This window comes from Herbaspirillum sp. CAH-3, assembly GCF_009668275.1.
Classification (GTDB): domain Bacteria; phylum Pseudomonadota; class Gammaproteobacteria; order Burkholderiales; family Burkholderiaceae_D; genus Herbaspirillum; species Herbaspirillum aquaticum.
Genome location: NZ_VSWE01000012.1, coordinates 52,865 through 168,207 on the forward strand (window position 1 = coordinate 52,865; position 115,343 = coordinate 168,207).

The window sequence follows — 115,343 nt, forward strand, 5'->3', positions numbered from 1 at the left end:
GAACCGAAGAACAGGGTGACCTTGACGTCAACGACAGGGTAACCAGCCAGCACGCCGGTATTCAGGGTTTCACGCACGCCCTTTTCAACGGCGGGGATGAATTCGCGAGGAACGGTACCGCCCTTGATCGCGTCGACGAACTCGAAGCCCTTGCCGGCTTCTTGCGGCTCGATCTTCAGGACGACGTGACCGTACTGACCACGACCACCCGACTGCTTGACGAACTTGCCTTCGGACTCTTCGCAGGTCTTGCGGATGGTTTCGCGGTAAGCCACTTGCGGCTTGCCGACGGTGGCTTCCACGTTGAATTCGCGCTTCATGCGGTCAACGATGATGTCCAGGTGCAGCTCGCCCATACCGGCGATGATGGTCTGGCCCGATTCTTCGTCGGTACGCACGCGGAACGACGGATCTTCAGCAGCCAGGCGGTTCAGGGCCAGGCCCATCTTTTCCTGGTCGGCCTTGGTCTTGGGTTCCACAGCCTGCGAGATCACCGGCTCGGGGAAGACCATGCGCTCCAGCACGACCATTGCCTTGTCGTCGCACAGGGTGTCACCGGTGGTGGTGTCCTTCAGGCCCACGACGGCGGCGATGTCACCGGCCATCATTTCCTTGATTTCTTCACGCTGGTTGGCGTGCATCTGAACGATACGGCCGATACGTTCCTTCTTCGACTTCACCGAGTTCAGCACGGTGTCGCCCGAGTTCAGGGTACCGGAGTAGCAACGGATGAAGCACAGCTGGCCCACGAACGGGTCGGTGGCGATCTTGAAGGCCAGGGCGGAGAACTTCTCGTCGTCCTTGGCTTCGCGCACGACCGGCTCGTCGTCTTCGTTCAGGCCCGGAACCGGGGGGATGTCCACCGGCGACGGCAGGTACTCAACCACGCCGTCCAGCATGGCTTGCACGCCCTTGTTCTTGAAGGCGGTGCCGCACATCATCGGGACGATTTCGCCGGAGATGGTGCGTTGACGGATCGCGCCCTTGATTTCGGCTTCGGTCAGGTCGCCTTCTTCCAGGTACTTGTTCATCAGGTCTTCCGATGCTTCAGCAGCGGTTTCGACCAGGTTTTCACGCCACTTCTGCGCGTCAGCCTTCAGGTGCTCGGGGATGTCGCGGTAGTCGAACTTCATGCCCTGGGAAGCGTCGTCCCAGTAGATTGCGCGCATCTTGACCAGGTCGATCACGCCTTCGAAGTTTTCTTCGGCGCCGATAGGCACTTGCATCGGGATCGGGTTGGCCTTCAGGCGAGCACGCATCTGCTCGTAGACCTTGAAGAAGTTGGCACCGGTACGGTCCATCTTGTTGACGAAGGCCAGACGCGGGACCTTGTACTTGTTGGCCTGACGCCACACGGTTTCCGACTGCGGCTGCACGCCGCCCACTGCACAGTAGACCATGCAGGCGCCGTCGAGCACGCGCATCGAACGTTCCACTTCGATGGTGAAGTCAACGTGACCCGGGGTGTCGATGATGTTGATGTGGTGGGCGGGGAAGTTGTTCGCCATGCCCTTCCAGTAACAGGTGGTAGCAGCCGAGGTGATGGTGATACCACGCTCTTGTTCCTGCTCCATCCAGTCCATGGTGGCGGCGCCGTCGTGCACTTCACCGATCTTGTGGTTCACACCGGTGTAGAACAGCACGCGCTCGGTCGTGGTGGTCTTGCCAGCATCGATGTGCGCGGAGATACCGATGTTGCGGTAGCGCTCAATGGGGGTCTTGCGAGCCATGATTTATTCCTAAGTCTTTAATGCACGAAACCGAGCGTCATTTTTTTCAAATAAACGCTCGGCTCGAACCAATTTAGATGCAGGCCAGGAAACACCCGGATAGGGTCCGCCCCAGCCCAGTCTTGATTAGAAGCGGAAGTGCGAGAACGCCTTGTTCGCTTCTGCCATACGGTGCACTTCATCACGACGCTTCATGGCGCCACCACGGCCTTCGGCGGCTTCCATCAGTTCACCACCCAGGCGCTGCGGCATCGACTTTTCGCTGCGCTTGTTGGCGGCTTCACGCAGCCAGCGCATCGACAGGGCCATACGGCGCACCGGACGCACTTCAACGGGCACCTGGTAGTTGGCGCCACCGACGCGGCGGGACTTCACTTCCACCATCGGCTTGCAGTTGTTCAGGGCTGCGGAGAACACTTCCAGCGGGTCCTTGCCCGACTTGGTCTGGATGTAGTCGAAGGCACCGTAGATGATGTTTTCAGCGACGGACTTCTTGCCCGACAGCATCAGCACGTTCACAAACTTGGCGACTTCAACGTTGCCGAACTTCGGATCCGGCAGAATTTCCCGCTTGGGGACTTCACGACGACGTGGCATTTCGATTCCTTTCAATCTTCAGTTGAGTGGGCGAACCCTGCTTCAACTTCGCCTGCACTCGCGGAGAGCCATCATGGCTTCCACTTACTCGGCCCAACCTGGACCGACTCTGAGTCTGTTCACACGACGCGCGAAAGCGTCATGATAAACACCAATTATTACTTCTTCGCTGCCTTGGCGCGCTTGGCACCGTACTTCGAGCGAGCTTGCTTACGATCCTTGACGCCCTGGGTATCCAGTGCACCGCGAACCATGTGGTAACGCACACCCGGCAAGTCCTTCACACGGCCGCCGCGGATCAGCACGACGCTGTGTTCTTGCAGGTTGTGGCCTTCACCGCCGATGTACGAAATGACTTCGAAACCGTTGGTCAGGCGCACCTTGGCCACCTTACGCAGCGCCGAGTTCGGCTTCTTCGGGGTGGTGGTGTACACGCGGGTGCAGACACCGCGCTTTTGCGGGCTGTTTTCCAGCGCCGGCGACTTGCTCTTCACGATCGCGCGGACACGTGGTTTGCTAATCAGTTGATTGATGGTTGGCATCGTTTTAATCCAACAAAGTACAACATTGAAAACAGGTTCCGGAATCGGTTGCCCGGAACCACACAGGAAACTCTTGTGCGCAAGACAATGCGCAAATCGGATTTAAGACCGCAAGGGAAGGTAGCGTCGCAGAAGCGATGTTTCAGACCAAAGAACGCATAAGCCCGGGAGAGCCTAAATTCGAGAACTCGCGAGTGTACGCCGGAATGTCCAGCGGGTCAACCCGAACGGGGCTGCCGCGCCGAATTGACGCGGTTTATGGCCATTTCGCCACGGTTTACAGGTGGCGAAATGGCAATGTTTTCCCTCATGCAAAAGTTGAGTGCAGTTGCTCCGTTGCCTGGGGGACAAGTTCAGCCGCGCGGCAGTGCCTCGACCATGTTGCGCCACTGCATCGTCTCTGGCTGGCCTCGGTCGCGGCGGGAGAAGAAGTTGACGATCTGCTTCCCCTGCGCATCGTAGAACTCCACTGAAGTGATCATGCCGTGATCAGTCGGGCGGCGCACCACCCAGCCGTGATCCACCGCCTTGGCGCGCAGGTGCAGGTTGAAATCCGGATCGAGGACGTTGTACCAGTCACCGGCCACCGCAGTCTTGCCGATCAGGCCACTGTAGATCTGCGTCATGCCGCCATTGCTGACGAACACCATGATGGGCTGCTGGCGTTGCCTGGCCTCCTCCAGCAGCGCCTGGGCCGCCTGGGGTGCGATGCGCCAGGCCGACTCCGGGCCGATGAGCTGCAGCGCCTGTTGGCGGGTCAGCTTGAGCTCGCGCAGCAGGCGCGGAAACTGGTGCACGTCGGTCAGCTCCTGCCAGGACTGGCGCAGTTCGCGGATCGCCTCGGCACCGGGGGGCGTGGCCTGCTGCGTGGCCGCCGTTCCCGGGCCAGGCTCGAGGTTCAAGGCGGCCTGTTGATCGGGCAGCCTGAAGTCCGCCACCAGGCGATCGAATTGCGCCACGTGTTGCTCATTGTCGAGATAGACCTTGTGCACCGCATCGCCCTGGCGATCGAAGAACTGCAGGCTGCGGCTGGTCTTGCCATCCCGCCCAGCTTGTACCACCGCAAAGGCGCTGCCCCATCGGGTCGTGGCGAAGCGCAGGTCGATGGGTCCGCCGGCGAAGCCGGTACCGGGGATCACCCTGCCCTGCTCATCGCGTTTGACGAGCGCCACCTCTCCGCTGCGTTCCAGTACGGCGTCTTCGTTGCGGGTAATGGCCTTGATGCGGCCCAGCTCCGGCAGACGCTCGAACAGGGCCTCGATATCGGCCGGGTCCCCCTTGAGGCGCACGGCATTGCGCCCGACCTGGGTGGCCAGCAAGGCCGATTCTTTGACACCGAGTTCACGTGCGGCATCTCGGGTATGAAGTTTTGGCTGCGAACGCTGCAACTCTGTCCAGCGTTCGGACAAGGATGGCTGCGTCGCGCAGCCAGCGGCGGCCAATGTCGTGGCCAGCAAGAGGACCAGGGAGGTACGACGCAACGCGGGGCGGGCGATGATGTGCTTGCTCATGGAATTCCTTCAGGATGAATGAGAGATGACGGGTCCGACGACTCAGTAGGCGATCTTCAGGCTGACGTTGAAGCTGCGCCCCGGCTCGGTATAGGCGTCCTTGTTGACCGCGCTGTCGGCCAGCGACAAGCCGCGGATGTCGGCCCAGCTCCAGTACTTGCGATCGAACAGGTTGCGGAAGCCGGCGGTGACGGTCATGTTGCGGGTGAGGTGAACCCCACCCGAGAGATCCATCACGAAGAAGGAGGGCGAGACGAAGTTGGTGGCCGTCGGAATGTCTTCCTTCTTCTTGGCCGCGTTGTAGACCAGGTCGCCCTGCACGAACCATTGCTGCGGGCGCTCATAGCGCAGGCCTGTCACCACCGACAGCGGGGCCACCGATTCCAGGCCCTGCTCGACGCCATTGGTGGTCGTGGTGCCCTTGGTCCAGGCGAAGCCGCCCTTGACCGTGAAGCCATTGTCGAGCGCGTAATCGATGCGCCCTTCCAGCCCGTGAATCTCGGCCTTGGCCGCATTGCGGTACTGGAAGATGGTCGGGTTGGCCACCGTGAGGTTGCCGCGCACGGTCACCAGGTCGATGAAATTGCGGTAATTGCCCTTGTACGCCGCCGCGCTGTAGCGCAGCGCGCCGGGCCCGGCCGCCAGCTTGCCGCGCAGGCCGACTTCGACGGTGTTGCTCGTTTCGGGCTTGAGGTCCGGATTGGAGATCTGGCGATAGACGGTATTGTTGAAGAAGGAATTGATCTCCTGCGGCGAAGGCGAACGGAAGCCGCGCGCATATTGGATATAGGGAATGAACGCCGGTGTGACCTCATAGAGGAAAGCCAGGCGCGGCGAGAAGGCGCTGTCGCGGCTGCTCACTGCTGGCTGCCCGTTGGCGATGGCCTGGGCATCGTACTTGGCGCTGGCCTTGGGCTTGAGTTCATAGCTGTCCAGGCGCAGGCCGGCGATGGTGGTCAGCGCCCCGGTACGCATCTCATCCTGCACATACGCGCCAAGCTGGGTGGATTCGGTCTTGGGGAAATACTGGCAATACTGCGTCCCGGTGCAACTGGTCCAGCCGGTACCGTCGGCGCTGGTCTGCAAGGTGGACAGGCTCAGGTCCAGCCCATAGACCAGCTTGTGGCGCCAGCTGTCGGAACCGAAGTTGCTCTCGGCCAGCAGGCTGCCGCTGATCATCTGGTCGCTATAGGAAACCGCACGGAAACGCGGCCGCACGATCGTCGCCGTGCTGGTGCCGGCTTCATTGGTGAACTGGTCGGTGTCGGCATTGCGATAAGTGAGGCTGGCCTTGAATTTCTGTATCCACGGCTGCTCCGCATCGTTGCGTTCGTAGGCCAGCGTGGCACGCTGGCCGGTGGACTTGCTGCTGGTGCTGTAAGCCGTCACGCCGCTGCCGATCGCGGAGAGACTGTCACCGCTCTCACGCTCTTCGGTGGCCTGCAGCGTGAGCTTGAACGTGTCGATGCCATTGGGCTTGAAGACCAGCTTGCCCAGCGCCGAGCGATTGGTAGTGCTCATCGGGTCGGGCGTGGTGCGGGCGCTGCCGCGCACGTCATTGGTCCCCTTGTTGTCGCTCTCGTTGCCGTGGCGCGCATTGAGGATCAGCATGCCCTGCCACTGCTGGCCGCCCCAGGCCGCACTGGCGGTGGCGCCAAAGCTTTTGTCGACCGAGTCGTACGAAGGTTTGAAGGAGAAATAGCTGGACTTGCCATAGACCTCCAGCAGGTCCGAGGGGTCCTTGGTGATGAAATTGACCGCGCCGGTAAGGCCATCGCTGCCATAGAGCGAAGACGCCGGGCCGCGCAGCACTTCAATGCGGCGATACAGTTCGGTATCGGTGGTCGCACCCCGTCCCACGCTGGCCACGCCCTGGCTGAAAGCGCGCGGCATGACGATGCCATCCTCCAGCATCAGCACGCGATTGCCATCGAGCCCGCGGATGGTGATGCCCTCATTGCCGCCTCGCCCGGTATTGGCGGTCGCGCCGGTGATGCCGGACATGCGATATACCGAGCGCCGCACCTCCACCCCCGGCTCGTAACGCAAGGCATCCTTGATGTCCTTGGCGTTGTGCTCTTCGATCTCTTCGGAGGTGATGACGGAAGCCGTCGCCGCGGCGTGATCAAGGTCACTGCTGCCGGAGCGATTGGCCGTGACGACCACGTCCTGCAGCTTCTTGCCGCTGGCCTGCGCCAACGTGATGGACTCGCTTGCGGATGCGCGAGCGGGACTGGCTTGGGTATCGGGATCGGCCGATTGCGCAAAGACACTCGCGCACAGCCACGACTGCAGCGCCAGGAACACGGCCGCTGCACACTTCGATTTGCATGGAAACACTGGTAACCACCCCTTGGTCTGGTTCGGTTACTAGCGCTGGCTGGCTACCTCTTGGATAAAAACGGCCTGCGGGCGCAGGTCGTCGTCGATATGAAGTTTGATTCCACGCGACAGGAATCAGATGAGAATCATTATTATTTGGAGATGATAAAAGATTCACTCATCCTTGGCAATTCCGCAAGCAGCAAGGCCTACCGTGAGTAGGGATAAATAGGGATATGAAGGCCATGATGCCCTGGCCAACACCCCCATGAACGAAAAAACGGCACCGGAATTGCTTCCGGTGCCGTTTTCTCTTGCAGCTTGTTGTCTTGCCGAGGCGGCCGGTCCTGCTGGCCGCCCCGTATTGCCTTGCCGACGATGCTTACGCTTCGCCTTCGCCGCCACCGATGGATTCGGTCGAGGAGACTTCCTCGTCGGCGAAGTCGGAACGGGAGGCACGTTCGGCTTCGAGCAGTGCTGCGCGCTCTTCGGCTTCCCATGCATCCTTTTCCTTGCGGGCGCGGTGGAAGGCCAGGCCAGTACCGGCCGGGATCAGGCGGCCGACGATGACGTTTTCCTTCAGGCCGCGCAGGCCGTCCTTCTTGCCCATGATGGCTGCTTCGGTCAGCACGCGGGTGGTTTCCTGGAACGATGCGGCCGAGATGAAGGAGTCGGTCGACAGCGATGCCTTGGTAATACCCAGCAGCACGTTTTCGTAGGTCGCCGGGATCTTGCCTTCGGCGGTCACGCGGTCGTTCTCGTCCAGCAGCTCGGAGCGCTCGACCTGCTCACCGGTGATGTAGTTGGTGTCGCCCGGCTCCACCACTTGCACGCGGCGCAGCATCTGGCGCACGATCACTTCGATGTGCTTGTCGTTGATCTTCACGCCCTGCAGACGGTACACGTCCTGCACTTCGTCCACGATGTAACGGGCCAGCGCTTCGATACCCAGCAGGCGCAGGATGTCCTGCGGATCGGCCGGACCGTCGACGATCATTTCGCCCTTGTTCACCACCTGGCCGTCGTGCACCAGCACCTGCTTGTCCTTGGTGATCAGGAACTCGTGCTTGGTGCCTTCCATGTCGGTGATTTCCAGACGCTGCTTGCCCTTGGTTTCCTTGCCGAAGGCAACGGTACCAGTGACTTCGGCCAGCATGCCGGCATCCTTGGGCGAACGGGCTTCGAACAGCTCGGCCACGCGCGGCAGACCACCGGTAATGTCACGGGTCTTCTGCGATTCGGTCGGGATACGGGCCAGCACTTCACCCACATGCACTTGCTGGCCGTCCTTGACGGTGATCAGCGCGCCAACCTGGAAGCCGATGGTCACCGAGTGTTCGGTGCCGGCGATCTTCACTTCTTCGCCTTGTTCGTTCAGCAGTTTCACCTGCGGACGCATGACCTTGGAGGACGGACCACGACGCTTCGCATCGATGACCACCAGGGTCGACAGACCGGTGACTTCATCGATCTGCTTGGCCACGGTCGAACCCTCTTCCACGTTTTCGAACTTCACGGTACCGGAGTACTCGGTGATGATCGGACGGGTCAGCGGATCCCAGGTTGCCAGGGCGGTACCGGCCTTGATGGTCAGGCCATCCTTGACGATCAGGGTGGCGCCGTACGGCACTTTGTGACGCTCGCGCTCACGGCCCAGGTCGTCGGTGATCAGCACTTCGCCGGAACGGGAAATGACGATCTGTTCGCCCTTGCCATTGGTCACGTAACGCATCGTGGCGGTGAAGCGCACGGTGCCGTTGGACTTGGCTTCCACCGAGGAGGCCACCGCTGCACGCGATGCCGCACCACCGATGTGGAAGGTACGCATGGTCAGCTGGGTACCCGGCTCACCGATGGACTGCGCAGCCACCACACCGACGGCTTCACCGGAGTTCACCAGCAGGCCACGACCCAGGTCGCGGCCATAGCACTTGGCGCACAGGCCATAGCGGGTGTCGCAGGTCAGCGGGGTACGAACCTTCACTTCGTCGATACCCATGCGTTCGATCTCTTCGACCTTGTCTTCGTCCAGCAGGGTGCCGGCTTCGTACAGGGTGGATTGATCTTCCGGGTTGACGATGTCGGTCGCAGCCACACGGCCGAGGATACGGTCGCGCAGGGCTTCGATGACTTCACCGCCTTCAACCAGCGCCTTCATGGCCGAACCGTTGGAGGTGCCGCAATCGTCTTCGATCACGACCAGATCCTGGGTCACGTCCACCAGACGACGGGTCAGGTAGCCGGAGTTTGCGGTCTTCAGCGCGGTATCGGCCAGACCCTTACGGGCGCCGTGCGTCGAGATGAAGTACTGCAACACGTTCAGGCCTTCGCGGAAGTTCGCGGTAATCGGCGTTTCAATGATGGAGCCGTCAGGCTTGGCCATCAGGCCGCGCATACCAGCCAGCTGGCGGATCTGGGCAGCCGAACCACGGGCGCCGGAGTCGGCCATCATGTAAATCGCGTTGAACGATTCCTGGGTGGTCTTCTTGCCTTCGCGGGTGACGACGTCTTCCACCTTCAGCTGGTCCATCATGGCCTTGCCGACTTCGTCGCCGGCCTTGCCCCAGATGTCCACCACCTTGTTGTAGCGCTCGCCTGCGGTCACCAGACCGGAGGAGTACTGCTGTTCGATCTGCTTGACTTCCGATTCGGCAGCCGCGATCAGGGTGGCCTTTTGCGGCGGCACCAGCATGTCGTCCACGCAGATGGAGATACCGGCGCGGGTCGCCAGGCGGAAGCCCGACTGCATCAGCTGGTCGGCAAACACGACGGTGGCACGCAGACCACACTTGCGGAATGACGTGTTGATCAGCTTCGAGATTTCCTTCTTCTTCAGCGCGCGGTTCAGCACCGAGAACGGCAGGCCCTTGGGCAGGATCTCGGAGAGGATGGCGCGGCCGACGGTGGTCTCGTAGCGCTTGACGGTACGCACGAATTCGCCGGTGACCGGATCCTTCGGGTGTTCCACGATACGCACGGTGATACGGGTGGCCAGCTCGACTTCCTTGTTGTCGTAAGCGCGGATGACTTCCGACACGTCCTGGAACATCATGCCTTCGTTCTTGCCGTTGATGGCTTCACGGGTGGCATAGTACAGACCCAGCACGATATCCTGGGACGGCACGATCGACGGTTCGCCGTTGGACGGGAACAGGATGTTGTTGGAGGCCAGCATCAGGGTGCGGGCTTCCATCTGCGCTTCGATCGACAGCGGCACGTGGACGGCCATCTGGTCGCCGTCGAAGTCGGCGTTGAACGCCGCGCACACCAGCGGGTGCAGCTGGATCGCCTTGCCTTCGATCAGGACCGGCTCGAACGCCTGGATGCCCAGACGGTGCAGGGTCGGCGCGCGGTTGAGCATGACCGGGTGTTCGCGGATGACTTCTTCCAGGATGTCCCAGACCACCGGTTCTTGCGCTTCCACCAGCTTCTTGGCGGCCTTGATGGTGGTCGACAGACCCATCAGTTCCAGCTTGTTGAAGATGAAGGGCTTGAACAGTTCCAGGGCCATCAGCTTGGGCAGGCCGCACTGGTGCAGCTTCAGCTGCGGGCCCACCACGATGACCGAACGGCCCGAGTAGTCCACGCGCTTGCCCAGCAGGTTTTGACGGAAACGACCGCCCTTGCCCTTGATCATTTCGGCCAGCGACTTCAGCGGACGCTTGTTGGCGCCGGTCATGGCCTTGCCGCGACGACCGTTGTCCAGCAGCGAGTCGACCGCTTCCTGCAGCATGCGCTTTTCGTTGCGCGTGATGATTTCAGGAGCACGCAGCTCCATCAGGCGCTTCAGGCGGTTGTTACGGTTGATGACGCGGCGGTACAGGTCGTTCAGGTCGGAGGTCGCGAAGCGGCCGCCATCCAGCGGCACCAGCGGACGCAGTTCCGGCGGCAGCACGGGCAGCACTTCCATGATCATCCAGTCGGGCTTGATGCCCGAGCGCTGGAACGCCTCCAGCACCTTCAGGCGCTTGGCGTACTTCTTGATCTTGGCTTCGGACTTGGAGTCCTTCAGTTCCTGGCGCAGGGTTTCCGCTTCGCGGTCGATGTCGATCGAGCGCAGCAGTTCGCGGATACCTTCGGCGCCCATGAAGGCGATGAAGTCGTCGCCGTACTCTTCGTACTTGGCGGCGTAATCGTCTTCGGACATGATCTGGCACTTCTTCAGCGGGGTCATGCCAGGATCGGTCACGACGTAGGCTTCGAAGTACAGCACGCGCTCGATGTCGCGCAGGGTCATGTCCAGCACCATGCCCAGACGGGACGGCAGCGACTTCAGGAACCAGATGTGGGCAGTCGGGGAAGCCAGCTCGATGTGGCCCATGCGCTCACGGCGCACCTTGGCCAGGGTCACTTCCACGCCGCACTTCTCGCAGATCACGCCACGGTGCTTCAGGCGCTTGTACTTGCCGCACAGGCACTCGTAGTCCTTGATGGGGCCGAAGATCTTGGCGCAGAACAGGCCGTCGCGCTCAGGCTTGAAGGTACGGTAGTTGATGGTTTCCGGCTTCTTGACTTCGCCGAAGGACCACGAGCGGATCTTGTCAGGCGAAGCCAGACCGATCTTGATCGCGTCGAATTGTTCGTTTTGCTGGACTTGCTTGAATAGATCGAGCAGTGCTTTCATGTATCACTCCAGGTTGGCGTGAGAAACTAAATTTACGTGTGGCCGGTTCACCCTGCTTAACCCTGTTCGCATCGGCGGGAGAGCCAGCGAAGCCTCTGCTTCGTGGTGCCGCTCGATACCGGGACAGACCTCCCCAGCTTACTGCCGTACTTCGCTTGAATCTTTTGAATCTCTTGATTCGTTCACATCGCCCGTGGAGCGATGCGTCAATACTGAATTCTTGAATTCTTGGTTCGCCGGAAAAACCGGCGGGGTGCGCAGCCTGCGCCGCGCACCCCTTTACATCATTCGCGTTCCAGGTCGATGTCGATACCCAGCGAGCGGATTTCCTTCACCAACACGTTGAAGGATTCCGGCATGCCGGCATCGATCACGTGGTCGCCCTTGACCAGGTTCTCGTACACCTTGGTACGGCCGTTCACGTCGTCGGACTTGACCGTCAGCATTTCCTGCAGGACGTAGGAGGCACCGTAAGCTTCCAGTGCCCACACTTCCATTTCGCCGAAACGCTGGCCGCCGAACTGCGCCTTGCCGCCCAGTGGCTGCTGGGTCACCAGCGAGTACGGGCCGGTGGAACGAGCGTGCATCTTGTCGTCGACCAGGTGGTGCAGCTTCAGGTAGTGCATGTAACCGACGGTCACGGTGCGCTCGAAGGCTTCACCGGTGCGGCCGTCATACATCGTGACCTGGTTCTTGGACGGGGTCATGCCCAGCTGCTTGGCGATCGGGTCCGGATAGGCCAGATCGAGCATGCGGCGGGTTTCTTCTTCATGTGCACCGTCAAACACCGGGGTCGCGAAGGGCACGCCCTTCTTCAGGTTGGTCACCAGCTCGATGATTTCCTCATCGCTGAAGGTATCCAGTTCTTCCTTCTTGCCCGACTCGTTGTAGATGGTGGTCAGGAACTTGCGCAGTTCCGCCACCTTGGCTTGCGCCTGCACCATCTCGCCCAGACGCAGGCCCAGACCCTTGGCCGCCCAGCCCAGGTGAACTTCCAGCACCTGGCCGACGTTCATACGGGACGGAACGCCCAGCGGGTTCAGCACGATGTCGGCGGGGGTACCGTCGGCCATGTGCGGCATGTCTTCGATCGGCAGAATGCGCGAAACCACACCCTTGTTACCGTGACGGCCGGCCATCTTGTCGCCAGGCTGCAGGCGGCGCTTCACGGCCAGGTAGACCTTGACCATCTTCTGCACGCCAGGCGGCAGTTCGTCGCCCTGGGTCAGCTTCTTGCGCTTCTCTTCGAAGGCCAGGTCGAACTGGTGACGCTTCTCGGCGATGGATTCCTTGATGGCTTCCAGCGCGTTGGCGATGTCGTCATCGGCCGGACGGATGTCAAACCAGTGGAACTTGTCCAGATCGTCCAGGTAAGCCTTGTCCAGCTTGGTGCCCTTGACCAGCTTCTTGGGGCCGCCGTTGGCGACCTTGCCGATCAAGAGACGCTCCAGACGCTGGAAGGCATCGCCTTCCACGATACGCAGCTGGTCGTTCAGGTCCAGGCGATAGCGCTTGAGTTCATCGTCGATGATCTGCTGGGCGCGCTTGTCACGCTGGATGCCTTCGCGGGTGAACACCTGCACGTCGATGACGGTACCGACCATGCCCGAGGGCACGCGCAGCGAGGTGTCCTTCACGTCGGAAGCCTTCTCGCCGAAGATCGCGCGCAGCAGCTTCTCTTCCGGGGTCAGCTGGGTCTCGCCCTTCGGGGTGACCTTGCCGACCAGGGTGTCGCCAGCTTCGACTTCGGCGCCGATGTAGACGATACCCGACTCATCCAGGCGGGCCAGTTGGTTCTCGGCCAGGTTGGAGATGTCGCGGGTGATTTCTTCTGCACCCAGCTTGGTGTCACGTGCCACCACCGACAGTTCCTCGATGTGGATCGAGGTGTAGCGGTCATCAGCCACGACCTTTTCGGAGATCAGGATCGAGTCTTCGAAGTTGTAGCCGTTCCAGGGCATGAACGCCACCAGCATGTTCTGGCCCAGTGCCAGCTCGCCCATGTCGGTCGAGGCGCCGTCGGCGATCACGTCATGCTTGGCCACGCGGTCACCGATCTTGACGATCGGGCGCTGGTTGATGTTGGTGTTCTGGTTGGAACGGGTGTACTTGATCAGGTTGTAGATGTCCACACCGACTTCGCCAGCTTGCGCTTCGTCGTCGTTGACGCGGATCACCACACGGCCTGCATCGACGTAGTCCACCACGCCGCCACGCAGGGCTTGCACGGTGGTACCGGAGTCGACTGCCACGGTACGCTCGATGCCGGTGCCGACCAGCGGCTTTTCCGGACGCAGGCAAGGCACGGCCTGGCGCTGCATGTTGGCGCCCATCAGTGCACGGTTCGCGTCATCGTGTTCCAGGAACGGAATCAGCGAGGCTGCCACCGACACCACCTGGCCCGGGGCCACGTCCATGTACTGCACGCGTTCCGGCGAGACCAGGATGGTTTCGCCAGCTTCACGGGCCGACACCAGTTCGTCGGACAGCTTGCCTTCGCCGTCGATGGTCGCGTTCGCCTGGGCGATCACGTAACGACCTTCTTCGATGGCCGACAGGTAGTCGATCTGGTTGGTGACCTTGCTGCCCTCGACCTTGCGGTACGGGGTTTCCAGGAAACCGTATTCGTTCAGGCGGGCATACAGCGCCAGCGAGTTGATCAGGCCGATGTTCGGGCCTTCAGGCGTTTCGATCGGGCAGACGCGGCCGTAGTGGGTCGGGTGCACGTCGCGCACTTCGAAGCCGGCGCGTTCGCGGGTCAGACCGCCAGGGCCCAGGGCGGAAACGCGGCGCTTGTGCGTGATTTCCGACAGCGGGTTGGTCTGGTCCATGAACTGCGACAGCTGGGACGAACCGAAGAACTCACGGATGGCAGCCGAGATCGGCTTGGAGTTGATCAGGTCGTGCGGCATCAGGTTGTCCGCCTCGGCTTGGCCCAGGCGTTCCTTGACGGCGCGTTCCACGCGCACGAGACCGGCGCGGAACTGGTTTTCGGCCAGTTCGCCCACGCAGCGCACGCGACGGTTGCCCAGGTGGTCGATGTCATCGACTTCGCCGCGGCCGTTACGCAGTTCGACCAGGATCTTGATGACGGCCAGGATGTCGTCATTGGACAGGGTCATCGGACCGGTCAGCTCGTCGCGGCTGACGCGACGGTTGAACTTCATGCGGCCCACGGCCGACAGGTCGTAGCGGTCTTCGCTGTAGAACAGGCCGTTGAACAGGGCTTCCACGGACTCTTCAGTCGGCGGTTCGCCAGGACGCATCATGCGATAGATCGCCACGCGCGCGGCGGTCTGGTCGGCGGTGTCGTCGGTACGCAGGGTCTGCGAAATGTAGCCGCCCTGGTCCAGGTCGTTGGTGTACAGGGTCTGGATGGCCGAGATGTTGGCTTCGCGCAGCTTGGCCAGCAGTTCTTCGGTCAGCTCGTCGTTGGCGCTGGCCACGACTTCACCGGTGTCCGGATCGACGATGTTCTTGGCCAGCACGCGGCCCAGCAGGTAGTCCTCAGGCACGGAGATGTGCTTGATGCCGGCGGCTTCGATGTCACGCACGTGCTTGGCGTTGATGCGCTTGTCCTTGGCGACCATCACCTTGCCCGACTTGTCGGTGATGTCGAAACGTGCGACTTCACCGCGCAGGCGCTCGGAGACGAACTCCATGTCCGCGCCTTCGGCGTGCAGGTTGAAGTTGTCGAAGACGAAGAAGTTCGCCAGGATCTGCTCGGAGGTCATCCCGATGGCCTTCAACAGGATCGTCACCGGCATCTTGCGGCGGCGGTCGACGCGGAAGAACAGGATGTCCTTCGGGTCGAATTCGAAGTCCAGCCAGGAGCCACGGTAAGGAATGATGCGGGCCGAGAACAGCAGCTTGCCCGACGAGTGCGTCTTGCCGCGGTCGTGTTCGAAGAACACGCCCGGGGAGCGGTGCAGCTGGGACACGATCACGCGCTCGGTGCCGTTGATGACGAAGGAACCGGTGGTGGTCATCAGGGGCAGTTCGCCCATGTAGACTTCCTGCTCCTTCATTTCCTTGACGACCGGCTTGGTGGGCGACTCCTTGTCCAGAATCACCAGGCGCACCTTGGCGCGCAGCGGGGACGCGAAGGTCAGGCCACGTTGTTGGCACTCTTTGACGTCAAACGGCGGAGCGCCCAGCACATACGACAGGAATTCGAGGCGCGCAAAGCCATTGTGCGACACGATGGGGAAAATCGAGGTGAAAGCCGATTGCAGGCCTTCGTTCTTGCGTTCCGATGCAGCACGTTCGGGTTGCAGGAAATTCTGATACGACTCGATCTGAGTCGCGAGCAGGAACGGAACGTTGTGGACGTTTGCGCGTTTCGCGAAGGATTTGCGAATGCGCTTCTTCTCAGTAAATGAGTAGTGCATGGACACTCCGTGAGTGACAGGAAGGATAGAGAATTCAAGATTCGATCAGACCGCGCGACTTGCCGGGAAAGCAGTCCGGGCCATCGGCACTCAAATCTTCAAATGTCTACCCTAGTTTTTTGCTGAGATCGCGCTTAATATTCCCGACAACGAATACTGCGGCGCATCAACATCACCAGCAAAAATAAGAAACGACAAAGGAGCCAAAGCCGAATCCCTTTTTCAAGGGATTCTGCACTTTGACTCCGGAGTAATGACTCGCCTTGGTAGGCAAGAGAATTACTTCAGTTCGGCCTTGGCGCCAGCTTCTTCCAGCTTCTTCTTGGCAGCTTCAGCGTCAGCCTTGGCGATGCCTTCCTTGACCGGCTTCGGTGCACCGTCAACCAGATCCTTGGCTTCCTTCAGGCCCAGACCGGTGATTTCACGCACGGCCTTGATGACGCCGACCTTGTTGGCGCCGACTTCAGCCAGCACAACGGTGAACTCGGTCTGCTCTTCAGCAGCAGCAGCAGCACCAGCACCACCGCCAGCGGCGGGAGCGGCCATTGCGGCAGCGGAAACACCAAACTTCTCTTCGAATGCCTTGACCAGGTCATTCAGTTCCATCACGGACAGCGCGCCAACGGCTTCCAGGATGTCTTCTTTGCTAATTGCCATTTGAAACTCCTAAATTTATTTCGGTAATAACATCAGATTGGTAGTGACGCGAAAGCGTCGAAACTGCAGAGCGGGGCCGCTTCAAGCGGCCGTGCCTCATGCGGCTTCGGCTTCCTTCTTGGCTGCCAGGGCAGCCAGAGCGCGCGCAAAGCCCGACACCGGAGCCTGCATCATGCCCAGGACCTGGGCCAGCAGAACTTCGCGAGACGGGATGTTTGCCAGCGAAGCCACAGCAGCCTTGTCCAGCTGCTTGCCTTCGTAGTTACCTGCCTTCACAACCAGCTTGTCGTTGGTCTTGGCAAAGTCGGACACGACTTTGGCAGCGGCCACGGCATCTTCCGAGATCGAGTAGATCAGCGGACCGGTCAGTTGCGGGGCGAGGTCGGCAAACTTCGTGCCTTCGATGGCGCGACGAGCCAGCGTGTTTTTCAACACGCGCAGGTATACGCCTTGGGCACGCGCTTGTGCGCGCAGTTGCGTCAAGGAACCAACCTGGATGCCACGGTATTCGGCCACGACGATCGTTTGCGCAGATGCAACCTTTGCGGAAACTTCGGCGACGACGGCCTTCTTGTCATTCAGATTGAGACTCAAGATCAACCTCCAAAAATAGTACTCGGCCACTACACAGGCCACTGCCTGCTTGCCTTGCACCGGTTCGAACACGGCGTCCGACGTTTAGGAGTTCACTGCAGCATAGGGCAAAACTGAATATGCTGCCTGAGACTACGAAACTTGCTCGGGTTCACCATCTGCGTTGGGTCCACTGGACTTGCGCCCAGCGCTTTTAACTTCGTCCGGCTTGCTGCTGCCGGCTTCCGCCCAACGGTCTTTGAAGGCCTGCCGCAATCAATTGCTGATTGCAATCAACTGCGACAGCCCAAAGAGATGCCCCGCTTCCTCACGGAAACGGGGACTGTATTGCTTGCTTAGGCAGCCAGGGAAGCCTGGTCCACGCGAACGCCAGCGCCCATGGTGGACGACAGAGCGATCTTGCGCAGGTACACACCCTTGCTGCTGGCCGGCTTGGCCTTGTTCAGGGCATCGATCAGGGCCAGCAGGTTGGCCTTCAGATCGGCGTCGGAGAACGACTTGCGGCCGATGGTGGCGTGGATGATACCGGACTTGTCGGTACGGTATTGCACTTGACCAGCCTTGGCGTTCTTGACGGCAGTGGCCACGTCCGGGGTCACGGTGCCAACCTTCGGGTTCGGCATCAGGCCACGGGGACCCAGGATCTGACCCAGGGTACCGACGATACGCATGGTGTCGGGCGAAGCGATGACGATGTCGAACGGCATGTCGCCGGCCTTCACGCGCTCTGCCAGGTCTTCCATGCCGACCACGTCAGCGCCAGCTGCCTTGGCAGCTTCAGCCTTGTCGCCGGAGGCGAACACGGCCACGCGAACGGTCTTGCCGGTACCGGCAGGCAGCACCACCGAACCACGGACCACTTGGTCCGACTTCTTCGCGTCCACGCCCAGCTGGACGGCGACGTCGATCGATTCGTTGAACTTGGCGGTTGCAAATTCCTTGATCAGGGAAACGGCGTTGTCGAACGGATAGGCCTTGGTACGATCGACCTTTTCCTTCATTGCCTTGACGCGCTTGGATACCTTAGCCATTACAGACCCTCCACCGTGATGCCCATCGAACGTGCGGAACCAGCGATGGTACGCACGGCAGCTTCCAGATCAGCAGCGGTCAGGTCCGGCTTCTTCTGGGTTGCGATCTCTTCCGCTTGCTTGCGGGTGATCTTGCCGACCTTGTCGGTATGCGGCTTGGCGGAACCCTTCTGGATACCAGCAGCCTTCTTGATCAGGATCGTTGCCGGCGGGGTCTTCATCACGAAGGTGAAGGACTTGTCCGCGAAGGCGGTGATCACGACCGGAATCGGCAGACCGGGTTCGACACCTTGAGTCTGGGCGTTGAAGGCCTTGCAGAACTCCATGATGTTCAGACCGCGCTGACCCAGGGCCGGGCCGATCGGGGGGGACGGGTTTGCTTTACCAGCTGGCACTTGCAGCTTGATAAAACCAATAATCTTCTTTGCCATGACGGCTCCTTATTGATTGAGTTGTAGCGCCGTGTCATTCGCCTTGCGGCTCCTTACTGCGGCTCCTCGGATGACTGGATGATCGGACGATGACTTGTCCGGGACGCTCCAGCGGGCGTTGAAAACTTGACAGGGAAAGGCGGGATTCCGGAGGGCGGGATCAGACTTTTTCCAGTTGGCCGAATTCGAGTTCGACCGGGGTGGCGCGACCGAAGATGGTGACCGAGACGCGCACGCGCGATTTCTCGTAGTTCACTTCCTCGACGTTGCCGTTGAAGTCGGTGAACGGGCCTTCCTTGATGCGGACCATTTCGCCAACTTCGTAGAGCACCTTCGGACGGGGCTTCTCGACGCCTTCTTGCATCTGGCGGAGCAGCGAGTCCACTTCGCGCTGCGGCAGCGGGGTCGGACGATTCGACTTGCCACCGATGAAACCGGTCACTTTGGCGGTATTCTTCACCAGGTGCCAGGTTTCGTCCGTCATTTCCATCTCGACCAGGACGTAGCCCGGGAAGAAACGACGTTCGGTCACGGACTTGTGACCATTCTTCATATCAACGACTTCTTCAGTCGGCACCAGGATCTGGCCGAACTGTTCTTGCATGCCGGCGCGGTTGATGCGCTCGGTCAGCGCGCGCTGCACGCTCTTTTCCATGCCGGAATATGCATGCACCACGTACCAGCGCTTGTTTCCGGCGCTTGAAACGCTTTGCGCACCAATCGGTGCGCTGTCTTGCGTGCTATCGCTCATGTTATTTCCAGCCCAAAATTACGTCGTACAACAGGAACTCGAGCAACTTGTCCGTACCCCAGAGGAAGATCGCCATGATCAGCACGAATGCGAAGACCACCGCAGTGATCTGCATGGCTTCCTTGCGGGTGGGCCAGACGACTTTCTTGGTTTCGCGCACGGATTCCTTGGCGAAACCGACGAAGCCGCGGCCTTGTGCAGACGTCCAGGCAAACGCCACAGCCACCAGCAGACCGGCGACCAGGGCGACAGCGCGCACCGGAGTCGACTGATCAGACAACACAAAAAAACCGACCACGCCTGCAACCACAGCCACAATCGCCAATGCGATCTTGATCTTGTCGTTGGAGGTGTTGACGGTTTGAACTGGCTGGCTAGACATATTTACTTTCAGTACCCTGCACCAGATTCGGTGGCAGGGGCGGAGGGCATCGAACCCCCAACCTTCGGTTTTGGAGACCGACGCTCTGCCAATTGAGCTACGCCCCTACAAAAACTCGCGATTGAGACACGAATGCCGCGATACGTTACGCACCGCGGCAAAGTGTTTTACAGCTTGATCTTAGTCGAAGATCTTGGCAACCACGCCGGCGCCGACGGTACGGCCGCCTTCACGGATAGCGAAGCGCAGGCCTTCTTCCATGGCGATCGGGTTGATCAGTTGCACGGTGATCGACACGTTGTCGCCCGGCATGACCATTTCCTTGTCCTTCGGCAGTTCGATCGCACCGGTCACGTCGGTGGTACGGAAGTAGAACTGCGGACGGTAGTTGTTGAAGAACGGGGTGTGACGGCCGCCTTCATCCTTCGACAGAACATAGATCTCGCCGGTGAAGTGCTTGTGCGGCTTGATCGAACCCGGCTTGGCCAGAACCTGGCCACGCTGCACGTCTTCACGCTTGGTGCCGCGCAGCAGCACGCCAACGTTGTCGCCAGCTTGACCTTGGTCCAGCAGCTTGCGGAACATTTCCACGCCGGTGCAGGTGGTCTTCTGGGTGTCAGCGATACCGACGATTTCGATTTCTTCGCCGACCTTGATGATGCCGCGCTCAACGCGACCGGTCACCACGGTGCCACGGCCGGAGATCGAGAACACGTCTTCCACCGGCATCAGGAAGGTACCGTCAACGGCACGTTCCGGGGTCGGGATGTAGGTGTCCAGGGCTTCTGCCAGGGCCATGATGGCTTGTTCGCCCAGGGGACCGGTGTCGCCTTCCAGCGCCAGCTTGGCCGAACCCTTCACGATGGGCAGGTCGTCGCCAGGGAACTCGTACTTCGACAGCAGTTCGCGGACTTCCATTTCCACCAGTTCCAGCAGCTCAGCGTCGTCCACCATGTCAGCCTTGTTCAGGAAGACGATGATGTAAGGAACGCCAACCTGGCGCGACAGCAGGATGTGTTCGCGGGTCTGCGGCATCGGGCCGTCAGCGGCCGAGCACACCAGGATCGCGCCGTCCATCTGGGCTGCGCCGGTGATCATGTTCTTCACATAGTCGGCGTGGCCTGGGCAGTCAACGTGCGCGTAGTGACGGTTCGCGGTTTCGTATTCGACGTGCGCGGTGTTGATGGTGATGCCGCGTGCCTTCTCTTCAGGCGCTGCGTCGATCTGGTCGTAGGCCTTCGCTTCGCCGCCGAACTTCTTCGACAGAACGGTTGCGATTGCAGCGGTCAGGGTGGTCTTGCCGTGGTCAACGTGACCGATGGTGCCGACGTTCACGTGCGGCTTGGTCCGTTCAAACTTGCCTTTTGCCATCTTAGACTCCTAAATTTGATGAGAATGTCCAGGCAACACGCCCGACTGATTACTGACTTGTCAGCGATACGACGAGAAACTGGTGCCCTTGACGTGGATTGAACACGTGGCCTCTCCCTTACCAAGGGAGTGCTCTACCACTGAGCTACAAGGGCATTTTTCCGACTGCACAACAACCAAACATGCAACCGGACCAAAACTTGGAGCGGGTGAAGGGAATCGAACCCTCGTCTTAAGCTTGGAAGGCTTCAGCTCTACCATTGAGCTACACCCGCGAGGAAACAACTTTCACTTCACAACCGCCGCGTCTTTCGATCGCGTATGTACTGCAGACTGCTTTGACTCCCGGCCTAATGGTGGAGAGGGCTGGATTCGAACCAGCGTACTCGTAAGAGGGCAGATTTACAGTCTGCTGCCATTAACCACTCGGCCACCTCTCCGTGCAGGGAACTCAAAACTATAGAGGAACATCTCTGGACTGTCAACTAAATTTTCGCTTCAAGGCAAAATATTTTATCAACTGCCGGATATTGCTCAGAGGAACGACCCGCGACGTTTTTTCGAATCTTCAGGCTTTTTGTGTCTGCGACTCAACCGGCTTTTCATTCCAGGGCGCAATTCTAGGCAACATCAGCATTCCAGGCAAGGCCAGAACGAAACAAATTAGAAAAAAATTTAACCAGCCGGTGTCGGCGACGATATATCCCACCGAAGAATTCACGAAAGTCCGAGGCACGGCCATCAAACTGGTGAACAGCGCAAACTGGGTGGCGGTGTAGCGGGGATCGGTCTCGCGCATGATGTAAGCGACAAAGGCCGTGGTCCCCAACCCGACGCCAAAGGCCTCCAGCCCGATCACCACCGCCAGCACCGGCAGGTTGGCACCGACGTGGGCCAGCCAGGCAAACCCGAGGATGGGTACCGCCTGCAGTACCCCGAACACCCACAGCCCGCGATTGATGCCCAGCCGCACCATCCAGATGCCGCCGATGATGCCCCCGGCCACGCTGGCCCACAGGCTGGTGGTCTTGGAGACCACGCCGATCTCGGTCATCGAGAAGCCGAGGTCGATGTAGAACTTGGTGGCCAGCGCCGTGGCCATGCTGTCGCCCAGCTTGTAGAGGAAGATGAAGCCCAGCACCCACAGCGCATTGCCCCAGCCGCCGCGAGCGATGAATTCGCGGAAAGGCAGCACCACCGCCTCGCTCAGGCTCTTGGGCGGCGTGCCGTAGACCTTCGGTTCCTTGACCACCAGCGAGCACAGCAGGCCCGGCAGCATGAAGGCCGCAGTGATCCAGAACACGGTCGGCCAGGGCATCTGGTCGGCCAGCACCAGCGACAGCGCGCCCGGCACCATGCCCGAGAGCTTGTAGGCATTGACGTGGATGGCGCTGCCCAGGCCCAGCTCGGCTTCGGGCAGGATCTCGCGCCGGTAGGCGTCGATGGCGATGTCCTGGCTGGCCGAGAGGAAGGCCACCACCGAGGCCATGAAGGCAATCGTGCTCACGTCGGTGAGCGGATCCAGCATGCCCATGCCGCCAATGGCCAGGAACAGCAACAGCTGGGTGAACACCATCCAGCCGCGCCGGCGGCCCATGCGGCCGAAATGGAAGCGGTCCATCAGTGGCGACCACACGAACTTCCAGGTGTAGGGGAACATCACGAGTGCAAACAGGCCGAGCGTCTTGACGTTCAGGCCCGATTTGGCCAGCCAGGCCTGCAACAGGCTCAGCAGGATGAACAGCGGGAGGCCGGAGGTGAAACCGAGGAAGACGCAGATCAGCATGCGCCGGTTCAGGTATTGCTGCCAGGAAGCGGCGGGTGCGGTCATGGGCGGATCAGCTCGAAAAACGCGAAACGTGAAACAAAAAGACGCCGGTGGCCAGCGGTGGGCTCTGCCGGACCGGCGTCTGCGGGGATGGTGAAGCTTTTTGCAAAATCCTGGCGTTGCGGTTTCCGCTTATTTCTTGCGCAGGCGGAATACCGCCAGGCTGCCACGCCAGTTCGGGAAGTAACGCACCGGCTTGCCATCCTTCAAGGCCACGCATTCCAGCACCTCCAGGCCCAGCTCGTTGGCCAGCGCCTCGAAGTCCCTGATCGTGGCGCAGCGCAGGTTCGGCGTATCGTACCACTGGTAGGGCAGGCTCCTGGACACCGGCATGCGCCCGCGCAGCAGCGCCACGCGGTGCGGCCAGTAGGCGAAGTTGGGGAAGGATACCGTCACCTCGCGCCCGACCCGGGCGATCTCGCGCAAGGTCCCTTCCACATCCTTGACCATCTGCAGTGCCGACAGGCACAGCACGGTATCGAAGGCATTGTCCTCGAACATGGCCAGTCCGCCGTTCAAGTCCTGCTGGATCACCGAGACATTGCGCGCCACGCACTTGGGGATCTGGTCATCGTCGATCTCCACGCCATAGCCCGAGCAGCCCTTGTCGGATTGCAGGTAGTCCAGCATCACGCCATCGCCGCAACCCAGGTCCAGCACTTGCGACTGCTCGCGCACCCAGTGGGCGATGAAGGCCAGGTCGGGGCGCAGCGCGCTCAATTGTTCGAAAGTCATGCGCGGCCCTCCTGCTGCAGTTCAGTCCAGATACTTCCGTAGTACTCGCGCACCACCTTCATGTAGCGCGCATCGTCCAGCAGGAAAGCGTCGTGTCCGTGCGGGGCGTCGATTTCGGCATAGCTCACGCGCCGCTTGTTGGCCACCAGCGCCTGGACCATCTCGCGGCTGCGTTCGGGCGAAAAGCGCCAGTCGGTGGTGAAGGACACCAGCAGGAACTTGGCCTGGGTGCGGGCGAAGGCGCGCGCCAGGTCACCGCCGAATTCACGCGCCGGGTCGAAGTAGTCCAGCGCCTTGGTGATGAGCAGATAGGTGTTGGCGTCGAAGTAGGTCGAGAACTTGTCACCCTGGTAGCGCAGGTAGGATTCGATTTCAAAATCCACGCCGTAGCCGAACTGGTATTCGCCGGTGCGCAGGTCGCGACCGAATTTCTCGGCCATGTCGTCGTCCGACAGATAGGTGATATGGCCCACCATGCGTGCCACCCGCAGGCCGTTCTTGGGCACCACGCCATGCGCATAGAAATCGCCGCCGTGGTACTGCGGATCCGTCAGGATGGCCTGGCGCGCGACATCGTTGAAGGCAATGTTCTGCGCCGACAGCTTGGGCGTGGAGGCGATCACCAGGCAGTGGCGCAGGCGATCCGGATACATCATGCTCCAGGCCAGCGCCTGCATGCCGCCCAGCGAGCCGCCCATGACGGCGGCGAAGCAGGTAATGCCAAGCCGGTCGGCCAGGCGCGCCTGGGCGTTCACCCAGTCTTCCACCGTCACCACCGGGAAGTCCGCACCGTAGGGCTTGCCGGTGGCCGGGTTCGGGTGCATCGGCCCGGTCGAGCCGAAACAGGAACCCAGGTTGTTCACGCCAATGACGAAGAAGCGATCCGTATCCAGCGACTTGCCGGGACCGACCATGTTGTCCCACCAGCCCACGTTGTCAGGGGCGTCGGCATAGACGCCGGCCACGTGATGGGACGCATTGAGCGCGTGGCAGACCAGCACGGCATTGGATTTGTCGGCATTCAAGGTGCCGTAGGTTTCATAGGTCAGCGAGTAGTCCGCCAGCGCGGCGCCGCTCTGCAGCGGCAGCGGCTCGGCGAAATGCATGACCTGGGGCGATACGATTCCGATCGACATGATTGTTCTGCGTAAGTGACTCGGCGCCAGGCGGCTCACGGGGAGCGGCATTGGCGGTCGCTTCGCCGGCGGGTGGCCAGTTTCGTGCGCGGGCAACAAAAAAGCCCGGAAGCAGTGCTTGCGGGCTCACTCATCGATGGGGCGGGGCAGTCTTGGGAGAAACAGCTGATCCAAGCTCGCTTTAGCCGCATTTAGATGGGATCAGGATCCCGGCGCCCGCAAGCTGAAGTTGGTCAAACCGTTCAAATCGGCGCAGTGGCATAAGAATACCCAAGTCGGGCAGGCCCGTCAAACGGGCTCCCCCGGCTCAATACGCCCTAGCGGCGGCGCGCGGCCACTTTGGCTTCGGCCACGGCAGGCTCGGCATGCAAGGCTTGCAGCTGCGCCATGGCCGCACTGATGGCAGCCGGCTCGGTGGCCCGCAGCACCTTCTTGACCTGCGGCTCCAGCAGGCGCAGGTCGCTGTTCAAGATCTCGTTCTTCACCGACAGGATCTGCGAAGGATGCATGGAGAACTCCAGCAGCCCCATGCCCAAGAGCAGGCGGGTCCATTTCAGGTCACCGGCCATTTCCCCGCACACCGACACCGGAATGCCCGCCTTGCGGCCTTGGGAAATCACGCTCGACAACAGGAACAGCACCGCCGGATGCAGCGGATCGTAGAGATGCGCCACTTCATGGTCCACGCGGTCAATGGCCAAGGTGTACTGGATCAGGTCGTTGGTACCGATGGAGAGGAAATCCAGCCGCTTGATGAACAAGGGCAGCGCCAAGGCGGCCGCGGGGATCTCGATCATGGCACCGACCGGGATGTCCTCGTCGAACTTCTGCTTGCGGTCGCGCAGCTGCTGCTTGGCCTGTTCGATCATGGACAGCGTCTGGTCGATCTCGAAGGCGTGCGCCATCATCGGCACCAGCAGCTTGATGGGACCATAAGCCGAAGCGCGCAGGATGGCCCGCAATTGCGTCAGGAACATCTGCGGCTCTGACAGGCAATAGCGGATCGCGCGCAAGCCCAGCGCCGGGTTCAGGGCGGTTTCCTCGTCCTCGTCCAGCGGCTTGTCGGCGCCCACATCCAGGGTACGGATGGTGACCACCCTGCCCTTCATGGCGATGACGGCCTGCTTGTAGGATTCGAACTGCTCATCCTCGCTGGGGAATTTCTCCAGGTGCCCGGCCCGTCCCATGAACAGGAATTCCGAACGGAACAGCCCGATACCCATCGCCCCCGCCTCGAAGGCATTGGCAGCATCGTTGGGCAGCTCGATGTTGGCCAGCAGCGTGATCGGCTCGCCATCCTGGGTGATGGCCGGGGTCTTCTTGAGACGTGAAAGTTTCTTCCGCTCCCGCAGCAGCCTTTCCTGCCGTGCGCGGTACTGCGCCAGCACCAGCGGGGAAGGATCGACGATGACCACACCGGCGTCGCCATCGATGATGAGCACATCATCGTGCTTCACCAGCACCGACGCATTGTGCATGCCGACGGCCGCCGGAATGGCCAGGCTGCGCGCCACGATGGCGGTATGTGAATTGGGACCGCCCAGGTCGGTGACGAAGCCGGCAAAGGCGCTCTCGCGGAACTGCAGCATGTCGGCCGGCGAGATGTCGTGGGCCACGACAATGATGTTGGCGGCGGCCTCGCCGGTGGGTGGCAGGTGGCTTGCGCTGCCGGTCAGTATCTTGAGGATGCGCTCGCCGACCTGCTGGATGTCGGCCTTGCGCTCGCGCAGGTAAGGGTCTTCGATCTCGTCGAACTGGGCCGACAATTCCTCGATCTGGGTCACCAGCGCCCATTCGGCGTTGTAGTAACGGTGCCGGATGATGTCTTGCGGCACCTCGGCCAGCATCGGGTCCGACAGGATCAGCGAATGCACATCAATGAAGGCGCCCAGCTCGGGCGGCGCATCCTTGGGCAATTCGGAGCGGATGATATGAAGTTCCTGGTGCACCGCCTTGACCGCGCTCTTCAAGCGCTCGATCTCGGCCTCGACCTGGTCGGGCGCGATCAGGTAATGTTTGACGTCCAGTGCGGCCGGCGCCATCAAATGCGCGCGTCCGATGGCGATGCCTTGCGACACCGCGATTCCATGTAAGCTGAATGAAGCCATCGCGTATCTCCTGCCTGTTTTCTTATAGTCCGCCGTGTTGCCAGCGCGCGGTAGCTGGAGCAAGTTACCGAACAAAGAGCGGTTTGGCAATCAGGACCGGGCGCGACACACTGAGGACGGATAGACAGGCAGCGTATATGAACATTGTTTCAGCCCGCACAGGAAGTGCACGGGCATTGACATATCGCAAGAAGCATTCCAGCCGCGCCGCGGTGCTGCGGCGCAATACCGCAAGCGCGGTGAAGGGGCTTACTGGCCTTCGCCGAACTTGTCGGCAATCAGTGCTTCCAGGGCGGTGAAGCACTCCTGCTCATCGGCGCCGTTGGTCTCCAGGGTGACGATGCTGCCCTTGCCGGCGGCCAGCATCATCACGCCCATGATGGACTTGGCATTGACGCGGCGCTTGTTGAAGGTCAGCCAGACTTCGCTCTTGAACTTGCCGGCCAGCTGGGTGAGCTTGGCCGAGGCGCGCGCGTGCAGGCCCAGCTTGTTGACGATTTCGAGTTCTTTTTGAATCATGTTCTGCTTTCGTTTTTATCGTGTTGGCGCGGTTCGATGCAGCCCGGCGGGCAAGGTTCAGGCCGAGGCCGCCACCCGGATGCGGTTGTCGATCCGCACCGCACCATTCTGGCCCCCTGCCAGTGCCATTTCAACCACCACATCCAGCGTGTCGTTACGGTAGGTCAGCGCCCGCAGCAGCATGGGCAGGCTGATGCCGGCGATCACCTGGACGTTGCCCAATCCGCACAGGAAGCCCGTACAGTTGGAGGGCGTGCCGCCCATCACATCGGTGATGACCAGTACGCCGCTGCCATCATCGAGGCGTTCAACCGCCTCGATGGCCAGTTTTTGCACTTCTGCCGGGTTCTGGTCGGCGATCACGTCGATCGCCTCCATCCGTTCGGGGCGGCCGCGGAAAACGTGCGTGGCGGCGGCCAGGAAAGCTTGCCCCAGCGGGGCGTGCGTCAAGAGAAGAATACCAACCATGGAATTGTTGCCATCTGATGCGACGCGCTTTTCCCCGAGCAGCCCGTCATGCTCTGTCGATCCCATTATCCGACCGACCCTGCTACCTCTGCTGCCCCTGCGGCTGCCTCCAGCGCATCCACGAACATCGCTGCCACATCAAACCCGGTCTGCTCGGTAATTTCCTGGAAGCAGGTCGGGCTGGTGACGTTGATTTCGGTGAGATAGTCGCCGATAGCGTCCAATCCTACCAGTAACAGGCCACGTTGATACAAGATCGGCCCCAACGCCTCACCGATCTCGATGTCGCGCGCCGATGCCGGCTGCGCTTTGCCCAAACCGCCTGCGGCCAGGTTGCCGCGCACCTCGTTGCCCTGCGGAATGCGTGCCAGCACATTGGGCACCACCTTGCCGCCGATCAGGAGAATGCGCTTGTCGCCTGCGCTGATCTGGGGAATGAAACGCTGCGCCATGATCGTGCGTTGACCGTTGTCGGTCAGGGTTTCGATGATGGAGCCCAGGTTCATGCCATCGGCCTTGACGCGGAAGATGCCCATGCCGCCCATGCCATCGAGGGGCTTCAGGATCACGTCCTGGTGCTCGTCGTGGAAGGCGCGCAGGCGCTTGGCGTCGCGCGTGACCAGGGTCGGCGCGGTGTACTGCGGGAACTGGGCAATGGCCAGCTTCTCGTTGTGGCTGCGAATGGCTGCCGGCTTGTTGAATACGCGCGCGCCCTGCTTTTCGGCCAGCTCCAGCAGGTAGGTGGTGTAGATGTACTCCATGTCGAAGGGCGGATCCTTGCGCACGATCACCGCATCGAATTCGGAGAGGAAGCACGCTGCCGGCTTGTCGGCGCGGTACCAGTCATCGGCCTCGCCGGTCAACGTGATCTTGAAGGCATTGGCGGTCACCAGGCCGTTTTCCAGCACCAGGTCGCCCTGTTCGAAGGCGTAGATGCTGTGCCCGCGGCGGGCGGCCTCGCGCATCATGGCGAAGGTGGAATCCTTGTACGTCTTGAACGTATCCAGAGGATCGGCGAGGAAAGCGATTTTCATGGAGCTTGGGTCCTGTTGGGCCTGGCAAAGGCGCGATATTAATAAACTTCCGGGTTGGGGTCGGTCTTTTCCATCTCCACCGACGCTGCCAGCAGCGCCAGGCGCGCCACCACGCCATACATGTAGAAACGGTTGGGCGCGGCCGTGCCCGGCTTGGCGTGCATGTCAGGCAGGGCATGCTGCTGGGCAAATGCCAGCGGCACGAAATGCGCACCGGGGGCGTTGAGATTTTCGTTCACGCCGCGCTCGGCGTGCACGCGGTAGAAGCCACCCACCACGTAGCGGTCGATCATGTAGACCACCGGCTCGGCCACGGCCTGGTTGATGCGCTCGAAGGAGTGCACGCCTTCCTGCACGATCACTTCCGAGACTTCCAGGCCTTCCTTGCCGGCCAGCATGCCGGTGCGCTGCTTGCGGTTGAGGTCCTTGATCTCGCTGGCATCCTTGACCGCCATGATGCCCATGCCATACGTACCGGCATTGGCCTTGATGAAGACGAAAGGCTGTTCCTTGATGCCGTATTCCTTGTACTTCTTGCGAATCTTCGACAGCAGCGAGGACACGCTGTCAGCCAGCGCGTCGGTGCCGGTGTTTTCCTGGAAGTCGATGTCGCTGACCTTGGTGAAGAGCGGGTTGAGCATCCAGGGGTCGACCTCGACCATTTTGGAAAACTTCTTCACCACTTCATCGTAGGCGGCAAAGTGATTGCTCTTGCGGCGCAGCGCCCAGCCCGCGTGCAGCGGCGGCAGGACGCTTTGTTCATGCAGCCCTTCCAGCACCGAGGGGATGCCGCTGGAGAGGTCATTGTTGAGCAGCACCGTACAGGGATCGAAGTTCTTCAAGCCCAGGCGGCGGCCGTTGGCCGAGCGCTCCAGGGGCTCCAGGGTAATGTGGGTGCCATCGGGCAATTCGATCTGCTGCGGCTTGGTGGAACCCTGTGCCAGCGTACCCAGGCGCACGTTCAGGCCGGTCTGGCGGAAGATCTGCATCAGGCGGCCGATGTTCTGCAGGTAGAAGGTATTGCCGGGCTGGGTTTCCGGGATGAGCAAGAGGTTGCGCGCATCCGGGCAGTATTTCTCGATGGCCGCCATGGCCGCCTGCACCGCCAGCGGCAACATTTCCGGCGAGAGGTTGTTGAAGCCGCCCGGGAACAGGTTGGTATCGACCGGTGCCAGCTTGAAACCGGCGTTGCGCAGGTCCACCGAGCAATAGAAGGGCGGCGTGTGCTCCTGCCATTCCATGCGGAACCAGCGTTCGATGGCCGGCGTGGCGCCCAGGATTTTCTTCTCCAGCTCCAGCAGGGGACCATTCAGAGCGGTGACGAGATGCGGGACCATAAAAGACCTTAACGATATGTAAATGCCGGCAGCGAGTGTCGATTTTAGCGGATTCCTGAAACCGTGTTGCAACGCAGTAGACGCCGCTGTTGCCATTTCAGCAAAACCTGGACCCGTCCACGGTCGCTGCGAAGGCGTGGCTGGGAGTGTTCACATGGCGATGATGGCGGCATTTTAAAGAGCCCGACTCAAATACTCGGGAATTATCCGGCCTCGACGCGGCAATGCATCAGGAAACCGCTTTACCTGAAGGAAATGGCCAAAAAACGACAACTTGATGATGTGACAAGTATGCTCCCTTCTTCATGCCGTTATGCCCGCAAATGAAAAAAGGCGCCCGAAGGCGCCTTATAAAGAGGCCGTTTCCAGCCCCGAAGGAATACTGCAGACTCAGTACGACAGATGCTTAGTGGTAGGCCGATTCGCCGTGGCTGGAGATGTCCAGGCCTTCGCGTTCTTCTTCCTCGGTCACACGCAGGCCGATGACGACGTCGACGATCTTGTAGGCGATGAAGGAGACCACACCCGACAGGATCACGGTGGTCAGCACGCCCTGGAACTGGATCCAGACCTGGCCGCCGATGGAGTAATCCGGTGCCACGGCGTTGGCCACGTAGTCATAGATACCGGTGCCGCCCAGGCTGGGGGCTGCGAACACGCCGGTCAGGATGGCACCCAGGATGCCGCCCACACCGTGCACGCCGAAGACGTCCAGTGCATCGTCAGAACCCAGGATCTTCTTCAGGCCGCTCACGCCCCACAGGCACAGCAGACCAGCGATCAGGCCCATGACCACGGCGCCGATGACGCCCACGAAGCCAGCGGCCGGGGTGATGGCCACCAGACCTGCCACGGCGCCGGAAGCGGCACCCAGCATGGAGGGCTTGCCCTTGCCGATCCATTCGCCGAAGCTCCAGGACAGGACCGCAGCCGCAGTGGCCAGGATGGTGTTGACGAAGGCCAGGGCAGCAGTGCCGTTGGCTTCCAGACCGGAGCCGGCGTTGAAGCCGAACCAGCCGAACCACAGCAGCGAGGCACCGACCATGGTCAGGGTCAGGCTATGCGGCTTGAAGGCTTCCTTGCCGAAACCGATACGCTTGCCGATCACGTAGGAACCGACCAGGCCGGCGATGGCGGCGTTGATGTGCACCACGGTGCCACCAGCGTAATCCAGCGCGCCCTTCTGGAACAGCCAACCCGAGATGGCGGTCGCCTTTTCAGCGGCAGCGGCATCGGTGAAGGCATCCGGACCCGGCCAGAACCAGACCATGTGGGCCATCGGCAGGTAGGAGAAGGTGAACCACAGGATCGAGAACAGGATCACGGCGGAGAACTTCACGCGTTCGGCGAAGGCACCGATGATCAGCGCCACGGTGATGGCGGCAAACGCACCCTGGAAGGCAACGAAGACCAGTTCCGGAATGACCACGCCCTTGCTGAAGGTGGCGGTGTTGGAGTCACCGGTCAGGCCGTGCAGGAACAGGCGATCAAAGCCGCCGAAGAAGGCGCTGCCCTCGGTGAACGCGATGCTGTAGCCGTAGACGAACCACAGGATGTAGATCAGCGAGAAGATCATGAAGCACTGCATCAGCACCGACAGCATGTTCTTGCTGCGGACCAGGCCGCCGTAGAACAGGCCCAGGCCGGGCAGGGTCATCAGGATGACGAAAGCGGTACAAACCAGCATCCAGGCGGTGTCGCCCTTGTTGGGGACCGGAGCCGGTGCGGCAGCAGCGGCGGCAGGCGCAGCAGGTGCAGCAGCAGCCGGGGCGGCTGCTTCAGCCTTGGGCGCAGCCGGAGCGGCAGCGGCCGGGGCAGCGGCGGCAGCCGCTGCAGCTTCAGGCTTGGGCGCATCCTGCGCCTGGGCCGGAGCGGTAAAGCCTACCGCCAACAACAGCGCGCCAATGGCGAGCGCGCCGGAAAACATTTTCTTCATGCTCATTAGAATTCCCCTTTTTTACAGAGCGTCTTTGCCGGTTTCGCCGGTACGGATACGGATCACATCCAGCAGATCCTGGACGAAGATCTTGCCGTCGCCGATCTTGCCGGTACGAGCGGCGGTCTCGATGGCTTCCAGGGCGCGTTCGACGATGGCGTCGTCAACGGCAGCCTCGATCTTGGTCTTGGGCAGGAAATCGACCACATACTCGGCGCCGCGGTACAGCTCGGTATGGCCTTTCTGACGACCGAAGCCCTTGACTTCGGTCACGGTGATGCCTTGCACCCCGATCGCGGAGAGGGCTTCGCGCACCTCATCCAGCTTGAACGGTTTGATGATCGCAGTGATCAGTTTCATACGAACCTCTTGTTAGAAAGTTTTGCTGATGGAGAAGACGAAACCGTTCTTGCCGACGTTCTTGGAGCCATCCGATGCCGGGGTGGTGGAGACGCCATCCTTGAGGTCGGTACCCACGTAGGCCACGCCCAGGGTGATGCCGGCCGCTTCGTCGAAGGTCTTGGACAGGCCGATCTTCCAGTCGGTGTAGCTCAGCTGGTTGGGGTTGCCACGCACGCTCTGGTGACCGAGGTGCAAGCCCAGCATGACGCCGTAGTAGGTCTCGATGTTGGCGCCCAGGTCAAAGTACTGGCTGTACTTGCTGTTGGGCGTGCCGAACAGGTTGGTCAGGGCCTGCGAATACTTGAAGTAGGCAGGACCATAGCCGACCTGGCCGTAGAGTTCGAAGGTGTTGGCGTTCTTGGCGACCTTGTCCAGGCTGTTGCCAGGGTAGTAGTAGTACAGGCCGCCGACGTCGTAGGTGAAGCCGCCGCCGATGTCACCGCGCTTGCCGCCGTAGATGTCCCATTCGACGTTGCCCTTGGTGTCGGAACCGGCCAGGGTGCCTGCATCCTTGATCCACTTGATGTTGGTCAGCCAGGTACCGGCGTAGAGGCCGGTCGGGTTGTGCGTGTAGTCAGCACCAACCTGCAGGGCCGGGTCGAAGCGGGTCTGGGTCAGGCCACGGTAGCGGTAGTCGCTCACCACGGCGGCGTTGAAGCTCAATTCATTGTCCGGCTTGGCGTCCTCTGCGCGGGCCACGGTAGAAACGAAGGATGCTGCGATGGCTGTTGCAAGAATCAGTTTCTTCATGACTTTCCCTCTGGTTTATGTTTGAACAATAAAGTCTTTTTTATCTGTGCCCCCAACCTTTAGCAGGAGCCGTGCCATGTCCATTCGGCAAGGCAGACTTGTGTTTTCGCGTGAAACCAGAGATTTGCAACGATTTTTTTCGAGATCAGCTTCAAAATAGTGCATGAGCTGGGAAAATGCACGTGATTGGTGCGATATTCCTCGTTTTTTGTCAAACCTGCATCGAACGCGGCAAACACATTTTGGTGCGCGGGCGGCGGGCCTCTCCCGGATCACCAAGTCGGCGCATTTCCCGAAGGAAAATTCAGCCTTAATCCGGCACCTGTGTACAAAAATGCGGTCTACACAGGACATCGCGGTTTGAGGATGGGCGGGAAACCGCTAAACTTGCAGTACAGCTATCTGCCAAGGAGATCCGACATGGACAAGCCCCCATTTTTTGAAGACCTGCAATCCAAGATCAACAAGGCGATCGAGAACTCTCCGGCCAAGGACATCGAGAAGAACGTCAAGGCCATGCTGAGTCAGGGTTTTGCCAAGCTGGACCTGGTCACGCGCGAGGAATTCGACGTCCAGGCCCAGGTATTGGCCAAGACCCGTGCCCGCCTGGAGGCGCTGGAAGCGCGTGTTGCCGAGCTTGAGGCTCAGCAAAAACAGACTCCATGATCCTGGCACAGACTCTATTCTCTTTCCCTCCCCCTTCCCTACTCTGTTCTGACAAGCTGCCGGGCGCATTGCGATGAGCCTGGCGGTCTTGCGCAGCCGCGCCCTGGCCGGCATGAGCGCCCCGCCGGTGACGGTTGAGGTGCACCTGGCCAACGGCTTGCCGGCCTTCACCATCGTCGGCTTGCCGGAAGCCGAGGTAAAGGAAGCCCGTGATCGCGTCCGGGCGGCGTTGCAGAACGCGCGGTTTGAATTCCCTGCCCGCCGCATTACCGTCAACCTGGCACCGGCCGACCTGCCCAAGGAATCCGGGCGATTCGACCTGGCCATCGCCTTGGGCATCCTGGCGGCTTCAGAACAGATCCCCGCCGACCGGCTCGACGCGCATGAATATGCGGGCGAGCTCTCGCTGTCAGGGCAGCTGCTGCCCATTCGCGGCGCCTTGGCCATGACCTGCGCCATGCAGCGCGACAGCCAGGGCGACGACCCGCCGCGCAGCTTCATCCTGCCCGCCGCCAATGCGGACGAGGCCGCACTGGTGCCGCAGGCGCAGATCCTGCCAGCGGGCTCCTTGTTGGAGGTCTGCACCCATTTCAGCAGCCGCGATGCCGCTGGCCGCCTGCAGCAGCATGTGCCGCGCGCGACCTGCAGCGTGGTGCCATACCCGGATTTCAGCGACATCAAGGGACAATTGCAGGCGCGGCGCGCCATGGAGGTGGCGGCGGCCGGACAGCACAGCATGCTGCTGGTCGGCCCGCCGGGCGCGGGCAAGTCGATGTTGGCCACGCGCTTTCCCGGCATCCTGCCGCCGATGACGCAGGATGAGGCCTTGGAGTCGGCTGCCGTGCAATCCTTGAGCGGGGGATTCGACATTGCGCAGTGGCGCCAGCGGCCTTACCGGGCGCCGCACCACACGGCCTCCGCCGTGGCGCTGGTGGGCGGCGGCAGCACGCCCCGGCCAGGGGAAATCTCGCTGGCCCATCATGGGGTCCTGTTCCTCGATGAGATCGCCGAGTATCCGCGCAGCGTGCTGGATGTGCTGCGCCAGCCGATGGAGTCGGGCCACATCGTGATCTCCCGGGCCGCGCGGCAGGCGCAGTTTCCGGCGCGGTTCCAGCTGATTGCCGCGGAAGGGTGCGATCATCCTAAAACGTTCCTAGTGAACGAACGAGGTATATGATAGGCCTATAGCCGTTAGCAGCGTTTGTTCCTACAAACTTTTGGTGGGATCATGAACAGCAAAAACCCAGGGCATGCAATAGTTTCAATAATTACAACAGTTGCCGGATCAGCTAGAAGATCGACAACTGAAATTGATGTGCGGGGCTACCCCCAAGGCTCTCTCTTTTATGAGGCTGCTCAAGCGCTTGCACGAAGCTCGCAACTTAAACCAATCCAAAATACTCGTGCTTTTTCAATTAAGAACGCGTTTCGCTGGTTAAGCGATGAATCACGAGAACAATTAAAAGCATCTCCGCTTTCCTTCAATCGGGACTCGTTTCACCAGTTCGTTGCCGAAATGGATACGGAAATTGACCAAATTGAAAATAAGAACCCCGGTTACAAACTGCAAACCTCTTATTTCTGGCACAGATTTTTGACCGACACGCCTGCAAAACTGGGGGATCATTCGGCACTTGAACATGCGTTAGATGGATATCGGTCGCCTCTTAGGCGTTTGGCTGGAGAGCGCCGAGTTCGCAGTTCCCTGTATTGCCAAACATTCACCAACGACTTAGTCTCAACTATTCCCCACACATCCCCTGCAGAGCTCATGGTCGAAGCTCGCAAAGCGGTTGAGAACCGCAGAGGAGCGATTGCTAAAGCATGCATTGCAGAATTTGAACTCTATAAGCAGATCTGCCTAGAGCAAGAGACTTACCGCACTGTCGAAATTCCTGAAGAGGCACGTAAGCACATTTACGAACTCATCTCCAAGGAGAAAAATGCAGGTAGTTCCAATCATAACAAGGGCCGCTGGTATGGCTACAACCACGATTGGATCACTGCAGTGGCCCTACAGTATGTTGAAGACCAAATTGACCATCTTAGAATCGGTCAATTTTCAACTTATTCTGATCTGCGCCTGCCTTCTCTTCATGTTGGGTACACAGTCCCACATGGGAAGCTTTATCGATACCATAATTCGCTGCAACCGTGGTTCCTTGCTCGATATCGTCTTCCTAACCGATTATTGACGTCGATCTTTGTGTTCTTACTCGAGCGTACTGGTTGGAATCCTGGTGCCCTGGGGAAAATGACCACAGACGGCATCATCCGGGTTGGCCATTCGCTCACACTCCAAGGATTTAAAAATAAAACAGACGACGACACACCGAACTATGAGGTAGCGCGGAACGATACTTGGGTTCAGATAGCAGTGGTAATGCTGGAGCGAAACCTTGAGCAGCTGAAGAACCACAAAATCGTCCCCTCCGACGAAAAGCGTATCTGGTTCGGCTGGCAAGCACTTGGCCATGATGAAATCGGCAACTTCATTCATTTCGGGACTCTACGTGATTTTGCTACGGACCATGAGCTTCCATTCTTCTCGCCCAAAGAACTGCGTCCGCTGCGAGCAGCGTCAATATATTTGGAGGATTTTGACCTCAAAGCTGTTCAAAGCATGCTCGGGCACTCTTCGATTGATACTGTGGAAGATTATCTTAGAGGCTCAATCCTCTTCCATATCAACGAAGCAAAAGCCCTGCAGTTCCAACGAACTATCGAAGCAACCCTGATCTTTGCGACCCGTGGAGAAGCCGGAATGATCTCGATGAAGATAGATCAGAAGTTTGTAGATCCTGAACTGCTGTATCCGACTGGCGATGGCGGTGTTTGCAAAAATCCATACGATCCACCGCACGAGAAAAGTCAGAAAGATCAGACATGCGACGGCCTAAGATGCCATGTCAACGGAGGCTGCCCGAACTATCGGCTCGTCGTAACGGACCGAACGCTTGAACTGGCGCTAAGAACTCGTGATTTCTATCGATCCCGCTGGCAAGAACTCATACACCGAAACGAAACAGCGTTCCAACGATTACATTTTCCACGCATCGTCTTTATTCATCTCCTGTTAATACTGGTGGCGAAAAGGCGTCCGAATTTGCTACGGCAAGCCCTAACGCTGTACAAAGAAGGGAGCAAAGCATGAGCCCTCTTAATCAGCGCATCTCCCCCTCATCAACCGCTGACTCGACAACGGAACAGAAGACGTACCTGGTTGAATCTCCGGGCCTCACGTATTCCGACGGAATCATCCACTACACGGATTCGGTCCGCAGTTGGGAAATACGGATTGACCATTGGTTCCTTCCTGCTACCAGACCCTACCCACGTACTTCTTCTCTTGCGGAGCATCCCGAATATGTCCAGGTTCTATTAGCCTATTTCGACAGACTCATTAAAGAAAGCTATTCAGGTAGGCCATCCGGGAAGGTTCTTTCAAATCACGGGGGACGGGTGCTCCGAATAATTGATTGGTTGCGGAGCAACGGCATCTATCACTTCGCAGACGCTACTACTGCAGATATTTTGCAGCTCGCAACTGATGTTGCTCAATTAGGTTGGTATCAGGCGCTTCACTACGAACAGCGCTGGCGCAGAGCGCTTAATACGATGTCTAAAGAAGAGATTCGAGAGGGACTCTATATACAACCTAATGGTCATGTGAACGCAATACAGTCTTTGTTTTGGTCTCAAAAATTTGGGTGGGGGTCGGAGCACATTCTTCCGTCCTTTGCGAGGGCGCATATTGAGTCACTTTTTGGACCGGGTGGAAAAATCTGGCGGGGTCGAAAGGATGAGCAACATGCTCCACCGGTTACAGGATCGATTGCCTCACTTCTCAGTGTCCTCAACCGACTGTCTGAACTCCCAGCGAACGTTGATCGATTGCGGGAAAGGCCTTTCCGCGAGACTTACCAAACAGCAGAAAATTTGACAAAGAATCGCAGCAGCAAGGCCAAAAATTTGTCGTTGCACGACGCTGTCGTCATACTTAAAAACTCCGTCCTTGGAATATACGAAGTAGCTCCTGCACTAAATGAGCTTCTAAGCGATATGCAACGCGAAAGAAGCCAATTGAGTGACCCGAAATTCCGCATTTTTTTCATTAATCATCCCGCTACAAGCCATCTCTCCGAATTATTCGGCGTGAAAATATCAGCGCTTAACATTAGGGCGCTGAATACAAACGCCGAAGCAGAATTAGACGATCCAATATTAAATAGCACCGAACCCAGTATCGATATCTCTATCGATACCGTAATTGGTTTTGTTCAGAGCGCTTGTGCGATCGCTATAGGTGGCCTGACTGCGCACAGACCTGGTGAAATCGTTGGCGATCACTTCGGACTCAGGGTTGGTGATTTGATTTATGAATCGCCAGAGGATTCGATTGCCAAATTGAATATATATTTTAGTAAATCACTTCGAGAGCGTAGACCGATCTACGTCACAAGAATGGTCATGGATGCATTCTTAAGTTTGGAGAAATTAAAGGCGGCCAGTATGCCTGATGCAGACACGGCACCTACCGTGGGCGAGAACTTGTTTGATTTACATAGAATATCAAGCAAAAAAGGCGCAAAGCCGGTTCGAACAAAAGCGAAATTCTCATTCGGCCAAACCGAGCATAGATCTCTCAATTTTTTCCTGAAACATAGCTTTGCGAATGAAGAACAGGAATCTAACTTCACGCCCAAAATGCTACGTCGATTCTATTGCTTACTAAAAATGAATCGCTATCGCGACCCAGACATCATGGCGCTCCAGCAAACGCTTGGACACCTCTGGGCATCCACCACCCATCTATATTGCTTTGACAAGCCCAACGTGCCATACGATGAGCGCGCAGAAGAAAAAATTGGTGCTCGTAACACCAAGCGCGGAGAAGATGCCGTGGCTCGTAGAGCTTTTCTCGAAGATACGTTACTTCTCAATGAAGAATCAGATTCGATAGCAAAGGATATTCTCTTCGAGAATATTGATCAGATCATCTTCGATGGTGCAGCTGCCGGTGGATTTTCCAGATTTATCAGAAAGCTGTATGCCCGTATGCTGGAAAATATCAGCTTCGAGGAGCTGGGGGACGATGATCAAGTGAGCGCCTTGGTGGAGATGGTTCACAAAAAAGGCTATCGATACGAGCCAATGATCCACGGTCAGTGCCATGCTAAAGCAGATGGCCACCATAACTCCCGAGCCCTGTGTCAACACAATGGGGAGCTGCGCAGAGAAAACGCCGGCCCTGTCACCTGCAGAAAATGTCCTTATCACTATTTGGCACACGAATACATCGAGAACATGGTGATGATGCATGCGGAATTGGTCGCGGAGGCAGAGGATTTCATGCTGCCGCCGATTCAACAGAGACGAGCTTCCCTCGATAGTACGAACTTGGCCCGCATCATTGAACTGAATCGCCAAGAAATGGCGGATAACAGAGCATCGATGGTCATGTTCTTCAAGGAGGGCGGCATATGAAGAAGATTGTCCCCCAAGCCGAGCGCTCAAAGGCCGAAGCGACCTCGAACATTAATCGCAAGATTGAGGTCTTACGCGCATGGGCAACGAACGGCATTCCTTTTCTAGTTGGGAAAGACGGCCTTCAACTCTTAGACAGTAAGGACAACAAGCTATTAGACTACTTCCCCACCAGCCTTCGCAGCTTTAAGGAATGGAATGGCACCCAGAATTCTCTTGCAACGCAAGAAGTACTGCCCAAGATAGGGCGCGTCGGAAACGACACACTTGCAATCCGCCCAGAGCTTGAAAAGGAAGTCGTAGAACTTCTCAAAGCATTGAAACTCCGCGCAGAACTTCAAATTTCAGCCGGCAAGTATTCCGAGATAAAGCGCCTTACAAAAGAAAAACAGGCACTCACCGCACTCCTTTCTATCCGAAGAGCAGAATTTAGAACCCTAAGAGTGGCGATGAATTCTATTGAAAATGAGAACCAAAGGATCACTCGCAAAGCAGAAATCGAAGCAAATGAATTTGACCGCGTCTTGGCATCTAAAAATGCGGAAATCGAGCGCCTAAAACTGGAAAATGCAGAACTCATCGCAAGCAGCAAAAAGGTTCGCTCATTACGATCGGTGAATAAAAATGATAAGCAACCAGAGCAAGGCTAAAAGTGCTGTCCAAAAGCTCAAACAATGGATCAAGTCGAATCCAAATATTCCATTTCACCACGGACGAATCAACAAGACCGAGATATGCAGAATCATAGAAATTCCAGTTTCGACACTTAGGTCTAATCCGGAGCTTTCGAGACTAATCGGAAGATTGGCTGCAGAAAATTACAAGGCACCCGCACGCGTTATTGTGGAGTCTGATAGTCCAGTGATAGCAGCGCTACAAGGAAGGATTAAACAGCAGCAACTCGAAATTACAAGACTGAGAGCCGAGGTTGCTCGTTACACCATGATTTTTTCGATGGGTGTGGACAATCGTGATCAATGACCCAATACCGCTAGTTGATGCATCTCGGGTGATCCGCGCCATCATAGTCGCGACCTTTCCTCGAACTGATCACCTAATTCAATGCACCTTCGCTACAACGGAAGATCGCTTTCTAACACTTTGTTCTTCGGCAGTCTTTGGATACACGCCTGAACTTGGGGAGTGCTGGCAATTATCAGGTCAGTGGAATCGTAACGAAGACATTGGCGATTACCTGGATGTGGAAGCGGCACAACCCGCCATTCCACATGACTCAACAATTTGCATATGGCTACAACTCAACGTATTAGGCATGGGATCATGGTATCCCAAACAGCTCTGGCGAAAATTTGGATATAACTTAGCAAAGTTACTGAATAACTTCGATTATGAGGAGCTTACCAAAATATCCAAGCACAGCCGTCGATTCCCCTATCCCCTGTTACTCGACGCGTGTGTTGCCTGGTCCTCGCTGGTAAGGCTGATTGAATTTCTCGACACATATACTCACCCGCGTCTACGAGCACTAGCCCTGCATGACGCCCAGCTTGCCTCTCCTACCAACGTCATTCAAGGTTCGCATAACCCATATGGTCTAGCGCGCTTCGCTAGCTTTCGTAGTATCGATAGCATTTTGAATGCTGATGGAAAACTAGACCAGGCGGAAGATAGGCTGCTTTCAGCTGTAGATGCGGTGATTTCGGAACACTATGCGCGCGGCTATTGGGTTATAGCTGAGGATCGCATGGTCGGGGAAGTTTCAGCTCTCCTTCTTGGATCGGAAAATCAAGCAAAGCAAGCTATTAATTTTGCGCTTTCAAAGAAAGCTCTCGTTCAATCTACTTCCCGCCACTACCAAGGGACCGTATCACGGTCTCTAGAAATTGGAATCTCAGCACGCCTGAAAGAGCGCGGGCAAATAAGCCATTTGGGCGGTTTTTTGAACTCGGTGGATTTAGTATTCGCCGCAAGTTGCCTTCCACGAATCAGCGAAAACGCGCAGATATTGAGAGTTGCAAGCTGTGATGCTTCGCTAGATGACATATTCGAATACCGATCAGAAGCTATGAGATCAGTATGCTTTGTGTCGGTCCACGCAGAAAGGCTGAGATTACGATTCCCGGAGAGTTTGCTCCACGTTTATTCTCCTGGAGAAGTGTCGCGAGAGCTTTTAACTAATCATCAGAAGCCGGAGCTCGTTGTGCTTTGGGACGCACAAACCTACTCGTTAGCATTGTGGGCTCACCTTCTGCAGGCAATCCCAACGTCCGCTCAGATTGTTGTGTGTGGCGCTGACTACGATCGGAGCCATCAAAGTATTTGGAACGAACTCCAGTCCGCGCCTCATGATCTGGACCATAGCCAGGAGGCTGCACCATCAATTTTCGATCTATTTCGTGTGCTCTCCTCGGGCGGTGAAATTTCTAGTCTGCAGTATCAAAAATCTCTTCCAATGCTCCACTCTCACGTCGACGTACCAGCTGATCGTTGCACCGACGCTGCCGTGGGAATCTCGCACCAACAAAACTCTCAGGGCCTATGCACACAGATTTTCTGCTCTGACAGCCATCTGAGAGATATCCTGAACGATCGCATGCAGTCCGCAAATCAGCAGGTTCGGACTACGTTCGGGCGCTCGTTCGGTCATATCGCCATGTTCGAAGGCGATCAAGTTTTTCAACCAGGCTTCATCAATAGCAGCTTGCCGCCAAATAATTTGGCTACGATAAGTCGAATATATTCAGCTCCGGAAGTACATCAAGGTCCTGACAACAACTTACTGCGTGTCCATCTGCAGGTTCGCTCTGGCCAAGAGAGCTACGAACTCACTCTTCGCGACGCTGAGGCGTTAAACCTTGGGTATGCATTGCCTGCCCGTCAGGTGAATACTCGAGGAGTCGACGTTGCGATTGTTGTTGCTCCGACTCCGGAACAATTTGATATAGAGATTTTAAGGACAGCAGTAGACTCTGCCGCACGTCACATCATTTTTGTTGGCCTTGGATTACATCGGATGGCCACGTCAACTGATCACTTTTCAGTTCGTGGTTCCACCAGCTACCTTTCTCTCCAACCATCTGGAGACCTATTGTGAAACACTACGCCAAAGCCGGTGGTTTACTGATTTTCAAAGACGAAACTGTCGAAAAGAAGGTGTACTGGCATCTGTACGACTGCGATGGCAAATCAATTCTCACTTTTTTTGACTATCTCGCCCACCACGTCGGCGATAAGAAGGTGGGAGTTTCTAAAATTGAGGACGAGGCTTACACATTGAAGATGTGGTTTGAATTCCTTGATAACCAAGGAGTTGACCAATTCTCTGCCGGCGACTCTCATATCGAGTTGTTTCGCACCTCCCTCCTCGCGAGGAAATCTGCAAACGTGAAAGGTAATGCACAAGCGAGAATGAGGACGGTGAACGGCAACCTAAAAGTTGTCTATCAATTCTATCGTTGGCTTCAGAAGCACCATCGCTACGGGGTCCGAAGATTTCTTCTTGGAACGGATGGAAGTGGCTGCAACATCACCAGCAATTTGGCCGAACTCGGTGAAGGTGATATGCCAAATTCCAAGAGCTATCCAAAACTATTAACGGGAACCGGGGTCGGCAGCAAGCATAAGATTAACTACATACCTACTGACGTAGACCGCGCAGACACCGTTGACTATCTCAATGCTCGACATGGTCCTGGGGTAGCCCATCGCAACGTACTCTTACAGGACATCGCAGAAGAAACTGGACTTCGGCGCGCCTCTGTTTGCTCATTGTTGGCTCCTCAATTCACGCTCGCAGAACTGGAAAAATGTGAACGAGCAGCGCGTCCTTACTTGGTCCTACCTTCCGATCAGAAACGGGGATATGACAATCTCTTTGCGTTTCCTCATGACCTCGTAGTTCGGATAATCAACTACATATCCACTGATCGAGCTGAAATCATTCGGAGAACAGGCTCTAAATCAGATTGCTTGTTCCTAAACGTGAAGTACGGTACCCCTCTCAAACTCGGTTCAGTAACAACAATATTTACGAGAGCTAGCCGCGCGCTAGATCAGCCCCACGATTCCGGAATGCACGGATCCCGCCGTAGGTACGCGAACAAGAAGGATAACGAGCTTTTTCAGGCTAGCCTCGAAGTTGGCGGTGACACTAGCGCCGAGACTTTAGGGCGAATGCTGGCTTCGGCGCTCGGCCAATCGTCAACAGCGAGCCAATCAGCTTATCTGCGCAATCAGCAACTCAGATTCAAGAAGACCGCCACAATTAAACAGAGCGAAGAGAACACCAGGCTGAAGAACGAAAATGCGATGCTTCGTAGCGAACTTAATCAGCTGAAACAAGTAAAGGACAAATAAATGTTGAGTTGAGTGGTGACCCGAGGGGACTTGGCTTCGAGCAAAAGGGGGAGCAGGAGATTAGTCAGCGCGAAGTGGCCAAGGAAATTGGTCGCGAACTGAAGTTCGAATCCGTCAACGCTGAGAGTGCGCTTGGGCGGCATAATGATGCCTGCGTTTCCAAGAGCAGATTGATGGGCCGTCCTTCCTTGAGTAGCAGCCCGGCAAAATCTCGCACAGTTGCGAGGCTGGGTGAATATTCTCCGCAAAAGAACCACCTAATATTTTTTAGCGAGCGCCACGGAGAGAATAGTCAGATGTGCCACGCGCGAAGAAATAAGAGTCGCCACAGATGTGCAATCGACTTGCCCCACTATTTTCATTCTTACGGCACCACCGATTCTCTCTTCTTCGCGCCGCCTATTCTCTTTAATTGGAACCGGACGATATTCCTAGTTGGAGCCACCTATTATTCGTAGATCGCGCCAGGACTGTGCCTGGTGAGTTTCCGATTTGCTTCCGCACATCAGGTATGCTTTCCATACACAGTAAAAGCCGCGTGGATAAAAATGGAAAAGCGATTTTTGGTAGTCGATTTGGAAGCGACGTGTTCAGACGACGGTAGTATCACGCCGGAAGAGATGGAAATCATTGAAATCGGTGCCTGCTGGGCCACCGAAGGTGGTTTGGTGCTTGAGCGGTTTCAGCACCTAGTAAGACCGTTGGCGCCGCCAATACTCACGCCATTTTGCAAGCAACTGATCGGCATTACGCAAGAGGAAGTTGATCAGGCTCCTCTTTTTCCTGTCGCAGCCAGAGCTCTACACACCTTCGCCAACGAAGTGACCTCAACAGATACTGTCTGGATGAGCTGGGGAAACTACGATCACAAACAACTGACCCGGGATGCACAGCGCCACGGGATCGCTATGCCCTTGGCCATGCCCCACAGGAATGCGAAGCGACTGTTTGCGAAGGCTCAGCGCATTGGCAAGGAAGTGGGCATGGTTCGCGCATGTCCACTGACCGGCGTCCCTTTGGAGGGGCAGCATCATCGTGGACTCGATAATGCCGTCAATATCGCCAAGCTGATGCCATGGGTATTGGGACATGCTACGCTTTCCGGCCAGAGCCCAGCCAGCGCAGCGGTCTTATGAGGAAACCCACGATGCCATTCAATGTCTTCATCGACACCGAGTTCACTGATTTTCTTGATCCGCAGCTGATCAGTATTGGCCTGGTGGCCCAGAGCGGCGAGGAGTTTTACGCTGAGCTTCCCTACGAGGTGCGTGAATGCAGTGAATTCGTCAAAGCGGCCGTCCTTCCGCTTTTGGGATACGCACCCCATGCAGAAATGAGCAAGGACGACCTGTACCTGCAGATGACCAACTGGCTCAGGCTGATACGACCAAAAGACCAAGAGGTTTTCATTTGCTACGACTACCAGACGGATTGGGATCTCTTTTGCGACGTGCTGGATGGCCGAGTTCCGCCCTGGTGCAAGCGAACACTGGTCGCTGATCGGATCAACGAGATTCTCCGGTATGACTATCATCAGAAGAGCGCATTACCAGAACACCATGCATTAAACGATGCCAGAGCCAATTGCTATGCGTTCAGGGAACTTTCCTAGTAGGCCATGACGTAAAGGGTCAAGAACGTTCTATCGATCTCCGACCACTCATTGCTTGAGTATGGGATACAGCACCAGTCCTGTCAGTGCTGCGATGACGATGACGACTGGCTCCTGCAGCTTCTTGAAACGCCATAGCAAGGCAATCGTGATCACTGCGATGAGCGCTGTCGGTAGGTCGATGATGGAGCGTTTGGCGATGACGATGACCGAGCCCGTGATGGCCCCAATAGCGGCGGCTGTGATGCCGTCGACGAAGGCGATCACGCCCGGCAACTTCCCGTATTTCTTGAAATACGGTGCCGGCAGGATCGTGAACAGGTAGCAAGGAATAAACGTCGCCAGGGCCGCCACGATGGCCCCCGACAGGCCTGCCACCAGATAACCGATAAAGCCGACCGTGATGACCACCGGACCGGGCGTAATCATGGCGACAGCAACCGCGTCAACGAACTGTTTTTCGTTCAGCCAATGGTGTTCGGTGACAATCCCGCCGTAAAGGAAGGGAACGATCGCCAGGCCCGAACCAAACACAAAGGTGCCGGCTTTGGCAAAGAACAGGCCGATTTGCACCAGTAAAGGCACATCCAGGGTAGCTAACGCCGAGACCAACGGTAGTTGTGCAAGCGCCAGGCCATTCATACTTCCATTTCTCTGCCACTTGGGCGGCGCGCGGAGGAACCACACCAGCAAGCCGGCTCCAATGAAGACCAAAACCTCTTCGGACTCGGTGACGACCGTGATCACTACCTGCAGCAAATATATCGCCCAGAGCAGCTTGTCCTTGCCAATGCTCTTTTGGGTCAGCTTCTTGGCGCTCATGACAATGATGCCGATGACGGCCGCACCCACGCCATAGAACACAGCCTGCATCCAGCTGATGCCCCCAAAATGCATGTAGGCCCAACCCAGCGCCACGACCATGAAGAACGACGGGAGAACGAAGGCTAGACCTGCAATGGTGGCACCCCAGATGCGGTAGTGGACATATCCCAGGTAAATCCCCAGTTGGGCTGCCAAGGGACCAGGCGCCAATTGCGCCAAGGCGAGCCCTTCCTTGTAGTCGGCATCGCTGATCCACTTGCGTTCTTCGACCAGGTCGCGGTGCATGTAGCCGACCAAGGCCACCGGGCCGCCGAATCCCAAGGTGCCCAGGCGAAGCATGTAGAGCGCCATTTGCCAGAGGGTGTACGGTATTTCTGCGATGGCATTCATGGCGTGTCCTTATTGTAGTGAGCGTAGAGAGAGTCGAGGATGGAACCGACTTCCGCCAAAAATGCGTCATCGTCTGCCAAGCGGGCACGCGCACCGGTCAGGATAGCCTCGAACCCGGCGGCTTCCACCGGCGCCTCGCCGCCGGCATCGAGCGCATGCACCAGTGCGGCCAGTTTGGTCATGCCAGGTGTCAAGGGGAGTTGGAAGCTGGCGACGAGAACTTCAAACGTCACCTTGTCGCCGACGTGGGTGAAGGTGGCGTCATTAAAATCGAAGCCCAAGGCGGCGGCCGGGCAATTGGCTGGACTGTCCAGCCACAGAAATGCAGCCTTGGGGTCGATGAAGCGCCGAATCAGCCAGGCGCTGGCCACTCGATCCACCCACAAACGGCGCCGCGTCGCCCAAGTCCGGCCTTGGTAGTCACGGATTTGCAGATAAGGAATGTCCCGTTCCTGCGGCTGCGGCTCACCGGGTGACAAGATCGCATTGGCCTTTTCGGCGAAATCAGCCCAGGCTGCATTGGCGGCCAAGGCCGCTTCATTGGGGAAGAAATCGATGCGCTCGATCGCTTCGCGTTCCTTGGCCAACTTCTTGAGCGTCTTGGCGATATCCGCAGGGACTTGCGCCCCCAGCGACTTCTTGGCTTCCACCACCATTTCCAGAAATTCGCCATATTCCTTGGCACGATCAAACCGCGCCAGAAAGGCCAGTTCATCGACGGCGTTTCGAGGAACCACCTTCACCAGCCAGGCTTCTCCGCCTTCGGCATTGGTTTGGTCAACCAGCTCGGCCAAAGTGTCGGCATGTCCGGGGCGTTCGGGCAGGAGATAGGCTCCGTCGCGCAACGGGACACACCCCAGCGCCTTGATGGCTCGCCAAAGCCGCATGCGGGCAGTGGCGCCGGTAGTCGGAAGGCTCGCAATGAGGAGATGCCAGTGTAATGACGTAGTATTCATGTATCAAACTCTACATCATGTCTCGACATTTACAAAGTAAACTTTCAGGTGGGCCTGTCACACCTATCAGCAGTCATGCTATCCTATCCCCCCCGATAGGATATATACACTATGAGCACCCATACCTCCCATCCTGACATCATCAAACGCCTGAAGCGGGCCGAAGGCCATCTGCGCAGCATTATTGCCATGATGGAAATAGGACGAGGTTGCCTCGATGTCGCCCAGCAGTTGCAGGCCGTCGAAAGCGCTATCGGCAACGCCAAGCGGGTGTTGATCCACGATCACATCGACCACTGCCTGGACCACGCCATGCAGAGCGACGGCAAGGAGTCGGCCGAGGCAGTGCGTGAATTCAAAGAAATTACCAAGTACCTCTAAGGCAAGATCATGGTCGACATCGCAAGTCTGCTCCAGCAAGGCGCTGGCAATATCTGGCTCTTCATTCCGAGCGCCATCCTGCTCGGGGCTCTACATGGCCTGGAGCCTGGACATTCAAAAACCATGATGGCTGCCTTCATCGTGGCCATCCGGGGCACGGTATCGCAAGCTGTGCTGCTGGGCGTGTCTGCGACGCTGTCCCATACCGCCGTGGTGTGGCTCGTAGCGCTGGCGGGCATGTACTTCGGCAGCCAATGGAGCGCAGAATCATCGGAGCCATATTTCCAGGTCGCCTCCGGCATCCTGATCATCGGCGTGGCGGCATGGATGGCCTTCCGTACGTGGCAGCAATCCCGGCAGGAGGCACATGAGCATCACCATGAGCATGATGAAACCAAGTGGATCAATACCGGCCACGGTATGCTGCGTGTAGACATTTTTGAAGAAGGCGTGCCTCCCCGATTCAGGCTGTCAACCCAAGCCGGGTCACATCGCTGGCCAGCCTCGGGCGTCGAGATCCGGACAATTCGCCCTGATGGCGTCGAGCAGACCTTTAAATTTGTCGATCAAGGCGAGTTTCTTGAATCTATCGACGAAATCCCTGAGCCGCATGAGTTCAAGGCACAGGTATTCCTGTCCCACGGAGGTCACTTCCATATCTATGATGTGAAGTATGAGGAGCATCACCACCACGACCATCAAGAGGATGGTCTGGATGTCTCAGATGGCGGATATCAGGATGCGCACGAACGCGCGCATGCCAACGACATCAAGCGCCGGTTCGCGAACCGCGACATTACGACCGGCCAGATCGTGATGTTCGGGTTGACGGGTGGTTTGATCCCGTGCCCGGCGGCCATCACCGTCCTGCTGTTGTGTCTGCAGCTAAAGAAAATCACTCTGGGCGCCGGCCTGGTGCTGTGTTTTAGCATCGGCTTGGCATTGACCATGGTGGCGTCCGGTATCGTGGCTGCTTTGAGTGTCCGTCATGTGGGCAAGCGCTGGTCGGGTTTTGGCAAATTCGCCCGCAAGGCACCGTATTTCTCCAGCGCGGTCATCATCCTGGTGGGCTTGTACGTGCTTTATCATGGATGGACTGCGCTGGCGTAGTTCAACTTGCCGCTGAAATCGGGAAGATCAGGATTTCCCCGATGCCCATATCGCCCGGACCTCTGGTTATAATGCGAGCATTCACCTCATCGGGTCAATGAACTATCGTGCGTCGTCTTCTTTGTTTGCTTCTGCTGGTACTGCTTCCTTTGCATGGCTTTGCGGCCCTGCAGGGAACGGCTACGCCTAGCGAAACGGCAAAGGAATTGACGCACGAGCTCGATCATCAGTACGGCATCAGTCACCATCACGGTGACGACGGCGACATTCATTACGATGACTCCGGCGAATCGAGCCAGCATTTTGCGGAGCATGCTGGTGCCGGCCAACCCTCTGCTGTTCCATCCCTGCTAACGCCCGAATTGGTACTGCTAGTCATGCCACTACTGCGTTTCGAACCCACTGAATTCATGGCTGACGCCTTTCTGGAGCGTCTACCTCGTCCTCCTCAGACCTTCGGCTGATCTGCCGAAGGCCATCCGCGTTCCCCAACTTGTTGATTCCCGCTTCATGCGGGCATAGGTGCGCTCGCCTTCGGCCTGTTTATTCACGTCGAATGGAGATGTTACATGCACATCAGTTATGCCTGCCGCCTATGTTTGGTGGTCATGGCGACGCTTACCGCGTCATCAGCATTATCCCAGTCCGCATCACTCAATTTGAGTGATGCGGTCCAGGCCGCATGGCGTTTATCGCCCCAGGCCCGAACCTTGGAAGCCAAGCGCGACGAGATGCGGGCGGGGCTAGAGTCCGCTCGTACATGGGTAGCGGGTTCTCCTGTCCTCGGACTTTCGCAGCGTAGCGATCGATGGACCGATCGCAACGGCGCTAAGGAGAGCGAGGTATCGATTTCTGCTCCCTTGTGGCTGCCCGGTCATAAAGCGGCCCGCGAAGCCGTAGCACAGAGCAACACTGAAGATCTGGAAGCCCAGATCGCAGTTGCTCGCTTGGCCCTTGCTGGAGAGGTGCGAGAGCGCTTATGGACGGTGGCAGCGGCGCGCGAGTCTCTTGCAGAAGCCAGCGATCATCAAGGCCACCTGGAAGGCCTGACCGAGGAAGTCATGCGGCGGGTAAAGGCTGGCGATCTGGCGCGCAGCGACGGGATGCTGGCCCGCCAAGAGGTCCTCGCCGCCCAGAGTGCCGTCGCGAATGCTCGCGCCAAGGAGCAGGAAGCGCTCATGCGCTACCGCGTCCTCACCGGACAAACAGATATTCCAAGTAATCCGTTGGAACCTTTGGCGGCCGCAGTCTCCACTCCACATCCACGTGCGCTGGCAGCCATCGCCGGTTTGCAGCGTTCCAAAGCAGCCCTGAAAGCCGCCGATGCCATCCGCAGCGATCCACCGACGGTGGGTCTGCTCATGCGCAAGGATCAAGGTGGCAGCGGCGACAGCAGTCGCACGATTGGCGTAGCTATTCAAATCCCGATCGGTACCAGTGCACGCAACAGGCCATTGGAAGCTGCAGCACGTACCCAAAGTGAGACCGCAGCAGCGGAATTGTCGCAGGCGGATCTGCTGCTGCAAGCGGAGTCCGACTTGGCGCGTCAGCAGCTGCTGGCCGCCCAAGAGTCCTGGCAGCGCGCTTCAGAACGCGCTGCGCTGACACGGGAACACGCCACCTTGATCGAAAAGTCCTTTCGCGCCGGCGAACGTGGCCTGGGCGATCTCTTACGGGCCCAGGCCTTGGCACATGAGGCAGATGCCGCCGAACGCCAGCAAAAAGTCGCCGTCGGGCTCGCTCATGCCCGAGTCAACCAAGCTTTAGGAATCATTCCATGAACATCTTCAAATTCCTCGTTTTGGCGATGGGCCTGGCCGTGACCACCGCTTACGCCTCCCCCGGGGCGCATGGCCCCAATGGCGAGCATCTCGATGCGCCGGGTGGCAATCACGTCCACAACGATGCGGGCCCACGGATCGAAACTTTTACCGAGTCTTATGAGCTGGTGGGACATCTGCAGGGTGACGAGCTCTCGGTCCTGATCGACCAGTATGAGAGCAACACGCCTGTCCTGAACGCTACGCTACATGTCGAAATGGAAGGTCTGAAAGCCCAAGCCAAGTTCCACGACGATCAGGGCGACTACGCAGTCGCAGACGAAAAGTTTCTCCAGGCGCTGCGCAAGCCGGGCAAGCACCAACTGATCTTCACTCTGACCACGGACCGCGATAGCGACTTGCTGGAAGGCACGATAACCGTTTCGGGCGAACAAGAACATGGCCATACGGACGATCATGACCACCAGCCCCGGACTGTCTGGTTCATCGGAATTGCCTTGGCATTGCTTCTTACCGCCGTCGCCCTCTACAAATTGCGCCGCCGTTCTGGCGGCAGGAATTGATCATGCTGAAAAACACTCTTGTTGCGGTGCTTCTCAGCACCTTCGCCTTGCAGGGCGCCTTCGCATCACCAGGGGCTCATGGTCCAAATGGCGAGCACCTGGACGGGGCCGCAAACACCACTGGCACCGGACTATCCCGCTTGCCCGACGGCAGTGTCAATGTGCCTAAGCTGGCCCAGCGGCGGATGGGGATTCGCACCGTCATGGCACCTGAGAGCGATCATCCGCGCACCATCGAACTCAATGGGCGGGTCACCATCGATCCGAATGCCGGCGGTCGCGTCCAGGCTCCGTACGCTGGCCGCATCGAGGCTGCTCCCAAAGGGCTGCCAATGGCCGGTCAGCGAGTCGAAAAAAGTCAGGTCTTAGCTGTGCTGCGCCCGGTCGGATCGGCGGTCGAAATGGGGAATCAGCAAGCGCAGTTGGCTGATATTCGGGCCAGCCGGCAGCTGGCGGAACAAAGACTCAAGCGCCTAGAGACGCTGGCAGATACTGTGCCGCGCAAAGAAATTGAGGCGGCGAGATCCGAGCTGCTTAGCCTGTCCGGACGCGAGCGCGCGGTGGCTGCTTCCGTGGGCGGTGCCGAGTCCCTCAAATCGCCAGCCAGCGGCGTGATTGCCTCGGCCAATGTGGTCAACGGACAGATTGTCGAGGCCAGAGACGTGTTGTTTGAGGTGATTGACCCCGCCCGGATGGTGGTAGAGGCGCAGACGGCCGATATCGGCATGGCTCAGCGCATTACGGAGGGGACTTTGGCCGGCAATGGCGGCAGTGAGCTCAAGTTGCTCGGGCGAACCAGTAGCCTGCGTGATGGCGCTGTTGTCCTGACCTTCCGTGTCAGCGGAAAGGATCTCGCGCTGGCCGTCGGGCAACCGGTGACCGTCATCGGGAAAATGAGTGACCAGATCAAGGGTATCGTCTTGCCCGCCGAAGCGCTCGTCCGCAACCCGAACAATGAGCCAATCGTCTGGATCAAGTCAGGCGCGGAACGCTTTATTGCTCAACAAGTTGAAGCTGTGCCGCTGGATGCCAAGACGGTCGTGGTGACCAAGGGACTTGCGCCGGACAACCGTGTTGTTGTCACGGGGTCGGCGCTCATCAATCAAATCCGCTAGGAGCGAACACATGTTTAATTGGATCGTTCGCTTTAGCCTGACGAACAGGCTGTTCGTCTTGGCGGCGGCGCTATTGCTGGTCATCTACGGCACCCTGATGGCCTCCCGAACGCCGGTTGACGTCTTCCCGGATTTGAACAAGCCGCTGGTGACCGTCCTTACGGAAGCCGGCGGCATGGCGCCGGAGGAAGTCGAGCAGTTGGTGACCTTCCCGATAGAAACAGCGCTGAACGGCATGCCCGGCGTCACAAGAGTGCGCTCGGTGTCGGGGGTGGGCTTGTCCATCGTCTACGCCGAGTTCGACTGGGGGACCGATATCTACCGCAACCGGCAGCTAGTCTCCGAGCGTCTCGTCCTGGTCAAAGAGCAGCTTCCTGGGAATATCACGCCCATCATGGGGCCGGTTTCCTCGATCATGGGGGAAATCATGTTGATCGGCTTGCCGATCGACTTGGCCAAGACCGACCCGATGCGGGCGCGTGAATACGCCGATTTTGTTCTGCGTCCACGATTGTTGTCCATTCCCGGTGTGTCGCAGGTGATTCCTATCGGGGGCGAAGTCCGACAGCTGCGCATCGAGCCAGACACGGCCCGCATGGCGCAATTTGGCATTTCGCTCAGCCAGGTCGAATCGGCTTTGCAGGACTTTGCTGCCAACACCAATGGCGGATTCATTGATCTGAACAGTCGCGAGTATCTGATCCGCAATCTGGGGCGCACCAACCGCCTGGAGGACGTGCGTGGCTTGGCCGTCAGCTATCGGAATGGCTCCCCGGTATTACTGGAACAGGTGGCGTCGGTGCGCTATGCAGCAGCCTTCAAGCGTGGTGATGCCGGGATGAACGGCAACCCGGCGGTGATTGTCAGCGTGCAAAAGCAACCTTCCGCAGATACCGTCAAGCTGACTGCCGATATCAAGACCGCCTTGTCGGAGCTGAAGCAAGGCTTGCCGGCGGGCCTGGCCGCGCCAGAAGTCCTGTTCCGGCAGGCTGACTTCATTGAGTCCTCCATCGGCAACGTTGTCGAGGCCTTGAGAGACGGCGCCATCCTGGTGGCGATCGTTCTGTTCGCCTTTCTTCTCAACGTCCGGACCACCGCGATCTCGCTCATTGCCATTCCCTTGTCACTGGCTGCCACCGCCGTGGCCTTCAAACTCTTGGGGCAATCGATCAATGTCATGACGTTGGGTGGCCTCGCGATCGCCATCGGCGAGCTGGTGGACGATGCCGTGGTGGACATCGAGAACATCCTGAGGCGGCTCAAGCAGCGTCACGGGCAGGCCAACCCGCCTTCCGTGCTTGAGGTGATCTGGAAAGCATCCGTTGAAGTGCGTTCTGGGATCGTCTATGCGACCGTAATCGTCGTCTTGGTTTTCGTGCCGTTGTTTGCGCTGCCAGGCATCGAGGGCAGGCTGTTCGCCCCTCTGGGCATCGCCTATATCGTCTCGATCCTGGCCTCCATGCTAGTCTCCATGACAGTCACACCGGTCCTTGCTTACTATCTGCTGCCGCAGATGAAGCAAATTGGCCATGGCGATAGCCCTCTGGTGCGGTGGCTCAAGAAGATGGACGCGCGGCTTCTCAGCTGGTCTTTCCCACGTGCCAAAGTCATTCTCGCCTGCGCCGGCGTCGTGGTGGCATTGGCCGCTGCCAGCGTTCCCTTCTTTCCGCGCGCGTTCCTGCCGCCATTCAACGAGGGATCTCTGGTCATGGGGATGACCTTTGTGCCTGGAACCTCTCTGGCAGAAGCAAACCGGATGGGTTCCTTGGCCGAAAATCTGATCCGGGAAGTCCCTGAAGTCGTCAAGGTCGGCCGTCGCACGGGCCGCGCGGAGCTTGATGAGCACGCTGAAGGCGTTCATGCGGCCGAGATCGATGTGGATCTCAAGCGGTCCAAACGCAATCGCGAGCAGATCATGGCTGACATTCGTGCCCGTCTGGCCGTGATTCCGGCATCGGTGGCCATCGGACAACCGATTTCGCATCGCTTGGATCACCTCCTATCCGGTGTACGGGCCCAGATCGCCCTCAAGATTTACGGGGATGATACGGACACGCTGCGCGGCTTAGCGGAGGGATTGCGGCAAAAACTGGCGGCGGTGCCCGGCTTGGTGGACCTCTCAGTCGAGCGCCAGGTGTTGATTCCCCAGATCAAGGTGCGCATCGACTACCGCAAGGCGGGGCAATATGGCCTCACGCCGGCGCAAGCCTTGCGCGCCATGGAGGCTTTGTCGGAGGTCAAGCGTGTCACACAGGTCATCGACGGACCACGACGTTTCGATCTGGTGGTGCGCTTGCCGGATGAAAGACGCTCTCCCCAAGACCTGGCGCGCACCATGCTGGATAGTCCGGCGGGCCGCATCCCCTTGGCGGCGATTGCCACCGTCGAGGAAGGTGACGGCCCTAACCAGATCGGCCGGGAAAACGGCCGCCGGCGGATTGTGGTGTACGCCAATACGGACGGCTCTGACATGTCGCGCATCATTGGCAACATTCGCGGAGCGATCGCCGCGACTCCGCTGCCAGGAAGTTATTTCGTCAGTATCGAAGGACAGTTCCAGGCCCAGGAGCAGGCGACCCAACTGATCCTGGGGCTCTCCGTGGCGTCATTGGCGCTTATCTTCCTCGTGTTGTACACGCGATATCGATCTGGCGTTCTTGCCCTGGTCATCATGGGAAACATCCCGTTTGCCCTTATCGGAAGTGTGGCAGCGATGTGGATTGCCGGTGTGTCGCTCTCGGTGGCCTCGATGGTGGGCTTCATTACCTTGGCAGGCATCGCCACCCGCAACGGCATCCTGAAAGTCAGCCACTACATCAACTTGTGCAAGTTCGAAGGTGAACAATTCACGCAATCCATGATCGTGCGCGGCTCCCTGGAACGCCTGACGCCAGTGCTGATGACAGCCTTGGTGGCGGCCTTTGCGCTGACACCTTTGCTACTGGCGGCTGATGCTCCGGGCAAGGAGATACTGCACCCGGTCGCGGTCGTTATTTTCGGCGGCCTGGTCAGTTCCACCATCCTCGATTCGTTGCTGACCCCACTGATTTTCTGGCTAGTGGGCCGCAAGCCTCTGGAGAAGTTGATCGCGAACGAGAGCCAGGAAGCGTACTAAAAACGGGCCTTCTCGGCGGCGCCCATCCCAGAGCCGCCTATTTTTGGAGTCAACAATGAAGAAACTGATCGCTGCTTTAATGATGACCGCCACCTTGGTTGCCTCCGGCGCAGCCTTGGCCCATGGTGCCAAAGCCAAGCACGGCGGAGTGACGCAATCGTCCAATGACATTAGCTTCGAGCTCGTCGCCAAGGACGGAAAAGCCACTCTATATCTGGAGGATCATGATGCGCCGATTCCCACGGCCGGCGTGAGTGGCAAGCTGCTCGTACTGAACGGTACCGAGAAGGTGGAAGTGCCACTGGAGAGCGGAGGCGAAAACACGTTGGTTACCAATGGAGACGTGAAATTTGCCAAGGGTAGCAAGGCTATCGCGACGGTCACCATGAAGGATAAATCGACGGTCAACGTCCGTTTTTCTCTGAAGTAAGACGCTGAGAAGCGATCCAGTGGGTCGCAGGATGTAATGGCGTCTCCTATGAGACGCCATCTCTAGCAACTCCAATGCATTGAGATGCGTGAGGTTAATGATGTCTACTCAATCGAATTTTGTGAAACTACCAACAATGATACGCGCCAAGCGCCAACTGGTCACCTACCTCGGTGCGCTAGCGGCGATTCCGATTCTGGCCGGCTGCGTTCATACGCACCCCGGAGTCGCGCATTGCGCGATTCTGCAGCAATCGAGCCACTGCGTAGAGGTGCCTATCGAAGAGGATGCCGTGGCAGCGCAGGCGAAGACACTGCCCCCTGCAGAGGCTGGGAAGGTAGCGATCTATGTATTGCGTCCATTTGCGCAACAGCGAAGCAACGCTTCGCAGATCTTTATCGATGGTCGACTGGTAGCGAGCCTGGGTCCCATGACCTTCGCGCGCATCGTCGTCGAACAGGGTGCGCATCGGGTCCGAATCGAAACCGAAGGGGTGCCGAATCGGGAGCACCAGATCACCGGCAGCGCAACCACCTATCTGCAATACCAGCTCACTGAAACGCTCACAACCGTTCAAAGCGAAATGACTGAGCTGGCGGAAGCCCAAGCCAAAGCCCGTATAGCGCGGCTGGATCTAGTGAAATCCGCAGACATGCTACCCTAAATTAAAGGTGGGAGCTCTTTCCGTATCCCAATAAGGCTGCGGTAGATCTACGGATTTCTCAGCCAGCTTTATCGCGACATATTGCGGTGCTGGAGCACGAGCTTCGGACAAAACTGTTCATCCGAAAGCAAGGCGGGGGCCAGCTTACCGATGCTGGGAATCTTCTCCGAGAGCGAGCGCGCCCTATTTTGCGCCAGTTGACCAACTTGATCGAACAAGTGGGAGACCGCGCGGGTGGACAATTGTCTGTTGGTGTTCCGCCGTCGTGGCAGTACCTCTTCAGATCACACTTCGTAGAAAAGTTGATCGACAGATATCCAAGCATTGCGCTACGTGTGCACGAGGGGGCCAGTCGTGTGCTTCGTGAAGATATGCATGCGGGTATGCTGGACCTGGCCAATGTTCGCTTTGAGGCAGCTTCTCCCAATGGGTACGTCAATACCCGCCTTGTGCGGGAGCCGCTCGTATTGGTTTCTCACAAAGATGCACAGCTTTTTCCTGAAAAATCAGTTCCTCTTTCTCGGCTGGATAAATTGAAGCTGGCGCTTCCAGGAAAACCGAACGTGATTCGTGGCCATATTGAGAATTCCCTTGCGCGGAAGGGACTAGGCTTCAACAATGCCTTTGAGGTAGATGCAGTAACTCTCTCGATGGATTTGGCACGTAAAAGCTTAAGCGCTACGGTGACGCCCTGCTGTGCCGTCAGCGGAAATCCTTATTTGGAGGATTCTGTTTCCTGGAGCCCGATCCGCGGAATGTTTATCACATGGGCATTGTGCGAAAACACAGCAAGAAGCCACTCGCCAGCGGTTGGGGAAGGACGGCGCTTAATCAGCCAGATTGTCGGCGAAGCGGTGCAAGGCGGCAAGTGGATTGGCGCTGATCTTTTTTCATACGCCTAATTGCCTTGTGTTTAAACAAGAGAAGAGCGCCGCAAATTGCACTGTGTTGAATGCATTCCGCCCCAGCCTCTAGTCCCGCGCCGGAAATATCTATATCCGAGGGGGCAACTGATCTACATGAGGAAGTGGTGTGCTAAGTCCGGCGAGCGAGTATCTTTAATTGCCTTCGCCCACGAAGCAAATTGCTCCAGTGTCTCAACATCGGACACGACATCATTGAGATGACGCTTGGGCCTTACCGCTTTCCGCCGCACGGCCGACCCGGAGTCGAAAACCGAAAAACAAGCCGAAGGCCGGAGTCGGTGTCCAGATTGCTCAACGTCTTTTCTTCCGGCTGCGGCATCGAAAGTTTTTTAGTTTCGACAAGCTCAATACCGAGCTTCACGCTCTGAGCGAAAAGCTCAACCATCATCGTTTTAAGAAACTGGACGGATGCCGGCACCAATGGATGGAAGATACGGAACGGGACAAGCTACGTCCATTACAATCGCGTTGACCTGAGATTCACTCAGACCATCCTTAAAATCTTCTTGGGTGGCCGACGCATCGCATTGCACGCCGTTTCAAGTAAGCCAGGCATGACGGTGACCGCACGGGAGCATATCCGACCCGGAGCGATCGTGCCTTCTTACCCCTCAAGGCAATCATCCAGTGCTCTAGATTAATTCGAGCCTCGACTTTCAGCCTGGCTCAGAGCTGAGGCAGTCAAATCGCGCGAGCAGAGACGAACCCTGAAACAGATGTTCCTGGACTTAAGGGTGCTGGGATATGAAGGGTCTTATGACCGCGTGGCAGCCATCGGGAGGCAATAGAAGGTGAGTCGATAGAGAGGGTCAATTCTGTGAGCAAATCAACAGGCATCTCTGAAAATCCCAATACCCCCTTGTCGTATCGACCACTTTAGGCACTACAATTAGTTAAGAGGGGATTACAAGTAGACATTGAATGCTAGAAGATATAATTAAGTTGCTGCTAGGCACTCCTGAGTTAAAAGCAAAAGATGTTGCGCGTCTGCTATCTGGCGATTCAGATGACAGCAAAGTGAGCACTAAGCAAGTCAATCAGTTGCTGCACGCCAACAGTGATATTTTTACTCAAGATTCCGATTCGTTTTCTTGGTCGGTGAAAACTTGCCAGATTCGTTTTAAAGGGCATTGCTGGTTAAACAGTCGTCGCTTCGAAACCACGCTCCAAAGGGCCGGATGCCCGATGAGTTCGTCCGAGCCAATTCTGCATTTCATTTTCCCACTGGGATGCAAGCTTCTTTTGGAAGCAGCGTCTCGGATGATGACTTTAAGTAATCAGCTAATTCATCGTGGGAAGAGTGTCGTACTTGATTTTTCTGAGTCCACAACCACCATGCGTTATCTCTCACGCATGGGTTTTTTTGTTCACCTAGACTCAGCCGTAGTCGTTCTTCCTAAACGGCCATCAGATTCAGTAGCGAAGCGCTACAAAGGCCAGAATATTGAGCTGGTCGAATTCTTGAGCATTGATCCTTCAGTCGATGACCAACGTCCTCCAAAGTTGCTTCGGGATAGTTTCGTCCACCATACGGATAAAAGTTTTTTCCAACCCGCTTTTACAGTTTTCGCTGAGTTCATCAATAACATCCGTGATCACTCTGAAACCCCGGTTCACGGCTTCGCCTCATTGCAAGCTTATAAGAACGCTTCACCCCCACATATACAAACCGTGATTTCTGACAGCGGTGTGGGTATTGCTGGAACTTTGTGGCCGATCATTGAGACTGACTATCCCGAAGTGGCCGATGCGGTTCGCGATTCAGAACACCCTGATGCCCACCTGGTAAAGGAAGTTTTTCAACGTGGTGCCATCAGCTCCCTCGGCGCCGAAGCTGGTCGAGGTAGCGGCTTTTTGAGTACTTACGCGGTCGCCAAAAAATTCAATGCTAAAGTGCTCATCCGACAGGAAGACTTCGAAGTATTTCTACAATTTCGTAACGGTGCGCTGGAGACTTTCCGTCACTTCTCCAATTTGGTGCGGATAATTGGCACGCAAATCTGCTTCGATTTCACACTTGACGCTTAAGCGAAACAGCTTAAACTGCAACTATGAACGAGACTACTATTAAAATTAGCCTGCTCGAAGTCACTAATGAGCACAGTCCGTCCGGCAGCATCAAGGGCCAAGAAGTCTTCAATTCTTTAGTCAGTATTATCAGTTCTCAGCCCGCCGTACGAATTGTTGCCATCTCGCTACTAGGCATTCAGTCCACCGACGCTACTTTCCCAAGAGAAAGTGTAGTTAGTGTTGCCAAACATTTCCGTGGCGAAGTTGGACTCTATCTTTGTGACCTCGATCTTCTCGATGTCAGCGCTCGCGATTTCATTGCGAACTGGGGATATGCAGCTGCCGCGAAGGACCAGCCGCTGGTACTCTGGGATAACGACACTTATGAACTCATTGGTCCCATCACCGCTGCTTCTGCTCCTTGGGTTCATCTCGTGCTATCTAAAGGTCCGATTTCTGCCGCGCAAGTGGCAGTCGAATTCGAGACATCCGTTCAGAATGCCAGTACCAGGTTGAAAAGACTTGTTGATCAGGGTTATTTCATGCGTTCCGAGGTAAGCGCCGACTCCGGTGGCATTGAGTTCATTTATCACGCCATCAAATAATCTCATTAAACAGCTTCCGTTAACCAGAATGCCGTGATAGGATGTCTTCACGGTTGAAGGACATTTAAGTAGTTCATGTTCAACAGCCTCATTTAACCAGTATAAGGACTTAAACATGAATACTTCTACCCTCAATGCACCAGAAACTCAGCACAGCCAAGCCACTCGCTGGGAATTCCAAGTGGCCGGCCCCGACATGAACTTCGTTTCACTGCAAACCAACGACAGCATTCTGCTCGCACGCCAAGTGCTGCAATTGTCCGGCCATAAGCCGGTCAATGAGTATTTGGTCTTCCAGTGGCCACAGTGCGGCGAACTGAAAGAACTGCAGCTGGACGAGAGCGTAGATCTCAATGCCCAAGGCGTTGAACGTTTCATCGTCTTCCGTAGCGATCGTTCCTATCGCCTGCTCTTGGAGGACGACCGCATCGAATGGGGCACTTCGCAGATCTCCGGTCGTAGCCTGAAGTTGCTAGCCGGCGTTGACCCGGAGGAATTCGCCGTGCTGCAAGACCTGACGCACAGCGCCGATCGCGAGATCGGCAACGACGAATTCGCCGACTTGTCCGGCGATGGCGTGGAGCGCTTCAAGATCGAGCAAAAAGTCATCCGTGTCGAAGTTAATGATATGCCGGTCATCATCGACAAGAAGGAGGCCACTGGCCTGCATATCAAGCAGTTGGCGATCGCTCAGCATGTGCCGATCCAGATCGGCTTCCAGCTGATCATGGAACGTCCGGGTCAGCCGTCCAAGGTGGTGGGTGATGACGAGAAAATCCACGTCAAGTCTGGCATGAAGTTCCGTGCCATCCCGGCTGACGACAACAGCTAATTGGGAGCGACCTTCATGGCACACGTAGACGTGCAGAAGGTCGTGGCGATTCTGCAACGAGAATTTTCAGGATCGTCCGTGACTTTCACCGACGATGGAAGCGGTACCGGTGGCGGCTGGGTCATCATTGACCCGGTCACAATCGGTGATCGCTACACCAAGAACCAGACTTGGATGGGCGCCCATCTGAACGGCCTGTTGCCCTTTGCCGATATCTACCCTCTCTATATCGGCTCCGATGTTCAACAAGCTAGTGGCGCGGGGCATTTTCCTGCGATCACCCCTGGTCACAACTTCCAAGGGAAGGCTGCGCTTCAAGTTTCCAAACGCACCAACCACACCTTGGTACCCACAGCCGAGGCTGCGGCCATGAAGTTCATCAAGGTGCTTCATTACATTAAGGAGGGACCGTAAATGTCTCGCTCTGCCCGACTGCTCTTCCCCGAGACGATCTATACCTCGGTCTTTCACCATCTGTTTTCGACCCGTCGTGAAAATGCCGGTGTCTTGCTTTGCGGCTGGCACACAGAAGGCGAAACGGTAACACTCGTCGTGAAGGAATTCCGAGCCGCACGCCACGGCGTCGACTATACGACTTCCCCCAAGGGCTATGGACGCCTCGAACCGCTGTTCATCGACGAAGCGCTTCGTGCGGCGAAGTCACAAGGCCTGGCGTACCTCGCCATCCACAATCACTTCGCCGGCGACTCGGTATCTTTCAGCAACGTCGATCTGGCGTCCCATGAATATGGCTATCCGACGCTCCTGCACCTGAACCGGCCACTACCTGTCGGCGCGGCAGTTTTCGGCACGAATAGCATCGAAGTCGACGTGTGGATGCCTGACGGACGTCGGTTACAGCTGGAGACTGCACGAGTGCTCGGACATGGCATCAGGCATCTCTGGGCGTCACCCGCGGGCCGGCCACCATTTGCCTACGACGAGAAGGTCGACCGCCAGCTTCTGTTCTTACGCAATCGAGGCCAAGGTCTGTTGACAAAGGCAAGGATTGGCATCGTCGGCCTGGGTGGTCTCGGCTCCCAACTCACCGAACCGCTAGCTCGCCTGGGCATCTCCACGTTCGTGTTGCTCGATCCCGACCGGATCGACAATTCGAACTACTCACGTGTCCATGGTTCGGCTCCTGGCGACCTCCCGGCTGAGGGGTGCAAGGGTGCTCACAAGGTGGACATCGCCAAGAGACTGATCTTATCGATCAATCCGCAGGCCGACGTCGAAGCACTTGCCGTTGATGTCTCGAAGGGCGGCACGTACAGGTCGCTGCTGACCTGCGACTATGTCTTTTTGGCAGCTGATTCGGCCGTTGCACGCTTGACCTGTAATGCCGTTGCACATCAGTACTACGTCCCGATGCTCCAGGTAGGCACGAAGGTACTCTTTGATGACGACCAACCGCCGGTTGTCTTCGGTGCCGTGCGCAAGATTACGCCTGGCCGCGGCTGCCTTTGGTGCAACGGCCTGATTGATCGCAAGGAGCTTGCCGACGTTGGCAAGAGCGAGGAACAACTGCGCAGCGAACAATATGGCGTAAAGGCATCGAGCCCCTCGGTCGTCACCTTCAACGCCGAGGTCGCCGGCCGGGCGCTCAATCAGTTTTTGCTGCAGTACGCGTCCGAAGGAGTAAACGAGCATGATCTGGGTGACTACCAGATGCTCAACCTCCTGACAGGCAGTCGAGATCTGGTCGAAGCGCGATCCGCGGCTGATTGCCCCTTCTGCCAAGCTGCTTCTCGTCTCGGAGCCGCAAACTCAGTGGCCGTCCCTGAGTCGGCCTAAGTGGGACGACATGCTGTCACCGGCGCCGCGTGCCGCCGGTGACAGTTTTATCAAATAAAAAGGAAAACGATGCAGTTTTTAATGCTGGTTCTGTCGATCCATTTATGTTCGTCGTTTTCACGATGTTCGTAGTCATTGCCTACCTTTCGGTAGCCAAAGATCTCAGTAAAACTGGGGCTATCTTATGCGGTGCAGGGATGATTTTTCTTGCTGGGCTGTTTGCTTACCATGTCAGCCTTGGCGCGTATCTCTCAAATCCACAATATCGTATGTACCCACGAAACCAGTTCGATGTTGCTTAAGACGTTATTACTCAATTGCACTGAGTAGCAGCAAGAGCAGTTCTTCATCAGTCTTGGGTAATGTTCTCCACACAAGATCCACCTGGCACGAATACTCGTGCCAGGCCGAAATAATCTGGTCAGTATGATGGTCCTTGCCTGCCGCTAGAAGTACTCGCTGCATCCTGGCCAGATCAAGTGAATACTCCGTAGCGATTCGCCTCTGCATTTTTGATGACAACGCCTTGGATCTTACTGCATCCCCAGACCTCCGCTGAGATGTTTTCATCCGAGCCTTTCTCAGCTGTTCCTCTGCAAGTAAGGCCCTTTGCCGGAAACTGGCAGCCTCTTTGAGTAACTCGGATATCTGTCGCCAGTAGTCGCGCCCGAGATCTCCGTCTTGCAACGCCAATTCATACAACGTTTGCAAAGCTACGGACAGATCAATTTCGTCCAAGGAGTCTAATAATGTCATGGAAATACTGGCCGAGGCCTATCAAATACGGACATGTTCCGAATCAAGAAAAACTCGCTTCGATATCGAAAGTACGTTGCTCGTCGAATTGCGGCTGCCCACTATGCGCAGGCCTTGGCTGCTCGCCATCATCAAAATAGACCCTCAGTTTGATACCGGTCTGTGGGCATGGATACGACCCAATAGCGGTCACCACCGATATAGATAGTGCGTCATCAAATCGAGACAGCGCATACACAATGAATTCGTCATCGATCTCACAGTGAACATGGGCAAGCAATTCATCTATATCCGAGAACAATCGAATATGAGTCAGTGGAATTTGGGCATTGACGTTGGGGGCCACAATAAAGCAGGGCTCACTAACATCCAATAAAGCAGAGTGCCAAGGAATAGCTGGAGTAAGTAGAGCGCCAGGGGCTCCTTCAACCTTCCAAGTGGGATGTGTGATGAACATGAATAGATGCTTAACCGCCTGAGGCGTCGGCCCCATCGGCATTTCCGGTGCATAAAGATCCGCGGATACTAGTTTAACTTGATCCTTTACGTCAACTTTATTGATCCAACAGGCCCTGTTACGCGAGAAGAGATGAAGAGACCATGTGCAAGACATTGAGCTTGCCCATGAAAAAGACCCGAGATCACCAGTTACCTGTTCCTGCTGCCAAGTTACTTGGTAAAAATATCGCCACGCTGCGGAAGGTAAGCTCACTTACTCAACAGCAACTTGCTGCTGCTTTGGGTGTCGAAGTTGAGACGATCTCTCGATTTGAGAATGGTCGATTAAATACGTCTCTCGACCAAGTTGATGCGTTGGCAACATTTTTCAATGTTCCAGTATGGACACTTTTTGCTCCGGTTGATCAGAAGACGAACTTCCCAGATCCAATTCTAATCACGAAGATGCGCACCCTGTCCCCAAAGCACAAAACCACGCTGCAGGACTTAATCCTGGTGTACTACCACGCCCATCGCAGTTCATCTAAGGCTGGCTAACGCAACAGGCCGCCAATCCGCAGCTTCCCCACAAGCAACATTCAGCTTTTTGCTAGGAACGAAATCCGCAAAAAAACGCTTGACCACACAAGCGATGAATCCCTGTCCGTGCGGGCTGTATGGCGATCCCTCGGGACGCTGCCGCTGCACGCCGGAACTGGTCAAGCGCTATCAGTGGACATCGCCGAAGTTAGCCTAATAAATAATCAAAGTAAGACTCAAACTTCGAACTTCTCGCTATCCCACAACAGGGGTGACCAGCATCAATCCCCTGTCTCTGTGGAGAAGCTACAACACTCAACACGACCTAGTTATCCATAAAGTTATCCACAGCAACTCGTAAAACCTCTTAAGCAGAAGAGCTTTGAGTAATGCAAAAATTTGGAAACTTCATTTGTTCAAAAACCGCAATGAAATAAAAGTACACCAGCCGGAGAACCAGGTAACACCGCCAGGCAAAATTTCAACATTTTGCAAAATGCGAGTTTAATGGTATACGTTATGCGTTTGACAATGCCACTCTGAAAATTATCAAAACCATCATTTCTCGTCAGAAATTACGCCTCATTGCTCGTTTTTTGTTCATCTTAGGGCTTTCCCGCAGTGGAGGATGTGCAGGAAAAAATCTTGCGCTCGACAAAATCTGTGCCTAAACTCAACTCCGTTCCATCTCATAGGCCCTCGATTAAATGCGAGTAATTTTCCCAACCCTCCTTTTTTCTTGAAAAATTGCCGTACAGAATCTGTGGTGAGCTGCCCACGCTACGAGCTTTTCATATTGCAATAAATACAATTATGTTGCTTTTAGAAAAGTCTTGTTTCCTGCTGTTTCCGGAAAAGTATTGCCAAGAATTTTCTCGAATTTCTTCTTTGCAACGATTTCCAGCAACCGGCAAAGGAGTGAATTACGCTCACCTATGGTTGAGCTACACCCCTCCCCCGATTTCATTTGCAGCCTTGTTAAGGGGGGTGTTGGGCCGGTTGGTGATGCCAGGTCCGGCGTGGAATGAAGCGTAGAAAGAAAGAGGTCCCGGGTCTTAGATACCCGGCGTTGAACAACTGAATATCTGCACAGAAAGGGATGGCATGAAACACTGCCCGAAAAAGAAAAAGCGGCGAATTACATAAGAGTAATTGCCGCTTTTGACTCTAGGAAGTTGCCTTCACAAGAGGTGTAGGAGCCTTGAAGGTAACTTCCCCGAGTCCACTGGTCAAGTACCAGTCACACCATTTTTAAGTTTTCTAAGCGCAATTCGCGCAGAGAAAGGGGAAGTTATGCGAGCACCAAAGCACAAAATGGGCACCGAAGAATGGGCCCAAGCCATTTTCAGCTCCAATCCAGCCCGTGAGCTTAAGGGGCCATCTCGCCGGACCCAGCTTCACACATACGATTCGAAGCATCTCGGCATGATAAGAGTTCAGGGACGCAACGAATACTGTTCCTCCCTGGCTATCGAATACCTCATGGAGTTGGGGTACATCCAGCAAGCAAAGGCACAGCCTTTCAAGACATCAATGGAAGAATTCGGCCGCGAGATTTTTCCTGATTTCTTGATTCGAGTGCCGAGCCTCAAGGAGCTCCGCCTTTGCGTCATTGAGACCAAGGCGCATCGGTTCCTCTCGCCGGCGAAACTGTGGGAGCTTGACGAGCTCGGGGCAAAATTTGGCGAACTGAACATCGCCTACATCGTATGGACAGACGCCACGCCATTGAGCAAACCTGTGCGCGACCACCTCATGCATATGCGTATGGCAAGCAACGCGGATATTCCGCAGACTGAAATCCGAGAACTGCTTAATTGGGTTGACGCGCAAGGCGCGAGAGCCACCATCGGGAGCCTCCCCCCCGACTCGAAATTTGACAGAGACACTGTCTATGCTGCGGCATGGAAAGGCCTCGTGTATCTCCCGCTGACGAAGCCTCTCACATTAGACACACTCATCTCCACCACAGAGCAAGACAACATCATCGGTATGTTCTTGGGAGGCAGCAAGGGTGCGGATGAGTGGTGGTCGGCCCTAACGAACTACTAAGCGGGGGACACATGAATACCCCTAGGCCGTCGCAATTCGCGATGGAAGCAGGAACTCGCCTGCGTATGGGAAGCATCGTCTTCGAAATCAACGAATTAAAGGGTAGCCGCGCGGTCATCGAACACTGCGCTACGCACGAGCGTAAGTGGATAAATTTAGAAACCTTATGGGCCGCCTACAAAAAGGGGGATTTAGTTCCATATGCGGATACCGCGTCCATTGCCTCGGAAGACCTGCAGGAGCAGATGCAGGACATCTGGAAAGGTCTCGAGACAACGGGTGGCATGCTGGCCTTTGGTGAGAAAGCTCGTCACTTCGGTTTGAAATGCCTCGCCTATATCCGAGAGATGAAGAAGCTCGGCCACACATCTATGCGGCCGACAAACATCAAAAAAATCGACTACGAACGGTTGACAAAGCAGAAGCATGACCAAAATCCACCTAAGCTATCGACGCTCTATGCGTGCGAAAGAAAAATCGACCGCGCAGGTGGCGACTTACAAGCGGCCTTTCCTCAGTTCTCACGACGTGGCGGAAGAGGAAAGTTCCGTGTTGCAAGGGCAGTAAAGGAAGCAATCGATAAGGTCTTGAGAAGACTCGCGGCCAGCAACGCGAAAGTTCGTTTCACCGAGGTACATAAAGACGTTCAGCACGAGTTAAACGAGACGGTGGGCGTTGAGAAGGCACAAGCACTGCGACCGTCGCTGACGACTGTGACCCGGGAGACGAAGCGCTGTCTGGGAGAGTTCGAAATCTGCAGGCGGAACAAGAGCCTCGCAGTAGCAAAGGAGGAATTCCGTGATTGGTATCCGCGAGACCGAGCCACCTTTACCGGACAAGTGGTTGAATGTGACGATAAGGACTCAGGTGTTTTCGCTGTCGACTCTAGGACAGGGCTTCCATACGGAAGGATTTGGATTACCTCAGCTGTTGACCAATTTTCTAATGTCCCGACCGGGCTGAACATTGGCTCCGGCGCTCGAAATACCGAGTCTGCAATCAGAACGGTGATTAATGCTGTTATGCCTAAGCTGAGGGGACATGGCGACTATGCTGAAGTACAAAATGAGATTCCGTACATGGGGCGACCTTCGCTCATCCTTTTCGATAACGCCAGCTACAACCATACGCAGGAGGTGGCAACCGCAGTCATAACAGTTGCAAATGCAGCCACCGAGTTCGCTCTTCCAGGAACTCCGACTGAGAAGTCAACAATGGAGAATTTCAACGGCGTGTCGGTGGGCTTTTTGGAAACCCTACCAGGATATGTGGGGCCGAAGAAGCATGTGCGAGACACAGTCGAAGCGGGGCTGAGCAGTGCGATATTGACCACCGAGGAATTCAGACGGAGATTCATGAAGTGGGTGTATGACGTTCATTGTCATACGGCCGGCTATGACGGCTTCACGCCAAAGGAAAGGTACATGCGGGGGATGGAGGGAAGGCGTGCACGCTTACCGGGGAACGTGCACGACATTGAACTAGCAGCACTGAGGCCACATTCCGTGCAGCTAAGGCCAGTTGGCGTCGAGTTTTATAACGGGCTCAGGTATTACCACACGGCCTTTTCGTTATGGCAGAAGTCCTATGGCAAGTCGTTGCGTGTTGAGTTCCGGTTCGACCCTGATGACTTGAGTTTCATCTGGGTGAAATATCCGGCGGGTACTGAGAACACGACTCGTAATCCACCTCCGCCGCGATGGCTTCGCGTGGCTAGCGCGAATTTGGCCTACACGACTGGCCTGACGCTGTTCCAGCACAAGTTGATAGTGAAGATGGCCCGCGAACGCCGCAATAGCCACCCGGATATGGCGCTCATGCTTCGCTGCCGTGAGGACCTCATCAACCTGACAGCGGAAATGCGCACATCCAAAAAGCTACGCGAGCGCAAAGTGGCCAACCGAGTGGGTGACTTGCCACCGCTGCCTACAGTTGACGGAGGCACGGAGGCTAGGAATGAAGCAGCGGCGATGGAGGATAGGCTAATGACCGACCTTGAGGCGAAGCTGCGAGAAATCGACGAGGTTACGCTAGAACAGGAAGATGAGGAGGAATGGCGAGACCCTTCCGAACCGACTTCCGCCTTTGAGTAGTCGCAATAAGCTAATGAACAATGCCGGGGCGACGGGGGGCTATCCCCGCTTCTATTCCGCCCCAAGTTGAGGATAAAACTATGAATTCCCCTAAGTCTACCAAGACACAAAGGATAGAAGACGAGGCAAGTATTGTATCCGCGCGGGATAAATGGCGAGGCGCAGACATCAACGCACGACGGCTTCACATGGCGAGCTCACAATTTTTCGTCAGACATCCACAATGCTCAGCTGCAATCAGTGAAATTCGTCTCATCGCTGAGAAATGCAAATTGGAGAAAAAAGGAAGAGGCCTGCTGACCATGGCTGGCTCTGGTGCTGGCAAGACATATCTGGCGAACTACATACAGGACACAATGCCACGCGATGACGAAGGAGATGTCAGTAAGGTACCAACAGTGTACTTCAAGATTCCGTCTGCTCCTACTCAGCGGGGTCTCGCCACAGCACTCCTTACCGCGCTTGGAGACCCGAGACCGAAAGGGAGCGCTGCCGAAATGTCAAAGCGCGCAGAGATACTGATGTCCAAGGTCGGGACTGAAATCATCTTCATTGATGATATCCAAGATATTCCAGAAAAGCGTGGAGTAAAAGGTGTGGTTCAACTAGGCAATTGGATTCGAGACCTCATCGATGGCTCCAAATGCCTTGTTGTTATGCTAGGCACATTCGCTGCAATTGATGTGGTGCGCGGCAATGACCAACTGAACCGACGCGCTATGAAACATCAACGCATTGAATATTTCTCGATGACCGGCACAGACAACATTTCCCGGACCAAGCGCTTTCTGGACAACTTGGACAAAGCTCTGCCGCTAGCCGAGCACTCTAAACTCGTCGATTCTGACATCGCATTGCGCTTCATCTATGCCACGAATGGCGTCACCTCCCTGATGTTGGACGTGGCAAAAGAGGCGGTCGACATTGCAGTCTCCAACGAAAGAGAGCACCTGATTCTGCAGGATTTGGCAAAGGCGTTTGAACGCCTTTTTGGAGAACATCACCGCGACACTAATCCATTCAGCGTCCAGCTTCCTCGTGCTCTCACTCGGGAGGATGAGTTATTCCATCACTGGTATGACACGTCCAATCCGGCGAAAGAACCAGAACCGAAACCTCAGCTGCAGCCGAAGCAGAAGACACCAGCGATGGAGGAAACGAAGGCCGTACAGAAGCTGGCCAAGAAAACCTCCAAGAAAACACCAGAACCAGCCCCCGGAAATGCTCCCCAACAAGAGCTTGTAGATAAGGTCACTGGGGCCGAAGTCGAGATAGCCTTGGCATAACCGTCCTACATAATCTGCGTCCCCTAGAGGGTCGAGTTATCTGATACCTCATCCCTTCATACTTGGAAGAGGTATCGGAATGCAAAACAATAACTAGATGAATAAACAAGCAGCCACAGCAACACGTCTATTAGTACGTCTCAACGCTAGCCATTATCCAGACCGACAGGACTTCCTCATGCGTTTAGCTGCCGCCAACTTGCTCACCGTCCACGAACTCTCATCGGTTCTGGGCGTGGCGTATTACATGTTGGTTCAAATCGAGGCTGAAGAGCTCAACGGTCTGATGCGCGGCGAGCCTATTCAGAAGCAATATAACAGGAGTGGTCTTCGCCAAATGGGGAAAAATGCACGCATATGTCCTGCGTGCATTGCCGAGGAGCTACCGGCTACGGCGGCGATGAGTGCGCACCTTCCTATTCCGTGCGACAGGCATAATCTGATGCCTATTGACGAATGCGGACACTGTAAGAGCACACTTAGTTATAAACGGCATCAGATTAAGTCCTGCAATTGCGGCTTTCCGCTGGCAAGTTCGAAGCAGATTTCTCCTCCAAACTGGCTCCCTGACTTCTTTCGCAAGTATTTTAGCGGTGACACGCCTGTAGCAAACGAATTCGGCGATGACGACAGGCAGAATTGCCACGTAGCAGCAAAAGTCGTACGCGCGCTTCTATCGAAACCGGAAACTAAAATTCCCTACGCCTGGATTTCGCTCACCGAGTTCTTGTCGTTTGAGAGCTTCGTCACCGAATGGCCGACGACCTTGAGAAAATTCATTTATTCGCTACCAAAACAAGAGAAAAATGCATACACCAGTGCGATTGCTGTCCGCATAAACGGGTTGAAAAATGTCACCCTTCCCAAGGCAGCCTACAGTATCTGGGATGAAGTGCGTTCTGACTTGGGCGATTCCACACGGCTTGTCCTCCGGCAAAATACGTCCATAGCAACAGTCTCTCTCGAAGAGGCCGCGGATATTTTGGGCACCGACGTAAACTTTACGTTGCATCTCTGGTGGGCTGGCTGGTTCCATGCTGCAGAACTTGAAGACGACTTATGGACGCCTCGCTTTGACCCGAACCATCTGACCGACACCTTAAACGGGCTGCGAAATCGCTGCCTGCCGGGCCGCGAGTCAGAACCAAATCTGCCCCACATATGGAGTGAATTCCGCAAGAAGGCAGTCCGACCGTGCGCGCACCTTCGCACGATGGCAAGCAATCCTGCGGACTGGCCTCTCTACTCAACCGTGGTGAATTCTAAAATTGACGATATGACTTCCCGAGTGTCGAGATGGACAAGTCTTAGCAATGAACTCTCCATTGCAGACAGGCTTTTTTATGCTGCGGTGAAATAAATGTTTCTCGTCCGGCCAGCTCCATTTTCGGATGAATCGCTATCTTCCTGGCGACAGCGAAGCGGCATGGCAAATGGATTCAGAATCTACCCGCGGCCTTCCTCATCCTCTTACGTGCTGGAGCCTGACGGGTATCCGAAGGACGGAGAAATGGAATGGTTGAGTGAAACGAGTCGCCTGCCCCAAAACACCATTCAGGCACTGTGCCTTGAAAACGTCGGACAGCGGATATCTGCTCGGCTAACAATGGCTAAGCGACGGCGATGGGTGGTCCCATGCAATATAAAAGGTCCCTCAGATGGAAGAAGCACGTGTTGCCCGTTATGCCTCGCAGAGGATGCTACCCCGTATTTCCGGCTGGCGTGGCGATTCGCGTTCATGACCCATTGCCCTCGACATGGTTGTGTCCTTACCGAAGCATGCTCCACTTGCGGAGAGCCCATGTGGCCGGCATCTCAGCGTATTCTTCTGAGCCGGCCACCCACCGAATTGTCGCGATGTCAAAGCTGCGGAGAAATTCTAGGGGGCAATGACGGTATCGACAAAGAAATGCAAGACATTGCCCATGCCCTCTGGCTTTGTGTGACTTCTGGCACCGTGCCAAGTTCGATGCCGCAGGTAGCCAGCGCGCAAGAGTTATTTGACGCACTTTGGACAATGGCTCAACTTCTTATTCGCTCCGGCGCTCAGAGAATTTGGAAATTCTTGCCTGATTGTGTTGCCGTTAGTGCTCCGACTGTTACTGGGGCTCATTATGTTGAGCTACTGCCAGTGAAGCAACGAGCCCAAATAATCAGAGGCGCCTACTGGCTCCTCGCTTCTTGGCCGAACAATTTTTATGAGGCTGCACGAGCGGCTCAAATATCAAGGCTTCATTTTTCCAGCAATTGGGCCATTCAGCCAACCTGGCTTTCGTCCTTCATCAGCGAAAAATTGTCGGTGAAACGACTAAGAGTAACTGAGAGTCAGGTGGTCACTGTCATTAAGCACTTTGAGGAGAACGGACTTGCGGTAACGAAATCCAGTCTAAGACGCGCCCTAAATGTGTCGGAAGCAAAAGCCATCCATAAGTTGGTAAAGCACCGACATCGCGCTACACGAGAGGAATTCACTACTCTATGTACCGCCATAGAGCGGCGCATTGAGGTGACACCTCGCTCTCGCGACCAAAGGACCACTCTCTGCCGCGACTATCTCATCTTTTTACTAAGTGTACTGAGTGACACCTGCGTTGAGACAATATGCAAGATGTCACACGAAGAGGTCGAGGCGCTTATACAGCAGCTTCGTGACAGGGCCGTTAGCAGTGCTAGGCCATCCGAATTCTTTAGCACTCTTACGTACGCAAGGAATTTGGCTGACCAAGAGGAGCCGCTTATTCGCAGCAGCAATAAAAATATGCGGCGGCGCTTCACTGGGCGGTTTGGGGACGAGCTATCCGGTTGCACCGTACGGGACCGATTTGCGAAAATGATAACGCAGGAACTGGATAGGAACCTTTGGAACAGCGTGGACGCATTTTTGGGAATCTACCCCAGCAGCGAGAAGTAGTTTTCAGTCCGTCGCTTGCTGAGCTCTAGCACCAACCAACTAAGTAGCTTGGCTATTCTAGGCCAAGGGACGAAGGCGTTGTCGTGCTGCCATGACTACAGTATCAACCGACTCGCTTTCTCTCCGAAATCCCTCAAGCTCAGAAGGCGGCATCGATAGATGCCAGCATCAGGTCTGATTTTTTTTGAATACGGAAAATGTCTTAAGCCATAGCTGACGAGTCGCCAATCGTACATTTCCGAGAATACCTCGCAATCCAAACATTACCCCTGGCCTTGACTGTGGATGTGGTGGGAGCCACCCGGCCGCAGGGCCAACATGCACAGTGATACCTCGTGCAAACGATTCCTGCTCATATGGAGAACCACGATAAAGAATGGCGTCGGTTTTCATCGACAGCTCTTTGTAAAGTTCGTTATCTGTAGCGCAAGAGTACAGCAGTGCCACAGTGAATGTTTCTTCACCGCTTGTTGCGGTAGCCAGGATGTATAGAGCGCTTTCATCAGGCTTCCCGACTTCCACAGACCAACCGGCATTTCTCAATGGTCGAACGACGTCGGTTATGCAATCTTCTGACAAAATGGCTCTGCGAAGCAAAACACCGTCGTCTGTAGCCAACTCCGGGACAAGACGCCCTTGCTCATGGAATTTTTTGATTTCATGCTTTGCCAACATTGACTGCAAGTGAGCACGTAATAGAGCTTGCTGCCAAAGAAGCTCTCCATCCTTATCCATTGATGGGAAGAACAGCGACACCTGGTTTGAGTTGTCATGCCAAGACTCAATAACACCAAGAGTAGCAATCGCAACGACCAACCGTCGGAAGTTGGCACCATCCTGCCATTTGGATGACATACCATGTGCAAAGAGATGCCGATTTAACCAAGTTAGACCGTCGTATTTCTTGGTGTCCTGAAAAAACGAGGATTTCAACCACCGTCGAAAAGTCTCGAAAGTAAAAACTCTTTCATCTTGGCTAAACAGATACTGGACCGTTCTGTAAGCGCTAGGTACCCATTGACCGTAGAAATGAAGTTTTGCTGCCAGCTCGATAGCACGGTCCACGACTCTGTCGATTTCGTCCAGAATCTTGGCTCCGTCGCTAGCACCCGCGATTCGCTTAATCGCCCCCTCAAGAATCGGTATCAAGGCGGCGATGCTTGAAGCGCGACTACCACTGTAAAAGCCTAGGTAGGCCTCGCGAATTAACGGTGCGAACTCAGAAAGAATGCGCGATTTCGGTAGAAGCTGCGCGATACATACAGCCTGAAAGGGCAACGTGTAGATGGTTGAGGTGTGATATTCAAATTTCCGGAGCGCATCTTCTCGGTCACGTTGCACGACGTCCGCCAAGAGAGGAGCGACATCTCCGCGTGAAACCCATAGCGGCGAAAACCATTCCATCTTAGCCCATAATGCCGCTTCTCGATTCGCGTGCCCAAGATTTGTGACCCACTCTGGGTCTGCTCCAATTTTATGGAGGGGAAAACAGGCGGTTTGCTCTCCTGTTGATAAAACAACGGCCGGAGTTAGCCGGAAAATACCAACGTCTTTAATCTCGAGCGAATACACAGGGAGTCCCATCGTTTCAGCTCTCTCGCGAATCTTTGAAAGTTCAACGTTGCTCGAGTCGGGTTGAGCTGCTATCCACGTCCAAAGTGCCTCGAACTTCCCCTCTATCTGATTCTTGTGCTTTCCCATTTTTGCTCCACGCAATGGCGTAACTTGCTCCGCTTCCTTGAATGATTCGCGTGCTTATCTTACTAACTAAGACAATCGGGTGAGGAGTTCTAATAGCTTTGTAAGGAATTTAGACGGCGACGCTTGGATTATCTAAACACTGGATTTCCAAAAGAAAAAATTGATGCTTTGAATATTCGTGTGTGTTCGAAAGATAGTAGTACATCTGACGGTAGCGTTTGATATGGGCGGCCTCGTGAATCGTTCTCAACTACTCTTGGCTGAACAACACCGACGCAACTTTCAACAAATGTATTGCACGGCCCTCGATTGAAATGACAATCTTGCGGACCAGAGTCCGCTCTTGCTGCGTGTAGACGTCGCTCTTTGCCAGAATTGGAGCATGCGCCCTCACTGCAGTAGCCAAGGCCTTGAGTTCTTCAACAAGCGTGTCGCGTGCAATACCTGCTTCTTCCGCAAAAATCGTCAGGTCATCAGCAACGACGTCCTCGACCAAGAAGGCATTACCGAACGCCATCGCCATTTCAATACCCATGTCATAGACGCGCGTGCAGACGAGGTCATAGGCCGGGGTCGGCATGATTCCGAGCCTATGCTGGAAGAACGAAAAGTTCTTTGCGTGCGCATCGCTATTTCCAATGAGCATGTTGAAAAGTGCCCATCTCACGATGGCCATCCTTCCCTCGCGTAGCACCATGAAATGTCGGTCCAGTTCGAACATTTCACTGAAGCCAATACCGATACGCCTCTCCCGATATCCGCCTCCATGCCCCTCTGGGCACTCGTACTTGAAGAAGGGATGTTCTCCAAGCGCCTGGCACGCATCCAAGGTGTGTACACGCTCAACCATTTCCGGGTGCCGGATAATGTTTCTGGCACGGTCAAAGCGTTCCACCAGCAAGACGGGTTCTGGAACACGTCGGATTTCAACGTTGGCTGCAAGTAAGCCCACCGCTCTAGCGAGAGACATGCAGAAGTGCTCGTTAGCGACCATGCGCCGCTTGCTTTGGCCGTGGGGCTCGGGTTTCAGTATGTGGCTCGAATTCAAACATCCGCCGACAAGCTGGATGTCATCGCCGTCCAAGCGCACCTGGAGCTTATCTTGGACGCCGGCTAACGACTGGTAGAAAACGTCATCCCAGAAAGCGAATGGGATGGTGCTCCTGCGTCGGATACGTTTGGACAATTCCGCTGTTGGCAGCTCACGGACGACTGGCGGTCTATCATCGGGGACGCTCAACTCCTCCACATCCAGGTCAAATCCCACGGCACCCGCCGGCTCTCGACATAGATAGACGGCCATTGCGCAAGCATTCGCGTGACTGAGCTGATATCGGCGAGCGGCTTCCCCTAGCGCTTCTCCTTCTGGCAGAAGGTTCAACAGATGGTCGCGAATCACCCTGTAGGGAGCTTGGCCCTCCTTGAGAGGAAGGTGAGGTGACAGTGGATAGGAATAGTCCCACGTTCTCCACATCCGGCTATAACTGAAGTTGCACTGCTCCTCTAAAGGGCTGTATTCGACGCCGGCGATAAGCTGGTTTGCTGTAGTCGCGCAGATACTAGCTCGACCTCTCGACAGTAGCTTGGCTATATCCATCACATCCTCCACTGCAAGAAAAACTCATGTTTTAGACGACACCTCTGGAGTTTGCAAAGGAGAGGCCAACTAAAAACAGTCATGCACACCCGGCTGGACCTTGACACGGCGTCGCACAGGAACGATAAATTCATCCAATGAACACTCGAGTCAAAGACGTCGTCGCCAAACTGTACCGCCCGTCAGCGCAGGGCAGGCAGGTATTCGCCCTGTCCCGAGGGGACGCGGAACGCATCCCGCTGATTGACGGGGTGGCCATGATTTCCATTACTGCCCCTGAAAAACATCCGGCCCACCTGCCTGAGTATAAGTATTTGCTGAGACTAAGCTTTGCAGACGTCGATTTCCTTGGCGAGCTCTCAGCACGAGCGGCACAGAAACTTCCTGCGGCAATGACTGAGGATGATGCAGAAGACATATTGCGATTCGCCCAGGCACTTCCGGATACCGTTCACACTTTGCTCGTCCACTGCGAGGGTGGCTTCTCAAGGTCAGCCGGTGTTGTAACCGCCCTGAGGGATTTGTATGGCTACGTGGCAGAGAACGCAAGGCTCGTCCAGGCAAATCCTAGTGTCGTAAAAACTATCATGGAGGCTGCACGACCGGAAACCACCAAGAAGCGAAAATCAAAAAGGTAGAGAAAATCCGTACCTTGGTGCCTTGAGAGCCTAGTCCAAAAGGGCTATGGATAACTTGGGTTCTTGTTCAACGCCAGTCTTGAGAATGCAGAAGCCCCGACTAGCGGGGCCTCTGGTCCATCGGGTCCGATTCCTCTTACCTAGCGATTGCTAGACCAGTTAGCACTTGGTGGGCGACCTCGCGAGTCGGCTCAAGAGGCCCTTTCATACAGCTTAGCAAGCTGGCGCATTAAGCGCAAACTTCAATACAAAGGGGGCGCGATACTGTCCACGTGCTCCAACAGGTATCGAAGAGCGACCTCATTGACGGCCCGGAGACTCAACCCAGAGTAGTTCTCGGCGAGGCGGAAGGACGTTCGTACGTGCAACGCGGCCAGGTAGTCGCCATTCAGCCGGCAGCCAAAGCGAGAGGCCAAGTCCCTACGAATACGCTCCCGTACAGATTCGTTCAGGTGGATACTGGAAGGTATTGCAACCGCGAGCATTAACTGGCGGGCACCTGGCATATCGTAAATTCGGATTAGCGTGTGGGTCCAGGACAAGACCGAAGTGTGGGACCTTCATCTCCCGACCAGATTAAGGGGCGAACCGAGATGCGCAATCTCACCATAGCTTGGCAACTAAGCCACCGTTATCCTGAATTATCTTAAATCGGATAATTATCCAATTCCGGTATAACGCGGTATAACGCCGCTCTCGCCTAGCATTCGGTGGGCCTACAACTAAAATGCTATAGAGAAGAAATCTAACCGTGACCGACAAGGCAGAGAGCAGCGATGCGCTGCAGGCTGTCGGCAACTGCCGCAGCATTCGGCACGATGAGATGCACGCCTTAGAACATGGCAAGACATGGTCATCAAAGTAGGATATTTCGATTAAATCCTACTTCGCTGCGCATCCGGAATTGAGACTCGAGAGGCATCAATGCGAAATCTAGGAGACATCGCGATTCTCATGCGCGATGCGATGAAGGAGCAGAAAGTAACGCAGCAGGACCTACGCGAACGTGCCGGGATTGCCAGGCGAACGCTGACCGGGGTACTAAGCGGAGAGGCCGATTACAAGGTCACCACCTTGATGGCGGTGCTCGACCGATTGGGCTACGAAATGGTTATCGTGCCCAAAGCGGCCGCACGTGCAGTTCCGACGCAGTGGGAGCCGACTGAGCCAGTGGTGAAGACGAAGGTGCAGATTGCAATTGAAAAGCTCAATCAGCTTTCACCAGAGAAGTAGACAACGCGCTGTAATACCTAAGCGCTCGGCCAAATTCGGCGTCACCGCTGAATCAGCCTCGGAATCTAGCTCTTGACGCCGCACACCGATTCGGCATCTCGAGCGGGCTTTATCGCTTAGAAAATGGGAAGTCGACGAAATCGTCTTCGAGGAATAGGTCGCGGGACTTCTCTTTATTATTCCACTCCAGGTGGAACCTCATTCAACAATAAGGCGGCGCTTAGCTTTTACAACGAACACCCGCTCATGCTAAGCCTTGCTAGTCTCTCAACTAGACCTTCTTGCTGGCTTTTGGCTCACACCGAAGCGGCACGAAGGATTTAAGGCACCATAAAATATCAAGATTTAGTCCGCTGCGCTACGTTGGCGTGTCCTCAGCGGATATGGCGTCTCAATTTAGGTAAAACATGGTCATTAAAGTAGGATATTTCACTGAAATCCTACTTTGCTGCGCACCCCAGAACTAAGTCTCAAAAGGAATCGATGCGCAATCTAGGAGGCATAGCGACTCTCATGCCCGACGTGATGAGGAAGCAGAAGGTAATGCAACAGGACCTACGTGAGCGCGCCGGCATTGCCAAGCGAGGCTGGCCTTAGCCCATATATCCCGCAAGACATAATCGAAGGTGGTCGAAGGGCTATCTACGGACAGCCCTTTCTATTTTGTCTCAGCTCAAACATCCCTAAGCTCATTGGGATTGAATTTTAACAGCTCTATTTTTAGCAACCGGAGCTGAAAAGGGGCCGCGGTGCATTGCTGCGGGCTTGGTGGCCACTGGAGATACTCCGGCACGAGAACCACACGATTTCGTTGTGGAAGTGGCCTCGAAAACTCACGTTATTGTCTTGCCATGAAAAAGAGCCGCTTAATACGGCTCCTTTTCCCAGCGTCCTTAGGTGAGACTCCATCCCTCCGACAATACCTCGAGCAACAGTCTTTGCCGTCTCTCGACTTCTTGGAGACTCCATTCCTGCATATGCAAAACCTGCGTCGTAAGTGCGTACGACGACACGCCCTTCTTTCCGGTGAAATACGCCACCTTCTTCCGCTCGAAATCATAGTTTCGCGCTTTGGAATTTCGCCGCTGATTCAAGGGAACAAGATTAGCAATGCGATGGACCCACTTTTCGCGAGCGCTCGATGACGGCCAGAGCCTTGCCCATTCAGAATCTTCGTCAACGGTCTGCGGCAGGACATGCTCGATGGTCAAAATAGTTGGGTCGTATATAGCAGCTCCATCTGACAAGAAGGAGTCTAGGCGCAGAATAATGTAGTTACGCCGCCGCGCGGTCAGCTCATAGACGTCACCATCGAGTGCAGCCTTAAATTTGTTCTTTTCTACGGTCGTCAACTCGACCGCGGTCGCAGGGTTGACCATGCTGGACGGAGCTTCCAGTTCTCGGAGAACTGATGCATAGCGTTCTACCCGCTGGTTCACATCCAAGGCGCAAACATGCATGTAAGCGGCTAGCCTCTCCAACCGTTGCATGAACCAGCTTACGTACTCGGTCTCCGAGTCATATTTTGCGAGGAAGCTCATCGCGCTTGGCAACCAATCGGAATTATCGATTCGATTGAGCCAGCGAAGCAGCGCATTCACTTCAGCCGCGTTGGCGGTGGACACGAACTGTGCATGCTTAGCCACCAAATATGCCTGCGTGTATGGCTCGATAACGTCGTCCACTAGCCCTTCAGCTGACGGGACTTTATCGATTACACGCTCACGAAACTCTTCAAGCAATGCTCGTCGAGCTTTATCTTTGGCATAAATAGTCCGGATATGAGCGAAAACCTCTGCGAATCCATCGCGCCCTGTCTCAACCTCGAGTTCTTCCCAGATGTCGTTGTAATGGTCACGCTTGCTAGGCGCAACTTTCCCAATGACATTCGATTTAATAATATCCGTCGGCAGCAGGTCCAAGCCTCTACTATTCAGAACAGAAAACACTCGAAAAGCTGATTGCTGACTAGGCGTCGATACCGCGACCAGGAAACAACGCTGCACGAGGAAGCTGCCGAATCGAGTCGCTTCCTTCTGGTCACTGCCGAACGCGTCCTCAAGGCGCTGACGGAAGAGCATTGCGTTGAGACGAATGTTTCGCTGTGATTCGTTATCCAGTTTTGCCGGGTCTAGGCCAGCCAATTCATCGATGGCGACATTCTGCACGTACTTTTCAAAGAAGGCCGAATCCCTCTCACGGAGGGTCAGTCGAGGCTTGGACTCCAGCCCTTCCAGCAAATTGCCTGGCTCACAGAGATACTTGCGGAACGACTCACGAATAGGCTCTTCAGAGCGGTCTGTTAGGAGTGCCAGCAAAATCGTCAGCGTAGTAAGACGCTGCTGGCCGTCAATGACCTCTGCTGCAGGCTTGTCCTCTTGCTTAATGAGCACGATGCTGCCTAAGAAGTAGCTGTCCTCGGCATCTTCCTTGGTGTAAAAGTCATACAGGTCAGAAAATAGCTCGCCCGCCTGGGTCGGCGTCCATGCGTAAGGCCGCTGATAACTTGGAATCGTATAGTCAAATTCTGAGCTAAAAATTTTAGCGAGAGGATATTCTGCCCCGGAGATTCGTTTCGTCATTATTTTGATAATTGTGTAAGTGCCTCATCGTGACGTCGAAAGCTCAATGGCACCGACATCACATTATGAGACTTCGGTTTGACTTGATTAAAATAGAGCCCTGACTACTCCAATGGCAGCTCTACTTAGACATTCCCCCATCAACGCCGGAAATATTAACTTACGCCCACTCGCACCGGCGATATTGTAATCAGAAGTCAAACGTTATGTGTACCAACACCGAGGTCAATTATAAATTCATGCAGCAAAGTTGGCGCTATACCTAGGGATAAAACAATTCACTTCAGTGTACTCTTAGCTTTTTAAGACCAAGTCAATCGCAATAGGTCCGCGATAGGTAAATGCCAGAGTAAACTCAAAAATTGTACCCTTCGACACGGCTTCCCATACTCCAGCTTTGAGCCCACTTTTGCTCTTATTGAAGTGGACATTGAAGCGTAGCTCGCTCGAGCGCAAGAATCCAAATGCGGCCTGCTTTGTAACGACATTTCCCGAATATCTACGAGAAGTACCATCAAGGTTTTTCACTCGGAATGAAACTTTGTCCTTATTTTCAATAAAGACGTCTCTTAGCAACCGAAACTCTGCATGTCCCCTTTCGAGGTCTCCATAGAGCAGAGAGCAGCGCGCGTAAAGTAAGCGAGCCTCGTAATGACTGTCACCATCCGAAAAACTACGACGCAATGACGAGAGAATTCCCGCAGCATTTCCAAACTCATCTTTTTTAATCAAGAGTTTAGCTAACGACAAACCAGCCATTTTGTCCGCGGGCGAAGCTAAAACAGCCTGTTTTAAAACTTCAATTCCTTTATCAATTTGGTCCGCCGACGACAGTGCCTCCCCATAAATTCTCGTAATTACCGAGTTGTCTGGTGCCTTCGTGTGAAAACGCTCCAGGACCGTAAGCGCTTGCGGTTGCTGTCCTATCACCTTTAAGAATTCCGAACGCAGGACCGTCATCGATGCATCATTTGGCTCTCTCCTAAGCTGCCCCTCGATAAGCTGAGAAAGCTCAGAGGTGATACGAATTACCGCTTGCTCTTTCAAATCGGTCGTATCTTTGGTATTGCCATCATCCTCAGAACTAAGACTGAAGGTTTCCTTCAACTCGTCCAAAAGAACCTGCCCCAAGAGATGCTCCGGATATGAAGTAGACGTACGATTAACTTGAGACTTCAAAATCGCCCGGGCATCCGCTCTGTAGCGGTCACGCTCGACTTCGGAGTTCGACGAAAGAGCCTTACGCCTAAAAAGATTGGCCCTAGTGTGTTGAATCGAGGTGTCACGGTAACCGGTTCGTTGATTTTCAATTTCGGCAAGGCGTAAGCACTCGGCTGCAACGTCGAGATTTCCGCTTTGGTGTGCAATTTCGAGAATGGCTCGTTGGTGCAGCAGAAATGCTGGCGGGCCATTCGCCTCTTCAGCTGCGTCAAATACTTGCAGTGCAAATTCCTTTTTATCGAATATCTCTGCTAGTCGCCTGCCTTTGACTAAATCGAAAAATGCTTTCTTATCACTTGAGTAGTCCAAATCAATCATGGACAAGATGCGTGTCAGCTGACGTGCTCGCTGTTCTTGGTCACGAATAACCAAAGAGAAGACCATCTTTGAGATTTCGCTGTGCCTGCTTTTATAAACATAGTCGCGAAACCTAGTTTCGAAATGAATCCGAACCACCCTGGCCAGCGGGCCGTCTAAGTATTCGTTGAGGGCCGTAATTGGTAGTCCACTAATTCGTGACAAGAGCCCCGCGCGAACGCCAACACCTGACTGGTGCAGCGTACAAATATCCAAGTAGAGCTGCTGTGCTTCCCGGGGAAGAATTTTTTCGAACTCGCTGACAAGAATTTGCTCAAAGCTATCTGCGAAGGTTATTTCATGAAGTGCGACCAGCAGCTGCTGTTCGTAGAACTTCTGCACGAACGTCTTACGTTCGTCTTCAGAGTATTGTTCGAGCGGGCCGAGAACCTTACTTTTCGATAAGTTTTTCAGCAGTGCTAAAACTTCTTTTTCAGCTAAATCATGAAGCTCAAACGTTTCATTAATACGCTTACGCATCGCTTGCCCGTAAATATTGAGCTCGTTAGTTCTGGCGCAAGCAACGATGGATATCTTCGATGATTTTTGGAAAATTTGCTCGACGAAACTAGGTAAAGTATCTTCATGGTCAAGAGCATCATCGATGAAAAGATACAATCTTGATTGGACTAGCTCTTGTAATTCGATGATAAGTTCTGGACGTAGAACTGCCCCCTCCTTCAACCACACAACCAGAGGGGTATCCAAAAGCTTCGACGTCTCGAAAGCGCTGCGTTTCGCCAGGACGGATTTTCCGCAGCCGGCATAACCAGTAATAAAAAATAGCTTCGGCTGTGTACTTTCAAGCGTATCGATTACAGCACGGTTCAAGACACGCTCACCTATACCACGGTGCACATCGAGGTCCATGTAAATAGGCGAGAAAGATGAATCGAGACCGGAGTAGAAGCCCTTCGGGTCGACGCTAAGCGATGGAGGAGGGTCTGGCAATACATGCAGCAGCTCTTCGTTGAGATACTGGACCAAATTGTCTGATGGTGAATTATGAGAAGGAATCCATTTCGCTATCGACAAGTCCTTCTTGTTGAAAAGACTTGCTAGCCGACGATTGTTGGACGAAATACCAGCATCAACTTCAGTCAAAAATTTTGCATAAGTACCTTCGAGTGGAACAATACGTCTGGCTGCCCAATACCGACGTTGGATGTCATCAAATTCCAAATCGACATATAGATATGTGTCACGACTCTGACTTGCGTCGCCTATGTCAAAAAGTATGTCTTTAATGTTCTCGTCGTTTAAGCTGTAACCGCAGAAAATAATGGGACTTTGTATGGCCCACTCTTTGAAAGCTCGAACTATGTTCTCTCGACCTGCCTTAAATTTTGCATACTCATGCGAGTCCAACACTATAGGCGTTTTGACATCCGCATAATTCTTAATGCAACCGTGGAGTTTCAAGTAAGGAACAGTGTTCTGTCCAGCCAAAGCCTTTTCTAGCTCCTCTCCGTCCCTCGTAACGGGAGCCAGACTTTGTAGCGCACCGGGTGAATTTTCGTACGCGCGCTCGACGACCAAGTCATAGTTAGTGGTCACGATAGCTCTCCATCGGAATTTGGGCACAAGCATATGGAACTCCGCCGGCGCCAAGTCATAGAAGACGCCGCGGACAAATGTCTGGACCTTGACCAATGAAGTTTCGTTGCGAGCATAGTCAGCAACGGCCATTAATGGCTTTTTCTTGTGCTGTCCGCCGAGAAATTCGTTCGACAGTCTATCTCTTAGCTCATCGCCAGTAATTCTTGTTTTAACTCCCTTCAGTAAAGCATCAAACGAGGCCCCCGCACCAAGAAATAGAATCGCATCCCCTGACTCTATAGCTTTACGAATAGGCAAAGGTATTTCGTCGAACATTCTAGCTCCCCATTTTTGAATAAATACTTCGGCCTCTATTGAGGCCATTTCCGTCCTTCTCCTTTAGCTATGGCGTGGCCCGACTAATACCGTAGCTCGATACTTCCCTGGCAATTTCTGAACCCGAGAATGCAATTTAATGGATGTTTCACAGAAGCCCTCCGCTAATCTCAAATTAGCGCCATTTCTATAATGCGTGAAATTTAATTATTTTTTGTGTTCACAAAGTGGTTCAGCTCAATTGCTATATGCTCAGAAGTGCGGCGAAAGACTTGCGACTACCTTAGGCCAAGGAAGGTTTTGGCTCCCCTCGAGAGCTTTTGGATGTCTATGCCGAGGTCGTTCGTATACAGAGCACGCAGTGTTTTCTGCTCAATGTCTTCTAGGTTGTTCCTCACTTCGTTGATGTTCTCGCACAAATCGTACGCAGCCAGGAAACCGTTGCTCTTGGCCACCAACAGCGAACCCAGTTTTTTTAGCGTGATGCTCTGTGACAGCAGATGCGAGACGCTTCCCATACTCAGCATGTCTTCACGAATCGATTGGATTTGTCTATTCGAGAGGCGCAATGAGTATGTGCCCTTGTTAGGGGAAAGCTCCAATCCAAGGAATTCGGTAGGTTCTTTAGGGGCGCTTATGAAGGATTTTGTGTCCGGGGCGTCTAGGGCTGGGATGCTCAAGCCCAGTTTCCCCAACTCGGCGAGGCAGAAATCTGCAGCCGCTTCGCACTCTTTGCGGTCGTTCCCGAAGAAAATCAGGTCATCCGCGTAACGCAATGCGCTGAATCTCTTCTTCTCGATGGCCGCATCAAAATCGTGGAGCAGCAAATTCGAGAATAGAGGCGACAAAGGCATGCCCTGGCGTATGCCCTGGCCTGCAATAATCCCCTGCTCCCTTAATTTCTTCGCTACTCCCTTCCGCCCATCCTCAATTTCACACTCCATCGCTTGGAACAGAATCCCATGTAGCGACCGGTCCTTCACGAATCGCTCAATCGCAGCCCTTAGCTTCTCCCGCGGAATATTGTCGAAGAATGCCGTGACGTCCGTCTTAAAAACCCAAGGATGCGCCTTCCGCATGGCCACAGCATTCAGCGCAGCCTGCTTCACGGAGCGTTTCTTAATAAACCCATAGCTGATGTCGTTCGCCAGCTTGTACGCGTACTTCTCAGATAAAAAGTTCACCAGAGCGCGCTGGACAATCCGGTCCTTTACCGTCGGTATGGCAATGACCCGTCTCTTGCCATTCGGCTTGATGATTGTCACCGGCTTCAACCGCTGGAATTGGAACTCTCCTAACCGCAATTCGCCCGACAGCCTACGTATGGCCGCCATTGCGTTCTGGTCAAAATCATTGATAGAGGTGCCGTCAACGCCCTCTGTTCTTCGAGAGGCTGCTGAGGATTTGGTCAGCATTTCCCGCCAGGCGTCATGCAACGCACTTGTGGATAATGCTTTTTGAAAGGCATTCGTCATTAGGAGAACCGCGGGCGACTGAAACCCCAAGACCCGCGACCATAAGCTCCGTCGGCTGCCCGGTTCCTGACTGCCTCAGACGAGGTCAGCCGCTCACCGCGGTTTCCGCCGATGACGCACTCGCGATTGCTCGCTTGGGCGACATTTTGCAGCAGGGTAACGCGCAGCGCAACCAGCAGAGATGCATGCTGGTCGACCCCGTCCACCACAGCCGCCGCCGAAATGTAAATGCTTCTCATTCCACTGCCCTCCATACCGATATTCATCGAAAATACGACCAGAATCACGGCGGCCACCCTGCGAAGAGCGCGGAAGTAGCCACGAAGGCGCGCGGGCGTGTCCTTACGGCACGTCGACGTTTCGGGCGCACCCGCCTCTCCGCGCGCCGGCCGCCCTGCACGTTTCTTAATCGCCTTCCCGTCAATTCTTGGGGAAGAAGGCGACTCCTGGCCTCCGTCGGCTGCCCGGTTCCTGACTGCCTCAGACGAGGTCAGCCGCTCACCGCGGTTTCCGCCGATGACGCACTCGCGATTGCTCGCTTGGGCGACATGTCGCAGCAGGGTAACGCGCAGCGCAACCAGCAGAGATGCATGCTGGGTGCTACCACAGCTCAACTATATCCTACCTCGGCCGAACTTATCAAAGAGCAAACGTAACTATTACATCCCGCAAGAACTTAACCGCCCGGGCGACAACAATCGTTGCGATAAAAGCAAGTAATCCGCGAAAAAGGAAATAAAAAGCGTGGTTTTACTGAGATAACGCCTCCTGGAGGGCACTTCGTGACCATTTTGCGAAGCGGAAAGCTCGTAATCTTCCTTTCGCGAAATGCCGACTGTCAAAAGTTGCACCCGACAAAACGCCTTGTACGCTCTTCCAGTGGGTCCGTTAAACCCTCTTTTTAACTTTCGAAAGTATCAACATGACAACACAGCAACAACTCGCCCCGAACGCATCACTTGGCGGCCCCGCATCACCGCCTCCATCCGGGTCCAAGCGCAACATCCCTTGGATACCAGTGCTTACGCTCGTCGGCGGAGTGGTCACGGGCATCGGCTCCACTCTTTATGCGGACGGCGAACTGCGATATAGAAATGCGCTCAACCAAGCTCAGTCTGAAAAGGCGCAGGAACTCTCGACCCTGACGGTGCAACTGGCCAACGCGCAATCCAGAGCTGACCGGGCGGAAGAACTGCTGAAGCAGGCAAATGAACAGCTGGCAGCCAAGAAGGGCGAGCTCGCTATCGCCGGAAAGGAAGTCCAGCGGCTCCAGGCCAATTCCGCTTCGGCACCCAACTGCGCCTTCGTGAAGAAGCGCCTCGACCGCGTCGACGCCGATATCGCCGATATCACCTACGTCAGCGAATTCAGGCTGGAGGGGAAGGATATCACCGCCATCAACACCCCTGAAAAGACAGAAAAGCTTGCAGCGCTCCGGAAAGAGCAAGAATTCCTCCTGAAACAGGTTTCGACCTGCCGGTAGTCGCCAAAACTGAACGCGGCTCAGATGATGGGCCGCGTTTGGTTCTTGGCTCGCGGATATGCATGTCTCACCGCAGCTGCTGAAAGACTCAAGGTCCAGAATAATGAGCATTAAGTGCATTTTTCGACGATAAGGCTCAAGATGCTGGACTTCAGACTAGCGCCCCATGAACTGGTGAATTTGGCGAACAAAACTTCGTCTGGCCGACGAACAGCCGTTCTGTGTCGCTGGTTTTTGGAAGGCATGGAGGAAGAACAGGGTTCCTTCTCGTTCTAGTTCACGCAGTTGACCATCAATACGGACAAGCATCCACTAATGAGGCGACTTCACAAGCCGGGGATGAGAAGCGAAGCGTTGTGATAGCGCCGCACTCTGAATATGAGGCATGGCTAAACGTCAAAGACCCAGAAGTCGCGCGGCTGATGCTGTCGCTCTATCCTGCTGAATTACTGAAGGCCTAGCCGGCACCGAGGCCAAAGGCTACTTCCACGAAGACGCCAGTGGTCCGCAAAAACAAGAGCGCCGATGAGAAGAAAGTGGAGTATCCAGAGACAGGCTCGCTGTTCTAGGAGATGAAAAGAAAAAGCCACCGCAAGGGTGGCTTCTTAAAAAACATTGTCGGAGCGGCGCCCGCAGTATCCATTAGAGGGTAACCCCTCAGGACTCCTGAGTCCGAGACATACGTCTCAAACACCACGCTCAGATAGGCATTAACTGTGGCCCTATCCCTGCTATTTCGTCTCGCCTTCGTGCCACTCCGGCGGACATATCGTCTATCAAGCGACAACCTCAGTATAGGCCATACTCAAATTTGAGTAAACACATGATGTAAATACCAAATCTGCTGCTCCGGCCTAGATTGCTAGATAATATGGTCATTCAGACAAAAATAAAGAGGGGGCCTGTGTACGACCAATATGGCTTTTGGACTGTTGATGGCTCGACAGATTTCGGCCTCATGCCTGCAGGCATCTTTTCGGGTGTAGACAAGCCTCTCCCCATTCGTTTGCAACATGGCAATAAAAAATGGGGTGTTGAACACATCGAACAACGCCATGGTGCTTGGCTGCTTAAGCAGGAGCATACACCCGCGAGCATGGTGCACTTGAAGCTTCAACAGTCGGGTAGTGTCTACTCGACCGAGGCTGAGGATAAGACGAAAATTAACATGATGTTAAATCCGTCGGCGCTGCTTGTTCTCCGTTATATCCCGACTCAGGAGTACCTGACGGTGGTTACTATTTATTTGAAGCAAGACAAAATAGATGGAACATACCTTGGGAAATACAGACCTGCTCCAGGGGTTGCTGCCCGTCTACGGCCAGTGCCAGTGTATTCTCCTCCGCCTATTGCACTACCGCAACTCAAAAAGTCTGCTTAATTCCGGCTGCCTGCTAAGCGATGCGACCAAATCGGCCGCCATCGCTTCCTCCCTCGCTGCCCAGTTCTACGACGGACTCATTTCTCGCAGAAGGCCTCGCGGAGCTTGTCCAAATCGTCGAATTTCTCCGCGGCATCAGTAAGCGCGACAAGCCCCTTAATCTCAGTACGCTTCGGCCGGGATGCATTAGCTGTCAAATAGCCATAGAAGCGTCCATTCCTATCAACAATCACCGGTGGGTCACTGGCGTAACTATTCCACGGGGAAAGAGAGCTGTAGCTTGAGCCATATTGGCCGTAGCTATTCCAGATGCTGTCCGAGTTGTAGCCGGAACCGTACGAGCCGTATTCATTGCAGACCGAACCGTTATCGTGTTCGCTACAGTTCAAGCAGCCCAAGAACTTGTCATGGCTGTGTCCCCCAAAGAGAAGTAGTGCCGGAGTCTGTGACGCAGCTACACCCACCATGCCGGCCAAGAATGTCCCAACCACAGCCCTCAAGACTATTCTGTAATTCGCCATGCGGTCCCCTTTGTTTGCGTTGTCGCGAAAGCATAGCCGGAATCTTGGCTAAATGTAGCTGACCACGGCAGCAGTAGCGCCCAAAAAGAAGCAGACCCAAAAGTCGGCTCCACTTACTTCAGGCTTACTTTACAGCCCCTTTATCCCCAAAGCCGAGTAGCTCGACTTCGAGTGCGAACAGCCTTCCCAATATCGCCCGTTTGCAGAGGAACGAATTCGACGCGCTCTGCAACCAGGTGCCTTCGCTTCTCTCCAGCCAGCTCATCGCAGCCGCATCGCATTCCTTGAGCCTAGGCCCTCATGCTGCGCATCATCCTTTTCTCATTGCAGAAATTGAAATGCATGCATAATGCATCTCATCAATCGTCATGAATCTGGTTGAGCACGCTGGGGAGCTCCTCAACCAAAACAAGAATATCGGGGAGAGGGAAAATGCAGGTAACACTGCCGGCTTTACTTTCTTTGAGCGAGAAGTCCGACTATGGCGTAATAACTCAAATTGCAAGGCCGTCTACCACAGTGGACGGGGCCCTTATCCCCTTCACTCTTGAGAAATCAGTCGGTTATGTTTTGAGAGATAACCAAGGCACCGAGCACGCTAACATATTTGCCTCAAAGCCAAAGGGAGCAATTTCTACCGAAACACCAATACTGATAGCCAAGGTAGAGGCTCTTGACGATTCTGAGCTTGATTTGTCAGACAAGAAGTGGTGGTCAGCTGCAGGGATGACACCCGCAAAATCTATTGCGCAAAAGGCTTCTGCGGCTGCACGCATGTCTTGGCGCGGTGCTTTTCAATTCTTTCCCGAAGACCCAAAAAATCCAGAGCTAATCGGCTTGCGTAAGCCTCAACTGGGTGCCCTTCACGCTATTCATGCTCACTGGTCCGTCAGCCGAGAGACAGCAACACTGGTAATGCCGACGGGGACGGGGAAAACCGAAACAATGCTCTCCGTATTGCTTTCGGTTTGCTGCGAGAGAGTCTTGGTAGTAGTTCCATCGGACGCTTTACGGACGCAAATTGCAGAGAAATTTGAAACGTTGGGCATGCTAAAAATGCGGGGAAGTCGGATATTGACTGAATCTGCGCAGTGGCCAGTTGTTGGTCGTCTTCTATCAAGTCCGAAATCTGTAGAAGATGTCGACGCTTTTTTTTTCGGGCTGCAATGTGATTGTCACTACCAGCCAACTTCTTAGCGGTTTAAGCAGGGCTGTGCAAAAACGAATCGCACATTTTTGCTCACATCTTTTTATCGACGAAGCGCATCACGCAGAAGCAAAGACTTGGCGGAATTTCAGAGAAAATTTCGAAGATAAACTCGTCCTGCAGTTCACCGCCACACCGTTCCGAGAAGATGGACAAAAGCTCGATGGGAAGTTCATCTACATCTATTCCCTTAAGGCTGCCCAGGAAGAAAATTATTTCAAACCAATTCGCTTCCATCCCATAAGTGAGTTTAATAGCAAGACAGGCGACATCGAAATTGCGAAAGCGGCCTTGAAGGCCCTGGACGAGGACCGAACAGGCAGACATATCGTGATGGCACGAGTGGACTCCAAAGCAAGGGCCGAGGAAATCTTCAAGCTATATCAAGAGCTCGGCAAAGGGCGGCATGAAGCCATAGTAATTCACTCCGGTATGAGAGCCTCCACAATTCGCATCGAAAAGCAAAAACTTTTTGATGGCGATGCAAAGATTGTCGTTTGCGTCGACATGCTCGGAGAAGGCTTTGACCTTCCTGAGCTGAAAATCGCAGCATTTCACGACATCCGAAAGAGTCTCTCAGTCACGCTTCAACTTGCCGGCCGTTTCACACGCTCCCGGCCTGATTTGGGCGATGCTCTGTTCATCACAAATATTGCTCTTATTGAAGTTCGTGACGAATTGCAGCAACTTTATTCGCGCGACCCAGATTGGAATGAGCTTCTTCCTGCACTCAGCGGAGCGGCTATAGAAGATGAGGTCGCAACTCAAAAATTCTTTAAAGGATTTGCACGTTTCTTAGACCAGGTTCCGCTTAAGGACCTTAGACCAGCAGCTAGTATGGTCGTGTACCGTACTGATTGCGGTAAGTGGAAACCCGAAAACTTTAGAAAAGGATTCCGCCGCCGCTCGTCTCGCGACAAACTGTTTCACACGATTAATCGGGACGAAAACACGCTTGTCGTTTTGGCTGCTACCGAGGACACGGTTCGCTGGAGTGATGTCGAATCTATTCGGGAGACAAATTGGGAGCTGCTAATCGCTATTTGGGATAGCACACTTGAGCTTCTTTACATCCACGGGTCTGGTATTAACGGCGAATACAGAGAATTCGCGAAGGCGATTTGCGGGAAGGAGGTAAAACTAATTGTTGCCCCGGAAGTTTTTCGCTCATTTGATGGCGTCAAACGTTTGGTGATGAACAATGTCGGTCTCGAAGAACATCTCGGTAGACAAGTTCGTTACACCGGCCGAATGGGGTCTGATGTAGAAGCTAAGATAGGTCAGGATGCTCGAAGAACTGCCAAACGCGCAGTTCTCGCCGGCACGGGATACCAAGACGGTGCAAGGGTCACCGTTGGAGCTGCAAAGCGAGGGCGCGTTTGGTCAACTTTACGCTTGCGTATCGATTCTTTCAGTCAGTGAGCCCGCGAGTTAGGAAAAAAACTGGCAGACGACACGATAGATACTACGGCTCTTCTCGAAGGAACACTGAAACCGCGTCAGATTGGCACAACTCCGCAACTTCCCGCAATATGCGTTGAGTGGCCAAAAGAGATATGGGATAAACCTCTCAGCACCACCCAAATCGGGGTGTCTAATGTTTCTGTAACAACTGCCATCTTCGTAGATATCGAAGTTGATATGCGCAACGATTCAGACCCGATTGTATTGAAGGTCTTTTCGGAGAATTGGCATGCTCTATATCGTCTAGACCTAATTGGCGGAGATGATGATTGTGATTTTTCATTCACACACGTAGGAGGCTCGAAGCCCTTCATCACTCCTGGCTCGCGAAGCGAAGCTGTCCTGCTCAGTGAGTTCCTCACTGAGCATCCACCAACAATCTGGTTTGCGAACGGCTCTTCATTGGAGGGTACAGAGTTCACCGAGCTCCCTCCCGCTACATTGCTTCCATATAGGACCGAGCTCTTAATACCCGTGGATTGGAGCGGTATCGATGTTACGGCTGAATCCCAAGGCCTTAGCAAGAAGGCAGACACTATTCAACATAAAGTCATTCGAATGTTGCAAGGAGATGCGTCCTATCGAGTTATCTTTGATGATGACGGTTCTGGAGAGGCTGCAGACATCGTTGCAATTCGCGTTATTGAGGAGGAGGTACGCACGTATCTTGAGGTCGAGCTTTATCATCTTAAGTACACCAGCAAAGAACCAAGAAACAGCGTAGACGACCTGTATGTAGTCTGTGGCCAAGCGCAACGTAGCGCCACATGGATGGCTAGCCAGGGACGTCGAACGGACCTTTTCGTTAATTTGCTAAGACGAAATCAATCACGAATTGATGCTGGCAAGGTGTCCCGCTTCGAACGAGGTGACTCAGCTGCGCTACTAGAAATCAAAAACATGAGCCGCAGCTTCGATATGCGTCTCAAAGTCTTTGTCGTTCAACCTGGCCTATCTAAAGTCTCCGCCACGGAAAATCAGCTACGTTTGCTTGCGGTCACCGAGCGATATCTCTCCGACACATATGGCATCACGTTCGGCGTCATGTGCAGGGAGTAGGCCGTTCCCCAATAAAGAATTTGAGCGTATTGATTACCTCAACCCCAGAAAAGTGCGTGCTGCTGGTTTCAGTTCTTTGATGGAGGAAAGCGCCGCCGGTGCCGCGACCAAATGCGTGCAGCGTCTTCGAAATGGCCTGGGAACTATGAAGCAAGCAACTGCACGGAGAAAGCCCGATATCTTCGGATTCTGACGCGGAGAAGGCACGTACCGATGCAAAAAGCGCTCAGAGGTATGACAACGAGGCCGAGAACACCTGACTCATTCAAGCAAATCCCGGTGCCATGAAAACGCTCCTTGCAGTAGTAAAGTGCGTCAAAAACAACGTAAGAACGGCTGAGTCGAGAATAAACGATTGAGTTTTAAAACACGAGAGAACCCCGTTTCGATGTACTTCACATCTCGCGCCATGTAGACAACACGCGGGAATGAAAGCCAAAGAGCCAGAAAACCGGGCTAAATGGCCCAACTCATAGACGAGTACAAATATCAGTGCAACTGTGACGATTACGGCTAATTTTTCATTAAGCTCACGCCCCCTAAGTCCCTGATTTGTCTCATTTTGTGCGTTAGCTTAAATTTGGTGATGTCCACTCAGGCACGCCTGTCGGGTCCGCTGCTGGACCGGATCGACATGCAATTGCACGTCAACGCCCTGAGCCCGGCCGAACTGGCGGTCCAGCAACCGGGCGAAACCAGCGCCGCCATCGCGGAGCGTGTCGCACGCGCCTTTGAACGGCAGCGCCAGCGCCAGGGCAAACCCAACAGCCTGCTCAGTGGCAGCGAAATCGACCGGCATTGCCAGCACGACGCGGCCGCCGCCCAATTGCTGCAGGCCGCCATGCTGCGGCTGAACTGGTCAGCGCGGTCGTATCACCGGGTATTGAAACTGGCACGCACGGTCGCCGATCTGGCGGGGTCGGACATGATCGCGCAGGCGCACGTGGCCGAGGCAGTGCAATACCGGCGGATGCTGGCCACGCATTGAGCGGCAGCCAGGCGAACCACCAGACAGCGGCACCCTCCCTGTTGCGCCAAGCAACAGGACGTTCTGTATCTTCTCCCTCGCTCGGCCGGGCTTTAGCCTTGCAATTCACACGGCATCGACTGCCGCCCGCCACCTGCCGACCGAAAGAGAATTGTCGCCATGCCCACTGTCTCCACCCTGCTGGCTTTCGCCGCCCTCTGCCTGGGCATGGTCCTCACTCCCGGCCCCAACATGCTTTACCTGGTCTCGCGTTCGGTCTGCCAGGGCCGCAAGGCCGGCTTGATCTCGCTGGCCGGTATCGCGCTGGGGCTGGTGTTCTACATGATGTGTACCGCCCTGGGTATCAGCGCCCTGCTCATGACCCTGCCCCTGGCTTACGACGCGCTACGCCTGGCGGGTGCGCTCTACCTGCTCTACCTCGCCTGGCAAGCGCTCAAGCCAGGCGGCCGCTCGCCTTTTGCAGTGCGCACCCTGCCGCCGGACAGTCCTCGCAAGCTCTTCAGCATGGGGCTGTTGACCAGCCTGCTCAATCCCAAGATCGCGGTGATGTATCTCTCGCTGCTGCCGCAATTCATCCAGCCCGACCACGGCAGCGTGCTGCTGCAGTCCTTCGCCCTCGGGCTGACCCAGCTGGTGGTGGGCATCAGCATGAACGCGCTGATCACGCTTTCGGCGGCCTCCATCTCCGCCCTGCTGGCGAAGCGTCCCGGCTGGCAACGCCTGCAGCGTTGGCTGATGGGCAGCGTGCTGGCCGGGCTGGCCGTCCATATGCTGATCCAGCGGCGCTGAACGCCTCCGACCCGCCCCCCTGAAGCAGCGATCCGCTCACCGAGCGCATCGCTGTCACACCTTCGCTCGCCTGCCGGCGGCAACGTCGCCCAAGCCGATGACATTGAGTCAACGCGCTTCTCGAACGGCGACGAGAGCTCCCCGCTCATTCCCTCAAATTCCACTTCTGCTCGCATCAACCGGGAACAGAAGACGCCATTGCGTTGCCTAAGGTGAGCTTCGCCCGACACAACAAATAACAAATCAGAATCGACAACAAGGACGATCCTCCATGCCCTCTCCCCTCCCCGACGGCCGTGCGGCAGGTGCCGCATGATCAGCATCTATCAACTCAAACCCCGCTTCCAGGCGCTCTTGCGGCCCATGGTGCGCGCCCTGGCCCAGGCCGGCGTGACGGCCAATGCGGTCACCGTACTTGCCATGCTGGTCTCGCTGGCACTGGGCGCGCTGCTCTTCGTGGCCGGGCCGCAGCGGCCGGCGCTGTTCCTGCTGCTGCCGCTGTGGATGTTCCTGCGCATGGCCTTCAATGCCGTCGATGGCATGCTGGCGCGTGAATTCGGCCAGCAGTCGGCACTGGGGGCCTATCTCAATGAGCTGACCGACGTCATCTCCGATGCTGCCCTGTACCTGCCCTTTGCACTGGTGGCCCCGTTCGGCTGGGCCAGCGTGGGCGGGGTGATCTTCCTGTCTGCGGTGTCGGAGATGGCCGGGGCGCTCGGCCCCATGGTCGGTGCGCCGCGCCAGTACGACGGCCCCATGGGCAAGAGCGACCGCGCCTTCCTGTTCGGCGCACTGGGCTTGTGGCTGGGACTGGCCGGCAGCCTCCCGGCCTGGATCTTCTGGGCGCTGCCGCTGGCTGTGATCGCCATCCTCCTCAATATCATCAACCGCATCCGCAGCGGCCTGCGCGCCGCCTCCCACCCATGACACGATCCTGCCAGGAACACCAGTTCACCACCCACGACGGCCAATCCCTGTTCTATCGCCGCTGGCCGGCCACCGGCGCGCAGCGGCGCGGCGCTGTCGTCATGTTCCATCGCGGCCACGAGCACGGCGGGCGCATGGAGCACCTGGTCGATGAACTTGGCCTCCCCGATTTCGATTTCTATGCCTGGGATGCGCGCGGCCATGGCCGTTCGCCGGGCCCGCGTGGCTATTCCCCCAGTTTTGCGCACTCGGTGCGGGACGTACAAACCTTCATCCACCACCTGCGCGACCAGTGGCAGGTGGCCGAGGAAGACATGGCCGTGCTGGCCCAGAGCGTGGGCGCGGTGCTGGTCTCGACCTGGGCGCATGACTACGCGCCCCGCGTGCGCTGCCTGGTACTGGCCTCGCCGGCCTTCAAGGTGAAGCTTTATGTTCCCTTCGCCCGTCCAGGACTGGCCCTGCAGCAGAAGCTGCGCGGCAATTTCTTCGTCAACAGCTACGTCAAGGCGAAGTACCTGACCCACGACCGGCAGCGCCAGGCCTCCTACGACAACGATCCGCTGATCAGCCGCCCGATCTCCGTGAACATCCTGCTGGCGCTGTATGAAGCGGCCGAACGCGTGGTCGCCGATGCCCAGGCCATCACCATTCCCACGCAATTGCTCATTTCCGGCGCGGACTGGGTGGTGCACCATGGCCCCCAGCACGATTTCTTCGCGCGCCTGGGCACACCAGTGAAGGAAAAGCACGTCCTCCCCGGCTTCTACCACGACACCTTCGGCGAAAAGGACCGCAAGATCGCCACCGATCTGGCGCGTGAATTCATCCTGCGCCAGTTCGCCCAACCCTGGGCCCGGCCGGACCTGCGCCAGTCGCACCGCCAAGGTCCGACCTTCGAAGAGTCGCGCCAGCTCTCCGCAGCGCTGCCCGCCCTCAGCCCCAAGGGCCTGTACTGGGCCAGTTACCGCGCCAACATGAAGCTGGGCGGCCTGCTCTCCAAGGGCGTGGCGCTGGGACATCGCACCGGTTTTGATTCGGGCAGCACACTCGATTACGTCTACCGCAACACGCCCGAAGGCGTTGGTCCGCTGGGCCGCGCCATCGATCGCCAGTACCTGGAGGCGATCGGCTGGAAAGGCATCCGCCAGCGCAAGCTGCATGTAGAGGAATTGCTGCGCACGGCCCTGGCGCGCCTGCAGGCGGACGGACAGCCGCTGCGCGTACTCGATATCGCCGCCGGCCATGGCCGGTACGTGCTGGAAGCGCTGGGCCAGGGACCGCGTCCCGATTCCATCCTGCTGCGCGACTACAGCGAACTGAACGTGCAGCAAGGCACGGCGCTCATTGCCGAGAAGGGCCTGGCCGACATCGCCCGCTTCGTGCAGGGCGACGCCTTCGACCGCGCCAGCCTGGCCGCCGTCACGCCGCGCCCGACGGTGGGCATCGTCTCCGGCCTCTACGAACTGTTCCCGGACAATGAAGCCGTGGCCACCTCCCTGGCCGGCCTGGCCGAGGCCATCGCACCGGGGGGCTATCTGGTCTATACCGGCCAGCCCTGGCATCCGCAGCTGGAACTGATCGCCCGCGCCCTCACCAGCCATCGCGGCGGCCAGGCCTGGGTCATGCGTCGCCGCACGCAAGCCGAGATGGACCAGCTGGTGGCCGAGGCCGGGTTCGAAAAGATGGAACAGCGCATCGACCAGTGGGGCATCTTTACCGTCTCGCTGGCCCGGCGCAAGGCGGCATGAGCCAGGCCGACCGCCTGCTGCCCGCGGCGGCACCGGCCACCCTGCTGCCCTGGAAACGCGGCGTGGCCTGGCTGCTGTTGCTGGGGCCGCTGTTCTTCCTCAGCTATGGCTTCGCCAACCACGCGGCGGCCGCGCGCGCCAGCGTGCCAAGCTTCTTCTATGGCTGGGAGCGCCATATCCCGTTCCTGCCCTGGTCCATCCTGCCCTATTGGTCCATCGACCTGCTCTACGGGTTTTCCTTCCTGTGCTGCCGTACCCCGCGCGAGACCGATCGCCATGCGCTGCGGCTGCTGACGACGCAACTGATCGCGGTGGCCTGCTTCCTGGCCTTTCCGCTGCGCTTTGCCTTCGAGCGGCCGGCCACCGACGGACTGTTTGGCGCGCTCTTCGCCTCACTGGCGGCCTTCGACCTGCCCTTCAACCAGGCGCCTTCGCTGCATATCGCGCTGCTGGTGCTGATCTGGGTCCAGTTCGCCCGGCTGCGCACCCATTGGTTCTGGCAGCTGGTGATCCATGGCTGGGCGCTGCTGATCGGCCTGTCCGTGCTGACGACCTGGCAGCATCACTTCATCGATATCCCGACCGGTGCCATGCTGGGCCTGTTCTGCCTGTGGCTGTGGCCGGATGAGGGGGATACGCCGCTGCGCCGCAGCGGCCAGCGCAGTGCGCGACGCATGCGTCTGGCGCTGGCCTACGCGCTGGGAGCCTTGCTGGCACTGGCGCTGGCAATCTCCGTGCGCGCCTTGGCCGCCCCACTGGGCTGGCTGGCCTTGTCGCTGGCCATCGTGGCTTGGAATTACGCCCATGCCGGTGCCGCCGGTTTCCAGAAGCACGACGGCCGCCGGTCGCTGGCCGTCACCTGGTTGCTGGCTCCACATGTATTGGGTGCCTGGATCAATGCCCGCCTGTGGACCCGCCGCCGTCCGCAGCCAGATCCCATCACCGGGGATGTCTGGCTGGGCCGCTTGCCAAGCGCTGCCGAGCTGCGCGCCGGCCCGTTCGCCGCCCTGTGCGACCTCTGCGCCGAACTGCCCGCCCCGCGCGGTCCGTGGGCTTATGCCGGCCATGCCTGGCTGGATCTGGTCACGCCCGACGCCAATCAATTGCTGGCGGCCGCCCGCAGTATCGAATCACTGCGCAGCCATGGACCAGTGCTGGTGGCCTGTGCGCTGGGCTATTCGCGCAGCGCTGCTGCAGTGGCGACCTGGCTCTGCCTGAGCGGACGCTGTCCCGACATGGACGCTGCTCTTGCGCTGCTGGCCGAACGCCGCCCCACGGTGGTCATCAACGCTGCGCTGCGCGAACGCCTGCGGGAAGTCGAGCAGCGCCTGCTGAAGGGAGAACGCCATGCCTGACCTGCGCCAAGGATCCGGCAACGATGCCGCCAACGACGCTGCCCATCAAGGTCTCGCGCCTGAAAACTCTCCAGCTGCGCGGCAGGCAGCCCACCAGGCCGACATTGCCCTGGCGATCCTGGCCCTGAGCCGTCCGCTGGACAATACCAGCCGCCTGCTCAGCATCAGTGCGCTGGTCCTGCTGGTCTTGCATCCGGGCGGCCCTGCAGCCTGGGCTGCGCTCGCGCTGTCCATCGTGTTCGGGGTTGCCGAATGCGGTTTCGCCCTGCGCTGCGCCTTCGATGTCCCCATCTTCACCTCATGGGCCCGCCGCTGGCACCAGGGAAGTCCACCGCAGGACGATCTGGCTGCCTTCGACCTGGCCCTCGCAGACAGCGGTCTGGGCACCAAGGCCAGTGCGGCGCCGCGCCCGCTGGCCCAACGCATCGCCGGGGTACGCCGCCTGGTGAAGAATCAGGTCCGATGCCTGGCCTTGCAGCTTGCGGCCTGGGTGGCCACCTTGGCGTTGCTGTTCATTTCCTGAATCTTGAAGACTGAATTTGTATGCTGATCGACCGCCTCTTCGCCTCCGCCATCTGCACCTTCGCCCGCGTGCTCACGGGCGTGCGTGCCCGCTGGTTTGCCGCACCCGATCCCGGCAAGCTGCGGGTCTACTATCCCAACCACCGCAGCCACGGTGATTTCGTGCTGGTCTGGAGCATGCTGCCGCGCGCCATGCGCAAGCGCACCCGACCAGTGGCCGGGTCGGACTACTGGCTCAGCAGTGCCGTGCGGCGCTATGTGATCAACCGGGTGTTCCGGGGCGTGCTGGTGGATCGCCAGGCCGGCCGCAGCGCCGATCCTATCGGCGTGATGGGCCAGGTGCTGGCGGGAGGTGAATCGCTGATCCTGTTCCCGGAAGGCACGCGCAACCTGGAAGAGGGCCTGCTGCCCTTCAAGAGCGGCCTGTATCACCTGGCCTGCGCGCATCCGGAAGTGGAACTGGTGCCGGTGTGGATCGAAAATCTCGGCCGTGCCATGCCCAAGGGCCATCTGGTACCGCTGCCGCTGCTCTGCACCCTCAGCTTCGGCGAGCCCCTGATGCTGCGCCCCGACGAAAGCAAGGAACAGTTCCTGGCCCGCACCCGCCAGGCCCTGCTCGCCCTGGCCCCCGTGGCCGAATGATCTGCGACGAACGACCATGACTCCCCAAGATACCCTCTTCGCCCTCTTTGGCGGCGTGTTCGCCGTCCTCGCCCTGGCCAGTTCGGTCGGTGGCCTGCTGCGCTGGCGCCTGGCCGGACGCAGCAGCAACGTCATCGACAATCTCAATGCCCGCATCAAGGCCTGGTGGTGGATGATCGGCGCACTGGCCATCGCGTTCTGGATCGGCAAGACCGGCGTGGTAGTGCTGTTTGCGTTCATCTCGCTGCAGGCGCTGCGTGAATTCATTTCCGTCACCTACACCCGCGTGGGCGACCATCGGGCGCTGCTGTGGTGCTTCTTCGTATTCCTGCCGCTGCAGTACGTCCTGATCGGGATGGACTGGTATGGCCTGTTCTCCATCCTGATTCCGGTCTACGCCTTCCTGCTGCTGCCGATCTCGGCCTCGCTCTCCACCGATACCAAGCACTTCCTGGAGCGTGCGGCCAAGGTGCAGTGGGGGCTGATGATCTGCGTCTACTGCATCTCGCACGTGCCGGCCTTGCTGACGCTGCCCATCGCGGGCTTCGAGGCACGCAACCTGCAGTTGATCGTGTTCCTGGTGCTGACGGTGCAATCCAGCGATGTGTTCCAGTACGTGTGGGGCAAGCTGTTCGGCAAGCGCAAGCTGGCTCCGCAGATTTCACCTTCCAAGACGCTCGAAGGCCTGGTCGGTGGCGTGCTGACCTCCACCGCCGTCGGCGCTGCGCTGTACTGGATCACGCCCTTCAATGTCTGGCAGGCAGCGCTGGTGGCGCTGACCATCAACATCCTGGGCTTCTTCGGGGGCTTCGTGCTGTCGGCGATCAAGCGTGACCGCGGACTCAAGGACTGGGGTGCCATGATCGAAGGCCATGGCGGCATGCTGGACCGGGTCGATTCGATCAGTTTCTCGGCACCGATTTTCTTTCATATCCTGCGCTACTGGTGGGTGCATTGAAGCACCACCAGCAGCGCATTCTCGCTAGCTCAGTCTTCAGCGCGCCGGCAAGATACGGCGCGCAAACGCGACCAGCACCAGCACCAGCGCGGCCAGGCCCAGCCACTGCCCGGTCGATTCAAACGCACCCGACACCACGGCCAGCGGCGCATCCTTGCCGGTGAAACCGATGACGGCGGCCAGCAGCACGCCCACCAGACTCTCACCTACGATCAGGCCGGAGGCCACCAGGATGCCGCGCTGGCGCGGCTTGTCGGCATAGGCTTCCAGATCCGCGCCGGCGGCCTGCGCGCGGCGGCGCAGCGCGCGTTCGACCAGCCAGCCCAGCACCGCGCCCAGGAACAGGGCGCTGCTGACCATCGGCGGCAGGTAGATGCCGATGCCCACTGCCAGTACCGGCAAGCGCGCCACGCCGCCACGGCGGGCCAGCAGCCAGTCGATCACGATGAGCACGATGCCCAGTGCCACACCGACCCCCAGCATGGTCCAGTTCAGCTCACGGGTGAAGATGCCGGTAGCAATCGCCGTCATCAGGGTGGCCTGCGGGGCCGCCAGGGCCTGGGCTGCATCCATGCCCGCACGCGGCAGGGCTCCGGTAAAGCCATAGGCGTTGTAGAGCAGGTTGAGCACCGGCGGGATGATGAGCGCGCCCACCACGCAACCCACCAGCAGCGCCACCTGCTGGCGCCAGGGGGTGGCACCGACCAGTTGGCCGGTCTTCAGGTCTTGCAGGTTGTCATTGGCGATGGCCGCCACGGCAATGATGGCCGCGGTGACGAACAGCGCCACCGCGATGGCCAGCTTGCTGCCTGCGGGCGTGGCCAGCAGCGGATCGACCGCGCCCGACACCAGCAGCAGCACCGACACCAGGATGACGGCCACGATGCCGATGCCCGAGATCGGGCTGGAAGACGAACCGATCAGGCCAGCCATGTAACCGCAGGCCGCCGCTACCAGGAAGCCGAACACGAAGGCGAACACCACCGCATAGACGATCAGCCCGATGAACAGCGCTGGCGACACCGGTGCTTCGGAAAGGAAGGAAGCGAACACCACCGCCAGCAGCGCAATCATGGCCAGGCTGATGACGATGATCCAGCGCGGCGACATGTCCTGGTCGGTGCGCTCGGTGCTGCCCTGCTGACGGCGCGAGAGCGTCGACAGCGAGGCCTTGACGCCTTCCAGCATGGGCTTGAAGAGCGTAGCCAGGGTCCACACGGCGGCCACACCGATCATGCCGGCACCGATGAAGCGCACCTGGCTTTTCCACAACCCGTTAGCAAAGTCCGCCAGGGCGACATCGGCGGCATGCGGGGTGACGGCGGTGAGGTAAGGCACGGCCACGCCCCAGGCGATGACCAGGCCGATCAGGATGGCGATGCCGGAGACGATGCCGATCATGTAGCCCGCGCCCACCAGCGCCAGCGAAAATCCCATCGTCAGGCGGACCACCGAGGCGCCGGCGGTCAACCAGAGGCTGATGCTTTCGGAAAACAGCTTCAGTCCGCTGGCGATCACGCTGAAGGCCGCTGCCAGCGTGCCCCCGAACAGGATGTCACGCAGGCCGCGCCGGGTTTCCTCGCCGCCGTCGGCGTCGGCGCTGCCCACGCGCAGGATTTCCGCCGCTGCCACGCCTTCCGGATAGGGCAGCGCGCTTTGCACCACCATCACCCGGCGCAGCGGGATGGAGAACATCACCCCCAGCATGCCGCCGGCGGCGCAGATGCCCAGCGTCTGCAGGAAGGGGAAGCCCTGCCAGTGGCCCATCATCACCAGGCCGGGCAGGATGAAGATGATGGAAGAGAGCGTGCCGGCCGCCGAGGCCTGGGTCTGCACCATGTTGTTTTCCAGGATGTTGGCATTGGAAAACAGGCGCAAGACCGCCATCGAGATCACCGCAGCAGGGATCGCCGAGGAAAAGGTCAAGCCGACCTTCAGCCCGAGATACACGTTGGAGGCGGTGAAGACCACCGTGATGAGCGCGCCCAGCAGCATTCCGCGCAGGGTCAGTTCCGGCAGGCCGGTTTGGGTGTCTTGATTCATATCGGGAAAGGGTTCCGTTTCGATGCGTTCTTATACCGCAAGAATTGCCGTACGGCCATCGGACAATCGCGCTATTTGCTTCACATGCGCCTCAACCCAGCTTTGATATGATGCCCCTCTCCCCGTTCCGGACCTTTCTCATGCCCCGCCTCCGTCCTGCCCTGCTGTTGCTGTCCGTAGCCTGCCTGTGCCTGACGGCCTGCTCACCGCGCTACAACTGGCGCGAGGCCAGCGACAACGGCGCCCATTTCGTGGTGCTGCTACCGGCCAAGCCGGCCAGCGTGACGCGTCCGGTGGACCTGGACGGTCCCAAGGTCGACATGAGCATGACGGCCGCCGAGGTCGATGGCCTCACCTTCGCCGTGGGCACGGCCGAGCTGCCCGATGCGGCAGCGGCCAACCGGGCATTGGAAGCGATGCGCACCGCCCTGCTCAACAATATCGGCGGCCAGCCGCAGGGCGCGCCCCTGTGGCCGGGCAAGACCACGGGCCTGGCGCGCACGCTGGACCTGGACGCTCGGGGAGTGTCGCGCGGCCGTCCGCTGCGGCTGGTGGCACGGCTGGCGGTGCGGGAGCGCCGGGTGTACCAGATTCTCATCGTGGGAGAGGAAAAGGCCTTCACAGAGGAAAATATTGAAACCTTTTTCAGCTCTTTCAAACCAACCTGAGCGGGACCGGGCCGGATGACAAAATTCTGGCTCCCGGAGTATTCTTGTCCTGCCCGTCACTCCAAACGGGTACTCCCGCAGAAATGCGGATGCAGTCTGCAGCGCATTTCCAGCGCCCCGCCCCAGGCGGGCGCTCCAAAAAACGTTTTCATTCAAAGACCCTGAGGAAATATGCTGATCACATTCAAATCAAAAGCGGCTGCCGATGTGGTGATGTACGAATCGCACGCCAAACCCATCCTGGACCTGCTGCACAAGGACGCCGCCCGTGGCGTGATCACCGCTGCCGAGGCGGGTGACGCCATCGCCCTGCTGGAGCAGCAGATCACCGCCAGCAAGTCGCATGAAGCGGCCGAAGCCCTGGCGCGCGACGTCAACGCCCACCACAACGCCGACGTCGACGACCACAACCACGAAAAGATCGAGCCGGTCAGCTTCTCGGCACGCGCCTATCCGCTGCTGGACATGCTGCGCGAAGCCAAGAAGGGCAATCACGACATCCTCTGGGGCGTCTGAGCCCTTCCGGGAGCAGGCGGCCAGCGGCCGGCCAGGCAGCTCCCGGCCTGACACACCAGCAAAACGGCTGCCGCGATCATCCACCGCGGCAGCCGTTTTTGCGCGTGCGCAGCGCGTTGCAGAAGGCCGCCCGATGGCATCGCGCAGGCTCAATTGCAACTGGCAGGTGTGAGCACCATTGGCCGCTGGTACACTGGCGGCCCGCGCCACTTGCATCGACCATTGCCTCCTTGCAACAAGGGCGCCGCCTTATCTTCCTGAACCTGCAACGACGTGATCCAGATTTCTCTTCTTCCCCCCGGCGCCAAGGCCGATTCCCTGGCCTATCAGCTGGCCTATGCTGCCCAGGCGGTGGCCGCCGTGCGCGCCGGTCACGCCCTGCCGCAGGCGCTGGCGCAGATCTTCGCGCGCAGCGATGCCCCGCCGCCAGCACGCGGCGCCATCCAGGACCTGAGCTACCGCGCCATGCGTCACCTGGGGCTGACCGACAGCCTGCTCAGCTTGCTGGCCAACAAGCCGCCGCAACCAGAGGTGTTGCATGGACTGCTGGTGACCGCACTGGCGCTGCTGGTCAATGAAGAAGAGGCGGGCTACGACAGCTTCACCGTGGTCGACCAGGCCGTGCAGGCCGCGGCCATCAGCCAGGAAATGAGTTTCGCCAAGGGTGTAGTCAATGCCATCCTGCGCCGCTTCCTGCGCGAACGCGCGGCGCTCATGCCGCAAGCCACCAAGACCCCGCCCGGTACCTGGAATTATCCGACCTGGTGGATCGACCGCCTCAAGGGCGCCTATCCCGAACAGTGGCAAGCCATCCTGCATGCCGGCAACCAGCCGCCGCCGTTGACGCTGCGCGTGAATCGCCGCCGTGCCAGTGTCGAGCAATACCTGTCCACCCTGCAGCAGGCCGGCATGGGCGCACGCGCCGTCGGCCCCTATGCCGTGCGGCTGGACAAGCCGGTTCCCGTGCATCAAATCCCCGGCTTTGCCGAGGGCGTGGTGTCGGTGCAGGATGCTGCCGCCCAGCTCGCCGCGCCGCTGCTGGATGTGGCCGATGGCATGCGCGTGCTGGACGCCTGCGCCGCGCCCGGCGGCAAGACCGGACACCTGCTGGAACTGGCCGAGCTCGACCTGCAGGCCCTGGACCACGATCCACGCCGCCTGCAGCGCATCGCCGAGAACCTCGATCGCCTGCAGCTCAAGGCCGCGCTCAAGACTGGCGACGCCCGTGAAGACGGCTGGTGGGATGGCCAGGGCTTCGACCGCATCCTGGCCGACGTGCCCTGTACGGCCTCAGGCATCGTGCGGCGCCACCCGGACATCCGCTGGCTGCGCCGCAAGACCGACACCGCGCAGCTTGCAACACTTTCCGCGCAAATTTTGGACAAGCTTTGGCAGATGCTGCGGCCCGATGGTAAATTGCTGCTCGTAACCTGCTCGCTGTGGCCCCAGGAATCGGAGCAGCAAGCGATCGCCTTCGCGCAGAAAAACAATGCCATCCGGCTGCCCGCTCCAGGCCAACTGCTGCCCACCGCCGGTGCCGATGCCGATCACGATGGCCTGTTCTATGCGCTGTTCCAAAAACCTGGTGCATGAATTTGACGCAATCGGTCCCCTCCCCCGCCTTGATGCCGGCGCCCATGCGCAACGGCTGGCCAGCGCTCCTGCGCGCGGTGCTGCAATGGATGCTGGCGCTGCTGCTGGCCTGTTCCACCCTGGCCGTCCAGGCCGCCGAGATCACCGTCAACCAGGCGGCCATCGAAGCCAGCGACGAAGGCTACCGGCTCTCGGTGTCCTATGACTTCGATTTGAACCGCGGCCTGGAAGATGCGCTCTCGCGCGGTGTGCCGCTCTACTTCACCACCGACATCCAGCTCACCCGCCGGCGCTGGTACTGGTTCGACGAGACCAGCCTGTCGGCCACACGCACGCTGCGCCTGTCCTACAACGTGCTGACCCGGCAGTACCACACCGCCATCAGCGGCCAGCTGCAGCAGAGCTTCACCAACCTGGACGACGCCCTGACCCTGATCCGCCGCCCGCCGCGCTGGATCATCGCCGACAACAACGCGCTCAAGAGCGGCGAGACCTATCACGTCGGCCTGCGCATGCGGCTGGACGTGGCGCAGCTGCCCAAGCCCTTCCAGGTCAATGCGCTCAACAACAGTGACTGGCGGCTGTCTTCCGACTGGATCGAATTCAATTTCAAACCCGAATGAGCCGCACCTTACGCTATCTGCTGGTGGTCGGCGGGGGCGTCATCAGCGTCCTGCTGTTCCTGCTGGCCTCGGCCTCCGAAAACTCCGCCCTCTTCGAGCAGCACTACCCGTGGCTGCTGTTCTTGAACGGCCTGGCCGCCATCTCCCTGCTGGGGCTGGTGCTGCTGCTGCTGGGCCGGCTTTACAAGCGCTACCGGCGCGGCAAGTTCGGCTCCAAACTGCTGGCCCGCCTGGTGCTGATGTTTGCCCTGGTGGGCATCGTGCCGGGGGCGGTGATCTATCTGATGTCGGTGCAGTTCGTGTCGCGCTCCATCGAATCCTGGTTTGACGTACGCATGGAAGCCGCGCTGGAATCGGGCCTGAACCTGGGCCGCAATGCGCTGGACTCCTCGCTCTCGGACCTGGTCTCGCGGGCGCGCGGCATGGCCCAGGAGCTCTCCGACATGAGCGACTCCGAGCAGGTGACCTACCTCTCGCGCCAGCGTGACCAGAACATGGAGATCACCATCGTCAACGGCAATGGCCAGGTGATGAGTACGGTGGGCGGCTCCATCGGTTCGCTCACGCCCATCCTGCCCAGCAGCCAGGCGATGCGCCAGGCACGGGTCTCGCGCGCCTTCTCGGCAGTGGAAAGCGACGACACCCGCCCGCCCGGCGCCTCCGACACTGACGGCAACCTGCGGCTGCACGTGGTGGTGCTGGTGCCGGCACCCAGCCGCGGGATGTCGTTGCAGAACGAAACGCGCTACCTGCAGATCCTGCAGCCGGTCCCCGACTACCTCGCCACCAATGCCGAAACCCTGCGGCTGGCCTACAACGAGTACCAGCAGCGCTCGGTCTCGCGCTCGGGGCTGCGCAAGATCTACCTGGTCACGCTGACGCTGACGCTGCTGCTGGCCATCTTCGCCGCCATTGCCAGCGCCTTCCTGATCGCCAGCGACCTGGCCAAGCCGCTGCTGCTGCTGGCCGAGGGCACCAAGGCGGTGGCCGAAGGCAATCTCTCGCCCCGGCCCATCGTCAGTACGTCCGACGAGCTGGGCACGCTCACGCAATCCTTCAACACCATGACGCGCCAGCTGCTGGAGGCGCGCACTTCGGTGGAAAGGAACCGCGCCGAGCTGGAAAATGCCAAGGCCTACCTGGAATCGGTGCTGGCCAACATGTCGGCCGGGGTGATGGTGCTGGATGGCCAATTCAACATCGTCAGCGCCAACGATTCGGTGCGCCGCATCCTCGGTTACGACTTCTCGGCCAATATCGGCACGCCCCTGCAGACCATCGAGAGCCAGGCGCCCTTTGCCCAGGCCATCATCCGCGCCTTCTCCGAACAGCTGGCCCAGCACAGCAGCGAAAGCGCCGACGGCCTGCACTGGCAGCGCCAGTTCGAACTGTCGCGCCAGCCCGGGGCCGTGCTCGATACCAGCGACGAGCAAGGCGGCAAGCCCGACCATGACAAGCTGACCCTGCTGGCGCGCGGCTCGCACCTGCCGGTGCAAAACGGCGTGGGCTACGTGGTGGTGTTCGACGACATCAGCAACGTCATCTCGGCCCAGCGCTCGATTGCCTGGGGCGAAGTGGCTCGCCGCCTGGCGCACGAGATCAAGAATCCGCTCACCCCCATCCAGCTCTCCGCCGAACGCCTGCAGCATCGCCTGGCCGACAAGCTCATGCCGGCCGATGCGGCCATCCTCGACAAGGGCACCACCACCATCGTCAACCAGGTCACGGCCATGAAGCGCATGGTCGACGACTTCCGCGACTATGCCAAGACCCCGCCGGCCGAGCCGGTGGCCCTCGACCTCAATGCGCTCATCGAGGAGATCCTCAACCTCTACCTGGCCGGCGACGGCCGCGACGTGATCCACGCGCGCCTGGCCCCGGAGATGAGCAAGGTCATGGGCGACGCCACCCAGATGCGCCAGGTCATCCACAACCTGCTGCAAAACGCCCAGGATGCCGTGACCGATGAGGGCCAAAGCGCACCGCGCATCGACGTGCTGACCGAGCAGATCGACATCGCCGGTACCGACGGCCAGCGCCGGCCGGCCGTGCGTCTGTCGATCATGGATAACGGCCCGGGCTTCTCGCCCACCATCCTCGCCCGCGCCTTCGAACCCTACGTCACGTCCAAGGCCCGGGGAACCGGACTGGGACTGGCGATGGTCAAGAAAATCGTCGAGGAACACGGCGGGCGCATCGATATCCAGAATCGGACCGATGGCAGAGGCGCAAAAATTGTAATTTTGCTGGTAAAGTTAGCACCTATTGATTAAGAGACAGTTTTCTCAGGAAACCGTCCCCAGGGTCAAGATTCGACAGCAAGGCGCCGGGAGGGATCCGGCAGTTCATCAAGGCACGCTCGTTAACGCCGCGTCGAGCGCGCCGGCCCGGAACAAGATCGAAAACTTGGACAATGAACTAGCAGCGAGGAAAGCAGCACATGGCTAACATCCTGGTCGTCGATGACGAAATGGGTATCCGCGAATTGCTCTCAGAAATTCTGGGCGATGAGGGGCATGTCGTGACCACTGCGGAAAACGCGCAGCAGGCACGCGAGCTTCGCCAGGCCGGTGTCCCCGACCTCGTGCTGCTCGACATCTGGATGCCCGATACCGACGGCGTCACGCTCCTGAAGGAATGGCAGCGCGATGGCCTGTTGACCATGCCGGTCATCATGATGTCCGGCCACGCCACCATCGACACCGCCGTCGAAGCCACCCGCATCGGCGCACTGAACTTCCTGGAAAAGCCGATCGCGCTGCAAAAGCTGCTCAAGGCCGTGCAGCAGGGCCTGTCGCACAGCCGCGAAGCGGTGCGTCCGGCCAGCTACCGCCCGGCCCCGGTGGCGGCCGTGGCCAATGGTGCGGCCGAAGGCCTGCACACCCCCGAACATGTCGCCCCGGTGGCCGCCTATGCGCCCGCGCTGGGCAGCGAACCGCTGCATCACGGCACGCCGGCCGCCGCCCCCTTCGGGCAGGTGGCCGACAATGCCGCCAACATCTCCTTCGACCTGCCGCTGCGCGAAGCCCGCGATGCCTTCGAACGTGCCTATTTCGAATACCACCTGGTACGCGAAAACGGCAGCATGACACGCGTAGCCGAACGCACCGGCCTGGAACGCACCCACCTCTACCGCAAGCTCAAGCAGCTCGGGGTGGAACCGGGCAAGCTGGCGCGCAAGAATCACTGAACCACGCCGGCATGAACATCAAGACAACGGGATCGCAGCGCGATCCCGTTTCTTTTGGTAGTCTGGCCAAGTGTTGGGGTGCAGTCCGCCGCAGGGGTGTGGCGGCGTCAGAAATTTCCTGATGTTCTTTTGCGTCCGACAGCGGCATGCTGAAGGCGTGATGAGGCTTGCCAGGCCGCAACCCGGCCTGCTGCAGGGCGATGAACTTCCGGGCGGGCTTGTCATCTATCTTCAGCAGGTGACAGTGCATCATGAAGAAACATGCAAGATTTAGTGCATGCGGAAAGGCAACACGGCAGGCATCAAAGTTTTTCCGTAACACTGCCGTCAACAGACCCAGGAGCGCAAGCGACGCGGCGTTCCCCGAGGGAGCTGTATCGAAGTAGCAGAGATGCACACGAGGCGCGGCCCAGGTGAAGGGTCTTGAAATTTACGGTGAAGGCGCCACTTCCTTTTCGAAGCAGTATTCCAGCATAAGGAGTCACTATGAACCTGATCTACAACAGTGAGCAGTACAGCGTCGTCGAATTCGGTGCCGATTCCGACCACGAAGCCCTGCGCTTCGGCGGCTACGAGATCATGGACAAGTCCGGCCAGCGTGAAATCTACATCGATGGCCCGGCGGCCGAACTGTTCCGCAAGGATGTCCAGGAGCTGATCGCGTCCGAACCCACCATGGACGATATCGACAACTTCCTGAGCCGTTATGACGTGATGATGCGTCATCCCATGACCTTGCACTGATCGGGTCAACCCTCCCGTTCTGCAGGCAATGACGCCGCGCCCACTGCGCGGCGTTTTCTTTTGGTCAGCTTGCCATCAGCGGCGGGCAGGCGGCGTCCATTAAAATGGCGTTTTGCCGCCTTGACCGCCTTGTCGTGAATTCATCCCCCATCAGCAGCGCCCAGACCGGCGTGCATGAGCAATTGGCCGCCCTGGTGGCGCGCCACGCCGATCCCGCCCATCCTTTCCGCAAACCCGTCACCGGCTACAACCAGCGCGCCTTCGATGCCAGCATGGAAGCCTGGCACGCCGCGGGCGAGCCGCCGCTGATCCTCGATACCGGCTGTGGCGTGGGCCTGTCGACGCTGCACCTGGCGGCGCAATACCCGGATCATTTCGTCATCGGCATCGACCAGTCGGCCGACCGCCTGGCCCGCAATACGCATTGGGACGGCCCGGAACCCGCGAACCTGTGCTTCGTGCGCGCCGACCTGGTCGATTACTGGCGCCTGGCGCACCAAGCCGGGCTGCGTCCGGCGCGGCACTACCTGCTCTACCCCAATCCCTGGCCCAAGATCGGCCACCTGTCCCGGCGCTGGCAAGGCCATCCGGTGTTTCCCTTCATCGTGGCGCTGGGCGGCCAGCTGGAATGCCGCAGCAACTGGCGCATCTATGTCGAAGAGTTCACATCAGCCCTGAACCAGCTCACTGCGGGTAGTTTCGATGCCCAGGCCTGGCAACCGGACCAGCCCATCACGCCCTTCGAGCGCAAGTACCTGGCGTCGGGCCATGCGCTGTGGCGCGTGGTGGCCGACCTGGATGCGCAGGCGCTGCCGGGCAGCCGCACATGACGCTCCCGGTCATCGCCCTGGTCCTGGCCGCCGCACTGCTGCACGCTTCCTGGAACGCCCTGCTCAAGAGCAGCCAGGACCGCCTGGCCTCGCTCTCGCTCATGACCCTGGGCGCGGGCCTGGGGGCGATCCCGCTGGTGCTGTGGCGGCCGTGGCCGCAGGCGGAGAGCTGGTTCTACATCCTGCTCTCGGGTCTTCTGCACACCGGCTACAACCTGTTCCTGATCCGCGCCTACCGCATCGGCGACTTCGGCCAGTCCTATCCGATTGCACGCGGCTCCTCGCCCTTGCTGGTGGCACTGGGCGCGGCAGTGTTCGCGGGGGAGCAGCTGGGAATCCATACCGTGGTCGGCATCGCCCTGGTCTCGCTGGGCATCGTCAGCCTGGCCAACCTGCGCGCCATGCGCCGGCGCGAGCACCTGTCGGGCCCGCTGGCGGCCCTGGCGACCGGGGCTTTCATTGCGGCCTACACCGTCACCGATGGCATCGGCGCGCGGCTCGCGGGCGATGCCATCGCCTATGCGGGCTGGCTGTTCGTGGCCGACAGCATTCCGCTGGCCCTGCTCTACCAGTACAAGCATGGACGCTCGCCGGTGGTGCTATCCCGCAAGGACAGCTGGATAGGATTGGCGGGTGGCGTGATGTCGCTGCTGGCCTACGGCATCGTGATCTGGGCCGTGACGCTCGCCCCCATGGGCATGGTCTCGGCGCTGCGCGAAACCTCGGTGCTGTTTGCGCTCCTGATCGGCACGCTCTTCCTGGGCGAGAAGCTGACCCTGCGGCGCGTGCTGTCCTGTGCGGTGATTGCGGCGGGGGCCATCGTGCTGGGGGCGCATCACTGAGCCTGCAACGAAAAACGCCGGGAGCAATCCCGGCGTTTTTCGTTGTCGCTTACAGCACCTTGCGCAGGAAATCGCGCGTGCGCTCATGGACAGGCTCGCCCAGCACCTGCTGCGGCGGTCCTTCTTCCATGATGACGCCCTGGTCGATGAAGAAGACCCGGTCCGCCACTTCACGGGCAAAGCCCATCTCGTGCGTGACCACCACCATGGTCATGCCTTCCTCGGCCAGCTGCTTCATGACGGTCAGCACTTCGCCCACCAGTTCCGGGTCCAGCGCGGAAGTGGGTTCATCAAACAGCATCACCTTCGGTTCCATCGCCAGTGCGCGGGCAATCGCCACGCGCTGCTGCTGGCCGCCGGAGAGCTGGTTGGGGAAGGCGTCGATCTTCTCCAGCAGGCCCACCTTCTGCAGCAGCTTCTCTGCCACCAGCACGGCTTCGCGGCGGGACAGCTTCTTGACCTGCATGGGCGCCATGATCAGGTTTTCCAGCACCGTCATGTGCGGGAACAGGTTGAAGCGCTGGAACACCATGCCCAGCTCGGCACGCAGCGCATTGAGGTTGACCTTGGGATCATTGAGCTTGACGCCTTCGATGAAGATGTCGCCATCGCTGACTTCTTCCAGCCCGTTGAGGCAGCGCAGGAAAGTGCTCTTGCCCGAGCCCGACGGCCCGATCACGCACACCACTTCACGCGCGCGGATCTCGCAATCGATGCCGCGCAGGATGTGCGCCTGGCCGAAGCGCTTCTGCAGTTGATTGACCTTGATCATCGTGCTCATCGTGCATCTCCCTTGCCGTAACGTGCTTCCAGATGGCGTACCAGCGCCGCCAGTGCCAGCGTGATGACCCAGTAGATCACCGAGATGGTCAGGTACGGCTCCCAGTAGCGTGCATAGGCGCCCGAGACGGTACGCGCTGCATAGGCCAGTTCAGCCAGGCCGATGGCCGAGGCCAGCGAGGAATCCTTGACGATGGCAATCGCATTGTTGCCCAGCGGCGGCAGCATGCGGCGGAAGGCCTGCGGCAGCACCACGCGGCGCAGCGTGCCCAGGTAGCTCATGCCCAGCGAGCGCGAGGCTTCGCTCTGGCCGCGGTCGATGGACTGGATGCCGGCGCGGAAGATCTCCGAGACATACGCGCCCGAGTTGAGCGTGATGGCCAGCACCGCCGAAGCGAAGGCACCGTAGTGCGAGCGGATCTCGCGCGCCAGGTCGCCCGAGAGGATCAGGCCGCCGCTGGGGTTGATCAACATCGGCATGAGCGCGAAGTGGATCAGCAGGATCTGCACGAACAGGGGTGTGCCGCGCAGGAAGCTGACGTAGAAGCGAATCGGCCACTGCACGCAGTAGCACAGGAAATATTTCCAGAAACCATGGCGTGCCTCGGCCAGGCGGCCCACGCCCAGCACCAGGCCCCAGCAGGTGCCGGCGATGACGCAGATGATCGCGGCCTTCAGGGTCATCCAGGTGCCTTCGACGAACAGCGGCGCGTATTCGCCGATGATTTCCCATTGGAAGAAGGAATGCATGATGAATCCGTTCAAACGGAGAGGTTAAGAAAAGCAGGGAACGCGGAAAACGCGGAACAAGCAGGACAGGCAGCGCGCCCCGCACCCCGGCGGAGCCGCGCTCAGGCAGGCGCCCGGCCACCGGGGCCCGGGGCCGGAAGGATTACTTCAGCGGCAGGGTCGGGACTTCGCCGTCGAACCAGGTCTTGTAGATCTTGGCGTAGGTGCCATCGGCGACGATCTGCTTCAGGCCGGCGTTGATCTTGTCCAGCAGTTCCTTGTTGCCCTTCTTGACGGCGATACCGAAGTACTGGCGCACGAACTTGGTGTCACCGACGACCTTGAACTTCTTCTCGGGATGGCTCTTGATGTAGAACTTGATCACGCCCACGTCGCCCACGGCCGCGTCAACGCCGCCGCGATACAGTTCTTCCAGCATCAGCACGGTGTTGTCGAAACGGTGGATGGCGGTGCTGGCCTTGCCCAGTTCTTCGGAGACCACGATGTCACCGGCGGTGGAGTTGACCACGGCCACTTGCGTCTTCTTCAGGTCGGCCAGCGAGGTGATCTTGGCATCGGCGTTGGTGATGATGACTTGCTCGGCCGGGAAGTACGGCAGCGAGAAGTCGACCATCTGGGCGCGCTTGTCGGTGATGGTGATGCCGGAGATGATGATGTCGCGGTCACCCTGGCCGAGGGTGGCGAAGATGCCTTCCCAGGGCGTGCTCACCAGCTGGATCTTGAAGTTGGACGCTTGCGAGATGGCCTTGATCAGGTCGATGTCGAAGCCGACCAGTTCCTTCTTCGGGGTTTCGAATTCGAAGGGGCGGTAGGTACCGCCGGCGCCGACCACGTAGGTCTGGTCAGCCGCGAAGGTGCTGCCGGCAGCACAGGACAGGGCCAGCGCGCTGGCGGCCAGGGTGAACAATTTCTTGAAGGACATGATGACTTCTTTCTGACGGAGGAGTGAACCGGGAGAGCAAGATGCGTGCGCACATCGCTTCCGCCCCGGCGTGCGGGCGCTTCCCGGCGCACGGGAATGCCAGGTGACTACCCTGCTCCTGCCCGCCGGACGCGACAAAACCCTGAATGATCGGGCATTGCCCGCAATCCTTCAACCTCCAATTGCATGCAATGAGAGGCGTCAGCCAAACTCAGCGAATCAGTGTGGATTTCCCGAACAAACTTTCGACCAGGTCCACCACCACCTCAGCGGTCTGGTTGCGCACGTCGCAGGCCGGGTTCAGTTCCATCACGTCCAGCGAAGCAAGACGGCCGGTATCGGCGATCATCTCCATGCACAGCTGGGCCTCGCGATAGGTCGGGCCGCCCAGAACGGCCGTGCCCACACCCGGAGCCAGCGCGGCATCGAGGAAATCCACATCGAAACTCACGTGCAGGTGGGTATCCGGCCCCATGCCGGCCAGCGCCTCCTGCATGGTGGCGCGCATGCCGTATTCATCGATGTGGCGCATGTCGAAGACGCGCACGCCCAGTTCGCGCAGGTGGCGCTTTTCTTCGCGGTCCACGCTGCGGATGCCGATCTGGCAGATCTGCTGCGGCTGCATGGCCGGCGTCTGGCCGCCCATGCGGGTCAGCGCGTCGGGCCCCACGCCCAGCAGACAGGCCACCGGCATGCCATGGATGTTGCCGGTCGGGGTGGATTGGCTGGTATTGGCATCGGCATGGGCATCCAGCCACAGCACGCGCAGGTCCTTGCCGTGGGTGCGGCAGCGACGCGCCACGGCGGCAATCGAACCGACTGCCAGGGCATGGTCACCGCCCATGAGCAGCGGGACTTCGCCCTCGGCCAGGCTGCCCGATACCGCATCGAAGACGGCCTGATTCCACTGCACCACCTGTTCCAGATGGCGCAATCCCTGCACCGGTGGCTGCTGCGGATTGGCCGGACCGCCCAGGTCGCCGCCATCGATCACTTCCAATCCATGCTGCTGCAGGCTGCGCTGCAGCTCGGCCACGCGCAGGGCGGCCGGTCCCATGGAGGCACCACGGCGGCTGGCGCCCACGTCGGTGGGGGCGCCCATCATCCTGATCTTGTTCATGCGTTTGCCTGTTCCTTGTAGGGAAGGACGGGGATGGCCAAGCCAACCAAGTCCTTGGGGTTGTCCAGTGCGGGGACCAGATCGATCTGCTGCGCCTGATGCGCACCGATGTGGTCATCCAGGTAGCGCAGCGCCGAGAAATCCTCCAGCGCGA

At 57.4% G+C, this 115,343-nt stretch carries 97 protein-coding genes, 4 tRNA genes and 3 pseudogenes (2 of these 104 running past the window's edge); 58 read left to right on the forward strand and 46 right to left on the reverse strand.

The genetic code is table 11. From position 1 onward, the window contains the following. The 29 genes from fusA to FYB76_RS16530 all read right to left on the reverse strand — a co-directional run. Positions 1-1,730 carry the 5' portion of an elongation factor G gene (gene fusA, locus FYB76_RS16390; protein ID WP_013232184.1) on the reverse strand. The gene continues 376 nt to the left of window position 1, outside the view, so the window shows 1,730 of its 2,106 coding nt (coding positions 1-1,730); its start codon is at positions 1,728-1,730; the stop codon falls past the left edge of the window. Positions 1,731-1,856: 126 nt separating this feature from the next. After that, positions 1,857-2,327, reverse strand: a complete 471-nt coding sequence (rpsG, locus tag FYB76_RS16395) for a 30S ribosomal protein S7 (RefSeq protein ID WP_006465489.1) — start codon at positions 2,325-2,327, stop codon at positions 1,857-1,859. Between the two features lie 158 nt (positions 2,328-2,485). Continuing rightward, complete coding sequence (gene rpsL, locus FYB76_RS16400) at positions 2,486-2,869, reverse strand: 30S ribosomal protein S12 (protein ID WP_006465490.1); 384 nt, start codon at positions 2,867-2,869, stop codon at positions 2,486-2,488. A 353-nt stretch (positions 2,870-3,222) separates the two neighbouring features. Further along, a complete protein-coding gene (locus tag FYB76_RS16405; RefSeq protein ID WP_154134295.1) occupies positions 3,223-4,380 on the reverse strand; it encodes a hemin-degrading factor in 1,158 nt (385 codons plus the stop codon). Positions 4,381-4,422: 42 nt separating this feature from the next. Beyond that, positions 4,423-6,687: a TonB-dependent hemoglobin/transferrin/lactoferrin family receptor gene (locus FYB76_RS16410; protein ID WP_370516362.1), complete on the reverse strand. Its 2,265-nt coding sequence runs from the start codon at positions 6,685-6,687 to the stop codon at positions 4,423-4,425. A gap of 397 nt (positions 6,688-7,084) precedes the next feature. Next, positions 7,085-11,326 (reverse strand): DNA-directed RNA polymerase subunit beta', encoded by a 4,242-nt coding sequence (gene rpoC / locus FYB76_RS16415; protein ID WP_088757505.1) that lies wholly within the window; start codon positions 11,324-11,326, stop codon positions 7,085-7,087. A 284-nt stretch (positions 11,327-11,610) separates the two neighbouring features. Continuing rightward, positions 11,611-15,717 (reverse strand): DNA-directed RNA polymerase subunit beta, encoded by a 4,107-nt coding sequence (rpoB, locus tag FYB76_RS16420; protein WP_154134296.1) that lies wholly within the window; start codon positions 15,715-15,717, stop codon positions 11,611-11,613. 279 nt (positions 15,718-15,996) lie between these two features. Continuing rightward, complete coding sequence (gene rplL, locus FYB76_RS16425) at positions 15,997-16,374, reverse strand: 50S ribosomal protein L7/L12 (protein ID WP_034333536.1); 378 nt, start codon at positions 16,372-16,374, stop codon at positions 15,997-15,999. Between the two features lie 96 nt (positions 16,375-16,470). After that, a complete protein-coding gene (rplJ, locus tag FYB76_RS16430; RefSeq protein ID WP_041309939.1) occupies positions 16,471-16,968 on the reverse strand; it encodes a 50S ribosomal protein L10 in 498 nt (165 codons plus the stop codon). 335 nt (positions 16,969-17,303) lie between these two features. Next, positions 17,304-17,999: a 50S ribosomal protein L1 gene (rplA, locus tag FYB76_RS16435; RefSeq protein ID WP_008334113.1), complete on the reverse strand. Its 696-nt coding sequence runs from the start codon at positions 17,997-17,999 to the stop codon at positions 17,304-17,306. Then, on the reverse strand, positions 17,999-18,430 hold the full coding sequence (gene rplK, locus FYB76_RS16440) for a 50S ribosomal protein L11 (protein WP_007875265.1): 432 nt from the start codon (positions 18,428-18,430) through the stop codon (positions 17,999-18,001). The genes rplA and rplK overlap by 1 nt, the downstream gene beginning before the upstream one ends. Before the next feature lie 160 nt (positions 18,431-18,590). Next, a complete protein-coding gene (nusG, locus tag FYB76_RS16445; RefSeq protein WP_034333546.1) occupies positions 18,591-19,181 on the reverse strand; it encodes a transcription termination/antitermination protein NusG in 591 nt (196 codons plus the stop codon). A 1-nt stretch (position 19,182) separates the two neighbouring features. Then, positions 19,183-19,563: a preprotein translocase subunit SecE gene (gene secE / locus FYB76_RS16450; RefSeq protein WP_013232176.1), complete on the reverse strand. Its 381-nt coding sequence runs from the start codon at positions 19,561-19,563 to the stop codon at positions 19,183-19,185. Between the two features lie 31 nt (positions 19,564-19,594). After that, positions 19,595-19,670: transfer RNA gene (locus tag FYB76_RS16455), tRNA-Trp, on the reverse strand. Positions 19,671-19,743: 73 nt separating this feature from the next. Continuing rightward, positions 19,744-20,934 (reverse strand): elongation factor Tu, encoded by a 1,191-nt coding sequence (tuf, locus tag FYB76_RS16460; RefSeq protein ID WP_008334097.1) that lies wholly within the window; start codon positions 20,932-20,934, stop codon positions 19,744-19,746. 80 nt (positions 20,935-21,014) lie between these two features. Beyond that, positions 21,015-21,089: transfer RNA gene (locus FYB76_RS16465), tRNA-Thr, on the reverse strand. 46 nt (positions 21,090-21,135) lie between these two features. Further along, positions 21,136-21,209: transfer RNA gene (locus FYB76_RS16470), tRNA-Gly, on the reverse strand. 79 nt (positions 21,210-21,288) lie between these two features. Continuing rightward, a tRNA-Tyr gene (locus FYB76_RS16475) sits at positions 21,289-21,374 on the reverse strand. 128 nt (positions 21,375-21,502) lie between these two features. Further along, positions 21,503-22,765 (reverse strand): AmpG family muropeptide MFS transporter, encoded by a 1,263-nt coding sequence (locus FYB76_RS16480; RefSeq protein WP_088757199.1) that lies wholly within the window; start codon positions 22,763-22,765, stop codon positions 21,503-21,505. Between the two features lie 129 nt (positions 22,766-22,894). After that, positions 22,895-23,497: a methionine biosynthesis protein MetW gene (metW, locus tag FYB76_RS16485; RefSeq protein ID WP_088757198.1), complete on the reverse strand. Its 603-nt coding sequence runs from the start codon at positions 23,495-23,497 to the stop codon at positions 22,895-22,897. Next, a complete protein-coding gene (locus tag FYB76_RS16490) occupies positions 23,494-24,633 on the reverse strand; it encodes a homoserine O-acetyltransferase (protein ID WP_088757197.1) in 1,140 nt (379 codons plus the stop codon). Before FYB76_RS16490 ends, metW begins: the two co-directional genes overlap by 4 nt. A 317-nt stretch (positions 24,634-24,950) precedes the next feature. After that, the gene (gene ptsP, locus FYB76_RS16495) at positions 24,951-26,741 is read right to left on the reverse strand and encodes a phosphoenolpyruvate--protein phosphotransferase (RefSeq protein ID WP_154134297.1); all 1,791 of its coding nucleotides are present in this window, start codon (positions 26,739-26,741) and stop codon (positions 24,951-24,953) included. Between the two features lie 249 nt (positions 26,742-26,990). Beyond that, positions 26,991-27,260, reverse strand: a complete 270-nt coding sequence (locus tag FYB76_RS16500; RefSeq protein ID WP_034335020.1) for an HPr family phosphocarrier protein — start codon at positions 27,258-27,260, stop codon at positions 26,991-26,993. Between the two features lie 57 nt (positions 27,261-27,317). Beyond that, positions 27,318-27,728 (reverse strand): PTS sugar transporter subunit IIA, encoded by a 411-nt coding sequence (locus tag FYB76_RS16505; protein WP_186450237.1) that lies wholly within the window; start codon positions 27,726-27,728, stop codon positions 27,318-27,320. Between the two features lie 65 nt (positions 27,729-27,793). Next, the gene (gene gshB / locus FYB76_RS16510) at positions 27,794-28,762 is read right to left on the reverse strand and encodes a glutathione synthase (protein WP_154134298.1); all 969 of its coding nucleotides are present in this window, start codon (positions 28,760-28,762) and stop codon (positions 27,794-27,796) included. A 38-nt stretch (positions 28,763-28,800) separates the two neighbouring features. After that, entirely contained in the window at positions 28,801-30,099 is a 1,299-nt protein-coding gene (gshA, locus tag FYB76_RS16515; protein WP_088757193.1) for a glutamate--cysteine ligase, read from the reverse strand. A gap of 406 nt (positions 30,100-30,505) precedes the next feature. Next, positions 30,506-32,041, reverse strand: coding sequence for an ammonium transporter (locus FYB76_RS16520; protein WP_088757192.1), 1,536 nt, complete (start codon positions 32,039-32,041; stop codon positions 30,506-30,508). 15 nt (positions 32,042-32,056) lie between these two features. After that, positions 32,057-32,395, reverse strand: a complete 339-nt coding sequence (locus FYB76_RS16525) for a P-II family nitrogen regulator (RefSeq protein ID WP_006713297.1) — start codon at positions 32,393-32,395, stop codon at positions 32,057-32,059. Between the two features lie 12 nt (positions 32,396-32,407). After that, positions 32,408-33,187 carry a TorF family putative porin gene (locus tag FYB76_RS16530; RefSeq protein WP_154134299.1) on the reverse strand — a complete coding sequence of 260 codons (780 nt, stop codon included), beginning with the start codon at positions 33,185-33,187 and terminating at the stop codon, positions 32,408-32,410. A 420-nt stretch (positions 33,188-33,607) separates the two neighbouring features. On the opposite strand from FYB76_RS16530, the gene FYB76_RS16535 reads away from it, so the two are divergent. The 9 genes and pseudogenes from FYB76_RS16535 (at position 33,608) to FYB76_RS16575 (ending at position 45,269) form a co-directional block, all read left to right on the forward strand. Next, the gene (locus FYB76_RS16535; RefSeq protein WP_008334075.1) at positions 33,608-33,853 is read left to right on the forward strand and encodes an accessory factor UbiK family protein; all 246 of its coding nucleotides are present in this window, start codon (positions 33,608-33,610) and stop codon (positions 33,851-33,853) included. A 73-nt stretch (positions 33,854-33,926) separates the two neighbouring features. Beyond that, positions 33,927-34,979: pseudogene (locus tag FYB76_RS16540) on the forward strand (YifB family Mg chelatase-like AAA ATPase); the annotation flags it as partial. A 102-nt stretch (positions 34,980-35,081) separates the two neighbouring features. Next, entirely contained in the window at positions 35,082-37,007 is a 1,926-nt protein-coding gene (locus tag FYB76_RS16545; protein ID WP_154134300.1) for a hypothetical protein, read from the forward strand. Further along, complete coding sequence (locus FYB76_RS16550) at positions 37,004-39,340, forward strand: hypothetical protein (RefSeq protein WP_154134301.1); 2,337 nt, start codon at positions 37,004-37,006, stop codon at positions 39,338-39,340. Before FYB76_RS16545 ends, FYB76_RS16550 begins: the two co-directional genes overlap by 4 nt. Continuing rightward, entirely contained in the window at positions 39,337-39,990 is a 654-nt protein-coding gene (locus FYB76_RS16555) for a hypothetical protein (protein ID WP_154134302.1), read from the forward strand. The genes FYB76_RS16550 and FYB76_RS16555 overlap by 4 nt, the downstream gene beginning before the upstream one ends. 320 nt (positions 39,991-40,310) lie before the next feature. Beyond that, complete coding sequence (locus FYB76_RS16560; RefSeq protein WP_154134303.1) at positions 40,311-42,395, forward strand: hypothetical protein; 2,085 nt, start codon at positions 40,311-40,313, stop codon at positions 42,393-42,395. Further along, positions 42,392-43,657 carry a hypothetical protein gene (locus FYB76_RS16565; protein WP_154134304.1) on the forward strand — a complete coding sequence of 422 codons (1,266 nt, stop codon included), beginning with the start codon at positions 42,392-42,394 and terminating at the stop codon, positions 43,655-43,657. Before FYB76_RS16560 ends, FYB76_RS16565 begins: the two co-directional genes overlap by 4 nt. Before the next feature lie 479 nt (positions 43,658-44,136). Beyond that, positions 44,137-44,793 carry an exonuclease domain-containing protein gene (locus tag FYB76_RS16570; RefSeq protein ID WP_370516363.1) on the forward strand — a complete coding sequence of 219 codons (657 nt, stop codon included), beginning with the start codon at positions 44,137-44,139 and terminating at the stop codon, positions 44,791-44,793. Positions 44,794-44,804: 11 nt separating this feature from the next. Further along, a complete protein-coding gene (locus FYB76_RS16575; protein ID WP_154134305.1) occupies positions 44,805-45,269 on the forward strand; it encodes a 3'-5' exoribonuclease in 465 nt (154 codons plus the stop codon). A gap of 48 nt (positions 45,270-45,317) precedes the next feature. On the opposite strand, the gene FYB76_RS16580 is transcribed toward FYB76_RS16575, so the two are convergent. Next, positions 45,318-46,484, reverse strand: coding sequence for a chromate transporter (locus FYB76_RS16580; protein ID WP_154134306.1), 1,167 nt, complete (start codon positions 46,482-46,484; stop codon positions 45,318-45,320). After that, a complete protein-coding gene (locus FYB76_RS16585) occupies positions 46,481-47,440 on the reverse strand; it encodes a chromate resistance protein ChrB domain-containing protein (protein WP_154134307.1) in 960 nt (319 codons plus the stop codon). Before FYB76_RS16585 ends, FYB76_RS16580 begins: the two co-directional genes overlap by 4 nt. A gap of 111 nt (positions 47,441-47,551) precedes the next feature. Between FYB76_RS16585 and FYB76_RS16590 the strand changes: the two genes are divergently transcribed. The 18 genes and pseudogenes from FYB76_RS16590 (at position 47,552) to FYB76_RS16665 (ending at position 63,071) form a co-directional block, all read left to right on the forward strand. After that, positions 47,552-47,821 carry a metal-sensing transcriptional repressor gene (locus FYB76_RS16590; protein WP_154134308.1) on the forward strand — a complete coding sequence of 90 codons (270 nt, stop codon included), beginning with the start codon at positions 47,552-47,554 and terminating at the stop codon, positions 47,819-47,821. A 9-nt stretch (positions 47,822-47,830) separates the two neighbouring features. After that, positions 47,831-48,931, forward strand: coding sequence for a nickel/cobalt efflux transporter (locus FYB76_RS16595; RefSeq protein ID WP_154134309.1), 1,101 nt, complete (start codon positions 47,831-47,833; stop codon positions 48,929-48,931). Positions 48,932-49,038: 107 nt separating this feature from the next. Further along, on the forward strand, positions 49,039-49,395 hold the full coding sequence (locus tag FYB76_RS16600; protein WP_154134310.1) for a hypothetical protein: 357 nt from the start codon (positions 49,039-49,041) through the stop codon (positions 49,393-49,395). A 105-nt stretch (positions 49,396-49,500) separates the two neighbouring features. After that, positions 49,501-50,712: a TolC family protein gene (locus FYB76_RS16605; protein WP_154134311.1), complete on the forward strand. Its 1,212-nt coding sequence runs from the start codon at positions 49,501-49,503 to the stop codon at positions 50,710-50,712. Then, entirely contained in the window at positions 50,709-51,275 is a 567-nt protein-coding gene (locus tag FYB76_RS16610) for a hypothetical protein (protein WP_154134312.1), read from the forward strand. Before FYB76_RS16605 ends, FYB76_RS16610 begins: the two co-directional genes overlap by 4 nt. 2 nt (positions 51,276-51,277) lie before the next feature. After that, positions 51,278-52,390 carry an efflux RND transporter periplasmic adaptor subunit gene (locus FYB76_RS16615; RefSeq protein WP_154134313.1) on the forward strand — a complete coding sequence of 371 codons (1,113 nt, stop codon included), beginning with the start codon at positions 51,278-51,280 and terminating at the stop codon, positions 52,388-52,390. Positions 52,391-52,400: 10 nt separating this feature from the next. Then, positions 52,401-55,505, forward strand: coding sequence for an efflux RND transporter permease subunit (locus tag FYB76_RS16620; protein ID WP_154134314.1), 3,105 nt, complete (start codon positions 52,401-52,403; stop codon positions 55,503-55,505). Between the two features lie 55 nt (positions 55,506-55,560). Beyond that, positions 55,561-55,935, forward strand: a complete 375-nt coding sequence (locus FYB76_RS16625) for a hypothetical protein (protein WP_154134315.1) — start codon at positions 55,561-55,563, stop codon at positions 55,933-55,935. 100 nt (positions 55,936-56,035) lie between these two features. Further along, on the forward strand, positions 56,036-56,599 hold the full coding sequence (locus tag FYB76_RS16630; RefSeq protein WP_154134316.1) for a hypothetical protein: 564 nt from the start codon (positions 56,036-56,038) through the stop codon (positions 56,597-56,599). Between the two features lie 44 nt (positions 56,600-56,643). After that, positions 56,644-56,745 (forward strand): annotated as a pseudogene (locus FYB76_RS26995) (LysR family transcriptional regulator); the annotation flags it as partial. A 60-nt stretch (positions 56,746-56,805) separates the two neighbouring features. Next, entirely contained in the window at positions 56,806-57,501 is a 696-nt protein-coding gene (locus tag FYB76_RS16635; protein WP_229297003.1) for a LysR substrate-binding domain-containing protein, read from the forward strand. Between the two features lie 611 nt (positions 57,502-58,112). After that, positions 58,113-58,307: pseudogene (locus FYB76_RS27110) on the forward strand (IS21 family transposase); the annotation flags it as partial. A 139-nt stretch (positions 58,308-58,446) separates the two neighbouring features. After that, positions 58,447-59,553 (forward strand): ATP-binding protein, encoded by a 1,107-nt coding sequence (locus tag FYB76_RS16640; RefSeq protein WP_154134317.1) that lies wholly within the window; start codon positions 58,447-58,449, stop codon positions 59,551-59,553. Positions 59,554-59,576: 23 nt separating this feature from the next. Next, complete coding sequence (locus tag FYB76_RS16645; RefSeq protein ID WP_154134318.1) at positions 59,577-60,140, forward strand: helix-turn-helix domain-containing protein; 564 nt, start codon at positions 59,577-59,579, stop codon at positions 60,138-60,140. A 115-nt stretch (positions 60,141-60,255) separates the two neighbouring features. After that, the gene (locus tag FYB76_RS16650; protein WP_154134319.1) at positions 60,256-60,972 is read left to right on the forward strand and encodes a multiubiquitin domain-containing protein; all 717 of its coding nucleotides are present in this window, start codon (positions 60,256-60,258) and stop codon (positions 60,970-60,972) included. A gap of 15 nt (positions 60,973-60,987) precedes the next feature. Next, a complete protein-coding gene (locus FYB76_RS16655; protein ID WP_154134320.1) occupies positions 60,988-61,386 on the forward strand; it encodes a hypothetical protein in 399 nt (132 codons plus the stop codon). Next, on the forward strand, positions 61,387-62,769 hold the full coding sequence (locus FYB76_RS16660) for a ThiF family adenylyltransferase (RefSeq protein ID WP_154134321.1): 1,383 nt from the start codon (positions 61,387-61,389) through the stop codon (positions 62,767-62,769). Positions 62,770-62,798: 29 nt separating this feature from the next. Continuing rightward, on the forward strand, positions 62,799-63,071 hold the full coding sequence (locus tag FYB76_RS16665) for a hypothetical protein (RefSeq protein ID WP_154134322.1): 273 nt from the start codon (positions 62,799-62,801) through the stop codon (positions 63,069-63,071). Between the two features lie 7 nt (positions 63,072-63,078). Here the strand turns inward: FYB76_RS16665 and FYB76_RS16670 are convergent, their stop codons facing one another. Further along, positions 63,079-63,525, reverse strand: coding sequence for a hypothetical protein (locus FYB76_RS16670; RefSeq protein WP_154134323.1), 447 nt, complete (start codon positions 63,523-63,525; stop codon positions 63,079-63,081). Between the two features lie 43 nt (positions 63,526-63,568). Continuing rightward, positions 63,569-63,982 (reverse strand): hypothetical protein, encoded by a 414-nt coding sequence (locus FYB76_RS16675; protein ID WP_154134324.1) that lies wholly within the window; start codon positions 63,980-63,982, stop codon positions 63,569-63,571. A 167-nt stretch (positions 63,983-64,149) separates the two neighbouring features. Between FYB76_RS16675 and FYB76_RS16680 the strand changes: the two genes are divergently transcribed. The 7 genes from FYB76_RS16680 to FYB76_RS27115 all read left to right on the forward strand — a co-directional run bounded on the left by FYB76_RS16680 (position 64,150) and on the right by FYB76_RS27115 (position 72,845). Continuing rightward, complete coding sequence (locus tag FYB76_RS16680) at positions 64,150-64,521, forward strand: helix-turn-helix domain-containing protein (RefSeq protein WP_195724654.1); 372 nt, start codon at positions 64,150-64,152, stop codon at positions 64,519-64,521. A gap of 94 nt (positions 64,522-64,615) precedes the next feature. Next, a complete protein-coding gene (locus tag FYB76_RS16685) occupies positions 64,616-64,720 on the forward strand; it encodes an ATP-binding protein (RefSeq protein ID WP_229296994.1) in 105 nt (34 codons plus the stop codon). 1,097 nt (positions 64,721-65,817) lie between these two features. Further along, a complete protein-coding gene (locus FYB76_RS16690; RefSeq protein ID WP_154134326.1) occupies positions 65,818-66,555 on the forward strand; it encodes a hypothetical protein in 738 nt (245 codons plus the stop codon). A gap of 65 nt (positions 66,556-66,620) precedes the next feature. Further along, positions 66,621-68,648, forward strand: coding sequence for a Mu transposase C-terminal domain-containing protein (locus FYB76_RS16695; RefSeq protein WP_195724655.1), 2,028 nt, complete (start codon positions 66,621-66,623; stop codon positions 68,646-68,648). A gap of 80 nt (positions 68,649-68,728) precedes the next feature. Beyond that, a complete protein-coding gene (locus FYB76_RS16700; protein ID WP_195724656.1) occupies positions 68,729-69,934 on the forward strand; it encodes a TniB family NTP-binding protein in 1,206 nt (401 codons plus the stop codon). Between the two features lie 178 nt (positions 69,935-70,112). Next, the gene (locus FYB76_RS16705) at positions 70,113-71,294 is read left to right on the forward strand and encodes a hypothetical protein (RefSeq protein WP_154134329.1); all 1,182 of its coding nucleotides are present in this window, start codon (positions 70,113-70,115) and stop codon (positions 71,292-71,294) included. After that, complete coding sequence (locus tag FYB76_RS27115) at positions 71,295-72,845, forward strand: TniQ family protein (RefSeq protein WP_154134330.1); 1,551 nt, start codon at positions 71,295-71,297, stop codon at positions 72,843-72,845. Between the two features lie 168 nt (positions 72,846-73,013). Here the strand turns inward: FYB76_RS27115 and FYB76_RS16715 are convergent, their stop codons facing one another. Continuing rightward, entirely contained in the window at positions 73,014-74,546 is a 1,533-nt protein-coding gene (locus tag FYB76_RS16715) for a hypothetical protein (protein ID WP_229296995.1), read from the reverse strand. A 250-nt stretch (positions 74,547-74,796) separates the two neighbouring features. Then, positions 74,797-76,143 (reverse strand): HipA domain-containing protein, encoded by a 1,347-nt coding sequence (locus FYB76_RS16720; protein ID WP_154134331.1) that lies wholly within the window; start codon positions 76,141-76,143, stop codon positions 74,797-74,799. 137 nt (positions 76,144-76,280) lie between these two features. Here FYB76_RS16720 and FYB76_RS16725 point away from each other — a divergent pair, with 137 nt between their 5' ends. Together FYB76_RS16725 and FYB76_RS16730 are read left to right on the forward strand one after the other, a co-directional pair. Then, positions 76,281-76,781, forward strand: coding sequence for a hypothetical protein (locus FYB76_RS16725; RefSeq protein WP_154134332.1), 501 nt, complete (start codon positions 76,281-76,283; stop codon positions 76,779-76,781). A gap of 924 nt (positions 76,782-77,705) precedes the next feature. Continuing rightward, entirely contained in the window at positions 77,706-78,014 is a 309-nt protein-coding gene (locus FYB76_RS16730) for a helix-turn-helix domain-containing protein (protein ID WP_154134333.1), read from the forward strand. Between the two features lie 893 nt (positions 78,015-78,907). Here FYB76_RS16730 and FYB76_RS16735 read toward each other — a convergent pair. The 4 genes from FYB76_RS16735 to FYB76_RS26665 all read right to left on the reverse strand — a co-directional run bounded on the left by FYB76_RS16735 (position 78,908) and on the right by FYB76_RS26665 (position 85,811). Then, entirely contained in the window at positions 78,908-80,596 is a 1,689-nt protein-coding gene (locus FYB76_RS16735) for a DUF262 domain-containing protein (RefSeq protein ID WP_154134334.1), read from the reverse strand. A gap of 294 nt (positions 80,597-80,890) precedes the next feature. Further along, entirely contained in the window at positions 80,891-84,097 is a 3,207-nt protein-coding gene (locus tag FYB76_RS16740; protein ID WP_154134335.1) for an SIR2 family protein, read from the reverse strand. Between the two features lie 230 nt (positions 84,098-84,327). Continuing rightward, a complete protein-coding gene (locus FYB76_RS16745) occupies positions 84,328-85,524 on the reverse strand; it encodes a reverse transcriptase domain-containing protein (RefSeq protein ID WP_154134336.1) in 1,197 nt (398 codons plus the stop codon). After that, the gene (locus tag FYB76_RS26665) at positions 85,524-85,811 is read right to left on the reverse strand and encodes a hypothetical protein (protein WP_195724657.1); all 288 of its coding nucleotides are present in this window, start codon (positions 85,809-85,811) and stop codon (positions 85,524-85,526) included. The genes FYB76_RS16745 and FYB76_RS26665 overlap by 1 nt, the downstream gene beginning before the upstream one ends. 635 nt (positions 85,812-86,446) lie before the next feature. Between FYB76_RS26665 and FYB76_RS16750 the strand changes: the two genes are divergently transcribed. Then, positions 86,447-87,007 carry a hypothetical protein gene (locus FYB76_RS16750; RefSeq protein ID WP_154134337.1) on the forward strand — a complete coding sequence of 187 codons (561 nt, stop codon included), beginning with the start codon at positions 86,447-86,449 and terminating at the stop codon, positions 87,005-87,007. Positions 87,008-87,911: 904 nt separating this feature from the next. Next, positions 87,912-88,388 carry a hypothetical protein gene (locus FYB76_RS16755; RefSeq protein WP_154134338.1) on the forward strand — a complete coding sequence of 159 codons (477 nt, stop codon included), beginning with the start codon at positions 87,912-87,914 and terminating at the stop codon, positions 88,386-88,388. Between the two features lie 77 nt (positions 88,389-88,465). Here FYB76_RS16755 and FYB76_RS26835 read toward each other — a convergent pair whose 3' ends face one another. Further along, positions 88,466-88,909 carry a hypothetical protein gene (locus FYB76_RS26835; RefSeq protein ID WP_229296996.1) on the reverse strand — a complete coding sequence of 148 codons (444 nt, stop codon included), beginning with the start codon at positions 88,907-88,909 and terminating at the stop codon, positions 88,466-88,468. A gap of 432 nt (positions 88,910-89,341) precedes the next feature. On the opposite strand from FYB76_RS26835, the gene FYB76_RS27000 reads away from it, so the two are divergent. The 11 genes from FYB76_RS27000 to FYB76_RS16810 all read left to right on the forward strand — a co-directional run bounded on the left by FYB76_RS27000 (position 89,342) and on the right by FYB76_RS16810 (position 100,568). Further along, positions 89,342-90,106, forward strand: a complete 765-nt coding sequence (locus FYB76_RS27000; RefSeq protein ID WP_154134339.1) for a DEAD/DEAH box helicase family protein — start codon at positions 89,342-89,344, stop codon at positions 90,104-90,106. 16 nt (positions 90,107-90,122) lie between these two features. Beyond that, a complete protein-coding gene (locus tag FYB76_RS16770; protein ID WP_370516364.1) occupies positions 90,123-91,538 on the forward strand; it encodes a DEAD/DEAH box helicase in 1,416 nt (471 codons plus the stop codon). A gap of 219 nt (positions 91,539-91,757) precedes the next feature. After that, positions 91,758-92,639, forward strand: a complete 882-nt coding sequence (locus FYB76_RS16775) for a hypothetical protein (RefSeq protein WP_154134341.1) — start codon at positions 91,758-91,760, stop codon at positions 92,637-92,639. Positions 92,640-93,225: 586 nt separating this feature from the next. Further along, positions 93,226-93,627, forward strand: coding sequence for a hypothetical protein (locus tag FYB76_RS16780; RefSeq protein ID WP_370516365.1), 402 nt, complete (start codon positions 93,226-93,228; stop codon positions 93,625-93,627). Positions 93,628-93,786: 159 nt separating this feature from the next. Continuing rightward, positions 93,787-94,416 carry a LysE family translocator gene (locus FYB76_RS16785; protein WP_154134342.1) on the forward strand — a complete coding sequence of 210 codons (630 nt, stop codon included), beginning with the start codon at positions 93,787-93,789 and terminating at the stop codon, positions 94,414-94,416. Between the two features lie 312 nt (positions 94,417-94,728). Continuing rightward, positions 94,729-95,343 carry a CDP-alcohol phosphatidyltransferase family protein gene (locus FYB76_RS16790; protein WP_088757188.1) on the forward strand — a complete coding sequence of 205 codons (615 nt, stop codon included), beginning with the start codon at positions 94,729-94,731 and terminating at the stop codon, positions 95,341-95,343. Continuing rightward, positions 95,340-97,091, forward strand: coding sequence for a bifunctional alpha/beta hydrolase/class I SAM-dependent methyltransferase (locus FYB76_RS16795; RefSeq protein ID WP_154134343.1), 1,752 nt, complete (start codon positions 95,340-95,342; stop codon positions 97,089-97,091). Before FYB76_RS16790 ends, FYB76_RS16795 begins: the two co-directional genes overlap by 4 nt. Further along, positions 97,088-98,446, forward strand: coding sequence for a phosphatase PAP2/dual specificity phosphatase family protein (locus tag FYB76_RS16800; RefSeq protein ID WP_195724658.1), 1,359 nt, complete (start codon positions 97,088-97,090; stop codon positions 98,444-98,446). Before FYB76_RS16795 ends, FYB76_RS16800 begins: the two co-directional genes overlap by 4 nt. Continuing rightward, positions 98,439-98,969, forward strand: a complete 531-nt coding sequence (locus FYB76_RS26670; protein WP_187697727.1) for a hypothetical protein — start codon at positions 98,439-98,441, stop codon at positions 98,967-98,969. Before FYB76_RS16800 ends, FYB76_RS26670 begins: the two co-directional genes overlap by 8 nt. Positions 98,970-98,989: 20 nt before the next feature. Then, positions 98,990-99,610 carry a 1-acyl-sn-glycerol-3-phosphate acyltransferase gene (locus tag FYB76_RS16805; RefSeq protein ID WP_083859687.1) on the forward strand — a complete coding sequence of 207 codons (621 nt, stop codon included), beginning with the start codon at positions 98,990-98,992 and terminating at the stop codon, positions 99,608-99,610. A 16-nt stretch (positions 99,611-99,626) separates the two neighbouring features. Beyond that, the gene (locus FYB76_RS16810; protein ID WP_154134344.1) at positions 99,627-100,568 is read left to right on the forward strand and encodes a phosphatidate cytidylyltransferase; all 942 of its coding nucleotides are present in this window, start codon (positions 99,627-99,629) and stop codon (positions 100,566-100,568) included. A 36-nt stretch (positions 100,569-100,604) separates the two neighbouring features. On the opposite strand, the gene FYB76_RS16815 is transcribed toward FYB76_RS16810, so the two are convergent. Beyond that, complete coding sequence (locus FYB76_RS16815) at positions 100,605-102,611, reverse strand: OPT family oligopeptide transporter (RefSeq protein ID WP_154134345.1); 2,007 nt, start codon at positions 102,609-102,611, stop codon at positions 100,605-100,607. A 140-nt stretch (positions 102,612-102,751) separates the two neighbouring features. Here FYB76_RS16815 and FYB76_RS16820 point away from each other — a divergent pair, with 140 nt between their 5' ends. From FYB76_RS16820 to FYB76_RS16860, 9 genes are all read left to right on the forward strand, one after another. After that, positions 102,752-103,279, forward strand: a complete 528-nt coding sequence (locus FYB76_RS16820) for a hypothetical protein (RefSeq protein WP_154134346.1) — start codon at positions 102,752-102,754, stop codon at positions 103,277-103,279. 171 nt (positions 103,280-103,450) lie between these two features. Then, the gene (locus FYB76_RS16825) at positions 103,451-103,795 is read left to right on the forward strand and encodes a DUF1840 domain-containing protein (RefSeq protein ID WP_088757183.1); all 345 of its coding nucleotides are present in this window, start codon (positions 103,451-103,453) and stop codon (positions 103,793-103,795) included. Positions 103,796-104,068: 273 nt separating this feature from the next. After that, positions 104,069-105,388: a 16S rRNA (cytosine(967)-C(5))-methyltransferase RsmB gene (rsmB, locus tag FYB76_RS16830; protein ID WP_088757182.1), complete on the forward strand. Its 1,320-nt coding sequence runs from the start codon at positions 104,069-104,071 to the stop codon at positions 105,386-105,388. Next, the gene (locus tag FYB76_RS16835; protein WP_370516366.1) at positions 105,385-106,011 is read left to right on the forward strand and encodes a DUF4390 domain-containing protein; all 627 of its coding nucleotides are present in this window, start codon (positions 105,385-105,387) and stop codon (positions 106,009-106,011) included. The genes rsmB and FYB76_RS16835 overlap by 4 nt, the downstream gene beginning before the upstream one ends. After that, the gene (locus tag FYB76_RS16840; protein WP_154134347.1) at positions 106,008-108,284 is read left to right on the forward strand and encodes an ATP-binding protein; all 2,277 of its coding nucleotides are present in this window, start codon (positions 106,008-106,010) and stop codon (positions 108,282-108,284) included. The genes FYB76_RS16835 and FYB76_RS16840 overlap by 4 nt, the downstream gene beginning before the upstream one ends. 167 nt (positions 108,285-108,451) lie before the next feature. Next, positions 108,452-109,201: a response regulator gene (locus tag FYB76_RS16845; RefSeq protein ID WP_154134348.1), complete on the forward strand. Its 750-nt coding sequence runs from the start codon at positions 108,452-108,454 to the stop codon at positions 109,199-109,201. A gap of 486 nt (positions 109,202-109,687) precedes the next feature. Then, positions 109,688-109,945, forward strand: a complete 258-nt coding sequence (locus tag FYB76_RS16850) for a DUF3567 domain-containing protein (RefSeq protein ID WP_034332163.1) — start codon at positions 109,688-109,690, stop codon at positions 109,943-109,945. A gap of 134 nt (positions 109,946-110,079) precedes the next feature. Further along, entirely contained in the window at positions 110,080-110,775 is a 696-nt protein-coding gene (locus tag FYB76_RS16855) for a tRNA (guanosine(46)-N(7))-methyltransferase TrmB (RefSeq protein ID WP_370516367.1), read from the forward strand. Beyond that, the gene (locus tag FYB76_RS16860; RefSeq protein ID WP_154134350.1) at positions 110,772-111,617 is read left to right on the forward strand and encodes a DMT family transporter; all 846 of its coding nucleotides are present in this window, start codon (positions 110,772-110,774) and stop codon (positions 111,615-111,617) included. The genes FYB76_RS16855 and FYB76_RS16860 overlap by 4 nt, the downstream gene beginning before the upstream one ends. 49 nt (positions 111,618-111,666) lie before the next feature. On the opposite strand, the gene FYB76_RS16865 is transcribed toward FYB76_RS16860, so the two are convergent. The 5 genes from FYB76_RS16865 to FYB76_RS16885 all read right to left on the reverse strand — a co-directional run. After that, positions 111,667-112,389 carry an amino acid ABC transporter ATP-binding protein gene (locus tag FYB76_RS16865; RefSeq protein ID WP_088757204.1) on the reverse strand — a complete coding sequence of 241 codons (723 nt, stop codon included), beginning with the start codon at positions 112,387-112,389 and terminating at the stop codon, positions 111,667-111,669. Between the two features lie 5 nt (positions 112,390-112,394). Beyond that, positions 112,395-113,147, reverse strand: a complete 753-nt coding sequence (locus tag FYB76_RS16870) for an amino acid ABC transporter permease (protein ID WP_034332175.1) — start codon at positions 113,145-113,147, stop codon at positions 112,395-112,397. Between the two features lie 142 nt (positions 113,148-113,289). Beyond that, entirely contained in the window at positions 113,290-114,069 is a 780-nt protein-coding gene (locus FYB76_RS16875; protein WP_088757178.1) for a basic amino acid ABC transporter substrate-binding protein, read from the reverse strand. Positions 114,070-114,280: 211 nt separating this feature from the next. Continuing rightward, positions 114,281-115,189, reverse strand: coding sequence for an arginase (gene rocF / locus FYB76_RS16880; RefSeq protein ID WP_154134351.1), 909 nt, complete (start codon positions 115,187-115,189; stop codon positions 114,281-114,283). Beyond that, on the reverse strand, positions 115,186-115,343 hold the final stretch of the coding sequence (locus FYB76_RS16885) for an ornithine cyclodeaminase (RefSeq protein WP_154134352.1). The gene runs 886 nt beyond the window's last position; 158 of the gene's 1,044 nt are visible here — the last part of the coding sequence; the start codon falls outside the window, past its right edge; its stop codon occupies positions 115,186-115,188. The genes rocF and FYB76_RS16885 overlap by 4 nt, the downstream gene beginning before the upstream one ends.

Excerpts from the sequence above, each read along its gene's own strand:
- rpsG (WP_006465489.1), bottom strand. The coding sequence starts at position 2,327 with ATGCCACGTCGTCGTGAAGTCCCCAAGCGGGAAATTCTGCCGGATCCG.
- rpsL (WP_006465490.1), bottom strand. The coding sequence starts at position 2,869 with ATGCCAACCATCAATCAACTGATTAGCAAACCACGTGTCCGCGCGATC.
- FYB76_RS16405 (WP_154134295.1), bottom strand. The coding sequence starts at position 4,380 with ATGAGCAAGCACATCATCGCCCGCCCCGCGTTGCGTCGTACCTCCCTG.
- rpoC (WP_088757505.1), bottom strand. The coding sequence starts at position 11,326 with ATGAAAGCACTGCTCGATCTATTCAAGCAAGTCCAGCAAAACGAACAA.
- rpoB (WP_154134296.1), bottom strand. The coding sequence starts at position 15,717 with ATGCACTACTCATTTACTGAGAAGAAGCGCATTCGCAAATCCTTCGCG.
- rplL (WP_034333536.1), bottom strand. The coding sequence starts at position 16,374 with ATGGCAATTAGCAAAGAAGACATCCTGGAAGCCGTTGGCGCGCTGTCC.
- rplA (WP_008334113.1), bottom strand. The coding sequence starts at position 17,999 with ATGGCTAAGGTATCCAAGCGCGTCAAGGCAATGAAGGAAAAGGTCGAT.
- rplK (WP_007875265.1), bottom strand. The coding sequence starts at position 18,430 with ATGGCAAAGAAGATTATTGGTTTTATCAAGCTGCAAGTGCCAGCTGGT.
- nusG (WP_034333546.1), bottom strand. The coding sequence starts at position 19,181 with ATGAGCGATAGCACGCAAGACAGCGCACCGATTGGTGCGCAAAGCGTT.
- secE (WP_013232176.1), bottom strand. The coding sequence starts at position 19,563 with ATGTCTAGCCAGCCAGTTCAAACCGTCAACACCTCCAACGACAAGATC.
- tuf (WP_008334097.1), bottom strand. The coding sequence starts at position 20,934 with ATGGCAAAAGGCAAGTTTGAACGGACCAAGCCGCACGTGAACGTCGGC.
- FYB76_RS16480 (WP_088757199.1), bottom strand. The coding sequence starts at position 22,765 with ATGACCGCACCCGCCGCTTCCTGGCAGCAATACCTGAACCGGCGCATG.
- metW (WP_088757198.1), bottom strand. The coding sequence starts at position 23,497 with ATGACTTTCGAACAATTGAGCGCGCTGCGCCCCGACCTGGCCTTCATC.
- FYB76_RS16490 (WP_088757197.1), bottom strand. The coding sequence starts at position 24,633 with ATGTCGATCGGAATCGTATCGCCCCAGGTCATGCATTTCGCCGAGCCG.
- ptsP (WP_154134297.1), bottom strand. The coding sequence starts at position 26,741 with ATGGCTTCATTCAGCTTACATGGAATCGCGGTGTCGCAAGGCATCGCC.
- FYB76_RS16500 (WP_034335020.1), bottom strand. The coding sequence starts at position 27,260 with ATGATTCAAAAAGAACTCGAAATCGTCAACAAGCTGGGCCTGCACGCG.
- FYB76_RS16505 (WP_186450237.1), bottom strand. The coding sequence starts at position 27,728 with ATGGTTGGTATTCTTCTCTTGACGCACGCCCCGCTGGGGCAAGCTTTC.
- gshB (WP_154134298.1), bottom strand. The coding sequence starts at position 28,762 with ATGAAAATCGCTTTCCTCGCCGATCCTCTGGATACGTTCAAGACGTAC.
- gshA (WP_088757193.1), bottom strand. The coding sequence starts at position 30,099 with ATGGTCCCGCATCTCGTCACCGCTCTGAATGGTCCCCTGCTGGAGCTG.
- FYB76_RS16520 (WP_088757192.1), bottom strand. The coding sequence starts at position 32,041 with ATGAGCATGAAGAAAATGTTTTCCGGCGCGCTCGCCATTGGCGCGCTG.
- FYB76_RS16525 (WP_006713297.1), bottom strand. The coding sequence starts at position 32,395 with ATGAAACTGATCACTGCGATCATCAAACCGTTCAAGCTGGATGAGGTG.
- FYB76_RS16530 (WP_154134299.1), bottom strand. The coding sequence starts at position 33,187 with ATGAAGAAACTGATTCTTGCAACAGCCATCGCAGCATCCTTCGTTTCT.
- FYB76_RS16535 (WP_008334075.1), top strand. The coding sequence starts at position 33,608 with ATGGACAAGCCCCCATTTTTTGAAGACCTGCAATCCAAGATCAACAAG.
- FYB76_RS16545 (WP_154134300.1), top strand. The coding sequence starts at position 35,082 with ATGAACAGCAAAAACCCAGGGCATGCAATAGTTTCAATAATTACAACA.
- FYB76_RS16550 (WP_154134301.1), top strand. The coding sequence starts at position 37,004 with ATGAGCCCTCTTAATCAGCGCATCTCCCCCTCATCAACCGCTGACTCG.
- FYB76_RS16555 (WP_154134302.1), top strand. The coding sequence starts at position 39,337 with ATGAAGAAGATTGTCCCCCAAGCCGAGCGCTCAAAGGCCGAAGCGACC.
- FYB76_RS16575 (WP_154134305.1), top strand. The coding sequence starts at position 44,805 with ATGCCATTCAATGTCTTCATCGACACCGAGTTCACTGATTTTCTTGAT.
- FYB76_RS16580 (WP_154134306.1), bottom strand. The coding sequence starts at position 46,484 with ATGAATGCCATCGCAGAAATACCGTACACCCTCTGGCAAATGGCGCTC.
- FYB76_RS16585 (WP_154134307.1), bottom strand. The coding sequence starts at position 47,440 with ATGAATACTACGTCATTACACTGGCATCTCCTCATTGCGAGCCTTCCG.
- FYB76_RS16590 (WP_154134308.1), top strand. The coding sequence starts at position 47,552 with ATGAGCACCCATACCTCCCATCCTGACATCATCAAACGCCTGAAGCGG.
- FYB76_RS16595 (WP_154134309.1), top strand. The coding sequence starts at position 47,831 with ATGGTCGACATCGCAAGTCTGCTCCAGCAAGGCGCTGGCAATATCTGG.
- FYB76_RS16605 (WP_154134311.1), top strand. The coding sequence starts at position 49,501 with ATGCACATCAGTTATGCCTGCCGCCTATGTTTGGTGGTCATGGCGACG.
- FYB76_RS16610 (WP_154134312.1), top strand. The coding sequence starts at position 50,709 with ATGAACATCTTCAAATTCCTCGTTTTGGCGATGGGCCTGGCCGTGACC.
- FYB76_RS16615 (WP_154134313.1), top strand. The coding sequence starts at position 51,278 with ATGCTGAAAAACACTCTTGTTGCGGTGCTTCTCAGCACCTTCGCCTTG.
- FYB76_RS16620 (WP_154134314.1), top strand. The coding sequence starts at position 52,401 with ATGTTTAATTGGATCGTTCGCTTTAGCCTGACGAACAGGCTGTTCGTC.
- FYB76_RS16625 (WP_154134315.1), top strand. The coding sequence starts at position 55,561 with ATGAAGAAACTGATCGCTGCTTTAATGATGACCGCCACCTTGGTTGCC.
- FYB76_RS16630 (WP_154134316.1), top strand. The coding sequence starts at position 56,036 with ATGTCTACTCAATCGAATTTTGTGAAACTACCAACAATGATACGCGCC.
- FYB76_RS16640 (WP_154134317.1), top strand. The coding sequence starts at position 58,447 with ATGCTAGAAGATATAATTAAGTTGCTGCTAGGCACTCCTGAGTTAAAA.
- FYB76_RS16645 (WP_154134318.1), top strand. The coding sequence starts at position 59,577 with ATGAACGAGACTACTATTAAAATTAGCCTGCTCGAAGTCACTAATGAG.
- FYB76_RS16650 (WP_154134319.1), top strand. The coding sequence starts at position 60,256 with ATGAATACTTCTACCCTCAATGCACCAGAAACTCAGCACAGCCAAGCC.
- FYB76_RS16655 (WP_154134320.1), top strand. The coding sequence starts at position 60,988 with ATGGCACACGTAGACGTGCAGAAGGTCGTGGCGATTCTGCAACGAGAA.
- FYB76_RS16660 (WP_154134321.1), top strand. The coding sequence starts at position 61,387 with ATGTCTCGCTCTGCCCGACTGCTCTTCCCCGAGACGATCTATACCTCG.
- FYB76_RS16670 (WP_154134323.1), bottom strand. The coding sequence starts at position 63,525 with ATGACATTATTAGACTCCTTGGACGAAATTGATCTGTCCGTAGCTTTG.
- FYB76_RS16675 (WP_154134324.1), bottom strand. The coding sequence starts at position 63,982 with ATGTTCATCACACATCCCACTTGGAAGGTTGAAGGAGCCCCTGGCGCT.
- FYB76_RS16680 (WP_195724654.1), top strand. The coding sequence starts at position 64,150 with ATGAAAAAGACCCGAGATCACCAGTTACCTGTTCCTGCTGCCAAGTTA.
- FYB76_RS16685 (WP_229296994.1), top strand. The coding sequence starts at position 64,616 with ATGAATCCCTGTCCGTGCGGGCTGTATGGCGATCCCTCGGGACGCTGC.
- FYB76_RS16690 (WP_154134326.1), top strand. The coding sequence starts at position 65,818 with ATGGGCACCGAAGAATGGGCCCAAGCCATTTTCAGCTCCAATCCAGCC.
- FYB76_RS16695 (WP_195724655.1), top strand. The coding sequence starts at position 66,621 with ATGGGAAGCATCGTCTTCGAAATCAACGAATTAAAGGGTAGCCGCGCG.
- FYB76_RS16700 (WP_195724656.1), top strand. The coding sequence starts at position 68,729 with ATGAATTCCCCTAAGTCTACCAAGACACAAAGGATAGAAGACGAGGCA.
- FYB76_RS16705 (WP_154134329.1), top strand. The coding sequence starts at position 70,113 with ATGCGTTTAGCTGCCGCCAACTTGCTCACCGTCCACGAACTCTCATCG.
- FYB76_RS27115 (WP_154134330.1), top strand. The coding sequence starts at position 71,295 with ATGTTTCTCGTCCGGCCAGCTCCATTTTCGGATGAATCGCTATCTTCC.
- FYB76_RS16715 (WP_229296995.1), bottom strand. The coding sequence starts at position 74,546 with ATGGGAAAGCACAAGAATCAGATAGAGGGGAAGTTCGAGGCACTTTGG.
- FYB76_RS16720 (WP_154134331.1), bottom strand. The coding sequence starts at position 76,143 with ATGGATATAGCCAAGCTACTGTCGAGAGGTCGAGCTAGTATCTGCGCG.
- FYB76_RS16725 (WP_154134332.1), top strand. The coding sequence starts at position 76,281 with ATGAACACTCGAGTCAAAGACGTCGTCGCCAAACTGTACCGCCCGTCA.
- FYB76_RS16730 (WP_154134333.1), top strand. The coding sequence starts at position 77,706 with ATGCGAAATCTAGGAGACATCGCGATTCTCATGCGCGATGCGATGAAG.
- FYB76_RS16735 (WP_154134334.1), bottom strand. The coding sequence starts at position 80,596 with ATGACGAAACGAATCTCCGGGGCAGAATATCCTCTCGCTAAAATTTTT.
- FYB76_RS16740 (WP_154134335.1), bottom strand. The coding sequence starts at position 84,097 with ATGGCCTCAATAGAGGCCGAAGTATTTATTCAAAAATGGGGAGCTAGA.
- FYB76_RS16745 (WP_154134336.1), bottom strand. The coding sequence starts at position 85,524 with ATGACGAATGCCTTTCAAAAAGCATTATCCACAAGTGCGTTGCATGAC.
- FYB76_RS16750 (WP_154134337.1), top strand. The coding sequence starts at position 86,447 with ATGACAACACAGCAACAACTCGCCCCGAACGCATCACTTGGCGGCCCC.
- FYB76_RS26835 (WP_229296996.1), bottom strand. The coding sequence starts at position 88,909 with ATGGCGAATTACAGAATAGTCTTGAGGGCTGTGGTTGGGACATTCTTG.
- FYB76_RS27000 (WP_154134339.1), top strand. The coding sequence starts at position 89,342 with ATGCAGGTAACACTGCCGGCTTTACTTTCTTTGAGCGAGAAGTCCGAC.
- FYB76_RS16775 (WP_154134341.1), top strand. The coding sequence starts at position 91,758 with ATGCGCAACGATTCAGACCCGATTGTATTGAAGGTCTTTTCGGAGAAT.
- FYB76_RS16780 (WP_370516365.1), top strand. The coding sequence starts at position 93,226 with ATGTCCACTCAGGCACGCCTGTCGGGTCCGCTGCTGGACCGGATCGAC.
- FYB76_RS16785 (WP_154134342.1), top strand. The coding sequence starts at position 93,787 with ATGCCCACTGTCTCCACCCTGCTGGCTTTCGCCGCCCTCTGCCTGGGC.
- FYB76_RS16790 (WP_088757188.1), top strand. The coding sequence starts at position 94,729 with ATGATCAGCATCTATCAACTCAAACCCCGCTTCCAGGCGCTCTTGCGG.
- FYB76_RS16795 (WP_154134343.1), top strand. The coding sequence starts at position 95,340 with ATGACACGATCCTGCCAGGAACACCAGTTCACCACCCACGACGGCCAA.
- FYB76_RS16800 (WP_195724658.1), top strand. The coding sequence starts at position 97,088 with ATGAGCCAGGCCGACCGCCTGCTGCCCGCGGCGGCACCGGCCACCCTG.
- FYB76_RS26670 (WP_187697727.1), top strand. The coding sequence starts at position 98,439 with ATGCCTGACCTGCGCCAAGGATCCGGCAACGATGCCGCCAACGACGCT.
- FYB76_RS16805 (WP_083859687.1), top strand. The coding sequence starts at position 98,990 with ATGCTGATCGACCGCCTCTTCGCCTCCGCCATCTGCACCTTCGCCCGC.
- FYB76_RS16810 (WP_154134344.1), top strand. The coding sequence starts at position 99,627 with ATGACTCCCCAAGATACCCTCTTCGCCCTCTTTGGCGGCGTGTTCGCC.
- FYB76_RS16815 (WP_154134345.1), bottom strand. The coding sequence starts at position 102,611 with ATGAATCAAGACACCCAAACCGGCCTGCCGGAACTGACCCTGCGCGGA.
- FYB76_RS16820 (WP_154134346.1), top strand. The coding sequence starts at position 102,752 with ATGCCCCGCCTCCGTCCTGCCCTGCTGTTGCTGTCCGTAGCCTGCCTG.
- FYB76_RS16825 (WP_088757183.1), top strand. The coding sequence starts at position 103,451 with ATGCTGATCACATTCAAATCAAAAGCGGCTGCCGATGTGGTGATGTAC.
- FYB76_RS16835 (WP_370516366.1), top strand. The coding sequence starts at position 105,385 with ATGAATTTGACGCAATCGGTCCCCTCCCCCGCCTTGATGCCGGCGCCC.
- FYB76_RS16840 (WP_154134347.1), top strand. The coding sequence starts at position 106,008 with ATGAGCCGCACCTTACGCTATCTGCTGGTGGTCGGCGGGGGCGTCATC.
- FYB76_RS16845 (WP_154134348.1), top strand. The coding sequence starts at position 108,452 with ATGGCTAACATCCTGGTCGTCGATGACGAAATGGGTATCCGCGAATTG.
- FYB76_RS16850 (WP_034332163.1), top strand. The coding sequence starts at position 109,688 with ATGAACCTGATCTACAACAGTGAGCAGTACAGCGTCGTCGAATTCGGT.
- FYB76_RS16860 (WP_154134350.1), top strand. The coding sequence starts at position 110,772 with ATGACGCTCCCGGTCATCGCCCTGGTCCTGGCCGCCGCACTGCTGCAC.
- FYB76_RS16865 (WP_088757204.1), bottom strand. The coding sequence starts at position 112,389 with ATGATCAAGGTCAATCAACTGCAGAAGCGCTTCGGCCAGGCGCACATC.
- FYB76_RS16870 (WP_034332175.1), bottom strand. The coding sequence starts at position 113,147 with ATGCATTCCTTCTTCCAATGGGAAATCATCGGCGAATACGCGCCGCTG.
- FYB76_RS16875 (WP_088757178.1), bottom strand. The coding sequence starts at position 114,069 with ATGTCCTTCAAGAAATTGTTCACCCTGGCCGCCAGCGCGCTGGCCCTG.
- rocF (WP_154134351.1), bottom strand. The coding sequence starts at position 115,189 with ATGAACAAGATCAGGATGATGGGCGCCCCCACCGACGTGGGCGCCAGC.